At 49.2% G+C, this 115,343-nt stretch carries 108 protein-coding genes, 3 tRNA genes, 2 rRNA genes and 7 pseudogenes (2 of these 120 cut by a window edge); 75 read left to right on the top strand and 45 right to left on the bottom strand.

Translation table 11 applies throughout. The features are described from left to right. From LDB27_RS17480 to dkgB, 4 genes are all read left to right on the top strand, one after another. Positions 1-973, top strand: a 23S ribosomal RNA gene (locus LDB27_RS17480); it begins 1,933 nt to the left of the window's first position. 95 nt (positions 974-1,068) lie between these two features. Further along, positions 1,069-1,184, top strand: a 5S ribosomal RNA gene (gene rrf / locus LDB27_RS17475). A 191-nt stretch (positions 1,185-1,375) separates the two neighbouring features. Next, positions 1,376-1,452: transfer RNA gene (locus LDB27_RS17470), tRNA-Asp, on the top strand. 164 nt (positions 1,453-1,616) lie between these two features. Continuing rightward, complete coding sequence (gene dkgB, locus LDB27_RS17465) at positions 1,617-2,420, top strand: 2,5-didehydrogluconate reductase DkgB (RefSeq protein ID WP_225519881.1); 804 nt, start codon at positions 1,617-1,619, stop codon at positions 2,418-2,420. Positions 2,421-2,440: 20 nt separating this feature from the next. Here the strand turns inward: dkgB and yafC are convergent, their stop codons facing one another. Beyond that, a complete protein-coding gene (gene yafC / locus LDB27_RS17460) occupies positions 2,441-3,355 on the bottom strand; it encodes a DNA-binding transcriptional regulator YafC (RefSeq protein WP_000648540.1) in 915 nt (304 codons plus the stop codon). Between the two features lie 104 nt (positions 3,356-3,459). Here yafC and LDB27_RS17455 point away from each other — a divergent pair, with 104 nt between their 5' ends. The 3 genes from LDB27_RS17455 (at position 3,460) to LDB27_RS17445 (ending at position 6,415) form a co-directional block, all read left to right on the top strand. Then, positions 3,460-4,635: an MFS transporter gene (locus tag LDB27_RS17455; RefSeq protein ID WP_225519880.1), complete on the top strand. Its 1,176-nt coding sequence runs from the start codon at positions 3,460-3,462 to the stop codon at positions 4,633-4,635. Between the two features lie 131 nt (positions 4,636-4,766). After that, positions 4,767-5,567 carry an endonuclease/exonuclease/phosphatase family protein gene (locus LDB27_RS17450; RefSeq protein WP_001230970.1) on the top strand — a complete coding sequence of 267 codons (801 nt, stop codon included), beginning with the start codon at positions 4,767-4,769 and terminating at the stop codon, positions 5,565-5,567. A gap of 77 nt (positions 5,568-5,644) precedes the next feature. Then, positions 5,645-6,415 carry a class I SAM-dependent methyltransferase gene (locus tag LDB27_RS17445; RefSeq protein WP_000207240.1) on the top strand — a complete coding sequence of 257 codons (771 nt, stop codon included), beginning with the start codon at positions 5,645-5,647 and terminating at the stop codon, positions 6,413-6,415. Positions 6,416-6,470: 55 nt separating this feature from the next. Here the strand turns inward: LDB27_RS17445 and mltD are convergent, their stop codons facing one another. Both mltD and gloB read right to left on the bottom strand, forming a co-directional pair. Beyond that, complete coding sequence (mltD, locus tag LDB27_RS17440) at positions 6,471-7,838, bottom strand: murein transglycosylase D (RefSeq protein ID WP_000644706.1); 1,368 nt, start codon at positions 7,836-7,838, stop codon at positions 6,471-6,473. A 71-nt stretch (positions 7,839-7,909) separates the two neighbouring features. Then, positions 7,910-8,665 carry a hydroxyacylglutathione hydrolase gene (gene gloB, locus LDB27_RS17435; protein ID WP_225519879.1) on the bottom strand — a complete coding sequence of 252 codons (756 nt, stop codon included), beginning with the start codon at positions 8,663-8,665 and terminating at the stop codon, positions 7,910-7,912. Between the two features lie 34 nt (positions 8,666-8,699). On the opposite strand from gloB, the gene LDB27_RS17430 reads away from it, so the two are divergent. After that, entirely contained in the window at positions 8,700-9,422 is a 723-nt protein-coding gene (locus tag LDB27_RS17430; protein ID WP_000801238.1) for a class I SAM-dependent methyltransferase, read from the top strand. Here the strand turns inward: LDB27_RS17430 and rnhA are convergent. After that, on the bottom strand, positions 9,419-9,886 hold the full coding sequence (gene rnhA / locus LDB27_RS17425; protein WP_000917872.1) for a ribonuclease HI: 468 nt from the start codon (positions 9,884-9,886) through the stop codon (positions 9,419-9,421). The two genes, LDB27_RS17430 and rnhA, sit on opposite strands and share 4 nt — an antisense overlap. 63 nt (positions 9,887-9,949) lie before the next feature. Here rnhA and dnaQ point away from each other — a divergent pair, with 63 nt between their 5' ends. Together dnaQ and LDB27_RS17415 are read left to right on the top strand one after the other, a co-directional pair. Then, the gene (gene dnaQ / locus LDB27_RS17420; protein WP_001670675.1) at positions 9,950-10,681 is read left to right on the top strand and encodes a DNA polymerase III subunit epsilon; all 732 of its coding nucleotides are present in this window, start codon (positions 9,950-9,952) and stop codon (positions 10,679-10,681) included. 133 nt (positions 10,682-10,814) lie between these two features. After that, positions 10,815-10,891, top strand: a tRNA-Asp gene (locus LDB27_RS17415). A 139-nt stretch (positions 10,892-11,030) separates the two neighbouring features. On the opposite strand, the gene LDB27_RS17410 is transcribed toward LDB27_RS17415, so the two are convergent. The 22 genes from LDB27_RS17410 to LDB27_RS17305 all read right to left on the bottom strand — a co-directional run bounded on the left by LDB27_RS17410 (position 11,031) and on the right by LDB27_RS17305 (position 22,718). After that, the gene (locus LDB27_RS17410; protein ID WP_001289297.1) at positions 11,031-11,876 is read right to left on the bottom strand and encodes a DUF4942 domain-containing protein; all 846 of its coding nucleotides are present in this window, start codon (positions 11,874-11,876) and stop codon (positions 11,031-11,033) included. A gap of 77 nt (positions 11,877-11,953) precedes the next feature. Continuing rightward, positions 11,954-12,148: a DUF957 domain-containing protein gene (locus LDB27_RS17405; RefSeq protein WP_001537473.1), complete on the bottom strand. Its 195-nt coding sequence runs from the start codon at positions 12,146-12,148 to the stop codon at positions 11,954-11,956. A gap of 25 nt (positions 12,149-12,173) precedes the next feature. Next, entirely contained in the window at positions 12,174-12,665 is a 492-nt protein-coding gene (locus LDB27_RS17400) for a DUF5983 family protein (protein WP_000777708.1), read from the bottom strand. Beyond that, entirely contained in the window at positions 12,662-13,039 is a 378-nt protein-coding gene (locus LDB27_RS17395) for a TA system toxin CbtA family protein (protein ID WP_001166553.1), read from the bottom strand. The genes LDB27_RS17400 and LDB27_RS17395 overlap by 4 nt, the downstream gene beginning before the upstream one ends. A 58-nt stretch (positions 13,040-13,097) precedes the next feature. Then, positions 13,098-13,742 carry a hypothetical protein gene (locus LDB27_RS17390; RefSeq protein WP_000091992.1) on the bottom strand — a complete coding sequence of 215 codons (645 nt, stop codon included), beginning with the start codon at positions 13,740-13,742 and terminating at the stop codon, positions 13,098-13,100. Continuing rightward, a complete protein-coding gene (locus LDB27_RS17385; RefSeq protein WP_000169463.1) occupies positions 13,739-14,110 on the bottom strand; it encodes a type IV toxin-antitoxin system YeeU family antitoxin in 372 nt (123 codons plus the stop codon). The genes LDB27_RS17390 and LDB27_RS17385 overlap by 4 nt, the downstream gene beginning before the upstream one ends. Further along, positions 14,082-14,450, bottom strand: coding sequence for a type IV toxin-antitoxin system YeeU family antitoxin (locus tag LDB27_RS17380; protein WP_001282841.1), 369 nt, complete (start codon positions 14,448-14,450; stop codon positions 14,082-14,084). The genes LDB27_RS17385 and LDB27_RS17380 overlap by 29 nt, the downstream gene beginning before the upstream one ends. A gap of 17 nt (positions 14,451-14,467) precedes the next feature. Next, positions 14,468-14,689: a DUF987 family protein gene (locus LDB27_RS17375; RefSeq protein ID WP_000691989.1), complete on the bottom strand. Its 222-nt coding sequence runs from the start codon at positions 14,687-14,689 to the stop codon at positions 14,468-14,470. Continuing rightward, complete coding sequence (locus tag LDB27_RS17370) at positions 14,686-14,976, bottom strand: hypothetical protein (RefSeq protein ID WP_001243218.1); 291 nt, start codon at positions 14,974-14,976, stop codon at positions 14,686-14,688. The genes LDB27_RS17375 and LDB27_RS17370 overlap by 4 nt, the downstream gene beginning before the upstream one ends. A gap of 15 nt (positions 14,977-14,991) precedes the next feature. Further along, positions 14,992-15,471 carry a RadC family protein gene (gene radC / locus LDB27_RS17365; RefSeq protein WP_001249724.1) on the bottom strand — a complete coding sequence of 160 codons (480 nt, stop codon included), beginning with the start codon at positions 15,469-15,471 and terminating at the stop codon, positions 14,992-14,994. A gap of 10 nt (positions 15,472-15,481) precedes the next feature. Then, complete coding sequence (locus tag LDB27_RS17360) at positions 15,482-15,940, bottom strand: antirestriction protein (RefSeq protein ID WP_000205295.1); 459 nt, start codon at positions 15,938-15,940, stop codon at positions 15,482-15,484. Positions 15,941-16,021: 81 nt separating this feature from the next. Further along, the gene (locus tag LDB27_RS17355) at positions 16,022-16,405 is read right to left on the bottom strand and encodes a hypothetical protein (protein ID WP_000522006.1); all 384 of its coding nucleotides are present in this window, start codon (positions 16,403-16,405) and stop codon (positions 16,022-16,024) included. A gap of 150 nt (positions 16,406-16,555) precedes the next feature. Next, positions 16,556-16,810 (bottom strand): hypothetical protein, encoded by a 255-nt coding sequence (locus LDB27_RS17350; RefSeq protein WP_001575635.1) that lies wholly within the window; start codon positions 16,808-16,810, stop codon positions 16,556-16,558. Next, complete coding sequence (locus LDB27_RS17345; protein ID WP_001234415.1) at positions 16,810-17,628, bottom strand: DUF932 domain-containing protein; 819 nt, start codon at positions 17,626-17,628, stop codon at positions 16,810-16,812. The genes LDB27_RS17350 and LDB27_RS17345 overlap by 1 nt, the downstream gene beginning before the upstream one ends. 105 nt (positions 17,629-17,733) lie before the next feature. Then, positions 17,734-17,973, bottom strand: coding sequence for a DUF905 family protein (locus LDB27_RS17340; RefSeq protein ID WP_225519951.1), 240 nt, complete (start codon positions 17,971-17,973; stop codon positions 17,734-17,736). A 105-nt stretch (positions 17,974-18,078) separates the two neighbouring features. Beyond that, entirely contained in the window at positions 18,079-18,492 is a 414-nt protein-coding gene (locus LDB27_RS17335) for a hypothetical protein (protein WP_000789537.1), read from the bottom strand. Positions 18,493-18,765: 273 nt separating this feature from the next. After that, on the bottom strand, positions 18,766-19,305 hold the full coding sequence (locus LDB27_RS17330; RefSeq protein WP_001104017.1) for a DUF4339 domain-containing protein: 540 nt from the start codon (positions 19,303-19,305) through the stop codon (positions 18,766-18,768). 62 nt (positions 19,306-19,367) lie between these two features. Then, positions 19,368-19,820 (bottom strand): hypothetical protein, encoded by a 453-nt coding sequence (locus LDB27_RS17325; protein ID WP_000734135.1) that lies wholly within the window; start codon positions 19,818-19,820, stop codon positions 19,368-19,370. Beyond that, positions 19,817-20,269 (bottom strand): YfjS/YafY family lipoprotein, encoded by a 453-nt coding sequence (locus LDB27_RS17320; RefSeq protein ID WP_001020193.1) that lies wholly within the window; start codon positions 20,267-20,269, stop codon positions 19,817-19,819. Before LDB27_RS17320 ends, LDB27_RS17325 begins: the two co-directional genes overlap by 4 nt. 36 nt (positions 20,270-20,305) lie before the next feature. Continuing rightward, complete coding sequence (locus LDB27_RS17315; RefSeq protein WP_000765650.1) at positions 20,306-20,872, bottom strand: hypothetical protein; 567 nt, start codon at positions 20,870-20,872, stop codon at positions 20,306-20,308. After that, positions 20,869-21,582, bottom strand: coding sequence for a WYL domain-containing protein (locus LDB27_RS17310; RefSeq protein WP_000075762.1), 714 nt, complete (start codon positions 21,580-21,582; stop codon positions 20,869-20,871). The genes LDB27_RS17315 and LDB27_RS17310 overlap by 4 nt, the downstream gene beginning before the upstream one ends. A gap of 260 nt (positions 21,583-21,842) precedes the next feature. After that, positions 21,843-22,718, bottom strand: coding sequence for a GTPase family protein (locus LDB27_RS17305; protein ID WP_000165430.1), 876 nt, complete (start codon positions 22,716-22,718; stop codon positions 21,843-21,845). A 537-nt stretch (positions 22,719-23,255) separates the two neighbouring features. On the opposite strand from LDB27_RS17305, the gene LDB27_RS17300 reads away from it, so the two are divergent. The 5 genes from LDB27_RS17300 (at position 23,256) to LDB27_RS17280 (ending at position 30,261) form a co-directional block, all read left to right on the top strand. Next, positions 23,256-23,492: a hypothetical protein gene (locus LDB27_RS17300; RefSeq protein WP_225519878.1), complete on the top strand. Its 237-nt coding sequence runs from the start codon at positions 23,256-23,258 to the stop codon at positions 23,490-23,492. Between the two features lie 363 nt (positions 23,493-23,855). Beyond that, positions 23,856-24,551, top strand: coding sequence for a nuclease-related domain-containing protein (locus LDB27_RS17295; RefSeq protein WP_225519877.1), 696 nt, complete (start codon positions 23,856-23,858; stop codon positions 24,549-24,551). A gap of 57 nt (positions 24,552-24,608) precedes the next feature. Further along, complete coding sequence (locus tag LDB27_RS17290; protein WP_225519876.1) at positions 24,609-26,474, top strand: protein kinase domain-containing protein; 1,866 nt, start codon at positions 24,609-24,611, stop codon at positions 26,472-26,474. Positions 26,475-26,581: 107 nt separating this feature from the next. Further along, entirely contained in the window at positions 26,582-28,741 is a 2,160-nt protein-coding gene (locus LDB27_RS17285; protein ID WP_071530571.1) for a DEAD/DEAH box helicase, read from the top strand. Beyond that, on the top strand, positions 28,738-30,261 hold the full coding sequence (locus LDB27_RS17280) for a hypothetical protein (RefSeq protein ID WP_000631140.1): 1,524 nt from the start codon (positions 28,738-28,740) through the stop codon (positions 30,259-30,261). The genes LDB27_RS17285 and LDB27_RS17280 overlap by 4 nt, the downstream gene beginning before the upstream one ends. 317 nt (positions 30,262-30,578) lie before the next feature. Here LDB27_RS17280 and LDB27_RS17275 read toward each other — a convergent pair whose 3' ends face one another. Further along, positions 30,579-32,429 (bottom strand): hypothetical protein, encoded by a 1,851-nt coding sequence (locus tag LDB27_RS17275; RefSeq protein WP_000556730.1) that lies wholly within the window; start codon positions 32,427-32,429, stop codon positions 30,579-30,581. A gap of 103 nt (positions 32,430-32,532) precedes the next feature. Between LDB27_RS17275 and LDB27_RS17270 the strand changes: the two genes are divergently transcribed. The 3 genes and pseudogenes from LDB27_RS17270 to LDB27_RS17260 form a co-directional block, all read left to right on the top strand. Further along, positions 32,533-32,712, top strand: a complete 180-nt coding sequence (locus LDB27_RS17270; protein WP_071530570.1) for a helix-turn-helix transcriptional regulator — start codon at positions 32,533-32,535, stop codon at positions 32,710-32,712. Between the two features lie 69 nt (positions 32,713-32,781). After that, positions 32,782-34,308 (top strand): YfjI family protein, encoded by a 1,527-nt coding sequence (locus LDB27_RS17265; protein WP_000778661.1) that lies wholly within the window; start codon positions 32,782-32,784, stop codon positions 34,306-34,308. Positions 34,309-34,633: 325 nt separating this feature from the next. Next, a pseudogene (locus LDB27_RS17260) lies at positions 34,634-35,179 on the top strand (inovirus Gp2 family protein); the annotation flags it as partial. A gap of 35 nt (positions 35,180-35,214) precedes the next feature. Here the strand turns inward: LDB27_RS17260 and tagK are convergent. Further along, positions 35,215-35,978 (bottom strand): annotated as a pseudogene (tagK, locus tag LDB27_RS17255) (type VI secretion system-associated protein TagK). 367 nt (positions 35,979-36,345) lie between these two features. Here tagK and LDB27_RS17250 point away from each other — a divergent pair. The 10 genes and pseudogenes from LDB27_RS17250 to LDB27_RS17205 form a co-directional block, all read left to right on the top strand. Beyond that, positions 36,346-36,486 (top strand): annotated as a pseudogene (locus tag LDB27_RS17250) (Clp protease ClpB); the annotation flags it as partial. Further along, positions 36,485-36,769: pseudogene (locus LDB27_RS17245) on the top strand (integrase core domain-containing protein); the annotation flags it as partial. The pseudogenes LDB27_RS17250 and LDB27_RS17245, both read left to right, overlap by 2 nt. A gap of 763 nt (positions 36,770-37,532) precedes the next feature. Continuing rightward, a complete protein-coding gene (locus tag LDB27_RS17240) occupies positions 37,533-38,030 on the top strand; it encodes a pilus assembly protein (protein ID WP_225519875.1) in 498 nt (165 codons plus the stop codon). An 83-nt stretch (positions 38,031-38,113) separates the two neighbouring features. After that, positions 38,114-38,851, top strand: a complete 738-nt coding sequence (safB, locus tag LDB27_RS17235; protein WP_001537407.1) for a pili assembly chaperone SafB — start codon at positions 38,114-38,116, stop codon at positions 38,849-38,851. Between the two features lie 23 nt (positions 38,852-38,874). Next, complete coding sequence (locus tag LDB27_RS17230) at positions 38,875-41,385, top strand: fimbrial biogenesis outer membrane usher protein (RefSeq protein ID WP_000669614.1); 2,511 nt, start codon at positions 38,875-38,877, stop codon at positions 41,383-41,385. Positions 41,386-41,406: 21 nt separating this feature from the next. Continuing rightward, positions 41,407-41,877 (top strand): AfaD family invasin, encoded by a 471-nt coding sequence (afaD, locus tag LDB27_RS17225; RefSeq protein ID WP_000266934.1) that lies wholly within the window; start codon positions 41,407-41,409, stop codon positions 41,875-41,877. A gap of 407 nt (positions 41,878-42,284) precedes the next feature. Further along, the gene (locus LDB27_RS17220; protein ID WP_000119391.1) at positions 42,285-43,106 is read left to right on the top strand and encodes a polysaccharide deacetylase family protein; all 822 of its coding nucleotides are present in this window, start codon (positions 42,285-42,287) and stop codon (positions 43,104-43,106) included. A gap of 82 nt (positions 43,107-43,188) precedes the next feature. Beyond that, positions 43,189-43,426, top strand: a pseudogene (locus LDB27_RS17215) (PerC family transcriptional regulator); the annotation flags it as partial. 494 nt (positions 43,427-43,920) lie between these two features. Further along, entirely contained in the window at positions 43,921-44,868 is a 948-nt protein-coding gene (locus tag LDB27_RS17210) for a LysR family transcriptional regulator (protein ID WP_000970301.1), read from the top strand. Between the two features lie 119 nt (positions 44,869-44,987). After that, positions 44,988-45,203, top strand: coding sequence for a hypothetical protein (locus LDB27_RS17205; protein ID WP_001521596.1), 216 nt, complete (start codon positions 44,988-44,990; stop codon positions 45,201-45,203). Positions 45,204-45,206: 3 nt separating this feature from the next. Here LDB27_RS17205 and pagN read toward each other — a convergent pair whose 3' ends face one another. From pagN to fadE, 4 genes are all read right to left on the bottom strand, one after another. After that, a complete protein-coding gene (gene pagN / locus LDB27_RS17200; RefSeq protein WP_000787608.1) occupies positions 45,207-45,926 on the bottom strand; it encodes an adhesin/invasin protein PagN in 720 nt (239 codons plus the stop codon). 345 nt (positions 45,927-46,271) lie between these two features. Then, entirely contained in the window at positions 46,272-46,679 is a 408-nt protein-coding gene (locus LDB27_RS17195) for a Spy/CpxP family protein refolding chaperone (protein ID WP_000788200.1), read from the bottom strand. A gap of 309 nt (positions 46,680-46,988) precedes the next feature. Continuing rightward, positions 46,989-47,756: an amidohydrolase gene (locus LDB27_RS17190; RefSeq protein WP_000015789.1), complete on the bottom strand. Its 768-nt coding sequence runs from the start codon at positions 47,754-47,756 to the stop codon at positions 46,989-46,991. Between the two features lie 108 nt (positions 47,757-47,864). Next, a complete protein-coding gene (gene fadE / locus LDB27_RS17185; protein WP_000973041.1) occupies positions 47,865-50,309 on the bottom strand; it encodes an acyl-CoA dehydrogenase FadE in 2,445 nt (814 codons plus the stop codon). Between the two features lie 239 nt (positions 50,310-50,548). Between fadE and lpcA the strand changes: the two genes are divergently transcribed. Both lpcA and LDB27_RS17175 read left to right on the top strand, forming a co-directional pair. After that, positions 50,549-51,127, top strand: coding sequence for a D-sedoheptulose 7-phosphate isomerase (gene lpcA / locus LDB27_RS17180; RefSeq protein WP_000284051.1), 579 nt, complete (start codon positions 50,549-50,551; stop codon positions 51,125-51,127). Positions 51,128-51,339: 212 nt separating this feature from the next. Continuing rightward, positions 51,340-52,107, top strand: coding sequence for a class II glutamine amidotransferase (locus LDB27_RS17175; protein WP_000333387.1), 768 nt, complete (start codon positions 51,340-51,342; stop codon positions 52,105-52,107). On the opposite strand, the gene dpaA is transcribed toward LDB27_RS17175, so the two are convergent. Then, entirely contained in the window at positions 52,078-52,818 is a 741-nt protein-coding gene (gene dpaA, locus LDB27_RS17170; protein ID WP_001225658.1) for a peptidoglycan meso-diaminopimelic acid protein amidase, read from the bottom strand. The genes LDB27_RS17175 and dpaA overlap by 30 nt on opposite strands. Positions 52,819-53,067: 249 nt before the next feature. Between dpaA and dinB the strand changes: the two genes are divergently transcribed. From dinB to prfH, 3 genes are all read left to right on the top strand, one after another. Beyond that, positions 53,068-54,123 (top strand): DNA polymerase IV, encoded by a 1,056-nt coding sequence (dinB, locus tag LDB27_RS17165; protein ID WP_001226198.1) that lies wholly within the window; start codon positions 53,068-53,070, stop codon positions 54,121-54,123. Between the two features lie 218 nt (positions 54,124-54,341). Then, positions 54,342-55,481, top strand: a complete 1,140-nt coding sequence (locus LDB27_RS17160; protein WP_063916570.1) for an RNA ligase RtcB family protein — start codon at positions 54,342-54,344, stop codon at positions 55,479-55,481. Next, complete coding sequence (gene prfH / locus LDB27_RS17155; protein ID WP_000602086.1) at positions 55,478-56,092, top strand: peptide chain release factor H; 615 nt, start codon at positions 55,478-55,480, stop codon at positions 56,090-56,092. The genes LDB27_RS17160 and prfH overlap by 4 nt, the downstream gene beginning before the upstream one ends. A 154-nt stretch (positions 56,093-56,246) precedes the next feature. Here the strand turns inward: prfH and pepD are convergent, their stop codons facing one another. Beyond that, positions 56,247-57,704 (bottom strand): cytosol nonspecific dipeptidase, encoded by a 1,458-nt coding sequence (gene pepD, locus LDB27_RS17150; protein ID WP_001292977.1) that lies wholly within the window; start codon positions 57,702-57,704, stop codon positions 56,247-56,249. A gap of 248 nt (positions 57,705-57,952) precedes the next feature. On the opposite strand from pepD, the gene gpt reads away from it, so the two are divergent. The 3 genes from gpt to crl all read left to right on the top strand — a co-directional run bounded on the left by gpt (position 57,953) and on the right by crl (position 60,203). Next, on the top strand, positions 57,953-58,411 hold the full coding sequence (gene gpt, locus LDB27_RS17145; RefSeq protein ID WP_001292018.1) for a xanthine phosphoribosyltransferase: 459 nt from the start codon (positions 57,953-57,955) through the stop codon (positions 58,409-58,411). Positions 58,412-58,499: 88 nt separating this feature from the next. After that, positions 58,500-59,744, top strand: coding sequence for an esterase FrsA (gene frsA / locus LDB27_RS17140; protein ID WP_000189588.1), 1,245 nt, complete (start codon positions 58,500-58,502; stop codon positions 59,742-59,744). Between the two features lie 57 nt (positions 59,745-59,801). Next, positions 59,802-60,203 (top strand): sigma factor-binding protein Crl, encoded by a 402-nt coding sequence (gene crl / locus LDB27_RS17135; protein ID WP_000174693.1) that lies wholly within the window; start codon positions 59,802-59,804, stop codon positions 60,201-60,203. A gap of 50 nt (positions 60,204-60,253) precedes the next feature. Here crl and phoE read toward each other — a convergent pair whose 3' ends face one another. Next, positions 60,254-61,306 carry a phosphoporin PhoE gene (gene phoE / locus LDB27_RS17130; protein ID WP_001043672.1) on the bottom strand — a complete coding sequence of 351 codons (1,053 nt, stop codon included), beginning with the start codon at positions 61,304-61,306 and terminating at the stop codon, positions 60,254-60,256. Positions 61,307-61,588: 282 nt separating this feature from the next. Here phoE and proB point away from each other — a divergent pair, with 282 nt between their 5' ends. The 15 genes from proB to LDB27_RS17055 all read left to right on the top strand — a co-directional run bounded on the left by proB (position 61,589) and on the right by LDB27_RS17055 (position 75,801). After that, positions 61,589-62,692, top strand: a complete 1,104-nt coding sequence (gene proB, locus LDB27_RS17125) for a glutamate 5-kinase (RefSeq protein ID WP_001285275.1) — start codon at positions 61,589-61,591, stop codon at positions 62,690-62,692. 11 nt (positions 62,693-62,703) lie between these two features. Continuing rightward, on the top strand, positions 62,704-63,954 hold the full coding sequence (gene proA, locus LDB27_RS17120) for a glutamate-5-semialdehyde dehydrogenase (protein WP_000893225.1): 1,251 nt from the start codon (positions 62,704-62,706) through the stop codon (positions 63,952-63,954). 115 nt (positions 63,955-64,069) lie between these two features. After that, positions 64,070-64,145, top strand: a tRNA-Thr gene (locus LDB27_RS17115). A gap of 164 nt (positions 64,146-64,309) precedes the next feature. After that, the gene (locus LDB27_RS17110; protein WP_057517204.1) at positions 64,310-65,488 is read left to right on the top strand and encodes a tyrosine-type recombinase/integrase; all 1,179 of its coding nucleotides are present in this window, start codon (positions 64,310-64,312) and stop codon (positions 65,486-65,488) included. Then, positions 65,488-66,306 carry a hypothetical protein gene (locus tag LDB27_RS17105; RefSeq protein ID WP_057517205.1) on the top strand — a complete coding sequence of 273 codons (819 nt, stop codon included), beginning with the start codon at positions 65,488-65,490 and terminating at the stop codon, positions 66,304-66,306. Before LDB27_RS17110 ends, LDB27_RS17105 begins: the two co-directional genes overlap by 1 nt. A gap of 110 nt (positions 66,307-66,416) precedes the next feature. Continuing rightward, positions 66,417-66,617 carry a helix-turn-helix transcriptional regulator gene (locus LDB27_RS17100; RefSeq protein ID WP_071586818.1) on the top strand — a complete coding sequence of 67 codons (201 nt, stop codon included), beginning with the start codon at positions 66,417-66,419 and terminating at the stop codon, positions 66,615-66,617. A 24-nt stretch (positions 66,618-66,641) separates the two neighbouring features. Further along, entirely contained in the window at positions 66,642-67,514 is an 873-nt protein-coding gene (locus LDB27_RS17095) for a hypothetical protein (RefSeq protein ID WP_057517206.1), read from the top strand. Positions 67,515-67,534: 20 nt separating this feature from the next. Next, the gene (locus LDB27_RS17090; RefSeq protein ID WP_057517207.1) at positions 67,535-68,539 is read left to right on the top strand and encodes a P2 family phage major capsid protein; all 1,005 of its coding nucleotides are present in this window, start codon (positions 67,535-67,537) and stop codon (positions 68,537-68,539) included. Positions 68,540-68,626: 87 nt separating this feature from the next. Further along, positions 68,627-69,199, top strand: coding sequence for a host cell division inhibitor Icd-like protein (locus LDB27_RS17085; protein WP_077945228.1), 573 nt, complete (start codon positions 68,627-68,629; stop codon positions 69,197-69,199). Further along, a complete protein-coding gene (locus LDB27_RS17080; RefSeq protein WP_003838756.1) occupies positions 69,196-69,432 on the top strand; it encodes a hypothetical protein in 237 nt (78 codons plus the stop codon). The genes LDB27_RS17085 and LDB27_RS17080 overlap by 4 nt, the downstream gene beginning before the upstream one ends. Further along, entirely contained in the window at positions 69,425-69,835 is a 411-nt protein-coding gene (locus LDB27_RS17075) for a hypothetical protein (RefSeq protein ID WP_001063903.1), read from the top strand. Before LDB27_RS17080 ends, LDB27_RS17075 begins: the two co-directional genes overlap by 8 nt. Further along, positions 69,832-72,519: a DUF927 domain-containing protein gene (locus tag LDB27_RS17070; protein WP_057517208.1), complete on the top strand. Its 2,688-nt coding sequence runs from the start codon at positions 69,832-69,834 to the stop codon at positions 72,517-72,519. Before LDB27_RS17075 ends, LDB27_RS17070 begins: the two co-directional genes overlap by 4 nt. A gap of 282 nt (positions 72,520-72,801) precedes the next feature. Next, entirely contained in the window at positions 72,802-73,074 is a 273-nt protein-coding gene (locus LDB27_RS17065; RefSeq protein ID WP_000783295.1) for an ogr/Delta-like zinc finger family protein, read from the top strand. A 522-nt stretch (positions 73,075-73,596) separates the two neighbouring features. After that, a complete protein-coding gene (locus LDB27_RS17060) occupies positions 73,597-75,060 on the top strand; it encodes a P-loop ATPase, Sll1717 family (protein WP_057517209.1) in 1,464 nt (487 codons plus the stop codon). Between the two features lie 342 nt (positions 75,061-75,402). Then, complete coding sequence (locus LDB27_RS17055) at positions 75,403-75,801, top strand: hypothetical protein (RefSeq protein WP_063916564.1); 399 nt, start codon at positions 75,403-75,405, stop codon at positions 75,799-75,801. Positions 75,802-75,847: 46 nt separating this feature from the next. Here LDB27_RS17055 and LDB27_RS17050 read toward each other — a convergent pair whose 3' ends face one another. From LDB27_RS17050 to LDB27_RS17030, 5 genes are all read right to left on the bottom strand, one after another. Continuing rightward, a complete protein-coding gene (locus LDB27_RS17050; RefSeq protein ID WP_063916563.1) occupies positions 75,848-76,606 on the bottom strand; it encodes a fimbrial assembly chaperone in 759 nt (252 codons plus the stop codon). Next, positions 76,572-77,897 carry a fimbrial usher protein StbD gene (gene stbD, locus LDB27_RS17045; RefSeq protein WP_063916562.1) on the bottom strand — a complete coding sequence of 442 codons (1,326 nt, stop codon included), beginning with the start codon at positions 77,895-77,897 and terminating at the stop codon, positions 76,572-76,574. The genes LDB27_RS17050 and stbD overlap by 35 nt, the downstream gene beginning before the upstream one ends. A gap of 4 nt (positions 77,898-77,901) precedes the next feature. Continuing rightward, the gene (locus LDB27_RS17040) at positions 77,902-80,463 is read right to left on the bottom strand and encodes a fimbrial outer membrane usher protein (protein WP_063916561.1); all 2,562 of its coding nucleotides are present in this window, start codon (positions 80,461-80,463) and stop codon (positions 77,902-77,904) included. Further along, positions 80,447-81,208: a fimbrial biogenesis chaperone StbB gene (gene stbB / locus LDB27_RS17035; RefSeq protein WP_225519874.1), complete on the bottom strand. Its 762-nt coding sequence runs from the start codon at positions 81,206-81,208 to the stop codon at positions 80,447-80,449. The genes LDB27_RS17040 and stbB overlap by 17 nt, the downstream gene beginning before the upstream one ends. 61 nt (positions 81,209-81,269) lie before the next feature. Then, positions 81,270-81,806 carry a fimbrial protein gene (locus LDB27_RS17030; protein ID WP_063916560.1) on the bottom strand — a complete coding sequence of 179 codons (537 nt, stop codon included), beginning with the start codon at positions 81,804-81,806 and terminating at the stop codon, positions 81,270-81,272. A 672-nt stretch (positions 81,807-82,478) separates the two neighbouring features. Here LDB27_RS17030 and LDB27_RS17025 point away from each other — a divergent pair. From LDB27_RS17025 to LDB27_RS16985, 9 genes and pseudogenes are all read left to right on the top strand, one after another. Next, positions 82,479-83,213 (top strand): winged helix-turn-helix domain-containing protein, encoded by a 735-nt coding sequence (locus tag LDB27_RS17025; RefSeq protein ID WP_063916578.1) that lies wholly within the window; start codon positions 82,479-82,481, stop codon positions 83,211-83,213. Next, positions 83,186-83,486, top strand: a pseudogene (locus LDB27_RS17020) (hypothetical protein). Before LDB27_RS17025 ends, LDB27_RS17020 begins: the two are co-directional and overlap by 28 nt. A 510-nt stretch (positions 83,487-83,996) precedes the next feature. Beyond that, entirely contained in the window at positions 83,997-85,571 is a 1,575-nt protein-coding gene (locus LDB27_RS17015; RefSeq protein ID WP_074177094.1) for an EAL domain-containing protein, read from the top strand. A 99-nt stretch (positions 85,572-85,670) separates the two neighbouring features. Then, positions 85,671-86,414, top strand: coding sequence for a transcriptional regulator (locus LDB27_RS17010; RefSeq protein WP_023233109.1), 744 nt, complete (start codon positions 85,671-85,673; stop codon positions 86,412-86,414). Continuing rightward, positions 86,387-86,875 carry a hypothetical protein gene (locus tag LDB27_RS17005; protein ID WP_000545418.1) on the top strand — a complete coding sequence of 163 codons (489 nt, stop codon included), beginning with the start codon at positions 86,387-86,389 and terminating at the stop codon, positions 86,873-86,875. The genes LDB27_RS17010 and LDB27_RS17005 overlap by 28 nt, the downstream gene beginning before the upstream one ends. A gap of 401 nt (positions 86,876-87,276) precedes the next feature. After that, a complete protein-coding gene (locus LDB27_RS17000; protein WP_000830237.1) occupies positions 87,277-87,801 on the top strand; it encodes an Ail/Lom family outer membrane beta-barrel protein in 525 nt (174 codons plus the stop codon). 143 nt (positions 87,802-87,944) lie between these two features. Then, a complete protein-coding gene (locus tag LDB27_RS16995; protein WP_000610824.1) occupies positions 87,945-88,586 on the top strand; it encodes a helix-turn-helix transcriptional regulator in 642 nt (213 codons plus the stop codon). 10 nt (positions 88,587-88,596) lie between these two features. Next, the gene (locus LDB27_RS16990) at positions 88,597-88,821 is read left to right on the top strand and encodes a membrane protein (RefSeq protein WP_000737124.1); all 225 of its coding nucleotides are present in this window, start codon (positions 88,597-88,599) and stop codon (positions 88,819-88,821) included. A gap of 57 nt (positions 88,822-88,878) precedes the next feature. Continuing rightward, the gene (locus LDB27_RS16985) at positions 88,879-89,238 is read left to right on the top strand and encodes a DUF4156 domain-containing protein (protein ID WP_000722978.1); all 360 of its coding nucleotides are present in this window, start codon (positions 88,879-88,881) and stop codon (positions 89,236-89,238) included. A gap of 67 nt (positions 89,239-89,305) precedes the next feature. On the opposite strand, the gene mdsC is transcribed toward LDB27_RS16985, so the two are convergent. Genes mdsC through mdsA form a run of 3 tightly spaced genes read right to left on the bottom strand, consistent with a single transcriptional unit; the run spans position 89,306 to position 95,170 of the window. Continuing rightward, positions 89,306-90,763, bottom strand: a complete 1,458-nt coding sequence (gene mdsC, locus LDB27_RS16980) for a multidrug efflux transporter outer membrane subunit MdsC (RefSeq protein ID WP_023233108.1) — start codon at positions 90,761-90,763, stop codon at positions 89,306-89,308. Between the two features lie 16 nt (positions 90,764-90,779). After that, the gene (gene mdsB / locus LDB27_RS16975; RefSeq protein ID WP_023225866.1) at positions 90,780-93,947 is read right to left on the bottom strand and encodes a multidrug efflux RND transporter permease subunit MdsB; all 3,168 of its coding nucleotides are present in this window, start codon (positions 93,945-93,947) and stop codon (positions 90,780-90,782) included. Then, positions 93,944-95,170 carry a multidrug efflux RND transporter periplasmic adaptor subunit MdsA gene (gene mdsA / locus LDB27_RS16970; RefSeq protein ID WP_023197128.1) on the bottom strand — a complete coding sequence of 409 codons (1,227 nt, stop codon included), beginning with the start codon at positions 95,168-95,170 and terminating at the stop codon, positions 93,944-93,946. Before mdsA ends, mdsB begins: the two co-directional genes overlap by 4 nt. A gap of 276 nt (positions 95,171-95,446) precedes the next feature. On the opposite strand from mdsA, the gene golT reads away from it, so the two are divergent. The 13 genes and pseudogenes from golT (at position 95,447) to foxA (ending at position 111,657) form a co-directional block, all read left to right on the top strand. Continuing rightward, complete coding sequence (gene golT, locus LDB27_RS16965) at positions 95,447-97,735, top strand: gold/copper-translocating P-type ATPase GolT (protein WP_031601940.1); 2,289 nt, start codon at positions 95,447-95,449, stop codon at positions 97,733-97,735. A gap of 11 nt (positions 97,736-97,746) precedes the next feature. Then, the gene (golS, locus tag LDB27_RS16960) at positions 97,747-98,211 is read left to right on the top strand and encodes an Au(I) sensor transcriptional regulator GolS (protein ID WP_079969854.1); all 465 of its coding nucleotides are present in this window, start codon (positions 97,747-97,749) and stop codon (positions 98,209-98,211) included. A gap of 77 nt (positions 98,212-98,288) precedes the next feature. After that, positions 98,289-98,483, top strand: a complete 195-nt coding sequence (gene golB / locus LDB27_RS16955) for a gold resistance metallochaperone GolB (RefSeq protein ID WP_001159470.1) — start codon at positions 98,289-98,291, stop codon at positions 98,481-98,483. Between the two features lie 291 nt (positions 98,484-98,774). Next, complete coding sequence (locus tag LDB27_RS16950) at positions 98,775-100,028, top strand: MFS transporter (RefSeq protein ID WP_000288502.1); 1,254 nt, start codon at positions 98,775-98,777, stop codon at positions 100,026-100,028. 188 nt (positions 100,029-100,216) lie between these two features. Then, positions 100,217-102,175, top strand: a complete 1,959-nt coding sequence (locus LDB27_RS16945; protein ID WP_000910364.1) for a site-specific DNA-methyltransferase — start codon at positions 100,217-100,219, stop codon at positions 102,173-102,175. Positions 102,176-102,184: 9 nt separating this feature from the next. Further along, positions 102,185-105,157: a type III restriction-modification system endonuclease gene (locus LDB27_RS16940; protein ID WP_225519950.1), complete on the top strand. Its 2,973-nt coding sequence runs from the start codon at positions 102,185-102,187 to the stop codon at positions 105,155-105,157. 276 nt (positions 105,158-105,433) lie between these two features. Further along, on the top strand, positions 105,434-105,535 hold the full coding sequence (gene ssaA, locus LDB27_RS16935; RefSeq protein WP_000934834.1) for a small effector SsaA: 102 nt from the start codon (positions 105,434-105,436) through the stop codon (positions 105,533-105,535). Between the two features lie 115 nt (positions 105,536-105,650). Then, positions 105,651-107,054 carry a cytochrome ubiquinol oxidase subunit I gene (locus LDB27_RS16930; protein ID WP_000393711.1) on the top strand — a complete coding sequence of 468 codons (1,404 nt, stop codon included), beginning with the start codon at positions 105,651-105,653 and terminating at the stop codon, positions 107,052-107,054. Then, positions 107,051-108,061: a cytochrome d ubiquinol oxidase subunit II gene (gene cydB / locus LDB27_RS16925; protein WP_000151047.1), complete on the top strand. Its 1,011-nt coding sequence runs from the start codon at positions 107,051-107,053 to the stop codon at positions 108,059-108,061. Before LDB27_RS16930 ends, cydB begins: the two co-directional genes overlap by 4 nt. Further along, positions 108,007-108,192 (top strand): DUF2474 domain-containing protein, encoded by a 186-nt coding sequence (locus LDB27_RS23970; protein ID WP_305954967.1) that lies wholly within the window; start codon positions 108,007-108,009, stop codon positions 108,190-108,192. Before cydB ends, LDB27_RS23970 begins: the two co-directional genes overlap by 55 nt. Beyond that, positions 108,111-108,303 (top strand): annotated as a pseudogene (locus tag LDB27_RS23855) (hypothetical protein). The gene LDB27_RS23970 and the pseudogene LDB27_RS23855 overlap by 82 nt, the downstream one beginning before the upstream one ends. Positions 108,304-108,398: 95 nt before the next feature. Next, positions 108,399-109,403 carry a ferrioxamine uptake transcriptional regulator FoxR gene (gene foxR, locus LDB27_RS16915; protein ID WP_023137189.1) on the top strand — a complete coding sequence of 335 codons (1,005 nt, stop codon included), beginning with the start codon at positions 108,399-108,401 and terminating at the stop codon, positions 109,401-109,403. A 145-nt stretch (positions 109,404-109,548) separates the two neighbouring features. Continuing rightward, entirely contained in the window at positions 109,549-111,657 is a 2,109-nt protein-coding gene (foxA, locus tag LDB27_RS16910; protein ID WP_225519873.1) for a ferrioxamine B receptor FoxA, read from the top strand. Between the two features lie 40 nt (positions 111,658-111,697). On the opposite strand, the gene LDB27_RS16905 is transcribed toward foxA, so the two are convergent. After that, complete coding sequence (locus tag LDB27_RS16905; RefSeq protein WP_000433131.1) at positions 111,698-112,330, bottom strand: LysE family transporter; 633 nt, start codon at positions 112,328-112,330, stop codon at positions 111,698-111,700. A gap of 231 nt (positions 112,331-112,561) precedes the next feature. Between LDB27_RS16905 and yahO the strand changes: the two genes are divergently transcribed. Then, entirely contained in the window at positions 112,562-112,837 is a 276-nt protein-coding gene (gene yahO / locus LDB27_RS16900; protein ID WP_000848026.1) for a DUF1471 family periplasmic protein YahO, read from the top strand. Positions 112,838-112,972: 135 nt separating this feature from the next. Here yahO and prpR read toward each other — a convergent pair whose 3' ends face one another. After that, the gene (prpR, locus tag LDB27_RS16895) at positions 112,973-114,598 is read right to left on the bottom strand and encodes a propionate catabolism operon regulatory protein PrpR (RefSeq protein WP_023233105.1); all 1,626 of its coding nucleotides are present in this window, start codon (positions 114,596-114,598) and stop codon (positions 112,973-112,975) included. Positions 114,599-114,863: 265 nt separating this feature from the next. Here prpR and prpB point away from each other — a divergent pair, with 265 nt between their 5' ends. Beyond that, positions 114,864-115,343: the 5' portion of a methylisocitrate lyase gene (prpB, locus tag LDB27_RS16890; protein ID WP_000052223.1), read on the top strand. The gene runs 408 nt beyond the window's last position; only the first 480 of its 888 coding nucleotides appear in the window; the start codon lies at positions 114,864-114,866; its stop codon lies beyond the right edge, outside the window.

The following is a 115,343-nucleotide window of genomic DNA, read 5'->3' as shown; positions in this document are numbered from 1 at the left end:
AGCGAAATTCCTTGTCGGGTAAGTTCCGACCTGCACGAATGGCGTAATGATGGCCAGGCTGTCTCCACCCGAGACTCAGTGAAATTGAACTCGCTGTGAAGATGCAGTGTACCCGCGGCAAGACGGAAAGACCCCGTGAACCTTTACTATAGCTTGACACTGAACATTGAGCCTTGATGTGTAGGATAGGTGGGAGGCTTTGAAGTGTGGACGCCAGTCTGCATGGAGCCGGCCTTGAAATACCACCCTTTAATGTTTGATGTTCTAACGTGGACCCGTGATCCGGGTTGCGGACAGTGTCTGGTGGGTAGTTTGACTGGGGCGGTCTCCTCCTAAAGAGTAACGGAGGAGCACGAAGGTTGGCTAATCCTGGTCGGACATCAGGAGGTTAGTGCAATGGCATAAGCCAGCTTGACTGCGAGCGTGACGGCGCGAGCAGGTGCGAAAGCAGGTCATAGTGATCCGGTGGTTCTGAATGGAAGGGCCATCGCTCAACGGATAAAAGGTACTCCGGGGATAACAGGCTGATACCGCCCAAGAGTTCATATCGACGGCGGTGTTTGGCACCTCGATGTCGGCTCATCACATCCTGGGGCTGAAGTAGGTCCCAAGGGTATGGCTGTTCGCCATTTAAAGTGGTACGCGAGCTGGGTTTAGAACGTCGTGAGACAGTTCGGTCCCTATCTGCCGTGGGCGCTGGAGAACTGAGGGGGGCTGCTCCTAGTACGAGAGGACCGGAGTGGACGCATCACTGGTGTTCGGGTTGTCATGCCAATGGCACTGCCCGGTAGCTAAATGCGGAAGAGATAAGTGCTGAAAGCATCTAAGCACGAAACTTGCCCCGAGATGAGTTCTCCCTGAGACTTTAGGTCTCCTGAAGGAACGTTGAAGACGACGACGTTGATAGGCCGGGTGTGTAAGCGCAGCGATGCGTTGAGCTAACCGGTACTAATGAACCGTGAGGCTTAACCTTACAACGCCGAAGATGTTTTGGCGGTTGAGAAGACAGATTTTCAGCACTGATTCAGATTACATCAGAACGTAAAAACGGTCTGATAACAGAATTTGCCTGGCGGCAGTAGCGCGGTGGTCCCACCTGACCCCATGCCGAACTCAGAAGTGAAACGCCGTAGCGCCGATGGTAGTGTGGGGTCTCCCCATGCGAGAGTAGGGAACTGCCAGGCATCAAATTAGAAGTATGGCATTAACTTTCGGGGCAGTTCACTACTCGACAGAGAGTAGGACAAAAGCGAAAGCTTTTGAACGTTGCGAAGCAACGGCCCGAAGGGTGAATCACGAAGTGATTCATAAACTGCCAGGCATCAAATTGCAGTAAACCGGGATGAAAATCCGGGTTGTGACAAAGAAATTCGGTGGAGCGGTAGTTCAGTTGGTTAGAATACCTGCCTGTCACGCAGGGGGTCGCGGGTTCGAGTCCCGTCCGTTCCGCCACTTATTAAGAGCCCTGAGCATTAGCTCAGGGCTTTTTCTTTTCCTGTCATTTAATTATTGCTCAATTCGCAAAAATCCTCTGCATTTCTCGCTCTTTTTCTGCAAAGCGCTGAAGGTCATAATTCCCTCAGTTAACGAACATAGTGATTAAAAAGAGGAATTCTATGACTATCCCTGCATTCGGTTTAGGTACTTTTCGCCTGAAAGACGACGTGGTTATCGCTTCTGTTAAAACGGCGCTTGAACTGGGCTACCGTGCTGTCGACACTGCGCAAATCTATGATAATGAAGCGGCTGTTGGACAGGCGATTGCTGAGAGCTGCGTACCGCGTAGCGAGCTGTACATCACCACCAAGATCTGGATTGAAAACCTTAGCAAAGACAAGCTAATCCCAAGCCTGAAAGAGAGCCTGAAAAAACTGCGTACCGATTATGTCGATCTGACGCTGATCCACTGGCCATCTCCGGGTGATGCCGTGTCTGTCGAAGAATTTATGCAGGCATTGCTTGAAGCTAAAAAACAAGGGCTGACTCGCGAAATTGGCATTTCAAACTTCACCATTCCGTTGATGGAAAAGGCTATTGCCGCGGTGGGCGCACACAATATCGCCACCAACCAGATTGAGCTATCTCCGTATCTGCAGAATCGTAAGGTGGTTGACTGGGCGAAAGCGCACGGTATCCATATCACCTCTTATATGACGCTGGCATACGGTAAAGCGCTGAAAGATGAAGTGATTGCACGCATTGCGGCTAAACATAATGCGACCCCGGCGCAGGTTATTCTGGCATGGGCAATGGGTGAAGGTTACTCGGTGATCCCTTCATCCACCAGGCGTGAAAACCTAGCAAGCAACCTGCTGGCACTGGACCTGCATCTGGATGTCGAAGATAAAAATGCGATCGCGGCACTGGACTGCAACGATCGTCTGGTTAGCCCGGAAGGACTGGCTCCTGCCTGGGATTAATTACCCGATCCTTTGTACCTTTACCCCTCTTTCACAGCTCCTGCGGGAGCTGTTCTTATATATTCGCTCAAAAAGTCGATAAATGCCCGAATACGTGTGCTGACGGCGCGATCGCTGTAGTAAACGGCGCTGAAAGGCATTTCTACCGGCAGACGTTTATCGGCCAGCAGTTCCACCAGTTCTCCCCGCGCGATCTCTTTATCAATCATATAATCTGAAAGACATGCAATGCCGTTACCGTTCAGGCAAAGTTGTTTTAACGTTTCCCCGCTGTTGGAAGAAATCCCACATTCGATCTCATGGAGCTGCCCATCGCTACAGGCTATTGGCCAGGTATTGAGCGAGATGGGTTCAGAGAACCCCAGGCACAGATGCCGTTTTAACTCTTCAACGCTCTCAGGCTTGCCAAAGCGGGCAATATAGTCAGGTGAAGCGATAATCTTGCGATAGCTGGTAAATAACGGGCGCGCGCGCAGACTTGAATCTGTCAACGTGCCTGCGCGTATCGCAACATCCACTTTTCGTTCAATAAGATTGATGAACGTTTCTGAGGAGACAAGAGACAACGTCATTTCCGGATACCGTTCACGAAAAGGTTTAATCAGCGGCATCAGGAAATGCAGCATTACCGGCGTTGCCGCATCGATACGCAGTAAGCCGCGCGGGGTATTACGCGACTCCATGATTTCCGTTTCTGCGGCGGCCATTTCTTGCAGTATCTGCTGCACGCGCCTGAAGTATCGCTCTCCTTCTTCAGTCAGGCTCAGCTGTCGGGTCGTACGATTAAGCAGACTGACGCCGAGCTTCATCTCCAGCTTTTTAACTGCCCGGCTGACAGCGGAATTGGCCTGTCCAAGCTGCTCTGCCGCCCGGCTGAAGCTGCCGCTTTCCACGACAGCGACAAAAATTGCGAGTTCTTCGGAGGTGGCTTTCATTTTTGCTCCTGAAGCAAAATTAAATTGATATTTTGGCTATTTTTGTCATTAAAACATCCAGGCATACTGCGTGTCATCTGATTACTGCTGTTATGGAGTTATTTATGCCTCTCGCTTTATTTGCACTGACAATAAGTGCCTTCGCTATCGGTACGACTGAGTTTGTGATTGTCGGCCTGGTGCCGACCATTGCTCAACAACTGGCTATCTCGTTACCTTCCGCCGGAATGCTGGTTTCAATCTATGCGCTGGGTGTGGCTATTGGCGCGCCGGTGCTAACCGCGCTGACCGGACGCCTGCCGCGTAAACAGTTACTGGTCGCGCTGATGGTCTTGTTTACGGCGGGGAATTTGCTGGCATGGCAGGCACCGGGCTATATGACATTAATCGTCGCCCGTCTGCTGACGGGCCTGGCGCACGGCGTGTTCTTCTCGATTGGATCTATCATCGCGACAAGTCTGGTGCCAAAAGAGAAAGCGGCTTCTGCGATCGCTATTATGTTTGGTGGTTTAACGGTAGCGCTGGTCACGGGCGTTCCGCTGGGCACATTTATCGGTCAGCATTTTGGCTGGCGTGAGACCTTCCTTGCGGTATCACTGTTAGGCGTGATTGCGCTGATGAGCAGTCAACTGCTGATCCCTGCCAATATTCCCGGTCGGGCGGCCGCCAGCATTCGTGACCAGGTGAAAGTACTGACTCATCCTCGTCTGTTGCTGATTTACGCCGTTACGGCGCTGGGCTACGGCGGGGTATTCACGGCATTCACCTTCCTGGCGCCAATGATGCAGGATCTGGCGGGATTCTCCCCGGCAGCGGTAAGCTGGATCTTACTGGGGTATGGCGTATCAGTGGCTATCGGCAATATCTGGGGCGGTAAACTGGCAGATAAGCATGGTGCCGTGCCGGCGTTGAAATTCATTTTCGCCGTGCTGTTTGTTCTGCTGATGGTCTTCCAGGTGACGGCCTCCACGCAGTATGCCGCGCTGGCTACCATTCTGGTGATGGGGGTCTTTGCCTTCGGTAACGTACCGGGGTTGCAGGTCTACGTGGTACAGAAAGCGGAACAATTCACGCCTAATGCAGTAGATGTGGCGTCAGGTCTGAACATTGCGGCGTTTAACATTGGTATTGCGCTGGGTTCCGTGATTGGCGGACAAACGGTGGCGCATTACGGTTTGGCGCAGACGCCGTGGATTGGCGCCCTCATTGTTCTGGTGGCTTTCCTGCTGGTGGGCGTCAGCGGACGTCTTGATAGACCTGTACGCATTGCTCTGGAGTAAATTATTGATGTAAGCGCCTACTTACAAAACAAACTGCAATTGTTCGTTGAAAGTGAGTGCTAAAATCCCTATAACAGAAGAACCAGTCCGGTTGAGGACTGGTTGACGTTACAGAGGTTTGAAAGTCAAAAGTGCGAAAAAACACCTATGCGATGCGCTATGTTGCCGGACAGCCCGCCGAGCGGATTTTGCCGCCAGGGTCGTTTGCGAGCATTGGCCAGGCATTGCCCGCCGGGGAACCGCTAAGCAGTGAAGAGCGGATCCGTATCCTCGTGTGGAATATATTCAAGCAGCAGCGAGCCGAATGGTTATCGGTGCTGAAGAACTACGGCAAAGATGCGCATCTGGTCCTGTTGCAGGAGGCACAGACGACGCCTGAACTGGTACAGTTTGCCACCGCTAACTATCTTGCCGCCGACCAGGTTCCCGCTTTTGTATTACCTCAGCATCCGTCTGGCGTCATGACGCTTTCTGCCGCCCATCCTGTTTACTGCTGCCCTTTACGGGAAAGAGAACCAATTTTACGTTTGGCGAAATCAGCCCTGGTGACGGTATATCCCTTGCCGGATACCCGTTTATTAATGGTAGTAAATGTTCATGCGGTAAATTTTAGTCTGGGCGTGGACGTATACAGTAAGCAGTTACTTCCGATCGGCGACCAGATTGCGCACCATAGCGGCCCTGTCATTATGGCGGGTGATTTTAATGCCTGGAGCCGCCCACGTATGAATGCGTTGTACCGCTTTGCACGTGAGATGTCGCTGCGCCAGGTGCGTTTCACTGACGATCAGCGCCGTCGTGCGTTTGGACGACCGCTGGATTTTGTTTTTTATCGTGGTTTAAACGTGAATGAAGCCTCCGTACTGGTGACGCGCGCTTCCGATCACAATCCGCTACTCGTTGAATTCAGTCCCGGCAAACCTGAGCAATAAAGGTGCGTCAGGTCTGCCGTGGGGCAGGCCTCTTCGGGTGCTGCCCTTTACTTTTCTCATAACAGAAGGGCACTACCATGACAACGCATTCCCACCATGACAATGTTGAAAAGCAGTTTGGTTCACAGGCGAACGCCTATTTACATAGCGCCGTTCACGCATCGGGTCGTGACTTAGCGCGGCTGGCGCAAAGGCTGTCTGATTTTTCCCACGCGAACGTACTGGATATGGGATGTGGAGCTGGACACGCGAGTTTTGTCGCTGCGCAACATGCCTACTCGGTCGTGGCATACGATTTATCCGCCAGCATGCTTGAGGTTGTCGCTGGAGCGGCGGAAGAAAGACATTTAAGTAATATTACTCTCCGGCAAGGCTATGCCGAAAAACTGCCCTTTGAAGATGCATCGTTTGAGGTGGTGATTAGCCGCTATTCCGCGCATCACTGGCACGACGTTGGTCAGGCATTGCGTGAGGTTTATCGTGTATTAAAACCCGGCGGCGTGCTGATTATCATGGATGTCATGTCGCCTGGACATCCTGTACGCGATATCTGGCTGCAAACGGTGGAGGCGTTACGCGACACGTCGCACGTCCGTAATTATTCCAGTGGTGAATGGCTGGCGATGGTCAATAATGCGATGCTGGTAACGAATACCGTGATAACCGATCGTTTATCGCTGGAGTTTCGCTCATGGGTAACGCGGATGCGTACGCCAGCGCCGTTGGTTGAGGCGATTCGATTATATCAGGCGAGTGCCCCGGTAGAGGTGAAGCGTTATTTTGAGTTGCAGGATGACGGTTCGTTTAGCAGCGATACTATCATGCTGGAAGCGCATAAAGCGGTATAGCAATTTAAAAGGCGCCGGGGGAAGCGGCGCCTTTTGGCTTTTTCGTCGGACAATATCAGGAGTCTGGCGTGCTATTGTCCTTCACAAACAACGTAAGCTGATCGCCCGGTTGTAGATTATCCGTATCATGGTTCCAGCGCATCACATCTTTGATATTCACCCCGTGACGTCTGGCGATACTGGAAAGCGAATCGCCTTTACGGACACGATAGGTAATGCTATCGCTATTGTTTGCCAGTCGTTGCGCGCTGCTGCCAGCGCCCACGGTCAGGCTTTGCCCGATTTTCAGGCGTGAACCACGCAGGTTGTTCCACTGCTGCAAGTCCTTCGTGCTTACGCCAAGCCGCGAAGCAATACCGGAAAGCGTATCGCCAGAGCGCACCTTATAGCTACGGCTATTCAACGGCGTATTGTCGGCGATCAGTTGGGACTGAACGGCGTCAATCTCACCGGAAGCCAGCGACTCACGCAACTGCTCGGCATGCTTTTTGGGCACCATAACATATTGCGGACCGCTTACGCCTAAGGTAGACCCTTTTACACCGGCATTAAACGTCTTCAGCTTGCTGATAGACATGCCCGCCATATCCGCAACCTGGGCCATTTCAACTGGACTGTTTAAACGAACTCGTGCCAGCGCTCGGCTTTCATCTGTTGTTGGCAGACGTACGCCGTAGCGTTTGCTGTTTTTGAGAATTTCACTCAATGCCAGCATCTTAGGTACGTAGAGTTTTGTTTCTCTGGGCAAAGAAAGCGACCAGAAATCCGTCGGTTTTCCACGCGCTTTGTTTGCTTTAATTGCCCGCATAACACGGCCTTCGCCGCTGTTATACGCTGCAACGGTTAACAGCCAGTCGCCGTCAAACATTTTGTTCAGACGCTGCATCATGTCTAACGCGGCGGTCGTAGAGGCTACAACATCGCGACGCGCGTCATAATTACGGGTCTGCTTTAAACCATAATTGCGCCCTGTGCTCGGTATGATCTGCCAGATGCCTGCGGCATTGGCGCCAGACGTTGCGTGAGGATCAAAAGCGCTCTCCACTATGGGTAGTAGTACCAGCTCCATAGGCATGTTACGTTTCTTAACCTGCCCCGCTATCCAGTACATATACGGCTCTGCCCGTAAAGTTACATCGTGGAGATAGCTCTTATTGCGTAAATACTTCTGTTTCTGTTCGCGAATCCGGCTGTTTTCCGGAATTCCCATCTTTAGCTCGTCGCCAATGAAAGCCCACAAGTCCTGATCTGGCGCGATAGACGTTCCGTCGTCCATCCATCGTGCCTGACTCGTAAACTTTCCTGCTTCCCCTTGACCAGCTGCAGAAAGGCTCTGTGCGTGCTGTTGGACGTTGCCAGTGTTCTGAGACGTCTGGCACCCCACAAGCAGGACAGAGGCGAGTAATATCGCTTTTGCCTTCATGTGTGTGTCAATAGTTGCTTAAAAGACGACCGATCATAACGGCGAAGTTAGCGAATGACAAGTAAGAATTATCAGAACGTGTCTTTCTTTGACCTTAACCATGCAAAACGCGCTTCTGGTTGTTGCAATATTGTTTCTTTGTTTATTTCGTTAATTAAATCAATATCTTCAGTTCTTAAAAAAAGATTAATCTTACGTTCATTTTTAAGAATAACGGGTAATGTCATTTGTTTTTTTACACGTAACTCTTTAACTTTACGATAATATTCATTTATGAACGAATCGTGCGGAAGTATGCTCAATGCGAACTTAATGTTAGCTAAAGTGTATTCGTGAGCGCAGCAAATGAGCGTGTCGTCAGGCAGAGAATTAATTTTCATAAGTGACTGATACATCTGTGATGGCGTGCCTTCAAACAGTCGACCACAGCCGCCAGAAAACAGCGTGTCGCCGCAGAATAAGTAAGGGTGGCTAAAGTAACAGACGTGTCCTAACGTGTGACCCGGCGTGGCAAAAAGAGTAAATTTCTCGCCTAAAACGCGAATAGTATCGCCATCGCCAACAAGATGGGTTGCTCCCTTGTCTTGCGTTTCCGCCGGTCCATAAACCGTCATTTGCGGGAAGTGTTGCAACAGCTCTTTGATTCCGCCAACATGGTCGTGATGGTGATGCGTCAGAAAAATCGCCTCCGGCATCCACTTATGTTCAGCAATGGCCTTTAAGACGGGTGCCGCTTCGCCGGGATCAACAATCACACAGCGGCCTTCATCATTGGTCAGCACCCAGATGTAATTGTCCTGAAACGCGGGAATACTGTTAAGATTCATATATTACCTCTCAAATAATTAGCGGAAGGTTGCGATGAAACCGGCAAGGCTCTCTCAAACTGTCGTTGCGCCCGGATGTTGGGGTGAGTTGCCCTGGGGCAATTACTACCGTGAGGCGCTGGAACAGCAGCTAAATCCGTGGTTTGCAAAAATGTATGGTTTCCATTTGCTTAAAATCGGTAATTTAAGCGCAGAAATCAATTCCGAAGCGTGCGCGGTCTCCCATCAGGTGAATGTTTCGTCGCAGGGGTCGCCGATGCAGGTTCTGGCCGATCCGCTACACCTTCCTTTTGCAGATAAATCCGTCGATGTTTGTCTGCTGGCGCATACTTTGCCGTGGTGTACCGACCCGCACCGTTTATTGCGGGAAGCCGACCGCGTATTGATTGATGACGGTTGGCTGGTCATCAGTGGATTTAACCCGCTGAGTTTGATGGGGTTACGTAAACTGGTACCCGTTTTACGTAAAACACCGCCCTATAATAGTCGGATGTTTACCCTTATGCGGCAACTGGACTGGCTGTCTTTACTCAATTTTGAAGTGCTACATTATAGCCGTTTTCATGTCTTACCCTGGAAAAAGCAGGGGGGGCGGCTTTTAAATACGCATATCCCGGCGCTGGGCTGTTTACAGCTTATTGTGGCCCGTAAGCGGACCATCCCGCTTACGCTTAATCCGCTGCGACATAATAAAAGTAAAACCCCTATCCGCCAGACCGTTGGCGCCACCCGGCAATATCGCAAACCGGATGGCTAAGCCTCCGCCTGGTAGCCACTATCTTCCTGCGTGGGGTTCATTGCCGCGGCGCGCGCCAGTTCATCACAACGCTCGTTTTCGGGATGGCCTGCATGGCCTTTGACCCATACCCATTTGATCTGATGCTGACCTAACGCAGCATCGAGACGTTTCCAGAGATCGACATTTTTTACGGGTTTCTTTTCCGCAGTTTTCCAGCCGCGTTTCTTCCAGTTATGAATCCATTGGGTAATTCCTTGCCGCACATATTGGCTGTCGGTGCTCAATGTCACTTCGCAATGTTCTTTTAACGCTTCAAGCGCGACGATCGCCGCCATCAGTTCCATACGGTTATTGGTGGTCAGCGTGTAACCTTCACTAAACGTTTTTTCATGACCACGATAGCGTAAGATAGCGCCATAACCACCAGGCCCTGGATTCCCCAGGCAAGAGCCATCGGTGAAAATTTCTACCTGTTTAAGCATCTCTGGTAGACTTCCTGTAATTGAAATCGATAACAAAACGCAAGTCTGACATAAATGACCGATATGAGCACTGCAATTACACGACAGATTGTCCTCGATACCGAAACCACCGGTATGAACCAGATAGGCGCGCACTATGAAGGTCACAAGATTATTGAGATCGGTGCGGTTGAGGTGATAAACCGTCGTCTGACCGGCAACAATTTTCATGTTTACCTGAAGCCCGATCGCCTTGTCGATCCAGAGGCTTTTGGCGTACACGGTATTGCCGATGAGTTTCTGCTGGATAAGCCGGTTTTTGCTGATGTGGTCGATGAGTTTCTTGATTATATCCGCGGCGCGGAGCTGGTCATCCATAACGCATCGTTCGATATCGGCTTTATGGATTATGAGTTTGGTCTGCTTAAACGCGATATTCCTAAAACCAATACTTTCTGCAAAGTTACCGACAGCCTGGCGTTGGCGCGGAAAATGTTCCCCGGCAAGCGTAACAGCCTTGATGCACTGTGTTCGCGTTATGAGATAGATAATAGCAAACGTACTTTGCACGGCGCATTGCTCGATGCCCAGATCCTTGCTGAAGTGTATCTGGCGATGACGGGCGGACAAACGTCCATGACGTTTGCGATGGAAGGAGAGACGCAACGGCAGCAAGGTGAAGCGACCATTCAGCGAATCGTTCGCCAGGCCAGCCGGTTACGGGTCGTTTTTGCCTCTGAGGAAGAGCTGGCTGCGCATGAATCGCGGCTTGATCTGGTGCAGAAAAAGGGCGGAAGTTGCCTTTGGCGGGCGTAATTTATTCCTTTTTAGGCTATAAAAATCATCCTTCGGGCGATTTTTGCAGCAACTGATTCAAAAGGTGAGAAAAAGCGTTGACGGGCGACACCGCAAACCGTAATATTCGCCTCGTTCCCAGCGGGAACATCACGGAGCGGTAGTTCAGTTGGTTAGAATACCTGCCTGTCACGCAGGGGGTCGCGGGTTCGAGTCCCGTCCGTTCCGCCACTATTCGAGGCCATGCTATTGATTAGCATGGCCTTTTTCTTTTCCTGTTTTTTCTGGTGTGCCATTCAGTATGCCATCAGCGTCCGGCTTGCATCGGTGTAAATCAGCCTGTACCGGACATCAGCGTGTCGATTGAGCCTCATCCTGCCGCCACTCTCCCCGGGTAGTGTCTGGCGATGATGTCGTTCAGTTTATCCACCAGTTCCGGTCGTTTGAAAGTAATATGGGCAGTTCCCTTCTGAAAATATTTGATTTTAAACATCTCGTCCTCGTAACTGTTACTCCCTCTGTTATCGTGAATGTGATCGCCTAGGCGTCGGGTCACATCAGCACGGTTATCAGGAGCGGGTTTCCCATCCAGCAGCATAAGCATACGTTCCAGGTCAGCGAGCCGATCACGCTGCCAGCCCCAGTTCAGTCCAAATCCCCATCTGTCGCATTTTACCAGACCGTTCACGATAATTTTTTTCCCGAATTTACACGGCGAATTTGACTTAAAATCCCAGCTAAGGCTTTTGAACACATTAATCACACCGCGTTCAAACACCTCGTCTTTGCTCTGGTGCAGTTGCTCAAAGGTACTGAGTATATTCGCTTCACTGATGGCTGGAATATCATCACCTTCAAGGTTTCTGTACCACTGGTCACGGGCCTGAGCGTCCATCAGACTCAGCATTCCGGACTTCTTCATCAGGTCCCGCCATATGCTGCGATCGAGATTACGGGTAATAGCTTTCATTGCCGCTTCTGGTTTCTCCATCAGCCAGCAGCCGCAGCGAAAATCCTGCTTCATGCCCCAGTCCAGGGCGGCTTTACCGCCGATGCTTCTGGTCAGCGCCGATATTTCTGCAATCCGCTCAGTCACGGTTCTGATCTGTTCAAGTGCAGCGTTGCGTCCGGTGACGATACGTTCAATGCTGGTGGAGCAAATCATATCGGTATGGTCAGTTAAGACTTCGGGGTCGGCATTAGTGTGTTCTGACATTATTTTCTTTCCTTTATATAAGCACAAAACGCCGGTCTGTGAGGACCGGCGCTTATGCGAGTGTCAGTAAGGTGGTGTTACTGCGGAGAAAGTAAAAGCCGGAGGTAGTGTATCATCCGGACCTCGTTCAGGGCCTGTTCAACAGAGGGCAGGAGTGCTGCTGAACCGGTGAGAGTATCGTCGTTATCGAAGATGATCTCTGTACCACAGTCGATATTGTCCTGCAGCCAGCAGATCAGGATCTGCAGCCCTTCTTCAGTGGTTAATGGCATGTGTTTACCTCAGTGGGGAAGTGGGTTACCAGTCGAAGGTGGCAAAGCCTGGCAGGAGTTCGCCGAAAGCATCCAGGTGGAGAATACCAGCGGCGTAACGGCGTATCAGCGTCACCACTAACCGTCGACAGGCTTTCGACAGCCCCAGCCGTTTAAGCCGCAGAACCGGAAATGACCATGCCTCCAGGTGGAGTAAGTAGCCGGAGCCGGTATACAAAATCCACTCCGACTCGCCAAAGTCTTCATACTGGTGTGAAAGGGTAAACAGCAGAGCATTGTCTTTCTCCGTGATATGTGCGGTGCTGCACTGAATGCCGTTAACGCGGGCGACGGGCGGAAGCGGATCTTCAACAATCAGCTTTCCGGGCTCGTCAGCAACGCGAAGTGAATATCCGTTATCACAGACCACATCGATCAGGCTGGCGAGTTCAATACCGTCGATATCCACGACGATCCGGCCCCCATTAAGGGCCCGGACGTTGATTGTATCGGCTTCCACGGTCATGGACAGCTTCATCGTGCCACCCCGCTGTATCTGCCGGTGGTGATGTCGGTAACGGCCCGGTAGCCACGACGTTTCATCAGGCCACAGGCTTTTCTGGCGCGGAGAATATCGATACGGGTAATGAACGGAGACTGCACTGCAATACTGAATCCCGGGCGGTCGGTCCGGACCAGGTCATATTTTTCAACAATACCGTTCAGCGCATCGCACAGGGAGATGCCGGCGTTGATATGCTGCTCAATGACGCCGTCGTTAGCAAACGGGGTGTCGTTCAGCATCAGACCGTAGTGTTGTTGCAGCAGATGCGACAGCAGGGTCTGCCAGATGCCGACAGGCGTGGGGTGTGACGAAGTCGCCCCGGGCGGGAGTGAGGGTAAAATCTGCATAATGTGTTCTCTGTTGGTGGAAGGTAAGAAATGAACCGGAAGGGAGTGACGAAAAAGTTTAACCGAAGCGCTGGCCGGTTTCGGTGAAGGTGTAACCGCCGGCGATAAGCGCCTCATCCACGGCCTCCGGTGAGGTCAGCCAGTCGTATTGCGTTTCAAGTTGCTGATATAACCAGCGGGCCAGATCGCGTAACGCGTCACCCAGGACACCGTCTGCGTCATCGGTGGCTTCCTGACCGGTGGGGGAGTCCCGCTCAACAGTAATGTGCATACTGTATTCATGGTAATAGCGCCCCTGATGCTGAATATCAGCCTGAAGCTGCCAGAGGTTACGCTGCTGGATTGCCTGCAGCTCATCAGCAATACGGTGAAGCGCTTCGTCCTGAGGCGCATGCTTTCTGATGTGTTGTGCGGCACCGGGCTGATAGTGGTACAGCCCCTCAAAGCAGGCTCCGTCCCCCTGACAGCAGAAACCGGAAAACCAGATACAGGCTTTTTCGTAGGATCTGCCGCCGGTGGTGGTGAAGATACGTGTTTTGAGTCTCACGCCCAGGATGTTGCAAATCAGGGTGAAATCCTCATAAACAGCGTCGTACCACTCATACTCCAGCCCCCCTTCGCAGTACCAGGCGCGGGCCTTCTTGCGGGCTGACTCTGAGAGTTCATCAGACAGATACACCGTGGTGGAAATGACCCGGCTCATCGTGCCATACCTCCGGTTTCAGGCGGTTCTCCGGGGTAAATGGCGAGATAAATGTAGCCGCACGACCCGAGTGAGTCGGCCTCGCATACCAGTCCCTTTGCGTACAGGGTGACGCAGTGCTGATGGCGGGGATTAAGCTCACCGGAAAGTAACATCAGCTCCAGTTGTTTCAGTAGTACCGGAAAGGCCTGGTCCAGGTGACGTAAATCCGCGTCGCTGAACTGTCCGGTAATGCCGGCGCGGTCAGCCAGGTAATGCAGGCGGTTGCCCTCCTGAACCAGCCGTGCGCCAAAACATGGTGACACATTGCGGCGGAGTCCCCACCAGGGAGACGTGAGGTCATGTACGGTGGTTGTGGTCTTCGTCATTTAAGGGTTCCTCTGACAAGGGGGATTCATCAGATTTCGGGTAAATCATCAGGCTGACAGCGCCCTGTGGACCGGGTTCTGATTCACAGGTCAGCCCGTTGTGGTGAAAGACATGCGGCGTCTGTGCCTCCGGTGAGCCGGGGGACGCCATCGTGACCATCTGCTGTAATATCAGCGGGAAGGCCTGCTCCAGCCAGCGGGCCTCCTCCTCCGTGAATGCCGCCCTGATATCGTCCCTGCTGGTCTGTAAACGGAACAGACAGCCGTCCTGCAGCAGACGGCCCCGGATGCAGGGGACTGAATGATTATCCGGTTGTTTGCGGTCGGGGTTATCTGACATCGGTTTTCCTCCGTGGGTTAATTCAGGGTGACGCACATCAGGCGGGTGTACGGGCCGTGGCGGTCCCGGCGTCGTTCAGCGTACACGGCCAGTACGCCACTGATATCCTGTACGTCCCGGTCGTACCAGTGACAGACGCTGCCGGACCACGGATATTTCCCGGTACAGAAGCGAAACAGACGGGACTGCGGGTGCCGGCGGTATATCGCCATTGCCCGGCGTTTGCTGATAATTTTCATACGGCAGTCCCGCCTGAGCTGGTGTTTTTCAGCAGGGCATCAACAATATCATTCCAGCACCACTCCTCATCCTCCGGGACAGGTAGCGTTATCTGTCTGAACGGTATCTTCAGGAGCCCGGCGAGGCGTGCTGCAATATCCGTGAGAGGTTTGTCGCCCTGCGCGATATCAGCACACTCCAGGAAGAGACCGTGTACATAAACCGCTTCATCCCCGTTCTCCAGACGAAGAACGGTCACGCCACTGAAAATATCAGCGGGTATAACCTGCGTTTCATCGTTTCTCATGGTGTCATTACCTTTTTAAAGCCAGCCGCGTTCAGCGAACGAGACAATCTCCATGCCGCCAACCACCAGGTGATCCAGCAGACGGATATCCACCAGGTCCAGGGCCTGTCTGAGCCGCTCTGTTATCTGACGGTCCGCCAGGCTGGGATCGGCAAGCCCCGACGGATGACAATGCGCCACAATGACAGCGGCGGCGTTATGTTTCAGACCGGATTTCACCACTTCGCGGGGATGGACCTGAGTATGGTTGATAGTGCCGCTGAAGAGCGTTTCGTGAGCAATAAGGCGATGCTGGTTATCGAGGAAGAGCGCAACAAATTCTTCCCGCTCTGGCGCGGAGAGTTGCAGGCGTAGCCAGTCCCGGACAGCATGGCTGGAGGTAAATGCCGCCCCGGGTTCGCGTAACTGGCTCTCCAGCAGGGTTAAGGCTTCCCGGATGATTTGTTGTGCGGATGCCGGTAATGTGGCGGCAAACAGCGGTAACTGTTGTCTCATGTCGGTATCCTCAGTCGGTGATATGCATGATGGCGCTGCATTCAGGATGGTTAAGGGTATAATCCCGCAGGTGGAGGTAATGCGCGGTCATCAGGTCGCTGCCGGTACGGCAGGCATGGTGGCTGTACTCCAGCAGGCAGGCGGTGATCCCGACCGCCTCAGGGCTCATGTCCGCGCTGTTGCCGTTCATGGCGTTGAACAGTGACCAGGTGTCGTCCCCGTCATCCGCCTCCGGGGCCATAAATGCGCCACCGTTGCTCAGCGTGTAAAACTGCCAGATACCGCCGCTGTAGTCCGCGCACAGGCGGTCCGTCCAGGCGAAGATACGGGGCTCCAGTAATATCCACTGCGGAACGCCCCGGAAGTGGCGGGGCCAGAAGTCAGGGCGGTCCTCATCCGGTACGGGCGTGGCGGTGATGAGGGTTTCATCAGGCGCAGGGATAAGTTCAGGGTTAATTGCTGTGGTCATTATGGTTTCCTTAACAGACTGAAATATAACCGGTTCGGGGATATCCGGAACCGGCTGAACTGAAGGGGATCTACGGGGACGTCACCACCAGGCGTGGAAACACAGGCGGTGGGTGTTGAAATCAAACGACGCCAGCTGTTGCTGTACAAACTGTTTCAGGTTTTCCACGTCAGACCAGTAACTGTCGTCGTACTCCTGCGAGCCGAAGAAGAACCCTTCGGTGGTCGGGAACAGGTCGTGGCAGTTTTCCGGCGTGAGGCGGTCAAGAGTGGCCCGGAGTTTTTCCAGGTCCTGGCGGGTCAGGGGGACATCAGTACAGTTCTCCACCTCCCCGGCGTTGGCATCAATCCAGTTGAGCAGAGCGTTGAACTTGCGGTAATACCCGACGGCCTCGTCCTGCTCCCGGCGGGTGGTGTCTGCCGTGGTTTCGGCCGGACGTTTAATGAAATATAAATCGAGTCCCATGGGGAACCTCCTGATTACGCTGAGATAAATGAAAAGGCCATGCACGGGAAGAGCATGGCCCGGGGTGTCTGTCGGTGAATAAGCGGAGTGGGGTGACTTTCGGATGTTGTTACTGGCAATATCGGGGGGCAGGAGAACAAGCTTTTCGTCTTATTTGCCGGGGTGAGTATTCTGGTTCAGGTGGAATGCCGGGCAGGACTGTGCATAGCCGTCAGCGCCAGACCGTGCGGGCCAGGTACCATCAGTAATGAACAGCCGACACAGGCTGAGCTCACCGGGCCGGTAACAGAGGTGAGAACACCAGGCACAGAGGTCGTCGTCGGATATGGAACGGCAGCCTGGCTGGTTCGCCAGGGATACCGGATATATTCTGGCCTGACGGGCATCAGCAGGAACATGGCGCATCAACTCAGCGCCTGCTGCATCTGTTCCGCCATCACCCACAGGGCACGGTTTAGCCTGATGTCCCCGTCAATGCCGTTAACGGCTCGGGTATGGCTGCGTTTGCCCTTCGCAGTACGTCCCGGAAGCCCGCCTTTCAGCAGGTTCTCCTGGATACGCTGGTACGTTGTCCACAGGTCATCACTGCGGTCTTCATAACGTCGGGGTGTCAGTATCTGCGTTGCCGTCACCGGCTGATGTTCTTCACCAAAACGGTACGTCAGGGCAGCATTCGCCAGTGCATGCTGTGCCAGTGGCGGTAATAAAAGTGACTGCATGGCGTCGCGCTTCTCTTCCATCCGGTCAAAGACGCTGAGTACGTCGTAGGCTCCCTCAATGACCTTGTTAACGACATCGCCCCGGTGCGGAACTCTGATTTCGCCAAAGGACTGCCCGCAGACGAGCGAATTCGTGCATACGCTGCGGAAAATTCCCGGCAATAACTGAAAACTGGACTCACCACTGTGCGAATTCAGGATGATGATTTCCGGCACCTGCTGACCGTGTATCTGACCGGTGCGACGCAGGCGGAGCATGTGCTTCGTATATTCCCGACGAGCAGGGTCACGAACCCGTGACTGACAAGCGAAGAACGGCTGGAACCCTTCCCGTTGAAGGTTTTCCAGGATGGTGATGGTCGGTATGCAGGTGTAGCGTTCACTGCGGGACGCATGTTTGTCCTCACCAAAAACGCTGGGGACCACCTGTATTAATTCTTCACGGGTTAAGGGACGGTCGCGGCGTATCTGGTTAATCCGTCCAAAGCGGCTGGCTAAGCGCATTGTTAATTTCCTTCGTGGGTTGATTTAACTGCATAAACAAAAAGCCATGCTCCTGTGGGAACATGGCCTGTTGGCGTGGTTGCTGGTGGGGTGAGCAGCGGTGAGTCAGTGTCGGGGTATTCCGTGGCTGAGCAGATAGCGGTTCAGCCAGTACCAGGCACGGGCTTCAAAATTCCATGCCCACCGGAGCAACTGATTATAACTGTCGCGTATGACCAGCCGGAAATGTGTGCCCTGGTCATCTTCAATAAACACATTGCGGTAAGCTGTTGTGACGGCAATCGCCTGCGTGCGTGAGAAAGGGCCTTCGCCTTCAGGCAATAAAAGTGATGTACAGTCTGGCATATCTGTTACTTTATAGTAAAAAGCGCCTGTCATCATGGCAGGCGCTGTATTAATTACTAATATTAATAAATTAATAACACACAGATCAGGCGCATGATTTATTCCTTAGATTTTAATTTGGTCAAGTCCGACAACTTCGTGAATTGTGTTGTCGTAAAGTTTAACGCCCAGTTTACCGTTTTTCAGCGTAACGAAACTGGCTTTGATATCGCCTTCACAACTTTGATTGTCGTTGTATTTGATGGTCTGAGCTTTGCCGGTGTAAAAGTTAATCACGCCGTAGAAACCATCCCAACACGCCGTACCGCCCATAGCGTGTACCAGACCGTATTGCATGTCTTTGGATGTACCCAGGTATTTACATCTTCCATCAGTGGTATCGGTCCCCTGACACCAGAACTCCGTACCGTCAGTGACGTCAGTAAGGTTGTGCGGTAAAGGTACAGCCGTGTTTGCAGATACATTACCGGTAAAGAAACTGATAACTGCAACCATTAAAATGGTGATAATATTTTTCATGATAAATACTCCAGTGTTTCTGATGTTAAATAAAAATATAAGCCCCCTGTTTCCGCAACACTTATAACTCCCCCCGAGAGGCCGAAATTAAAGTCCGGCCTGTTTATTAAACACATGCCCGAAGTATGCACTTCAACGGGGGAATATTTTATATTGTGACTTTGACTGTCCTCTGAATCAAATAAGACACAGCTGCTCCAAGGCGATTTACATCATTTACTTGTTAATTACACTAATGACCTGATTATTTAGTAAACTCTGTGATAAAGAATATCAGGCAGTTAATAACACCAGTATTAACATAACCAACCAGACCCAGAAATAAGCCGGTTTCTGACCGAGGGCTTTAGCCCTGCGCCACAGATAAAACGGAACCAGCCAGGCCAGCCAGCCAAAGGCAGCGGTATCAACGCCGGATTTACGGAGCCGTCGTTCATCCAGATACCCCAGCGCAATATTCAGTATCAGTGTGATAAACCAGTATTGCCCCTCCGTCACGGCGGCATACGCCTCTTCAAATTCCATTCCGCTCAGCCCGGCCGTCCACATCTCCAGGGCATACCCAATCAGGGGCGCAAAGGCCAGCGTCCAGACCACGCCTCCGGGGATACGATTGCCGGGCAGCGCGGGGGGAACCGCACATTGTTTCAGGACATCTGCCAGCGGCGTGGCTGACAGCGGCTGCCATTCCGTCATGCCCTGTTGCCATACCAGCGTTGAGGCATTCAGCTCCCCGCGCTGAATACGTTCGGTTATGTCGGCTTCGGTCACATTGTCGTGACGCACGCCATTTTTCTCATAATGCCAGTTCATTCTTTTCCTTTATTTTTAATGTGTTAAATGAATATGGGAGGCTTCTCCCTGAGGCAGGGAGTTCACTCTTCAATGTATTCGAAAGAACCGACTGGCTTGCCGTTGTAGTACATCACGACGTCGGCCAGTGATTTCCTGTTCTGTGGTTTGACAAAACCTGCACTGAATGCCTTGCTGCAGTACTGCTCCAGGGACATTTTCGCCGTCGGAATCAACTCCATGGCGTCACCATTAGAACGGTCAACCACACCCCAGATACCGTTGGGGCATTTCCAGTCGGTGGGGACCATTCTGACAATGGCAACGCGCCCGTTTTCCGATTGCGAAACCACTTCACACATCTTTCTCTCCAGTTTGTACTGGTTACACCAGAAGGGTTTGTTATGCTGCATATCGCGGGTGTAGGCCGGAATGCCGCCTTTGATGGCACCCTGAAAACCGCCATCAGCATGGGCCGGTGTCAGCAAATACAGACTCAGGACTGCAGCAGAGATAACACCTTTCAGCTTCTTCATGGATGGTTCTCCTGGTTATCCGGCAGATAGAGTTTCCCCATTTCCTTGCCATCGTGCGAATACACCACCGATTTTTCACCCATATAGCTGTCAGTCTCGATCCGGAAGCTCAGAGTAATATTGCCCGCGAGACACAGGGCGGCTATCAGCGGCTGCACCGTTTTCTGCTGCATATCAGCAATGTAGTAATAATTACCGGACTCACAGCCTTCCGGCGACTGGCGGGTTTTCATTACCGTGTATAGCGGTGTGCCGAAGGCATCCTTTTTTACCCATTCCTGCACGACATCGGATTTGTGAGACACCACGTCGCTGAACGGCGGCGGAGTCAGGTCCTTAAACCGGGCAATCGCCTTCACGCCAGCATCTTCCTTGCTGTCGCAGCCGGATGCCAGCAGAGTGCCGATAACCACCAGAAAGGTCGTCAGACGCGTATTGAATATATTCATGGTAAAACTCCCTGTTATGGTTGTTTTTCAGCGGGTTCAGCAGTTGCCTGTACGACGACATAATTCTGCCAGGCTCTGCTGCGCCACCCATTGCTGCAGTTTCCTGTCGGCTTCAGAGCTTCTGGCCGCCAGGGCCGCCTGTTGTTTTTTGTTGACGCAATTTTCCGGGAAGGCGGCCAGCACCTGATTGCTGTGAGGTTCTTCGGCCAGCTCCAGTTGATATTGCGTATCGATAATGGTGAAATAACAGCCTTTCCCCTGGTCTTCGCCCTGGTACACCGAAGTCAGGTCAGAGGTGTAGCCGCTGGCCGGTTTCAGATTTAGCCTGCGTACCGTGTGCGTTTTCTTGTCGGCAAGGTAATAGGCACCGCCGCCACGAATACGCAGCAGAAACTGTTTCGTCCAGGGATAATTGCCTATTACATCAGCCTGATAAAGGGCGTTATGCAGTGTGTTGTTATCCGTACCGTCGGCCGATTTCCAGCCGTCGGCCTGCATGTACTGCCAGGACCTGACGGAGCCCATGATGTCATCTGCGAGGACCGGAGGCACAGAGGTAATGCAGAGGCTGGCGGCCAGCGCCGCCGTGGTGAATAATTTCATACCTGTTCCTTATGGGTAAGTTGCCCGTAACTGTCGTCAGCGAGCAGTGAATGTAAAATATGAAAATGAGGTAACGCCTGTAAAAAGTCCGGGCGGGACAGAATGCGGGTGAAATGTCCGTCTGGTGTGAAGGTTTCCGGGTGAAACGTCACGGAGTGAACGGTGTGCAGCGCAAAAACGGTTATCCGGCCGAGATGTTCTCCCGCCAGAAACCACTCACCGGTGCTGAAAATCAGCCGATATGGGGCAAGGCTGTCACAACGACTCCCGTCAGTAAGCAGGGTTACCTTCTGGTGTTCTGATACCGCCCTGACCAGTCGTGTGAAGATGCCCGGTCGGGAAAGTGGTATGGTTGCCCCCTGATGCCAGATAAGGCATGGCGAGGAATCCTGGCTACTCAGCAACGAACTGACCAGATGGTGGTCCATATCAGGAAACAATGTGCCAGTGCCTGACTGACGGGCGAACTGCATTGCTGCCTCCTCCCGAATCTCCTGACGGCCCCCGGTCAGCAGACGGCAGCAGCCATCCTGATACTCGATGTCGAGGTAAATCAGACGCTCGCGGAAATCACGATGCAGGGTGCGAACCGACACGCCAAACTCAGCGGCCAGTTTGCGCATATTCAGCGTTTCACCCGCGAGCAGACGGCTGATAATCAGCGATAGCCGGACAGACAATCGGTCATAACGACGCTCAGCCTGAGACATGCATTATCTCCGTGTTTAATAACTGGTTAATTAAGATGGTATTACTGTAAAGGATGGGACTGACGGGTTGTGTCCGTCATACGTAGCGAAACGCCTGGTGCAAGAAGACTGTGTGGATGCAACGTCGGCAGTGGTGACGCGCTTACGACTGGTGGTATCTTTTGCTGGTCAGGACAGGTTATGTCTGCCTGGAAATAATCATCTACCAGGCGGTGAATAAACAGAGTCATTCACTACAGTCCTGATGACCTTTTACTCATTCAGAAGAAAATCCAGTCCCAGACCGCGCGGGCCACGGACACCACCGCATCACGCACGGTACGTATCACAGTCTTCAGCGGCGCAGGCAGAAACGACGATGATTCTGCCGTATCGAACACCCGCCCCACGGCCTCACCGAAGCTATCACGGGCCTGTGACCTGACCGGCCCGGTGCAGAGCCTCCCGTGCAGTTGTGTCGCCACCGGGCTGGTGGCATGGTCCGGCAGACAGCGCATCATGGTTGCCACCATCGCTTCCACGCCCCAACCGGTCAACGCTGACACCATGCAGACCGGATGACGGGGAGTGAATATCGTGGTAATGGCGGCCTGTTTCGCCTTCAGGTTAGTCTGCTGCTGTGGCGAGGGGGTACTGGTGCGGATATCCCATTCGTGGCAGGGTTCGATTTTGTCAGCCTGGTTCAGCACAAACAGCACCTGCTGCTGGTAAGGTTGCATCACCCCATGCCAGAACTGCTCGTCTACTGACAGCGCCCGGTCGTCGGCTTTAATGACCCACAGCACCAGGTCCAGCTCCGGCAGCATACGCCGGTACAGGGCACGGTATTCCTGGTCCCGCAGCCCGTTTTCTCCCACACCCGGTAAATCAACAATCATCAGACTGTGACGACCGCTGCGCAACCGGAAGCGCAGCACGTCACGGGTACAGGCGTTCACATCACTGATGGGGGAGACCTCACCCCGGAAGAGTTCATTACAGAGCGAAGACTTACCCGCACCGCTCTTGCCCATGATGCCAATCACCGGCTCGTAGTGGGTGAGGTTCTGAATACGTTCAAGAATAAGCTGACGAAGCGTATCGGGAAGCGCCGACAGCGGTTGTTCCAGGGCCTGAAGGCCGTGAGGTTTAGTCATACAGGGTTCTCAGCGTGAAAAAATAAAAATCCCCGCACTCCGGTTAAAGAGGCGGGGGATTCACTTTGATGATATCTATCTGAAATTATTTGGGATTGTCTGATGATACTGATCGAGGGAATCGAGCTGCAAACATGCTGGTAATAACCTGTACTTTCCTGTTTTAGGATCGCTGAAGTCGTTGATTAGTGTTAATATTACCGCCAATTTTTCAGCGTTCTGATTCCGACAAAAAAATCAATACATTGAGCTCGCCTCAGAGAAAAACGTTCAGAACCTGCAATGCTCAGAATTGATAAGGAATAAGGAATATATGTCCAGGCTGACTGATTTAATAGCTAAAGCAAAGGCCAAAGACCCGCAACTAGGCGCTGATCTTGATCGAGAAATCAAGATCCTGTCGTCACGTCTTCCCTTTGTCGTAATCCACAGTACACAGGGCAGTCGTCACTGGGAATCGCTTATGTTGAAGCTGAACAGTACAAGATTGTTCGTCCCGATTTCCTGTTCTTTGCCGAACAGGATGGCAAAATAGTTGTGGACCTGGTAGATCCACATGGCCTACATCTGGCTGATGCTTTGTCCAAACTGAAAGAACTTGCTCTATATGCCGAACATCATTCTGATGCTTACAGGCGAATCGAATCTGTCGCCGAAGTAAAGGGTAAATTACGAGTGTTAGATTTGAAACGGCAGGATGTGCAGGATGCTGTTGCTACCGCTGAAAATGCAGAAACGTTATTTAGTAGCGGACTTGCTGATGACTACCGGTAATCTATAGAAAATTGCGTAACGAAACTGTGCATTTCAGTAATTGGTTGATGCAATACAAATATGGCCTTCTCAGTGAGAAGGCCATTGCCGACTTACAGATCATGTGCACAGTTTGATAAATCAAACAATGGCAAGGAATATGTTTATAACTATTAACATTTTTAAAATCAATACGTTACATGTCATCATGTTGTGTGGTGAAAAATTCATCAATAATTGAATGCGGTATGTAGTACTGCTCCTGTTGAGTTAGTTCTGCATTTTGTCCTTGATTTCACGAGTTATCTGTCATTTTTTGTTTGCGTTTCCGTTAAGAGTCTTGCAAATCGTTAACATGACGGAACTCCTGATGAAAATATAAAAATGAAGATTGATATTCTAAGTAGTGACGGTATCCATGCCTCAGAAAAGGAAGCAATTAAGAGGATGGTAGAAGTTTTCAATGCATCTAGTTTTAGCCAAAAATGGCATGGCTATGCTGGTTTCATGATGATGGATACAACTTATAGAGATCGAGAGATTGATTTAGTTCTTCTGACGCATGATAGACTCCTAATCGTGGAGCTTAAAAAGTGGCGCGGAAAAATTGAACCAATGCATGATCATTGGTTACGTGATGGTGATGACATGGGACGTTCACCAGTTAAAGTCCTTGCCGATAAGTGGAAAATTTTATCATCAAAGATTAAAACTCGTCTAAGTGCGCCAGCAACAGAAGTATACATTGATTACAGAGTTGTCATGTGTGGGAGTGCTGACTTTTCTGAAATTCCAGAAGATGAAAAATCATTTGTATGTACACTTGAACAGTTTTTAAAAATTGCCAAATCTGGGGGGTACCAAGGCGAATTTGGTCCACAAAAAGCGCGTAAGCCTTGTGAATATTTGCAGGTGTTCACACCATTTTTTAGAGGTAAGGATTTCAAGCCTTCAAGTTTTTCATTCAATAATTTCCAAATTGTTGGAGAAGCAACTTTTCCTCATCCTGATGGATTGTACAAAGAATACAAATCTGTCAAAAAAGATGACCAACGACATGAAGCATTATTAAGGCGATAGGATTTCTCAGCATTATCTGGCATAGCCGATACTATTGATGAACGAGCCCGTATAGCATTGCGAGAGCATAAAGTTCTAGGTTTCATTCATGAGCAAAATGAACAACTTGATAGCGTAGTTTTGCAACCTCTATCGCATCCAACTCGAGATGATATAGATGCTGACTTCTGTGAACTATATAGACTACCGTCGAGACAATTAAGACTTAATGAATTCATTCAACGTTTTGGTGAAGATCTAGAGTTCTGTGAAAGGGTTAACTTTGTAAAGGTACTTTTATCCCACGCAGCCGATTTACATGACTTGGGCGTTGCTCATCGGGATATTAGCGATCATACTATTTGGTTAGAACGGCCATCTAAAATATCTATATCAGGTTTCCTGACCGCATATTTTCCTGAATTAGGAACAGTTGGTTCTCTTCGTGATCAGCTTCGTGCAAGCAAAACTATTTTACCTGAGGATTCCGAAATTGGACAAGGTGAAGCGAGCGATCCATTCCGTAGAGATGTTTATTTATTGGCTGTAGTTATACATCATATTTTATTTTTACAAGCCCCCAAGCAAGAAGACTCTTTATTTGTTTGGAATAGTCCAACTGATTTTGAAGTTGATCCACAACTTAGCACTTGGTTTGAAACTGCTTTGGATTTAATTCCCGCAGGTCGATTTTCAGATGCGCGAACGATGCTTAATTCGTTTAATACCTTATCTTTAGGATATCCGGAAAAAACAGGTATTGACTTACGTAGATTCGAGCCTTATCGAAGTGAGTTGATTCCAATGGTTATTTATCCTATTGAGGAAAATATAAAGCAGGGCATAAGTCATTTATATAAATCGACTTTTTCTGGTGAGAGTGTTTCGGTTAAAGTATGGTATGGGCGGAAACCAGATATAAAGCGACCGGAAGAGGCTTTACAACTTCAGAATTTTCTCGATAAAGCTCGCCTAATAAAATCCCAGCCCTGTTCTTCTCTTGCTGAAGTTATTGATTTTGGTGTTTCAGATGCAGGAACCTATTTAGTCCAAAAATGGTTGAATGGGGAATTCCTAAATGACGCTGTCAAATCATGTCATGTTGGTCGTGAATTGATATTACTATGCAAAAAAATAGTTAGGGCAGTCTTACATTTACATGCTATGCAATTACAACATGGGGATCTGCACCCTAACAATATTCTAATAGAAGTGGGAAATGTTCGCTTCATTGATGCACTTGATATACCTTGTTCAGGTGAGAATATAATATTCACTCCTGCATATGTACCTACAGATTACGAATCTTTGCCTATGGAGGAACGTGATTGCTACGCTGTGGCCAAAGTGTGTAATGAGATTTTAGAACACGACGTTAACTGGGAAGGGATTGATCCATCAGCTTTACTTAATGAGATCAGAAGTTGTATGGGGCGGGATTTTAAAATTTATTCTCTTGACCGAATAAATGATGAAATAGAGATGTTAATCAACCCTCCACAAATAAATGAGGGAGTGAGGTTGTCAGTATTAATGAGGCAACTGACCTCCAGCCAGAAATTAATAAATGACAATGGTGTATACCATATCAGTATTAGTGAAGAACGAGTCCGTTCGCCAAAGCAGCAGCCTCATATTATCGTAGCTTTTGCCGGAGTACGTAAACAGTTACAAATCTATCTTAAAGCGACCCAATTAGATTTTGCATTTTTACGAACTAAAGATATAGCCCATAGCTTATTTGTACGAATGGCATCACAAGCCATTACACAACTCGAAGCTAATATACTATTCGAACCCTCATCCGCGGATGACCCTAGCAAGTTATTAGAACATGTAAAAAAATACCTGAGGTTATCTCTGCAATATCGAGAATTCAGAATAGAATTCTCGGTGGCGATTTTTCTTCTGATGAGGAAGAAATTGAGAACTCAGAAACTTTAACTGTTTCTCAAACAAGACCACATACAGCATCACTTTGGCGTGCAATTTTAGATGCAGAAGAAGATTCCTTACCTGAAATTGAAATCACCTCATCAGTTGTCAGGGATATGGATAAGCGTCATGAGAAATTGCGAATACCTTACAGAAAAGAGGGAGAGTCTTTAGACTATGAATCAGATGCAAAAGTTGAGGCATTACAAGAAATAAACGGTGAACTGATTCGTGTAGGGAATGTTGATATAAGAGAGACTACCCAATCTACTCTCGTACTTGAAAATCCAAAGATTCGCATTCAGACTAATATTGGCGACACTTTGAAATTACGAAGTCAACAAGATCTATCATCTTTTATTCGTAGGCGTCATGCAGTTACACGTATTTTAAATGCTGAATCGGCTATCCCCTCATTAATCAACTACTTTGAACCATTAACTTGCCCTCATCCACAATATCTACAACCAGAGCCAAATGATTCTGATCTTGATGCTTATAATCGATATGATAAAGATGGAGAGCTATCTTTTTCACTCAATCGACAGCAACGAGATGCCTTTTCTAAACTTTGGTCATACGGCCCATTGAGTCTTTTGCAAGGCCCTCCAGGCACTGGTAAAACTTCATTCATTGCTTCATTTATCCATTATGCTCTCTCACAAGGAGCCCAAAGTATACTTCTTGCAAGCCAGTCACATGAAGCAGTTAATAATGCTGCAGAAAAAGTAATTGAACTTTGTCAGCACAGCAATCTGCCCCTAGATGTTGTTAGGTTCGGTGCAGAAGGAATGGTCTCAGAAAAACTTCATCCATATCATTCATCTTCCATTTTGCAAAATTATCGAGACTTATTCCGCTCAGAAATGCGAGTTAGAATTTCAGCAATGAACCGAAATTTAGGTCTCCCTAACAAATTTGTAGAAAGATGGTTCGATATTGAATATCAACTTAAGCGTTTGAATCGTGAAATAGAAAGATTAACCACAAAACTAAATAAAAATGAAATATCAGAAGCTAATAATAATCCTCTGATAGCTCGAATAAATCAGCGACTTGAACGATTTAAAAAAATTGCATCTGAAAAGTTTGGTTATGCGGGGGAGGGAACTCCAGAGGAAGTGATTAATCAATTAAGCCGTGAGACAATGAATCAGTTTGGTGTAACTTCTTTAGATGCAGTGTCTAGACTGGAGCAAGTAATTGCAATGTCTCAAGAGTGGGTAGATCGCTTAGGCACTCTGAGAGGTAACTTTGAAGAATTTCTTGCGAAGACCCGATCACTTGTATGTGGGACTTGTGTGGGTCTAGGACGCTCACAATTTGGTGTAGCAAAAAATCGCTATGATTGGGTGATAGTCGACGAAGCTGCTCGTGCGACACCTGGCGAATTGGCTATAGCAATTCAGTCGGGTCGCAGGGTGTTACTGGTCGGCGATCATCGTCAATTGCCACCTTTGTATCCTGAACCAGTGGTGCGAAAAATATCGATAGAACTAAATTACTCTGATCGCGCGGTACTAACACGTAGTGATTTTGAACGTGCTTTCGAATCAGATTATGGTAAACAAGTCGGAGCAACATTACGTACTCAATATAGAATGGCCCCACCAATAGGTGAAATGGTTTCAGCTTGTTTTTATCCCAAACCGTTAGAACCTGGACGTGGAAATCCAGAACCTTGGTTTAATCAATTACCTAAAAGATTAAGTTCTATTATTACTTGGGTTGATACTTCCGATGCTGGGGGAGAATCTTATGAAAGAGCAAAACATCCTGGATTTGACAATCCTTATGAAGCTAGAGAAATTATTGATACGCTGCGTTCAATATGTATAGCAGAATCATTCATCAAATATTTAATTGATGAAACTTCAGATGAGGAAAAACCAATTGGTGTAATTTGCATGTATGCAAATCAAGAACGCCTATTGCAACGTTTACTTAGCGAACAAGATTGGGCTACTGGTTATAGACATCTTATTAAAATTGATACAGTTGATAGTTATCAAGGTAAGGAAAATCGGATCATTATCGTTGCAACGACGCGCAATAATAATCAGTGTATTCAAGGGTTCCTTAGCAGCTCGGAGCGAATAAATGTGGCGATTTCGCGTGCAATGGATAGATTAGTAATCATTGGGGCTGCTCGTATGTGGCGTGAGAGGCATCAAACTTCAGCGTTAGGCCGTGTATTAAACCACATTGAAACACATCGTGATGGGAATAACTTCAATTTGGTTCAGGCATTAGCCATTGAGGAGGGACAGAAATGATTACATTGGAAGAAAAAAAACTAAGAGAAATATTAGCTGTTGATGAAATTACTTTTGCAATTCCTGCACAAAGTTTCGCTATCGAATGCTCAATAAGTGCTGAGGAGGCATTGCCCGTTGTTACTGAGTTCGCGCTTCGCATCGCTTATGTTTGTGGTACATTGAGTCCTGTACAAATTCAGGATTTTTTTGGATTCACAAAAAAAGAAACTGATGCAATAATTCAGACATTACTTAACGAACGCCTCATTAAATGGAATGAAGATGAGCTGTTAGAGCTAACTTCTTATGCATTAACTCGTTTTCAAGATAGCTCAGATCATCTACCTCGGTTCTTTAAAATCCAAGAATGGAGTTCTGAAGTTATTTTTGATCTAATAAGTTTTAGTCCAGCAGGACGCCCCAACAGATTGAAACGTGTAAATTCATTAGTGGAGTTAGCAGCACGAAATATTGAGAGGCAATCTAAAACAATTCAATATGCAGAGCAAGCCTTTCAAGAGCACTTTCATAGTATTTGTAAGAAGAATAAAGCAGAGATCTATAAGATTAGTGCGGTAGATGCTGGCGAGCATTTTAGCATTCCACTGCCGTGTATGTTTTATCTGGATTTGGATGGCCAAGTTAATATTCGACGTGATATAGATAATGAAGCTTTTAATAATAGACTTGAAATATCAGAGGCTATTACTGATGCACTTTCAAAACAAGAACGTCCGCAAAACAATAGTTTTATGGATTTTATTCATTATTTTGATTATTCGTTATTTGAACGTTATGTTTCGAATGATGCTTTTGATTTGCGTCGATATGTTCAAGATGTTCATTTAACACGTATTGTTTGTTATGATAATAGACGTGTCACCCCATTACTTGGAGCATTTTATCTACAACATAACGCCGATTTAATTATCACTAGGCTTGGAGATGAGATACTAAAACAGGAGGAAATGTTAGTTAATAAGGAGGTTAGTTTAAAATCTGGTGAGGATGGTGAAAAAATAGATACCCTCCCTGTTTCAGAAAAAACTATCGTTCAAAGCGGGTTGTGGCTTGCCCCCCAACTATCCCTTTGGGCTAGAACTCGCGGGGCAAGAGAGTTTGTTCAGAAGATTGACCGTCTGTTGGATTCTAGGAATAAAAAAAAGAGCAATCCTGTTGGTACTTATGTAATGATCTCTGGTCGGAATAATGCAGCTAAAGATCGTGCATTTAAATATAGAGATCAGTTTCAATATTTATTTAATCTAGATATATGTCTTATGGATGGGAAATTAGAGTTGTTACTTATACCTGGTTTAATTGTATGTGTTCTTTTTCATTTCCATTTGGAACATCAGCCGGTTAGCATCCCAATAGGGTTTATCTCGTCTGAGGTGGAACATTTGAAAATAGCAAGTTCATTGATATCTGAATCAACGAGATCAAAACAAATATTTTCATCTATGTATGATAGTGAAAACGTTCCTGTTGCCTATCAAGGATTACAAAATTTGCTTGACATAATATCTACGGAATAACTGTATTATTGGGTTAGCAATTATTTGGATTCATATTAGTTATATTTGGTTCTTATTAGAGATTGATGTCTGAGTTTACAGGGCCTATTCTTAATGGATAAGCCCTTTTTAATAAAAAGACATACATCCAGGCCAAGTATCGTCTCTGCTAGACGTTACCTATTACCAGTTAGTGCGATTATTGAGCACCTCGATCACCCATAAGCCTTGATTCACCTGCTTTTTCTGATCAGTAAAATGTTACTTTCAATGTAAGCCCCCGGCTACAGTGGCTACACGTAGCCACTGTAGCCGGGGGGATATGTAAAAATATGCAATTATTTTCCACCCCCCTGTGTTTTCCCAGTCTGTATTTTTCTTTCTTCCTCCAGAATCGTCAGGGCTCCATATATCAAATCCCACAATTTTTTATCAACTGAAAGAATCATATTCCTTATTTCCTCCCCAGGGCAGCGAAGATATTTTATCAGACTCTCGATGTCCCGTACGCACGCCAAAAGAGGACAGTTAACCAGTATGCCTATAAGGCTATCATTCAGTTCACCTCGGGTCAGAATTTTATTATTTTTCAGGATGCAGGATAAATCTTGACTGGAAGTAATTTTTTCAGAAAAGATAATGTTGAGTATCTTACCTAGGATAGTGTCAACTTTATCCAGAAGCCCGTAAACAGACTCAGGATAAATGCCTTCCAGCTCAAGGTCATTCCAGTCACTTATTCTCCTGACCATGTTATTATACATCCTTACCGAACGGATGATGGTCAGATTGTTGGCATCTGATAAAATGGATTCAGAAAGGAGAGTACTTTTTATAACAGAGTCGTCACTGTGGGTTTCTGTATAAGTCTGACTGACGGGGATATAGTCAGTGTAAATCCCCTGATTTTCCAGGATGGATGTTACAGATAATGAGAAAACACCATTTTTAACGTTTTTCCTCTCAAATTTTATACGTAATGCAATATGGATAACTAAAAAAGCGGATGCCAGATATCCTGCAGGTAAATCGTCCAGAGAAATAGTTTTGACTTTCTCAAATGCTTCCTCTGTTTCGCCTTTACTGATTAAATCTATAACCTTCCAGAGTTCAATATACGGTTGAATAAACTGTTTATGGGGTTCTTTTTTTAATTTTACAGCGATGTCAGTTAACTGTGCTTCGGAGATAATGGTTTTATCATTGAAGTTGAAAATGATGTTTTTTAATGCGCTGATACTCTGTAAACATTCCTCGTTTATATTCAGGGAGAACGGTTTTATTACTCTCTCATGATAATAATCCGCAATTGAGTTAATCATGGTATCATGATGGATAAAATCATGGGGTTCTGGCTCATACAGTAGTCTGCATAACATTGCTGATATATTCCCGGGTTTTATTCCATTGTCTACATAGTTTCTGTAGTACCGTGATATGATGTTAATGACAGGGAGTTTTCGTTCGACATTAAGGAGTACGGTCAGGGAGTAATGGGCTTTTTTTATATTATCAAGACTGACTCTGACGCTGTTAAGCGTATCATCGTCAACAATACCAGAATACGCCTTAATGCAGTCTATAATTGATGCTTCCAGCGTGCTTTTTTTCTGTGTATTACCTGGGCGGATATTTTCAATTACTTTGAAAAGAGGCGCCAGGTTTTCTGAATCTGTATGAGAGAACTTTTGTTTTCTTGCTAAACTTTTCAGATACTTCTGGACAGCAGATAAACCCCCTTTCTTTTTATCCTGCCAGCATGGGCAATAATCTTTCAGCAAGAACTGGTGTATATGGTGATAAAAACAGTTTTTGTTTTCGTCTTTGTACGTTTTATATATGTCAAGTGCGATTAATCTGGGGATTATATGCAGAGCATATCGCTTTTTTATTTGTTCCCGGCTCAGTTCAGTAAAGACGGGGCGAGCCATCAGGGCATTATAAAGTTGCTCGTATTTGTAAAAAATCTCCCTTCGTTGAGTTGTGCTGAACACCTGTTCTGCATCAAGAACCCCGATGATTTCATCATAGTGTTTCTGTTCCTGATGTCTTTCATCCTCACGATTACCGAAAAAGCGCTGATGGCTGGAAAAGGTCGCAGCCCCCCGTATAGCAGCCCGCCTGTTCCCTTTACTGAATAAGCCAAAAGACCGATAAACATCGTACATCAGACTGGCAAAAGTGTGCATTGTCACTCCCTGCGGTTGGTTTTGTTTTTTTTACGGGGACAGTATTTCAGCTCCTGTGGAAAATTGCGACCACAGCCAGAGACATCCAACAGGAGAATCGAAAATGTCATCTGTTTACACCAGACAATCAGAGCCACAACAGCGCATTCTGCGCATGAGAGAACTGACGAAGATAGTCGGTCTGTCCCGGTCAACTATCTATGAAAAGCTAAATCCCGAATCCAGGTATTACGACGAAACGTTTCCAAAAACCGTGAGACTTGGTGCTGCTTCCGTTGGATGACGTTCCACTTCCGTTGATGAGTGGATCGCCTCCAGAAGCGTTTAATTTTTTCTCAAAAGAGACTATGCAATGAAGCTTACCCATAAAAAAACTCAAAATCATCATGTTAATCTGAACACCAGAGCAATTTTGACGTTTTTTCAACAAATCATATCTTTCATATATGGCAAAACCAGCGCGGCGGTTGAGCTTATCTTTGCAACCCTCCAGGGGAGCATGGCTCTGGCCTGCCAGGATATGTATGATGTTGAAATTGAAGATGATATTATCGTTCCTGTATCGCATTTTCACATAATACTGGCAAGGTCCGGAAGCAAAAAAACGACAGTATACAGGCTCATTATGGCGCAAATTCATCAGACTGAACGTGAGCTGGCAGAGGTGTTTTCAGTCAGACTGAAGGAGTATGAACGGCAACACGTGCTATGGGATGAAGAATGTAAGAGCCTTAAGAAATCGTTTCAGAAAGCTGTACGCCAGAAAGAGGGAGTGGAGACAGCCAGAAATGAACTGGATGAATGTCTCAGAAATGAACCGGTTAAGCCTGTAAGGGTGCATCTGACGGTAACGGATCCCACGCCGGAAGCCCTTCTGAAAGAGCTGGGGCAATACTCCAGTCTGGGTATCACCTCTGACGAGGGAAGTGCTCTGTATGAAAGCATCATGCGCCGTAAGATCGCAATTCATAATACGCTATGGTGTGGTGATGATTATCGGATCAGTCGTGCGTCAACGGGTATCACAGATATTAAAGATCCCCGGCTTGGTATGCTGTTGATGACACAGCCGGAGCCACATGACTGCACACTGAAATCACTGGGTAACGCAATACGAGCTACGGGAATTTATGCGCGTACGTTAACCATGGATCTTACGTTACTCACCAGACAGATTGATATTGATGAGCTGGTTTCTGGCGATGAGTCCGATCTGGAAAAGTTTTATGCCATTCAGAAAAAACATTTACTTGCCGGGATTGAACGCAGAAAAAAAAATCAACCCCGAATCTGTATGACTTTTGCTCCTGACGCAAAGAAGCGGTTGCGTTATGTTGGCAGGGACGTAAAGCGTCTGATGCAGCAGGGGGGAAAGCTGTACCATTATAACGACTGGGCTGCGCGGTACTGCGAACATACCGCTAGGAGTGCTGCTGTGATGCAGTTGTTTATCACCCCTGACTCAACCGTTATTACGCTGGAAACACTGGAAGCTGCGTTGTTAATATCGGAATGGCACCTTAATCATTTTATTGTAAAAATGGATGTGGTCAGGGGACCTTCCCATTCTGAAAGAGTACTCAGTTGGCTTGAAAACCATCTTGTTAAAAATGGGTCTTATGATTTTTTAAGGCGTGAAATGATGCAAGAGATACATCGTTCACTCAGAAAAAAAGCTGATCTTGAGCCTGTTCTGGAACAGCTTGCTGAGGAGGGTAAAATCCAGTTGTGGGAGGACGAAAGTGGGACGCATTACATCAAATACCTGGCTTCCGAAATGGCACCTTCAGAACTGGATACAGAACACAAGGCTTTGAAAGGTATACCAGAATATCATGGGGGAGGTAGTGCTATCAGTAGCGTCCCGCTGAAAGGATAACTTCAGAGTGATTTTCATTCAATATCAGATGGTTATATTCCACGCATTCCCTGGCGTGTAGCGGGTTTCGCTGTTGTGAGTGGAATTATTATCCGTATTGATTAGTCGGTATATGTACTATATTTATCGTGGGTAGGTACTATATTTATCGTGGGTAGGTACTCTTACACTAATACGATAAGTATCGGTATGTATGCGCTAACGTAATAATAAAATCTGTATGTCTGCAGAGGTAACACATTCCTGCAGGGGAACCTGTATGCCTAATTGCATGGGTAGCTGCTTGCTACCCATTATCTAATGAATTTCGATAAAAGAGATTATTATGAAGTCACCTTATGATTTAGCTGAGAGAGAGTTTAAATTTCTGCTGCAGGAAGCTGAAGATAAATATGATTCGAGAATATCACGCCATATGCTTCGTCGATCGCTTGCTGTAATATCTAATTATCTGGAAAACTATAACCGGATATTCGCTCTGCGCGCTGACCTGAGGTTTGCTCAGTCCCATGTGCCAGGAGAGCCGGACTTGCCGATATGCTTTCAGAAGGATGATGAGAAAGCCATTACTCGGGCTATGGAATCCCTTAAAAGCTAGTTAAGGGAAGAACACAAGCGTTCTGGCAGACCTGGTGAGCCTGTGCCACTCGGCTATATCTGGGCCAGGGAACGGGTTACCAGGGAACATCCTCACTACCATCTGGTTCTGCTGTTTGACAGAGAGGCCTATGCCTATCTGGGAGATTATACAAAGCCTGACGCTGATAATATGGGGACCCGGATACAGAAAGCCTGGTGCAGCGCCATTGGTCTTGATTATCCTGAATATGCTTATCTCCCGCATTTTCCGAAGAATCACAGCGCGTGGTTCACTCGGGATGATGCGTTAACGTTAAGTGCTGATTATTATGACTTTCTGCTACGGGTATCGGGCATTGATTCCATCGCCAGCCAGTGCATTTCACCTTCACCGGTCGTGTCCAGCGTATCCAGAATGGCATCAATACCGGGCGCGCCTGCCACCATATCCTGTAACGTGTCGGTGTCGCCCTTTTTATCGTATAACGACGTCAAATCCTGGGTGACAGCGTCTTCATTTCGGGGAAACGGTTTAGCACGGAGGGGCTTTTCCTGCCCGGAGGGCCGCAATGCCTGCTGATATTCCTGGTAAAGCTGGTGTAGCGTGCTATCCGCTTCATGGCCAGTGTAAGAGGATGCGGTTTCCCGGACGGGAATAATATCGAACGGGTTCTGCGGATTGAGCTGTTGTTGTTTAAACCAGTCCAGATCCAGGTACTCAGCAACAGATTCAGATGACTGAACCAACTGAGGAAACGAAACATCGGGACGGGACTCATCATTGGTGCGGGCAAGGCACCAGGATGACAGACCCCATTCAATCGTATCTCCATCATTCAGCCGCATACGGTGATGAGGTTCCATCACCTGCTCATTGACGGCACAACACAGTTCATCAGAGTGATTAACAATCCACCACGCCTCTTCGTGGCGAACAAGACTGAGCGCGATATCGTCTTTCCCATGTTGCTCAAAAAGCGGAATGTAGGGGGGGCGGCAGTAAATACGATGTATGTCCCTGCGGGATACTGTGCGTTATCCGTTATACCCTGCGACTGTATTTTCCGTAATTCCCACATGTCTTGTTTCATTATGTCCCTTAAATGTATTTATTTTTCTGGAGGAAACGTTTAGGGAGTTTTAATTCATAAATAATTTTAACTAAATTCATAGGGAGTCATTATTGATGACACCCTTTTTATTATTTTCGTCGTGAATGCATTGTTGTATGCATAGATGTCTTTTTTGAAATATTATTTCTTTTAATTCTTCAATTGCGATTTTTATCTTGCTGTTCATTGATTATTTAATATTAACGGCTTGGTTGCTAATTAGTCCCTGATCTGTATCATTGTTTTGTTTCGATATTTTTTCGAGGCTATCAATAAAGAATTGTTTATATATTTATGTGCATTGATGCATTATTTTTATGAATTTTTATGTCACAAGGCATAACACATGGAAACTCCTGTTTCACGCAGTGCGTTGTATGGAAAACTGGCCGGCCCACTATTCCGGTCGCTGGAATCGGCAACGGCATTTTGCAAACTACGCTCTAATCCCTGGGTTGAGCTGACTCACTGGCTGCACCAGTTATCCGGCCATGCTGCGTATGGATAAGGGACCGGAATTTATCTCGCTGGCACTGGCTGAATGGGCAAAGAAACATGTAGTAAAGCTGGCGTTTATCCAGCCGGGTAAGCCGAAGAAAAACGTTTTCATCACGCGCTTTAACCGGACATACCGTACAGAAATACTCAATTCTTATCTGTTCAGAACGCTGAATGAGGTGCGGGAAATTGCGGATAAAGGGTTATCAGAATATAACTGCGAACGTCCATATGAATCGCGGAACAATATGATACCGAAGGAATACCACTAACAACATTATCTGGCCGGAATCTTAAAAATGCATGGAACTAAAACGGGTCTATTTACAGGGGCACCTGCGATGAATTTCGCTGTACTGAAAAGCGATACCGGATGAGAGCTGCTTCAAATTAATGTGCCATGTTCACGGGGAGGTGGTGCGACGTTTGCATAATCCAGCAAGAACTGAAAGGAAGGGGAGAGCTTTTTCATGCCTGTATAATCAGTCTGACCTGTGTCAGTCAGCTCTTAGTGTTGAGACTCTCGTTGGAGCGTTATAATTGCTTTTCCGTTTCGGAAAACAAGATTTTCCATTAAAGATCTTCCCTGCGAGGAAAAGTTAACTAATAATCTTACCGTCGAGTTAGGAGATGTATGTTTAAATATAAACAATGTTGCAACGATGCCTGATAATTATCCTCTCTTCGAAGATAAGTTTCCCACACCCAGTGTGGTGGGTGTCATTGTAATGTTATCACTTGAATGTAAATGGAAGGTATAATTGCTTTTTGACTAGTATTCTATTCCACCCTGACAACACGATGTTAACATCAACACTGTTTATATTGGCAATAACGCAATTTTTTTCAGATTAAGAGGTGCTCTGATATATAGATTTTTATGACATTACTTATTTGAATTGGTAACAAATACCAATAAGCACAAGCTGTTATTACCAGCCACGGATTTTTCCATACGGTAAGATTTGGTATGGTGTTATGTGTTCTGGATGTGCTGGATTATTTTAATTTGGTTAAAAAAAGGTGGTTATTCAAATGAAAAGCATAAAAAAATTGATTATCGCAAGTGCGTTGAGCATGATGGCTGCTAGTTGTTATGCTGGCTCATTTTTGCCGAACACAATGCAAGAGAAATCAGTGGATATTAACTTTGCCGCTCCCGAACATTTAACCGTATCGTTGGATCAAGTGCCGGGTTTAATTGCTGGGGATGAGCCTACAGGTACGGCTATTGCGAAGCTTACAGTTGATTCTACTTCTGTTAAAGAATTCGGGGCCAGGGGGGCTTCTGGCGTGATGATGGACAATGCTGGCATTGTATGGAGAATAACTGGTAAAAATAGTGGCAACTCACTCACTGTGGGCTTATCACCTAAGGATGTGATCAAGAGTCAGGGCAGGCAAACGTGGAATGGGAGAGAGTGGATCACCTTTGATACCAATGTCCCACTTTATATTACTACGGTGGGGGAGCAGAATATCTCACCTGATACGTACCCACTGACTTTAGATGTAGTGGGATATCAGGCGTAATAGTAAACAACTATTAGTGTATTGCGCCTTGTTTAAGGCGTAATACACATCAAATTTTTCGTTTTTCTTTTACAATTTTTGATATGAAAACAATTAATTTTGTTTTAATGGCGGTAGCTTTGTTCGCCTCTAATTCTATGGTTTCAGTATATGCCGCCAGGCAGCAATTAAATTCAGCCACTAAATCATTCAGCGTGAAGCTGGGAGCTACACGGGTGATTTATCACGCTGGTACACCCGGCGCGACGCTCTCGGTGAGCAACCCGCAGGATTACCCTATTTTGGTTCAGTCTTCAGTCAAAGCAGAAGACAAAAATTCGCCAGCCCCCTTTATGGTGATGCCGCCTCTATTTCGTTTAGAAGCGAACCAGCAGAGTCAACTGCGTATTATCCGTACTGGTGGTGACATGCCAACGGATCGTGAAACTTTACAGTGGGTCTGTATAAAGGCGGTACCACCCGAAAATGAACCGTCGGATACACAGGCTAAGGGCGCGACCCTTGACCTCAATTTGTCCATCAGCACCTGTGACAAGCTGATTTTCCGCCCGGATGCCGTGAAGGGGACGCCGGAAGATGTTGCAGGAAATTTAAGATGGGTGGAGACGGGCAACAAACTTAAGGTAGAGAACCCCACCCCGTTTTACATGAATTTAGCCTCTGTCACAGTAGGGGGAAAGCCCATTACAGGGCTTGAGTATATCCCCCCCTTTGCTGACAAAACACTAAATATGCCAGGTGGCACTCGTGGTGATGTCGAGTGGAAAATTATTACAGACTTAGGTGGTGAAAGTCATCCGTTCCACTACGTTTTTAAATAAGTTCAAGGAATTAGCGGCAGAAAATGAAGTTCAAACAACCTGCCTTGCTACTGTTCATCGCGGGAGTGGTTCATTGCGCAAATGCGCACGCTTACACATTCGATGCATCAATGTTGGGCGATGCAGCGAAAGGGGTTGATATGTCGCTCTTTAACCAGGGGGTACAACAGCCAGGGACTTATCGCGTGGACGTGATGGTGAATGGTAAACGTGTCGACACCCGTGATGTGGTGTTCAAATTGGAAAAGGATGGGCAAGGAACGCCTTTTCTGGCTCCTTGTTTGACGGTCAGTCAGCTTTCACGCTACGGCGTAAAAACGGAAGATTACCCTCAGTTGTGGAAAGCAGCAAAGACCCCAGATGAGTGTGCGGATCTGAGCGCCATTCCACAGGCTAAAGCGGTACTGGATATTAATAATCAGCAACTGCAACTGAGTATTCCTCAGGTGGCGTTGCGTACGAAATTTAAGGGGATCGCTCCTGAAGATCTCTGGGATGATGGTATTCCGGCGTTTCTGATGAACTACAGTGCGAGGACAACGCAGACGGATTACAAAATGGATATGGAGAGGCGTGACAACTCTTCCTGGGTACAACTGCAACCGGGAATCAATATAGGTGCGTGGCGTGTCCGCAATGCGACCAGCTGGCAGCGGAGTGGTCAACAGTCGGGGAAGTGGCAGGCAGCATATACCTATGCTGAGCGTGGACTGTACTCACTAAAAAGTCGTCTGACTCTGGGGCAAAAGACTTCGCAGGGGGAGATATTTGATAGTGTGCCATTTACCGGTGTGATGTTGGCATCGGATGACAACATGGTGCCCTACAGTGAGCGGCAGTTTGCTCCGGTAGTGCGTGGGATTGCCCGCACGCAGGCTCGGGTGGAGGTCAAACAGAATGGTTACACCATTTACAACACCACCGTGGCGCCCGGACCGTTTGCACTGCGGGATCTGTCGGTAACAGACAGTAGTGGTGATCTGCATGTCACCGTGTGGGAGGCCGATGGCAGTACACAAATGTTTGTGGTGCCGTATCAGACCCCGGCGATAGCACTGCACCAGGGATATTTGAAGTACAGCCTGTTGGCGGGCCGATACCGATCGTCAGACTCTGCAACGGATAAGGCGCAGATCGCGCAGGCTACGTTGATGTATGGTCTGCCGTGGAATCTCACTGCATACGGCGGTATACAGAGTGCAACGCACTATCAAGCTGCATTGCTTGGTTTGGGGGGATCTCTCGGGCGGTGGGGGAGTTTATCTGTCGATGGAAGCGACACACACAGTCAGCGTCAGGGGGAGGCGGTACAGCAAGGAGCCTCCTGGCGACTGCGTTACAGCAACCAGCTGACTGCGACGGGGACAAATTTTTTTCTGACGAGATGGCAGTATGCCTCGCAGGGCTATAACACCCTATCCGATGTGCTCGACAGTTATCGACATAATGGCAACCGTCTATGGTCGTGGCGGGAAAATTTGCAGCCGAGCTCGCGTACTACCCTGATGTTGAGTCAGTCATGGGGGAGGCATTTGGGCAATCTGAGTTTAACCGGTTCCCGTACCGACTGGCGTAATCGCCCCGGTCATGATGACAGCTACGGACTGAGTTGGGGAACCTCTATCGGAGGGGGCTCGCTGTCATTGAACTGGAATCAAAACAGGACGCTGTGGCGCAATGGCGCGCACCGTAAAGAGAACATAACCAGCCTGTGGTTCAGTATGCCATTAAGCCGCTGGACGGGGAATAATGTAAGTGCTAGTTGGCAGATGACTTCACCATCACACGGTGGTCAGACGCAACAAGTGGGGGTCAACGGAGAGGCATTCAGTCAGCAACTGGATTGGGAGGTGCGTCAGAGTTACCGTGCCGATGCCCCGCCAGGTGGTGGTAATAACAGCGCATTGCACTTGGCATGGAATGGGGCTTACGGCCTGTTAGGTGGTGACTATAGCTACAGCCGGGCGATGCGCCAGATGGGAGTCAATATCGCGGGAGGTATAGTTATCCACCATCATGGTGTGACGCTGGGGCAACCTTTGCAAGGCTCAGTGGCGCTGGTTGAAGCGCCAGGGGCCTCGGGGGTGCCAGTTGGCGGCTGGCCTGGCGTTAAGACGGATTTTCGTGGCGACACCACAGTGGGCAACCTGAACGTCTATCAGGAGAATACAGTCAGCCTCGATCCGTCGCGACTACCGGATGACGCAGAGGTCACACAAACCGATGTGCGCGTGGTGCCAACCGAAGGGGCGGTGGTGGAAGCGAAGTTTCACACTCACATCGGGGCCAGGGCACTGATGACGCTGAAACGGGAAGATGGTAGCGCCATTCCTTTCGGGGCGCAGGTTACAGTCAATGGGCAGGATGGCAGTGCTGCTCTGGTGGATACTGATAGCCAGGTTTATCTCACTGGTTTGGCGGATAAGGGCGAACTGACGGTGAAATGGGGAGCACAGCAATGTCGGGTTAACTACCAGCTACCTGCCCACAAGGGAATCGCGGGCTTGTATCAAATGAGCGGTCTCTGCAGATAGCCGATTCTGAAGGAGAGAATAATGTGGATGAAAATACAGCGAGTGAAAACGGTTATCTATAGCGTAAGCTTACTGGTCGCTGCCAGTAGCTTGATGCCGATAGCGAACGCCGCAGAAAAACTTCAGACAACGCTACGTGTAGGGACTTACTTTCGGGCTGGGCACGTGCCAGATGGGATGGTGCTTGCGCAAGGCTGGGTGACTTATCACGGCAGTCACAGCGGGTTTCGGGTATGGAGCGATGAGCAAAAGGCGGGTAACACGCCTGCCGTATTGCTGCTGAGCGGGCAACAGGATCCTCGCCATCACATTCAGGTTCGCCTGGAGGGTGAGGGGTGGCAACCAGATACAGTGAATGGTCGTGGCGCCATTTTAAGAACCGCTGCAGATAACGCCAGTTTCAGTGTGGTCGTTGATGGTAATCAGGAAGTGCCTGCGGACACCTGGACGCTGGATTTTAAGGCCTGTGCATTGGCGCAGGAGAATACGTAGACATCTGTTCCACTCATACTTCCTGTATCAGTGAATAAGGCGAATACTGTATATCAGGCTCGAGGATGTATTGAAAATTTACTCAAGGTAAATATGGTTAGCAATCTTCATTGCAGAAAAATCAATTGCTGATTCATTTTAAAATCTGAAATTCATCTTTTTTTGTAGGGAGAGGAATATTATGTTTCGTAAAATAATTTAACGGACACTGATGCCTTTATTATTTTCTGTTTTGTGGATTTGTTTGATTCACTCTTTTGTGAGCGGGGCTTTATAAGCCCCTGGTATAAGGTTTGTTTATCTGTCAGGTATTCATATGTGATATTTAAGATTTTATGTTTAGGGGGCTTTTTCTTGTCCCCTCAGGCGTAAAAATAATTTATTTTTTACATAAAGGAATAAAGCATATGTCTTATGCACGACATTTACCGGTATTAATGTATCACCATGTCAGTGATAAACCCGGACAGATAACCTTATCTCCCCGTACGTTCCGGGCGCAGATGAAATGGCTGGCTGAATCTGGCTGGAAGACCGTTACCGCTGCAGAGGTGGAAGCTTTTTATCATGGTGCAAGATTGCCTCGTAAAAGCGTCATGCTGACCTTTGATGGCGGCTGGCTGGATAACTGGTTGCAGGTTTTTCCGGTGCTGCAGGAGTTTAATCTGCATGCGCATCTCTTTCTTGTGACCAGTTTGATCAGTGACGGACCGGTCCGTATTCCTGCAGGCGAACCGGTGTACTCTCATGATGAGTGTCAGATGCTGGTTAAACAAGGCCGGGCTGATGAGGTCATGCTGCGCTGGTCAGAGGTCCGGGAGATGCACCTCAGTGGCCTTGTTGAGTTTCACTCGCACACGCACACCCACCGACGCTGGGACCAGAAACCTGTGTCCCGTAATCCGTCGGATTTGCTTCGTGTCGATATTCTTCTTAGTCGTAAGCGGATGAGGGAGATGCTGGGTTACTGCAGTCAGCATCTGTGCTGGCCTGAGGGCTGGTATTGTTCTGACTATATTCATGTGGCTGAAGAGCTGGGGTTCACATACCTGTATACCACAGAAAGGCGTATGAACAATCCAGTCATCGGTTCACAGCGTATTGGTCGTATTAACACAAAGGAGCGAAAGAATGTGGGCTGGCTGAAACGTCGTCTGTTTTATCACACCACGCCCGGATTTTCTTCGCTGCTGGCCCGGCATAAGGGGGCACGTCGGATAGCTGACTGAGCCGGAGACCAGGATGAAAGTGCTGCATACCGAATCCTCCCCCATCATCGGCGGGCAGGGGTTGTAGGCTATATCCCAAATGATGGTGCTGATTTTGAGCAGAAATAAGATAACACCGGAGGCCGTGATAGACCCGGTTGCGCAGAATCTGGAGGCAGCAGGTCACTGGCGCAGGGCTTCTACCCGCTGGCTTTTGGTCATGGGAGATTTTGAATGTACAGAGGCCCAGCGGGAGTGGTTGTTGTTGCGCCGGAATTATTGCCTTGCGCAGATATCTTCCCCTGGCGCCAGTAAAGCTGGATATCAGCGACGTGACGAAATGAGAGGAGCCTGCACATAGGTTTATGTTTTGAGTAAGCGTCTTATTTAAACCGTCTGTTCTGTTTCCTCCGCTTTCACAAATAATGTCGAGCCGGGTGGGGGACTCAAGTAAGAATAATCTGGCGATGTTTTGCTTGTTTCCACGGGATAATTTGTTAGGTGAACGATACAATTAATGCGCTCCAGACTGCGTCACAGAAAAGGAGAATGCCTTTGCAGAACGGGCGCATGACAATGAACCACTTTATTATTGGTATCTGGTTCGGCGACAACCTTGACGATCACGTCTGAGATAGGGTATTTACACTGAGTGGTAAACAGGTTCAATTAGTAACCGGAGATGGATGCAAAATCATGATCGATTCAGATGCTATTTTGCAGCCAATAGATTTTTTATTAAGATGATATCAAGGACATTGAGGCACACAATGACGTATCAGTAAGTCGTTGATAGCTCATTTGATATAAGAATTTCTTTTATCAACGGAAGATAATGATGGAACTGATCAATAATCGTGGTATGCGAGACTGGATGATATTTATTAAAGTGGCGGAAGTAGGGAATCTTTCCCGGGCTGCACGGGAATTAGATATTAGCATTTCTGCTGTCAGTAAATCGCTTAGCCGCCTTGAGAATTCTATTGAGGTTACTTTACTTCGGCGCGATTCACATCACTTAGAACTGACTGGAGCTGGTCAGACAGCCTATGCAAGCATGAAAAGGATAACATCTTCCTTTCAGTCCTTGCTGGATGAATTGCGAAATCCGGATAAAATTATCAGAGGGAGTATAAAATTTTCGGCTCCGGCTATTGTCTGTGAGTTTCTTGCCAATAAGTGGATATGGGAATTTACAGCTAGCTATCCGGATACAAAAATCTACCTGGATTCACGAGAGCGTAGCGATTTTTTTAGTAAATCCCTGGAGTTTGATGAGCTGGTTTTTAAAAGTGGCATAATCGAAAGTGAGGATCTCGTGTATCGAAAGATAAGCCCTTTAAAGTTGGTTCTTTGTGCGAGTCCGAAATATATCAGAAAATATGGCAGGATCTCACATCCTGGCGATTTGGAAAATCACATTATTATGGGTCTTCACAACCATGGTCTTTCCGGACCTCTTACTCTTTTCCGTCAAGATGAATCATACACTATTAGTGGCGCTGTTAATGTTCATTTATCTTCCAATAATCTTTTGAGTGTTCTTAATTTGGTTTTAGAAGGAAAGGGTATCAACCTCATGACTCCGGCCTGGCTTGCCACCAAATACTTAAAAAATAATGAACTTGAAATTATACTTCCTGAATGGAGGGTTCCAGATCTCCCCATTTATCTTGTATGGCGTCATCGTCAGTATTATTCTCCTTTATTTCAACGCTTTCTGTCTTTTATTGAAGATAAATGGAATAATCGCCCACAAATTGATTTTCTGAATGATGATTAACCCGTTTGGAATGGTTTTGACACGTTCCTGACTTAAACCCACATGATGATGACTGAATTGAGGCATCGAGATATGCGACTGGTCAGCCAGTCGTCTTTTGACGATGCCCAATACAAAACATGATGCCGACTGACGGAAATGATAATACCCGGAAACAGGACGGGACTGTTTTTGGGCAGCCGGAAGTTAAGCCCATACCAGAAACGTTGCAGTGTACTGAAAAATGGCGCCAGGTTGCACCTGTTCAACGATTTTCTGAAGGCGCAGGAGTATTCATTACTGATATCCTCCATTGCGCCTTCGGGAACCCACAGGACCAGCTATTTTACCGATAGTGTTTAAAAGGCGTAAGTAATGCCGAGCATGAAGTCATTGGAGGCAGCCTTTGTGTCTGCATCATAAGCGGTATGTTCATCACCAGCATAGTGATTTTTTGAAATGCTTACTTTGCCAGCATTAATGTATTTATAACTGGCGTCAATCATAATATTATCTGTTACAGCATATTTTGCACCGATACCTGCGCCCCAGGCAAAGTTATTTTTTGAAGCAGACAGAGTTTCATTAATACCAAAACCAACAGGAATGGTGTTATTACTTAGCTTCACATGAGCGAGGCCAACGCCTACGCTGATATAGGGAGTAAATGCCGTACTATTGTGAAAATCATAATAGCCATTAACCATGTAAGTGGTCATTCGGACCTGATTTTTTACATTTATGTGTACTGGATCACCAAATGCAATAATATCCTGCCCGCCTTTAGCATCCGTCTCACCTCTGAAAGTGGTATCCAGTTCTAAACGTACTGGAAGCTGGAATGGATCATAAAAGTTATAACCGATAGCAACCCCGCCGCCAAAAACGCCTTTGGTACGGTCAGGTAACGTTGCATGACCATTGACTATCTCATCCTGGCTGAAGGTTGAGTTGATTCCATAGACATTGACTACGGATGTCCCCGCTTTCCCGGTGATATAGATCCCTTCTTTTGCTGATGCAGTAGCGGACCAGGCTACCACAAGGGGAATGATGCAGACTGCGAAAAAGTTTTTCATTTCAGAACCTGCCTTAATATTGGGCTAAAAGACAAGTTTCACGGTATAGGGTGTGATATAACGATTACATAAACGAAGCCCAAAAAACGGTCTATTGTAACGCTGGGTTTTCTGTAAGCGGGTAAAAAATGAGATGAAGATTTTAAATAACAATACGATAATCGTCGGTATGGAAATCCATCTCCTCGCCAAATTGCCCAACGTATGCCAGCCCCACGTACGGTTTCACTTCTACGTTATGTAACGGGTAGTGTGAGATAGAGCGATGTTGTAAGAAAAAGATGAAGATGAATTTGTACCTGTCCTGGATAAAGCCCGTTATCCAGAAATAACGGGCAAAAATATTTACTCAAGTGCCTGGGCGAGATCTTGTTGTACCTGTTGACGCTGTTCTGGTGTTAAGACTTTGCTTAAATCAAAATAATATTTAACCCGATAATAGCGAGCCTGTTGTTCTATGTTACTGAAGGCTGCAAGCTGCTGTTTTACGGCGGCGTCATCCCATTTACCGGATTTAATCACCTCTATCAGCGCACCGTCTTTAATTCCCTTCATAGAAATCTGACTGACGTCGGTTTCCAGTTGTTGGTGAAGTTTTTTGATCCGGGTAATCTGATCGTTTGTCAGCTTCAGATGCTGGACAATAGGATCCTGGGCGGGCAGGGGAGGATTGGGGACAGCGGTGGCGAAAGCGCCAAAAGAAACGCCCGCCAGAGTCGCTGCCAGTAAAGTTGTGCGTACAAAGTTTTTCATGAAGATATCCTGATAAGGGAGTGATTAACCGTTTTTATTACCCACGAATGGCGAGCAATTATCTTAGAGCCTATCCCATTAGGCGTTATTGGCGCAGCCAGTTTGGACACGGACAGCGCGCAAAAACCGGAGCGTACACGTAGTACGTGAGGATTTTGAGCACTGCCTAGGTCCAAAATGGCAAGTAAAATAGCCCTAATGGGATAGGCTCTTAGTCAGAATACGTTGCCTGCCACATTACGCCACGCGAATTTGTTTTACGGAGAGTTACGGAGTGAAACAATCCCGCCGCGGTGAGCGGCAGGTTGCTTACAAGGTGAATGGATCGGCATCGCGCCAGGCTGGAAATTTTTCGCGATAGTCCTGCAAGGCGACGAGAGAAAGATCGGCATCAATACGTGTCGCTTGGTGTGGTTCGGCGGTGGCGATAATATCACCCTGGGGATTAATGATCCGGCTATCGCCGCGATAATGTAACCCATTGCCATCGGTGCCAACCCGGTTGCAGCCTGCGACATAAGCCTGATTTTCAATAGCGCGCGCTGTCAGTAATGTTTGCCAGTGTAGCGAGCGCGGCGCAGGCCAGTTCGCTACATACAGCGCCAGATCGTAATCATTGCGGTTGCGCGACCATATCGGAAAGCGCAGATCGTAACAGATCAGCGGCAGGATGCGCCAACCGCGCCACTGCACGATGATGCGTTTATCGCCTGCGGCATAATGTTGATGTTCATCCGCCATACGAAACAGATGGCGCTTATCATAGAGATGAACCTTGCCTTCCGGTTCAACCAGTAAGAAGCGATTTACGGCGCCGCGCTCAGTTTGTAGCGCCGCGCTGCCGGCAATCAGAGCGTCAGTTTGTCGGGCTTTGGCCTGCATCCACGTAATCACGCTATCTTGCGAAAGTGAGTTATTAGCGGCCTCCATCGCAAAGCCGGTGGTAAACATTTCAGGCAGAACAATCACATCCCGGCCAGATACGAGCTCTAGCTGTCTGTCAAAATGACGCAGGTTTGCCGGGCCGTCCATCCAGACTAAAGGTTGTTGCAACAGAGTAATTTTCAAACCAGACACGATCGGAGCTCCTCATTGAACAGCGTCTTTACACTGTAGCATGAGCAATAATAAAAAAGCGGCAAGAAAAAGCCCCGCGAAAGCGGGGCAGGAAAGAGGCGAGACTGATTATGCGGCTTCGACTTTACGCACTTTCTCCGGCAGCTTTACCGGTTTGGTCGCCAGCGCTTCAGGTTCAAAATCATCAACGTTGATACTGCGCAGGCGGCTCTCTTCCGCTTTCGCCAGGATGGCGGCTTCATCTTTATCTATAAGCCCTTTCGCCAGCGCATTGCGCGCCAGTTCATCCAGACGAGTAAACGGCAGATTTTTACCCAGTTCTTTGCAGATGCGCTGGTGGATAGGGTCGGCAGCGATGACATCACGCAGCGCTTCTTCCAGTAAACCGACCGGATTATGTTCGGCGGGCGTCAGATACTGACCGCGCCCAATGCGTGAACGTGTGGCGTTCGGCACCTGCAGGATCTTCGCCACGGCGTGATCCAGCTTATCAGACGGCGCCAGATAATGACGGCCAGTCGGGAAGATCATCGCGGTGAGCAATCCGGCCACGACGCGGTTCGGGAAGTTCTGCAGCAGATCGTCCATCGCTTGTTCAGCACGATACAGCGCATCCTGTACGCCCCAGTGCACCAGCGGCAGGTCGGCTTCGTGGCGACCTTCGTCGTCGTAACGCTTCAGTACGGCTGAGGCCAGATAAAGCTGACTCAACACATCGCCCAGACGCGCGGAGATACGCTCGCGGCGTTTCAGGCTGCCGCCCAGTACCGCCATTGACACGTCAGACAGCAGCGCCAGATTTGCGCTCAGTCGGTTCAGATGCTGGTAATAACGCTTCGTGGCGTCGCCGGTTGGCGTATGGCTCGTTAATCCGCGGGTCAGGCCAAGCCAGAAACTGCGAACGGTATTGCTGCCGACATGGCCAATATGTTTAAACAACAGCTTATCAAAGGCATTGACATCATTATTCTGCGCTGCGGCCATCTCTTCCAGTACATAAGGATGGCAGCGAATGGCGCCCTGACCAAAGATCATCATGCTACGGGTCAGGATATTCGCGCCTTCCACGGTAATCGCGATAGGCGCGCCCTGGTAAGCACGCGCCAGGAAGTTGCTCTCGCCCAGCATAATGCCTTTACCCCCTGTGATATCCATCGCGTCGATAATTGACTGCTGGCCGCGGTGGGTGCAGTGGTACTTCACGATAGCCGACAGTACCGCCGGTTTTTCGCCCAGCATAATGCCGTAGGTGATTAACGATGCGGCGGCATCCATCACATAAGCGTTACCTGCAATACGCGCCAGCGGTTCTTCAATACCTTCCATCTTGCCGATAGAAATTTTGAACTGACGACGAATGTGAGCATAGGCGCCGGTTGCCAGCGCGACGGATTTCACCCCGCCAGTGGAGTTGGACGGCAGGGTAATACCGCGTCCTACCGACAAACACTCCACCAGCATACGCCAGCCCTGTCCGGCCATTTTGGGGCCGCCGATAATATAATCAATAGGCACGAAAATATCGTTACCGCGGGTTGGACCATTCTGGAACGGAACGTTAAGCGGGAAGTGGCGACGACCAATTTCCACACCCGGCGTTGAGGTGGGGATCAGGGCGCAGGTAATACCCAGCTCTTCTTCTCCGCCTAACAATCTATCCGGATCGGAAAGCTTAAACGCCAGGCCCAACACGGTAGCTATCGGCGCCAGCGTAATGTAACGCTTGTTCCAGGTCAGGCGCATACCCAGCACCTGCTGGCCCTGCCATTCGCCCATGCAAACCACGCCGGTATCCGGAATGGCGCCTGCATCAGAACCTGCTTCCGGGCTGGTCAGCGCAAAGCAGGGGATCTCCTGGCCGCGCGCCAGTCGCGGCAGATAGTGATTCTTCTGCTCTTCCGTACCATAGTGCTGCAATAACTCGCCAGGGCCGAGTGAGTTTGGAACGCCGACGGTGATAGCCAGAATCCCGGAGACGCCGGACAGTTTTTGCAGTACACGGGACTGCGCATAAGCGGAGAACTCCAGCCCGCCGTACTCTTTTTTAATGATCATCGCAAAAAAACGATGCTCTTTCAGATAAGCCCACAGTTCCGGCGGCAGATCCGCCAGTTCATGGGTAATCTGGAAATCGTTCGCCATCCGGCACGCTTCTTCTACCGGGCCGTCGAGAAACGCTTGCTCTTCGGCAGTGAGTTGCGGTTGCGGATAGTTGTGCAGTTTTTTCCAGTCAGGCTTGCCCTGGAACAGATCGCCTTCCCACCAGGTTGTACCGGCATCAATCGCTTCTTTCTCAGTGCGCGACATCGGCGGCATGACCTTACGGAAGCCGCGGAACACCGGTGCGGAAATCATTGATTTTCGCATCGGTGTGAGGTTAAACGGCACGAGGATAATGGCCAGAGGAACCAACAGCCAGATGGACCACAGGCCAGCGACGCCAAGTGCGGCGGTCCAGGCGAGCAGAATCAGGCTGCTGAGAAATAAACTCACGCGGTGATAGAACAATGCGCCGAGCAGAACAACCGTAGCGATAATACTCAAAATCATCATAACGAAAAGCTCCCTTGCTTGTAGGAGGTCTGACCACTTGTGATGATTAGGTTGTAGTGGATGTAAAATCTTTTAGCAATGTGTTTACAAAATAATTACAACAAAGCTCACATTGTTGCCGTTTTTGGGGGCACGAAAAATCAAAAGCGTGAGGCGTTAATTCGGCTTATGCTTCTCGCCTGTACTGCTATCCGGTACACTGCATACTGTCATTTACATTCATGCTGAAGGATATCCTCATGTACCAGGATCTTATTCGTAACGAACTGAACGAAGCGGCGGAAACGCTGGCTAATTTTTTAAAAGATGACGCCAATATTCACGCCATTCAGCGCGCGGCGGTCCTGTTGGCTGACAGTTTTAAAGCGGGTGGTAAGGTACTTTCCTGCGGTAACGGCGGCTCCCATTGCGATGCGATGCACTTTGCTGAAGAGCTGACAGGTCGTTATCGTGAAAATCGTCCGGGCTACCCGGCAATTGCGATTTCTGATGTTAGCCATATATCCTGCGTCAGTAATGATTTTGGCTATGACTATATTTTCTCTCGTTACGTTGAAGCGGTAGGGCGCGAAGGCGATGTCCTGTTAGGGATCTCGACGTCGGGTAACTCTGGTAACGTGATTAAAGCGATTGCCGCGGCCCGTGAAAAAGGCATGAAAGTGATTACGTTGACCGGCAAAGACGGAGGCAAAATGGCGGGAACGGCGGATATTGAAATTCGCGTACCGCACTTCGGTTATGCCGATCGTATTCAGGAAATTCATATCAAAGTGATTCATATCCTGATTCAGTTGATCGAAAAAGAGATGGTTAAATAACTATACCCGTCATACTTCAAGCTGCAGGTGCGTTGGTTGCGCTCAGAAACCCCAGTCACATAGTTATCTATGTTCCTGGGGATTTCCTCCCTTACCGCCTTCCTGCAACTCGAATTATTTAGGGTATAGCATATTGTTTTCTTTGATATTTTTAGTTTTGATTGGCTGTAAAAATTACGCCTTCCCGCTTAAGGCGTTTGTGGAGGTGATGTATGTGCGAACTGCTTGGGATGAGCGCCAATGTGCCGACGGATATCTGCTTTAGCTTCACCGGACTGGTGCAGCGTGGCGGCGGAACCGGGCCGCATAAAGACGGCTGGGGAATTACCTTTTACGAAGGAAAGGGCTGTCGCACGTTTAAAGATCCGCAACCGAGCTACCATTCGCCGATTGCGAAGCTGGTACAGAATTACCCGATCAAGTCCTGCTCGGTTATCGCCCATATCCGTCAGGCTAATCGCGGTGAAGTGGCGCTGGAAAATACGCACCCTTTTACCCGGGAATTATGGGGACGCAACTGGACTTATGCTCATAACGGTCAGCTCAACGGTTATAAGTCGCTGGAAACCGGTAATTTTCGTCCGGTGGGGGAAACCGACAGCGAAAAAGCGTTTTGCTGGCTATTGCATAAATTAACGCAGCGTTATCCCCGCACGCCGGGCAACATGACAGCGGTATTTAAATATATTGCGACACTGGCGACGGTATTACGTGAAAAAGGCGTTTTTAACATGCTGCTGTCAGATGGGCGATATGTGATGGCGTTTTGCTCAACCCATTTGCACTGGATCACTCGCCGGGCGCCGTTTGGCGTAGCCACGCTGGTGGATCAGGATATGGAAATTGATTTCAGTTCACAGACCACGCCAAATGACGTGGTTACCGTGATTGCTACCCAGCCGCTAACGGGGAATGAAACCTGGCAAAAGATTATGCCAGGCGAATGGGCGTTATTTTGCCTCGGAGAGCGTATAATTTGAGGCCAGCTGTGGCTGAACGACTTCGTGACTCAACGGTTTGCTCACGACGTAACGTCCATCAACGATAGAAACAGTTGGCGGCTTATGCGTCTGTTCAAAATAATCGTAGCCGGGTTTTAGCTGCGCCCAGAAATCTTTGTAATAAGAATATTTATGACGCTGCATATTGGCGTCGGTCATCCGGAACGGATAAATACTCACCTGCACGCTCGGCTGACCAAAGACCAGCGCGGCGGTGACAAACTGGAAAATCTCATCAATGCCGCTGTCGGTCATGGCATAGCAGCCGACGGAAACACAGGCGCCGTGAATCATCAGATACTTACCATCATAGCCATGCGCGCGATCGTAGGCATTGGGAAAACCAATGTTGATGGCCTTATAAAAACGGCTGTCTGGCTTGAGTTGATTACGCTGAACGCTGTAAAACCCTTCCGGACTTTTAAAATCGCCCTGACGGCGTTTCGGGCCTAACCCGCCGGAATAGTTGCAAATTTTGTAGCTATCAAGCAACTGGTATTGCTCACCCATTTTGACGTAGAGATCAAGAGTGCGCTCTTCTTTAAAAATCTGAATATAGACCGGTGAGCCCATTAACTGCTGCTTATACTCTTTACTGACCGGCGTGACGGGGCTGCTGCTGCTCAGCAAACCGGCAAATGAGACGCACGGCATCAGAAGCATCGCAAGAAAAAATGCGATTTTACGCATACTGCTTGTTCCTTGATAAAACGGTTACACACGCCAGAACGGCAAAAGAGTCCCCAAATCGGAGTAATCTGGATTTGGAGCGCTCACATTAGCACCACGGCAGTTTTTCGCAAGTCCCCGTGTGTACGTTTACAATTTTCCCGCCGCTTTCGTCGTCATACCTTCGAATATGTCGCATTTTTAACGCGAATGTCTCTTTGCGCGCAATAAAACATACTGTACACTTAAACAGTATTGTGGGGGCGAGCGATGCGCAAAATCATACATGTTGATATGGACTGTTTTTTTGCCGCGGTAGAGATGCGTGATAATCCGGCGTTACGCGATATTCCCATTGCCATTGGCGGGAGTCGTGAGCGAAGAGGCGTTATCAGTACCGCCAACTATCCTGCGCGCCAGTTTGGCGTACGCAGCGCGATGCCGACCGCCATGGCGCTAAAGCTGTGCCCCCATCTCACCCTATTGCCTGGCCGCTTTGACGCCTATAAAGAGGCTTCGCGGCATGTACGTGACATCTTTTCCCGCTACACTTCACTGATTGAACCGCTCTCGCTGGATGAAGCCTGGCTGGATGTGACTGACAGCCCGCACTGTTATGGATCGGCAACTCTGATCGCCAGGGAGATTCGTCAGACTATTTTCAATGAACTGCAACTCACCGCCTCCGCCGGCGTTGCGCCAGTGAAATTTCTGGCGAAGATCGCCTCCGATCTCAATAAACCGAACGGACAATATGTTATTACGCCAGCCGATGTACCCGACTTTCTTAAAACGTTGCCGTTAGCCAAAATTCCAGGCGTGGGGAAAGTTTCCGCCGCCAAACTGGAAAATATGGGGTTAAGAACCTGCGGGGATATTCAACAGTGCGATCTGGCGATGCTTCTCAAACGCTTTGGTAAATTTGGCCGGGTATTATGGGAGCGTAGTCAGGGTATTGACGAGCGTGATGTTAACAGCGAAAGGCTGCGTAAATCGGTAGGTGTTGAGCGTACTCTGGCGGAGGATATTCATGAATGGTCGGACTGCGAGGCCATTATTGAACATTTATATCCGGAACTGGAGCGTCGTCTGGCTATAGTAAAGCCCGATTTACTGATTGCCCGACAGGGCGTTAAATTAAAATTTAATGATTTTCAGCAAACCACTCAGGAACATGTCTGGCCGCAATTAAATAAAGAAGACTTAATTACCACCGCCCGTAAAACCTGGGACGAGCGTCGCGGCGAGCGCGGCGTACGGCTGGTGGGGCTACACGTAACGCTGCTCGACCCTCAACTGGAACGACAGTTGGTGTTAGGGTTATAAGTCAGGCCATTAATATTTTATCACTATTACGATTGCGCCATCTAAATTTCAGTATTACTATACCCGCGTTTTCTCATTCTCAATAACTGCAAAGGAGGTTCATCATGACACTTTATTCTCTGAACGCACTTTGCAGACCTTTCCAGGATTAATTTTCTTTTATTGCCCTGGATTAGTCTGCCATTTCCTGATTTTTTAATTCATATATGGAATGGTATATGGGCAATTATATTCGTCCTTTATCAGATGTGGTATTTTCTATCGCATCGGATAACCTGTGGATCGAAGATTCCGCGATCCAACAATTATATACGACGGCTAAGTTAGCCGGTATGAAACGCGTTATCGGGATGCCAGATCTGCATCCGGGGCGCGGCTATCCTATTGGCGCAGCCTTTTTCTCGCGTGGACGCTTTTATCCGGCGCTGGTCGGCAACGATATCGGCTGCGGCATGGCGTTATGGCAAACGGATATTTTAGGGCGTAAATATAACGCCGATAAACTGGAGAAGCGGCTGGCGTCGCTGCCTGACGTGGCGGACGCGCAGTGGCTGGAGGAGAATGTCCCCGCCGCAATGCAGCATCATTCGTGGCGCTCTGCGCTGGGTTCCATTGGCGGCGGCAATCATTTTGCCGAGCTGCAGCAGGTCGATCGCATCGTCGATGCTGATTCGTTCGCTTTGTCGGGGTTGCAAAAAGCGCAGTTATTACTGCTGGTACACAGTGGTTCACGCGGTCTGGGGCAAGCTATCCTGCGTCGTCATGTGGAGGCGTTTTCGCATAACGGTTTGCCGGAAGATAGCGACGATGCGCGCCACTACCTTGCAGAACATGACGATGCGCTGGCATTTGCCCGCAGTAATCGCGCGCTGATTGCCCGCCGGATACTGCAACAGCTCAGGGCTGAGGGCGAACCGCGGCTGGATGTGGCGCATAACTTCGTTGAACCCTGTACTGTCGCGGGTAAGGCGGGGTGGCTGCACCGTAAAGGCGCTACGCCAGATGGGCAGGGACTGGTGATTATCCCCGGCTCGCGCGGCGATTATAGCTGGCTGGTGAAACCCGTCGTCAGCGAGGAGAGCCTCTTCTCCCTGGCGCACGGTGCGGGGCGCAAATGGATGCGTACCGAGTGTAAAGACCGGTTATCGGCAAAATTTACCCCGCGACAGCTCTGCCGTACCGGGATGGGTAGCCGGGTGATTTGCCGCGATCGCCAGCTCATTTATGAAGAAGCGCCGCAGGCGTATAAATCCATCGATAGCGTTGTGGATTGTCTGGCAGACGCCGGACTGATTACGCCGGTTGCCTGCCTGCGTCCGGTGCTGACGCTGAAAACCTCAGGGGAGAAAAGCGCATGATCCTACTGCAACTTTCTTCCGCACAGGGACCGGACGAGTGTTGTCTGGCGGTAAAAAAAGCGCTGGACTGTCTGACGAAAGAAGCCGCCAGAGAAAAGGTATCGTTGACGCGACTTGAAACGGAGCCGGGACGATTACCAGACACGCTGCGTTCCGCGCTGGTCTCGCTGGACGGCGAAAAAGCTATGGCTTTCAGTGAACGTTGGTGCGGCACGTTACTGTGGATTTGTACCAGCCCGTATCGCCCGCACCATGGGCGAAAAAACTGGTACGTCGGCATTGGGCGCTTTTCCGCCGACGAACACATACAGTCTGATGAGATTCGTTTCGAGACTCTGCGCTCTTCCGGCCCGGGTGGGCAGCACGTTAATAAAACCGACTCGGCAGTGCGGGCCACGCACCTGGCGAGCGGGATTAGCGTGAAGGTTCAGTCGGAGCGCAGTCAACATGCGAATAAGCGTCTGGCCCGGCTGCTGATTGCCTGGCGGCTGGAACAGCAACGGCAAAATGAGTGTGCGGCGTTGAAGTCTGAAAGGCGTCTGTTCCATCATCAGATTGAGCGCGGCAATCCGCTGCGGATATTTAAAGGAATGGCGTTTACGCCACAATAATTCGGTGCTACCAGCGCTGTTATAGGGCTGTCTGGCTATTCGCGTGTAGCCGCAGCGCTATTCAGCGCATCCAGGAGAGCTTATCTGGCAATGGATACCCGATATTCCATATTGATAGCCCGTCCAGAAATGGGACGGGCATTTTAGCGCTTTCTTACTTCGCAGGAATCGCTTTCAGCAATTCGGTCAGCAGAGTCCAGTAGTGGCCGACGCTTTCGATATGTACCTGCTCATCCGGAGAGTGAGGTCCGGTAATGGTAGGCCCAATAGAAACCATGTCCATATCCGGATAGGGTTTCTTAAACAGACCGCATTCCAGGCCGGCGTGGATAATCTGGATGTTCGGTGTCTTGTTGAACAGACGCTGATAGGTTTCCCGCACCAGGTGCATGACCGGCGAGTTCGCATCGGGCTGCCAGCCAGGATAGCTGCCTTTTGCTTCGGTTTTCGCGCCAGCCAGCTTGCCCAGCGAATCCAGCATACTCACCACATAATCTTTACCGCTGTCGATAAGAGAGCGAATCAGGCAGTGAATTTCGACATTCGCATCAGACATTGTGACCACGCCAACGTTCAGCGATGTTTCCACTACGCCTTTCGCCACGTCTGAATTGCGGATCACGCCGTTCGGCGTTGCGTTCAGCAGGCGCACAAAGGTATCGCGTGACGGCGCGGTCAATGCGGCTTTATCACTGGCAACCTCATTGAGTTGCAGCGTCAGGTTTTTCTCTTTTTCCGCCAGTTCGTTTTTCAGAATATCCTGGTAAGCGTTCACTAATGTTTTCAGAGCGCCTACGTTGTCTGCGGCAACGGCGAGGGTAGCGAACGCTTCGCGCGGAATCGCGTTACGCAGCGTGCCGCCGTTGAAATCGATCAGACGCAGATCCAGTTCTTCTGCGTGCCCGGCCAGAAAACGCGCCAGCAATTTGTTGGCATTGCCAAGACCGAGGTGAATTTCACCACCGGAGTGGCCGCCTTTCAGGCCTTTCAGGGTTAGCTTAAAGCACGCAAATCCTGCGGGTACAGCTTCACGGGTCAACGGCAGATTAGAGGTAAAATCAATACCGCCTGCGCAGCCCATATAGATCTCACCTTCTTCTTCAGAGTCGGTGTTGATCAGGATGTCGGCCTGCAACCAGCCGGACTGGAGGCCGAACGCGCCATCCATGCCCGCTTCTTCGGTCATGGTCAGCAGCACTTCCAGCGGGCCATGGACGACATTATCATCAGCCAGTACCGCTAACGCAGAAGCCATTCCAATACCATTGTCGGCGCCGAGCGTAGTACCGCGCGCTTTAACCCATTCGCCATCAATATAAGGCTGGATAGGATCTGTAGTGAAGTCGTGAACGGTGTCGCTATTTTTTTGCGGCACCATATCCAGATGCGCCTGTAAAACGACCGGCTTGCGATTTTCCATACCTGCAGTGGCGGGCTTACGGATCAGAATATTACCGACCTGGTCGCGATCCACGTAAAGGCCTTTCTCTTTGGCCCAACTCACAATATGTTCCGCGAGTTGCTCTTCGTGATAGGACGGGTGAGGAATAGAACAGATTTTGGCAAAAATATCCCACAAAGGTTGTGGTGATAACTGAGACAGTTCAGACACGATAAGTCTCCTTGGCGGTGGTCTGAAAAACGTTCTTACAGGCCACAGGGTTAGCGGAATTGATAACTCTTACGAGATGCGACTGAGAATACCACTTTCTCCGCCTGCGGGTAGTATAAAGCATACAAAAAGAGGCGTGGATTCCGCTAAACACTGGTTTTTAGCGCGTCAGGTCTCTATAATCTCGCGCAACTATTTCCCCCTCGAACACTTTTTAAGCCGTAGATAAACAGGCTGGGACACTTCACATGAGCGAAAAATACGTCGTCACCTGGGACATGTTGCAGATTCACGCACGCAAACTGGCGAGCCGCCTCATGCCTTCAGAACAATGGAAAGGCATTATTGCCGTAAGTCGTGGCGGCCTTGTACCGGGCGCACTACTGGCGCGTGAATTGGGCATTCGTCATGTCGATACCGTATGCATCTCCAGCTACGATCACGATAACCAGCGCGAACTGAAAGTGCTGAAACGTGCAGAAGGCGACGGCGAAGGCTTTATCGTCATCGACGATCTGGTCGATACCGGCGGCACCGCCGTCGCGATTCGTGAAATGTACCCTAAAGCGCATTTCGTCACGATTTTCGCTAAACCGGCGGGCCGTCCGCTGGTTGATGATTATGTTATTGATATTCCTCAGAACACCTGGATTGAACAGCCCTGGGATATGGGTGTGGTATTTGTACCGCCGATTTCAGGTCGTTAATCAGCAGCTTTTCAGAGCGCCCGGCAATGCCGGGCGCTGTTTTATTGGTTACAATAAGCCTCTATGAGTATCCAAGGAGGCTGCACGAATGACACAGGCTAACCTCAGCGAAACCCTGTTCAAACCCCGCTTTAAACATACTGAAACGTCTACCCTTGTCCGTCGGTTCAATCGTGGGTCGCAGCCGCCCATGCAATCCGCGCTGGACGGTAAGAATGTCCCGCACTGGTATCGCATGATAAACCGCCTGATGTGGATTTGGCGCGGCGTTGATCCACGAGAAATCCTTGATGTGCAGGCGCGCATTGTGATGAGCGACGCAGAGCGAACGGATGATGATTTATACGATACGGTCATCGGTTACCGCGGCGGCAACTGGATTTATGAGTGGGCAAAGCAGGCGATGGACTGGCAGCAGAAAGCCTGTCAGGAACAGGACGCCATGCGCAGCGGACGCTACTGGCTTCATGCCTCAACGCTCTATAACATTGCCGCCTACCCGCATTTGAAGGGCGATGAGCTGGCGGAGCAGGCGCAGGCGCTGGCGAATCGCGCCTATGAAGAGGCCGCGCAGCGGTTGCCAGGCTCGTTACGTGAAATGGAATTTGCCGTTCCTGGCGGTTCGCCTGTCACCGCGTTTTTACATATGCCGAAAGGGGATGGCCCGTTTCCGACGGTGCTCATGTGCGGCGGCCTGGACGCCATGCAAACCGACTATTACACCCTGTATGAACGCTATTTCGCGCCGCGCGGTATCGCGATGTTAACGCTTGATATGCCTTCGGTTGGATTTTCATCAAAGTGGAAATTAACCCAGGATTCCAGCTTGCTCCACCAGCATGTGTTAAAAGCGCTTCCTAATGTCCCCTGGGTGGATCATACCCGTGTTGCGGCGTTTGGTTTCCGTTTTGGCGCCAACGTTGCGGTGCGTCTGGCCTATCTGGAAGCGCCGCGTTTGAAAGCGGTGGCTTGCCTGGGGCCGGTGGTCCATGCGCTACTTAGCGATCCGCAACGACAGAGCACGGTGCCGGAGATGTATCTGGATGTGCTGGCCAGCCGTCTGGGTATGCATGATGCTTCGGATGAGGCGCTGCGTGTGGAGCTCAATCGCTATTCGTTGAAAGTACAGGGGCTACTGGGCAGACGTTGTCCTACGCCAATGCTTTCCGGCTTCTGGAAAAACGATCCTTTCAGCCCGGAAGAAGAGTCTCGCTTAATTACAACATCATCTTCAGACGGTAAGCTGATAGAGATCCCTTTTAACCCGGTGTACCGCAATTTTGACCGCGCGCTGCAAGAAATTACCGACTGGATTAATCATAGATTGTGTTAATAGATTGATAAATTCTATTGATTTGGTAAAACAGTTGCTTCATTAAAGGAGATCGCAATGACGTTACCGAGTGGACACCCGAAAAGTAGATTGATCAAGAAATTTACCGCGCTTGGCCCCTATATCCGGGAAGGGCAGTGCGAAGACAATCGTTTTTTTTTCGATTGCCTGGCAGTTTGCGTCAACGTGAAGCCCGCGCCAGAGAAGCGTGAATTTTGGGGCTGGTGGATGGAGCTGGAAGCACAAGAGAAACGCTTCACTTATCGTTATCAGTTTGGTTTGTTTGATAAAGAGGGCAACTGGACCGCAGTGCCGATTAACGAAACCGAAGTGGTGGAGCGACTGGAATACACGCTACGCGAGTTTCATGAAAAGCTACGCGACCTGCTGATTTCTATGGAGCTGGCGCTGGAGCCGTCTGACGATTTCAACGACGAGCCGGTAAAACTGTCGGCATAACCCTGCTGTCATGCCTGATGGCGCAGCGCCATCAGGCACAATGCGACTTATCAGAACTGGTAGGTCAACCCTATTGCCACAATATCATCGTCATTAATGCCTAACGTGTTATCGCTATCAAGCTGATTGATTTTGTAATCTACAAACGCGGACATATTTTTGTTGAAGTAATAGGTTGCGCCAACGTCAATGTAATTCACCAAATCCTCACTGCCGACGCCCTCAATATCTTTGCCTTTTGACAGCACATAGCCTAATGACGGACGCAGACCAAAATCAAACTGATACTGGATAACCGCTTCGAAGTTTTGGGTTTTATTGGCAAATCCGCCGGAAACTGGCGTCATGTTGCGGGTTTCTGAATAGAAGGTCGCAATATAAATATCATTCGCGTCATATTTTACACCCGTAGCCCAGGCTTCGGCTTTATCGCCCGTACCGCGGCGCTGCAGATTTTGCTCCCTGGTGCGATCGGAGAGAGTATAAGCGCCGCTGACGGCAAAATCGCTGCCGCCGAAATCATAGCTCACGGATGTGCCGAAGCCGTCGCCGTTTTGCTTTTTCACATCGCGATTTTCGTTTTTCCCCTGATACTGTAAGGTAAGATCCAGTCCATCAACGATGCCGAAGAAATCGGTATTGCGGTAAGTCGCCAGCCCGCTGGCGCGTTTAGTCATAAAATTATCGGTCTGGGCGGAAGAGTCGCCGCCGAATTCGGGAAACATATCCGTCCAGGCCTCAACATCGTACAGCGCGCCCAGGTTACGTCCATAGTCAAAAGAACCGATATCTTTTAATTTCAGGCCAGCAAAGGCCAGGCGGGTTTTTTGCTGGGACGAATCACTTTCGGCTTTATTACCGGCAAACTCAGCTTCCCAGCGCCCGTAGCCGGTCAATTGATCGTTAATTTGCGTTTCGCCTTTAAAACCAAAACGAACGTAGCTTTGATCGCCATCTTTGCTGTCATAATCGCTCATATAGTGCATGGCTTTAACTTTTCCATACACATCAAGCTTATTACCGTTTTTATTGTAAACCTCGGCGGCGTGAACAGATGCTGATGCGATGATACTCACCACTATTGCCAGAGTGCTCTTATTCATTTCCATTCCTGTTTTAATTACGCGCTATGATTTGTCGGGAAACCCGGTAAAAAACAGGAAGGTTTTTAACGTTCGGTAATGAAAGATTTATGACAAAGTGAGAATTTTTTTAAAAAAATATGTTTAATTGTTGCGGTAATAAAATGGTCAAATTCCGCCGCTACGCTTGCTGATCCTGCGCAACAAAATTTCACGCTACGCGTACAGGTTGTTGGCAACCGGAGCCAGTCCTGCTAAAACGTTCATTTGGTCTTTATTTCTTATTTTGAACGGCAGAGAATCATGAGTGACAGCCAGACGCTGGTCGTAAAACTCGGCACCAGCGTGCTAACAGGCGGATCGCGCCGCCTGAACCGTGCCCATATCGTAGAACTTGTCCGCCAGTGCGCGCAGCTACACGCCGCGGGACATCGTATTGTTATTGTTACCTCTGGCGCGATTGCCGCCGGACGTGAACATCTCGGCTACCCGGAACTGCCGGCAACAATTGCCTCTAAACAGCTTCTGGCGGCGGTAGGGCAAAGCCGTCTGATTCAACTGTGGGAGCAGTTGTTTTCAATTTACGGTATCCATATCGGGCAGATGCTGTTGACGCGTGCGGATATGGAAGACAGAGAGCGCTTTCTGAACGCCCGCGATACGCTGCGTGCATTACTGGATAACCATATTGTGCCGGTTATCAATGAAAATGATGCCGTTGCGACAGCGGAAATTAAAGTGGGCGATAACGATAACCTCTCCGCGCTGGCGGCGATCCTGGCAGGCGCGGATAAACTGCTGCTGCTGACCGATCAGCAAGGATTATTTACCGCCGATCCGCGTAGCAATCCGCAGGCGGAGCTTATCAAAGATGTGTATGGCGTTGACGATGCGCTGCGCTCTATCGCGGGAGACAGCGTTTCCGGGCTGGGAACCGGTGGTATGAGCACTAAGCTTCAGGCGGCAGACGTGGCCTGTCGCGCGGGTATTGATACGATTATTGCCTCAGGCAGTAAACCGGGCGTTATCGGCGATGTGATGGAGGGGATTTCCGTCGGCACCCGTTTTCATGCGCAAGCCTCGCCGCTGGAGAACCGAAAACGTTGGATCTTCGGCGCGCCGCCGGCAGGCGAAATTACGGTTGATGAAGGCGCGACCGCGGCAATGCTGGAACGTGGCAGTTCACTTCTGCCAAAAGGCATCAAAAGCGTGACGGGCAATTTCTCGCGGGGGGAGGTCATCAGAATTTGTAACCTGCAAGGGCGTGATATTGCTCATGGCGTCAGCCGTTATAACAGTGATGCTCTGCGGCGGATAGCCGGTCACCACTCTCAACAAATCGATGCGATTCTGGGCTATGAATATGGCCCGGTCGCTGTTCATCGTGATGACATGATTACTCGATAAGGAACAGGCATATGCTGGAACAAATGGGCATTGCTGCTAAAGCGGCGTCGTATAAGCTGGCGCTGCTCTCCAGCGGCGAAAAAAATCGCGTGCTGGAAAAAATAGCCGATGAACTGGAAGCGCAAATGGAAAGTATCCTCAGCGCGAACGTACAAGATGTTGAGCAGGCGCGGGCCAACGGCCTGAGCGAAGCGATGCTGGACCGCCTGGCGCTGACCCCTGCGCGTCTGAAAGCGATTGCTGACGATGTGCGCCAGGTCTGTAATCTCGCCGACCCGGTCGGGCAGGTGATCGACGGCGGTCTGCTGGACAGCGGGCTACGTCTGGAGCGCCGCCGCGTGCCGTTGGGCGTGGTTGGCGTTATCTATGAGGCGCGTCCGAACGTTACCGTTGATGTGGCTTCTTTGTGTCTGAAAACCGGTAATGCGGTGATTCTACGCGGTGGGAAGGAGACGCATCGCACGAATGCCGCAACCGTTCGTGTCATTCAGAAGGCGCTGAAAGCTTGCGGTTTACCGGAGGCGGCGGTTCAGGCGATTGATAATCCGGACCGTTCGCTGGTCAATGAAATGCTGCGTATGGATAAGTACATCGATATGCTGATCCCGCGCGGCGGCGCAGGCTTGCATAAACTGTGTCGCGAGCAATCCACCATTCCGGTGATTACCGGCGGGATTGGCGTGTGCCATATTTTTGTTGATAGCAGCGCAGACATCGCCCCGGCTCTGAAGATTATTGTCAACGCCAAAACCCAGCGCCCGAGCACCTGTAACACGGTGGAAACCTTGCTGGTGCATCAGGACATCGCAGAACGCTTTTTGCCTGCGCTGAGCAAGCAGATGGCGGAGAGCGGCGTGACGTTGCATGGGGATGAAACCGTCATGCAGGTACTGCATGGCCCTGCCAAACTGGTGCCGCTGAAACCGGAAGAGCTGGATAACGAGTTTCTGTCTCTGGATCTGAACGTTGTGGTGGTCGAAAATATGGATGGCGCTATCGCCCACATTCGCGAACATGGCACTCAGCACTCCGATGCGATTTTGACGTGTGATATGCATAATGCTGCGCGTTTCGTGAACGAAGTGGATTCCGCTGCGGTTTATGTCAACGCCTCTACCCGTTTTACCGACGGCGGGCAGTTTGGGCTTGGCGCAGAAGTGGCGGTCAGCACGCAGAAATTACATGCCCGCGGTCCGATGGGGCTTGAAGCGCTTACCACCTATAAGTGGATAGGCTTTGGCGATGGTACGATTCGTGCGTAATTAATGACGAGCGGTGCAAAAATAGCCGGTTGAGTAGCAAGGCTATTGACGCACCGCCCGGTTAGTTTTAACCTTCTACCCCGTGATTCACCCGCGTGAACACACCCTTCTCAGGGCCGATATAGCTCAGTTGGTAGAGCAGCGCATTCGTAATGCGAAGGTCGTAGGTTCGACTCCTATTATCGGCACCATCCCTTAGTATTTCCAAGTCATCTCAAATCAACAAAACCCTTTAAAAACATAGATATTACGCGATTTTTCGTCATTTGACGTCAACCCCTATCTCTTGAAATCAACATACAATTGGGGGCACAATCGGGGGTATGTTCTGTTCGGTCTAGGAAATGTGCCCCCAATGATGCTGAATGCCCGCAAGGTTGAAGCCGCTAAAGGAAAAGAGAAGAGCTATAAGCTATCTGATGGAGGTGGCCTGTACCTTCAGGTTGAACCTAATGGCTCGCGTTACTGGCGTATGAAGTACCGTTTTGCTGGTAAAGAGAAGCGCTTGTCCTTTGGTGTCTATCCAACAGTCACCCTCGCAGATGCCAGACAAAAACGCGAAGACGCAAAGAAACTACTCGCAGCAGGTGAAGATCCTGGCGAAGTGAAAAAAGCAAAGAAGCATGCTTTAAACGCAGCGATCGAGACACTTAACCCATTCAGAGAAGTGGCGTTAGAGTGGCACAAAATGAAATCTCCCAAATGGTCTGAGGGCTATGCTTCAGACATCATTGAGGCGTTTGAGAAAGACGTTTTCCCGCATATTGGACACAGACCTATAGCCGATATTCAGCCCCTAGAACTACTTGAAGTACTGAGGTTGATAGAAGCACGAGGCGCTATGGAGAAAGCGAAGAAAGTCCGTCAGCGATGCGGTGAAGTTTTCCGCTATGCCATCGTAACGGGTAGAGCAATCTACAATCCTGCACCGGATCTTGCCAGTGCGATGCAAGGACATGAAGCAGTCCACTATCCATTCCTCAAAGCCAACGAGCTGCCGGAGTTCTTTACTGCCCTTAACGCTTATCCAGGAAGCCCAATTGTATTGCTGGGGGCACATTTACTTATCCTGACGGGTCTAAGAACAGGAGAACTAAGAGCAGGAGAGTGGCGTGAGGTGGATTTTGATAATGCGGTGTGGGAGATTCCCAAAGAACGTATGAAAATGCGACGTGCTCATGTTGTGCCGCTTTCAAATCAAGCATTAGCCCATCTTGAAGCCTTAAAAGAACTGACTGGAAACTATCCTTTGATGTTTCCTGGGCGTAACGATCCAAGTAAGTGCATGAGTGAAGCCAGTATTAATCAGGTCTTTAAGCGTATTGGATATGCTGGGCGGGTTACTGGCCATGGCTTCAGACACACAATGAGCACTATTTTGCATGAAAAAGGCTTCAATAGTGCATGGATTGAAACCCAGCTTGCGCACTTGGATAAGAACGCAATTCGCGGGATTTATAATCATGCTCAGTATCTTGAAGGGAGAAGAGGAATGATGCAGTGGTACGCAGATTTTTTAGAAGGGGTTAGTTAATGACTAACTTCAAATACTTGGATTATTGTCGAATTGAACGGGCAGCTAAAATAATTGGTTGTGAAGTAGACGATCTAGTGCATTTGGGAGCAAATAATAAGATTCAGTTGAGTTTAATGTTAGATATGGCTTATTCTCATTTTTATAGTGATATGGAAGTGGGTTATTTAAATAGTAATTATAATAACCTTCCTGTTTATAATAATGAGTTTAAAAAAGTAACAGAACACTCACATATTTATAATGAGTTATTGAGTGGTGAGTCTATGTTTCTCTATGATAATGAATATCACTATAGTGTAGCTTATGGAAGTGCATCAGGATTATGGGATATACCATCTGATGATTTGAAAAAAATAGAACTGCATGGTTTTTTTGATAAAGGTGTTATTCTTACCCCATCTGGAGAATCAAGGTTTAATGGTTTTTTGGGCTGTTTATTGCCTGATAGTAATGGTGTGAGAATTAAAACTAATGATTTGTGGATTACAAATAACTACATTGAAAATGTTTTACAGAACAAATTTGAATGTTCTGATGTTCAAAAACGCAATGAGACTAATGGTTTAAAATCAATAAAAATATCGAAGGTCGTCTCTGAGCGTCATGCAAGGAAGAGAGAAACAGTACTCATAGCTGCTATTTATTGTAAAGAAAAATACCCAAACGAGTGTTCGCGTTCAATTCGCGCGTGGGCTAGTTGCATTGAACAACATGCCACAGACATTTTATACAAAAACGGAGATGCTCCGTTATCATTAGATAGAATTGAGCGCATCTTAGGTAAAGCAATCGTTGGGAAAATGATCGCAAACTAGAATCTATTCGACGTTGAGTAGGAAAAATTTTTTCTACTCAACATTAAAACCCCATTTTGTATGTTTAGATTATCTCCATTGACAAGCCTTGATGAACATATGGAGAAAAGATGACTAATCAAGCCGAACGTCCTTCATACGATAAATTAATTGATATGAAGTTCATCACTTCCGATTGTTTATTTACCGACAAGTGGATCTATAAACTAATTTCTCTAGGACGGTTCCCTAAGCCAATTAAATTAGGGCGTATGTCTCGTTGGCGTGCTGGCGATTATTATGCATGGCGAGATAGTCACACATCTAACTAAATACTTTTTTTAATGAGGACTAATATGACTTCCATTATATCTGTGGGGGAGAGTAAACCATTTTATCCTTCTCTGAAAAGCGAAAGTGTCACATTATTAGATAGTTATAAGGTTAACATCTTCAAAGATGCATATGGTGATTCCGCATGTATCATAAGAATTATAGAAATTTTTATGTTAAATAAACTGCGCCATAAGGGGGAGAAACTACGCTCTTTAACTGGGCTGACAATTCCTGATACAGAGGCTGTAGCAGACGAAATCAATCTTTTAATGAGTCGATTTGAGAAAATGTGCCATTGTGAGGAAGAAGAACTATCTTTCAGACAGCGCGAAGTTTCTGCGGCCGAATATTCTTTGAAAAACGCAGGGGGTAATGTCAATTCCAGAACAATTGCTGAAGTAAAAAATAATAACACTCTTAAAGTAGAACGTACTGCCTGTGAACAACGTTATCGTTCTGCGATTTTGCGGCAGAAAGAACAGCAAACACGAGTGGGTATCTTCAGAGGATTTGGGGGAATGTTAGTTGATGAAGCTGAATATATAGGTAAGGATATCAATAGAAGATTACTGAACTCATTTACCAAACCGCTTTCATCGCCAACAGAATTTATTGATGTTATTTATGATGCGGTCTTAATTCGTGATATTCGTTTTATCATCGATGCCCTATTCTCCCTAGAGAGTGCAGTTAGTCATATCATTGAGTGTTGTACTATTCCTACAGATCGGTACGTATTGGAAAGAGGAGGGCTTAACAGAGCACTGGCTTACAGAGAATATTATCGTGCCGAAAATTCCATATTACGTACTGTGATAAGCGATCATGAGTATGCTGAACATGCTGTGAGATTTAATCAAATTACTGACTATAAAAACAAACTCTTTTCTTAAAAATTAAAAGGTGAAAAACTATGTATGCCTTTAAAACTGAAAGGCCGGACGCAGCACGTCGTTATCATAATAAATTCGTTACTGGCACTAACTATCAGGAGGAATCAAACAGACGCTTTGCATTAAGCGAACCCACTGAAAATATACTGCGTACCTCAATTCTGGAATCCGGGTGGCTTATTAAAAATATCACGCTACGTGATGTTAACGCCGTGTCAGGTAATGCCGTCAATATTGGTGCCAGTGAACTGCATACCGGACGTGTGGATGGTGGCCGTTTCCACAAAAAAATGGCAGTCAATGGTACGGAGTTCTTTCTGACAGAGACGGATACCTGCGCCCGGATCAGCTATTCCGATATGTCTCATATTTACCATACCGGCGTGCCGGATGAGTTTGAGAAAACGGTTGAGAGCTTTTTTGCCCAGGCATATGCGCTGGATATGCTGCGGATCGGTTTCAATGGTGTGTCGATTGCAAATACTACAAACCCGGAAATCAATAAAAAAGGAGAGGATGTCAATATTGGCTGGCATGCACTGGCGAAAGCCTATGGGAACGGGAAGCAAATCATCTCTGAGCCTGTCACTTTGGGAGAGTCTGGCACCTGGAAAAATATTGATGCGCTGGCCAACCATCTGATTACAGAGCTTATTGCTGAGCAGTTTCGTGAAGATCTCCGTCTGGTTGTACTGGTTGGGGCAGAGCTGGCAGCACATCAACGCCTGAAGTTATTTAATGCCGCAGACCGCCCGGCTGATGTGAATGCTGCACAGATGGCTACAAGTTCTGTTGCTGGCCGCTTTGCGTTTATTCCCCCGTTTATGCCGGGTAAGCGTCTGGCAGTAACAACGCTGGATAATCTGCATATTTACACTCAGGCGATAACACGCTGGTTTCGTGCTGAGTTTGATGATGAAAGCAGCGAATACGTGCATTCCTACCTGCGCAATGAAGGCTATGCACTCGGTGAACCTGAACTGTACGCGGCTGTCGATGAGAGCGCCCTGACGTTTGCGGATTGACTTAGCGACAGAAAGACCCGCTCAGAGGCGGGTCTCGTTTATAGCATCAGGAAAAATGAAGAACTATTTTTAAGCAGAGGCTTAAGCATGCCAGCGTTAATTAATCCAGGCAATCATCAGTTTTCGGTTATAAATTTCTTGCCTCACCAGGAATGCGCGGGATATAGTTTAAAGGTTGCCGCAAAATCGGCAGCCGGGCGTGGAAACCCGAGTAATCTAACGGCGACACCAGACGCGCCATGCGTCTTTTTTTGTGTCTTTGCCTTTGTGCACCTGTTACCTGTACAGCGGTTTCTTTACTGTTGTAGCTATCGTGTAATGGTGGCTCAGGCGGGGCTGACCTCGGTCAGGCCGGTATCCGTTAGAGCCGGTATTTCCACCCCCGTCTGGGCTACCACCCATGAGCGTGGAAACTCCGGTGGTAGCGTTACCCGCTATCTAACGGAGGTTGCTATTATGGCTACAGTCCCTGCTTTATCTCACCCTGAATTTACCTTTGTCTTTCTGGCTGTCCGCCGTACAGACCGTGATGCCCGTCCACGTCCTGTGCGTGTAATCGCAGACTGTGAACATGCTGCACGCCTTAAACTTGCCACTGAATTTATCCTGAGCTTTGTTGCCCGTATCCCTGTGAAAAACGCCGGGGAGGTGGTTGCATGAAATCCATGAATTTTAAGCAAGGCTGCATATTGAGCGAACTGGGTGAGAGTCGTCTGTTACGGGCGGCACTGGCCAGTGAGTTTCTTGCAGAGGTCCTGTCCGTTCCCACAGTGAATGGAGCGAGAACGGTTTCAGCGGAAGGCGCTGCGGCTTTAGTGGCATGTATTGCCGAACAACTGGATGGCGTTGTTAAGGAAACCAGCACAATTAAGGGAGTGATGCGCGATGAATAATAATCAAAATTTAAAGGCGCATGCTTTACGAACAGCGGTCTTACGGTACTACATTGCTGATGCATTCATTTCCTTAATGGAGCGTGTTCATAATGAACCTGTTTATATTGAAGATGGCGAACGAATAGAACTCACCCACGAAAAAGTGGTGAGCAATATTATTTACCATATTGAAATGCCGTGGGTGAATGAGTTTGGGGCTGATGCTGGTTGCATACTGGCCGCAGAGAAACTGGAAAAAATGCTTAAACCAGGCTTTATGTCAGAAAATATTCGCCTGTCAGTTTTTGGTGTCACAGAGATGCGTGAGGTTTACCGGGATATTATTTTCGGTGCACCTGATGGCGAACTACCCGAAGGTTTTGAATTTGTGAAGCCGGAAGGTCAGGAGGTGCTGCTGTGAAAACACAGTCTGTATCCACGATTTCCGGGGCTGCGATTGGGCGCTGGCCTTATATCCTGTCAGCATTAGGTATCAAAGTACCGTCCGCAGGACATCATGGGGCTTGCCCTGCCTGTGGTGGCAAAGATCGCTTTCGACTGGACGATAAAGCGGGGCGTGGGACGTGGTTTTGTAATCAGTGCGGTCATGGCGATGGTCTTGATCTGGTTCGTCTGGTGACAGGAAGAAAGATAAAAGAAGCCGCCGGGATGGTATCTGAGGCGCTTGCATTACCAGAAATACAGGAGAAGCCCGTTTTGCCCGCCAGGAAAAAGGCCGCAGGAAAAGAAGCGGGTGCGGAGCGATATACCAGACTCAGACAGCAGTCCTGCAATGGTGAGCCGGTCTATCTGACAAACAAGGGCTTACACGGGTATTCACTTCCCTTGCTGTCACAGCCTTTGAATCTGGCCGGAATAACATTTTCCTCCGGTTCATTACTGCTGCCGTTGACGGATATCTCCGGGAATATTACCGGTGGTCAGCTTATCAATCCTGACGGGGATAAAAGTCTGCTGCCAGGTAGCCAGCTGTCTGGCGCATTCATTGCCCTGACCGATATACCCGCTGAAACACCTGAACAGGTGATTATCACTGAGGGTTTTGCCACGGCGCTTACCGTCAGTCTGCTGACTGAAGGATGGATCGTGGCAGCTGTCGCTGCCACTAATTTACTGAAGGTGACGGAGCAGATCCGAAAACGCTGGCCGGAAACCCGGATCATTCTGGCCGGAGATAATGATCTGGCTGACGGGAAAGAAAACACCGGGCGTATTCAGGCAGAGAAAGCCGCCAAAGCGGTGGATGGCTGGGTAACGCTCCCTCCGGTACGCCATAAGGCTGACTGGGATGATTATCGGCAGGAAGTGGGGAAAGAACGGGCGAGAGATGCCTTTCGGGAAGAAATGACGCTGCATGGTAAAGGGCAGACCCGTTTACCAGAAGGGTTCCGGCTGACAAAAGAATATTTGTGGTACGACAAGCTGGTTAATAAGTCTGATGGCGATACGGAGATACGTAATATCAAAATTTGCAGTCCGCTGCGGGTGACGGCAATCACCAGTGATGCTGATGGGAGTAATTACGGGCGTTTGCTGGAATGGGAAGATACCAACGGAAACAGCCGTAAATGGGCAATGCCGATGGAGATGCTGGGTGGCAGCGGGGAAGAGCTGCGCCGCGTTCTGCTGGTTAACGGACTTTCGTACATCAACATTAACGGCATGGCCAGAGCATTCCTGATGGAATATATCTCGCTGTGTAAACCGGACAGAAAAGTAACCTGTGTGAATAAAACGGGCTGGCACGGCGGGGTTTACGTTCTCCAGGATGAAGTGATAGGGCGCGAAGCCCAGTCAGTCATCTTACAAACATCGAGTGTGCAGGGGCGTGATTTTCGTGTCAGCGGCACATCAGAGGACTGGCGCGAAAATATAGGCCGTTACTGCATAAAGAATGCCCGTCTTGCCTTTGCGGTGAGTCTGGCATTTGCTGCCCCCCTTTTGAAACTGGTTGGTATCGGCGGTGGAGGTTATCACCTCAAAGGGGAATCAACAGACGGTAAAACCACGACGATGAAAGTGGCTGCATCAGTATGTGGTGGAACAGATTTCTGGCATACGTGGCGGGCGACGGGGAATGCTTTAGAAGGAACGGCGAGCCGCCGCAATGATGCCACGCTGATGCTGGATGAAATCCGGGAGGTTGACGGCAGGGAGGCGGGGAATATCGCTTATATGCTGGCTAACGGGCAGGGCAAAGCCAGAGCCAGAACAGATGGTTCGGTAAGGGAAACCAACCGCTGGAATCTGTTGTTTCTGTCCACCGGGGAACTGTCACTGGTGGAACATGCGGCAAGCGCCGGGGAACGTACGTATGCCGGGGTTGAGGTCAGAATGATCCAGATCCCAAGCGATTCGGGCAAGTATGGCGTGTTTGAAGAACTTCATGGCTTCAGTAGCGGGAAAACCCTGGCTGAGCATCTTGAGCAGCACGTAGCGCATTATCATGGTGCACCATTCCGCGACTGGCTGCATTGCCTGACCGCTGATCTGCCGGAACTGACCAGCCAGGCGAAAGCCTTATTGAAAGAGTACACCCGAAGGCTGACGCCGGAAAATGCCGGGAATCAGGTTGGCCGGGCTGTTACCCGTTTTGCTCTGGTTGCTATGGCCGGGGAGCTGGCCACAAAAGCGGGCATCACAGGATGGCCGGAGGGAGAGGCCTTTCGTGCCGCTCAACGTTGTCTGGCTGCATGGATGGCTGACCGGGGCCATACAGCTAATCAGGAAGATAAAGCGGCACTTGAACAGGTACGGGACTTCATGACGCGTAATCAGTTCAGTCGGTTTGCTGACTGGAATGACGACAGGAACCGGCCTGTTTCAATGATGGGATTCAGAAAAGTCGATAAAGGAGATAACGTGACGGAGCCGGTTGTTACGTTCTACGTTCTCCCGTCAGGCTGGAAGGAGATCTGTAAGGGATTTGACTCGCGTAAGGTGGCCAGGTTGTGTGTGGACGCGGGCTGGCTGAAACCCGGTGAAGATGGCCGGACGCAAAACAGCATTCGCCTGCCAGAAATAGGGCTTAAACGTGTGTACCAGTTCAATACACAGGTACTGGGAAGCGCCGAACCTGAGTAATTATCGCGTGAGTCTTATTTTTATGAGGTAACACTGGTAACAGAGGTAACACCCGTTACTGATGCGGTTCTTCAGTGTTACCAGTCAAAAATACTGACTGGTAACACTGGTAACAAAAAATGGTGTGTTACCACACGTTACCTCTTGATTATGCTAACTGGTAACAGATTAAATCCTTTTAAATCAATAGCGTTACACGTGTTACCAGTGTTACACGTTCAGAACAAGAGGTAGGGATCCAAATCCCTTCTTCTGGCGGGCAACAGTATAGGGCACAGAACGATGAAGATGATGAGAATGTACTGCCCCACATGTCAGGCAGTAGCGCGGATAGGTAAAACAAACAGGAAACACCCACAACTGTACGATGTGTACTGCTATTGCTCTAATGTGGAGTGCGGTCACTCGTTTGTGATGAATGTTGCTTTCTCCCATTCCGTTAGTCCAAGCGCGCTGAACGGGCAGGGAAGGGTTAAAGAGCTAATTGATGCAATTCCACCCGAGGAACGGGAAAAGGCTTTAAAGTTGCTGCTGGCTGCGCAAAAGAATGGGTAAAGTATGCGTCGGGAATGGCCGATCCGTTCCCGGAACCTGAACACAGGATTTCAGTTAATTAGGATATAAAGTTATTATTTTTCATATGGTTATATTTTTCGCGTTTTACGAGCCTTCATAAAATCACACACCTAAAATAAATTATCCATTTAATATCATACAGTTGCGTATTCAGGCCATAGATACTACGGACAGTAAAACTGAAAAAAGCTGAATTTCTTTTCATTCTTTTCAGTTCCGGTCTCGCAGAGTATCCCCAGAACGGGCGCGGGCTGGCAATATCGTTTGTAAAAAATCACAACTGAAAAATTTTAGTGATATGAAAACCGCAGGCGGGTGCGGTGTAGTGCGATTTTGGTCTGTTCGGTAGTAGGTTTTTCCTCTCATTATGAAGTAACAATTGATGTATTAAGAAAGCTCTTTTACAATTAAATTGTCGTTATATTCTGAAGTGCAGTATTGATTATGCAAGTAAATTAATATAATTTATAGGAAAATTGTTAGTAACCAAAGGGTATGAAAATGGATCTTGATAATATCAGTTTTGGTGATAGAGTGGCTGAGAATGAATCAGATAAACTATCAAATTATTTTATAAGTACTCAACAATGGCATTCCCTCTATAGCGGAAAATCGGATGTTATTTTTGGGGCTAAAGGTTCTGGTAAAAGTGCCCTCTACACTCTTCTTTTAAAAAGAAATAAAGAATTTTTCGATAAGAATACAATTTTAGTTTCTGTAGAAAGACCTACAGGAAAAACGGTATTTTCCGATATTAATGATGAGCCACCTACTGCTGAAAATGAGTTTGTTACGTTGTGGAAAGTTTATTTTATTCAGCTGATCATCAATTGGTTAATCGAAAATGGGCGATGCCATGGCATCGCCAGAGAAATTGCTGATAAACTAGTTACTGCGGGTCTCATAGAAGAAAAAAACACATTAAGACGTCTTGTTAATATGGCCAAATCTTTTGCCAAAAAATTAACGGATGTACAGTCGCTTGAGGGCGGGGCAACTTTAGAAGGTGGAGTGGCTGGAAAAATAACGTTTCGTACTCCCGACGGCCAAATGAAAAAGGACGGCTATTCTTCATTGGATGAGTTATTAGAACAATTAAATGATTTTCTTACCGAAGAAAAATTAACTTTCTGGTTATTATGCGACAGGCTGGATGTGGCTTTTGACCAAAGTATAAATTTAGAAAAAAATGCATTAAGAGCTTTATTCAAAGTTTATCGTGATCTTGAAGAGTTTGATTGTATCTTTCTTAAAATTTTTTTAAGGGATGATATTTGGAAGCGAATCACTGATGATGGATTCCGTGAAGCCAGCCATATAACAAGGACTAATACTATAGAGTGGTCATCAAAAAATTTGATGAACCTAATTGTAATGCGAGCACTTGAAAATAAAGAGCTTATTGAAGCATTGGGTGTGGATGCTAATGAAATAAAGTCGGATCACCAAAAGCAAATTGATTTTTATTATACACTCTTCCCAAAACAGGTTGATGTGGGAGAAAGACAATCGGATACGTTTGATTGGGTATTAAGTCGCGTTCGAGATGGGCTAGGTAAAGTCGCGCCAAGGGAATTGATACATTTTTATAATGAGATGTTATTGCAAGAGCAAAGAGAGAAAGATATTAGCAATAACAAAGTTGAGCCACCAAACATTGTTAGTAGAGCTGCTATAAAAAACTCCACGCTCGAAGTTTCAAAGGTAAGACTAGAACAAACTATTTTTGCAGAGTATCCTGATCTTAAAGACAGTATCTTATTGTTAGAAAATCAAAAAGCAGAGCATAGTATATCTTCAATTTCTGCAGTTTGGCAAAAAAACGAGCAGGAAACGATTGAAATTGCCACAAAGCTTTCTGAAATTGGTTTTTTTGACCTGCGTTCCTTTAAAAATGACTCTTTACTTAAGATCCCATTCATTTACAGGCCTTATCTAAAAATAGTACAGGGAAAAGCATTTTAGATTATGCCAAGTGCCCCCTTGCTAAAGGGGGTATAAATGGGGGCATAATGAAAATTTATTTTGTTAATTTTATTAAATTACAACAAGTTACTTGTCTGTCTTGTTCCTATTATCGCACCATTTCAATCAAGTAGTTACAACCTTTTCTGTCATAACAATCTTCTCATTTTCTTTCTCGCATACTTGCTGAGCATGGTATAAATGTCTATGAGGACGTCAGCTCGGAAAGCATTCGTTCTGCATGGTATGCCTTTCGCTATTCTCAGGGGCGTGAAATGAAAGGGGTAGTTAACAGAAGAACAAGTGAAATGAAAGTTTTCTTTGACGGAGTCTATATAAAATATGCAATTGATAATAATTCTCCTTCTCGCGCTATTCCCGTTATGTTCATCTGTCAGCAATCATTATGCCCTTGTTTTTGAAAATAACACGATACTGCTTGTTTTAAATCTTAAATGTTCTCCCTGTGATTTAAACTGCGCAAATATTCAATACCAGCTTTTCAATAAAGAGACGAGGTCTGTTATTTCAGGGGCTGCTAAGCCTGTGACAACGGGCATCGAAAATAATTTTCGCGGTTATATGATGCGTAATAATAATACGTTCTACACATTAATTGAGTCAGATAATGAAAACGTATGGGATATGTCTGTTGAGGAGAAGGGTACTCAACAGAACAAAGATGCCGTGCAAAAAGTAAAATATCAGCTTAATGCTATTTTTGACAATGGTACATGCTGAGTCTGGCTTGTCTCAGGGATACGACCGTATCCCTGAATATTTCCCATCAAAACTCAGGAATAAAATCACTCTTATTAATATATTTTTCCAGTATGGCGGTATATTGTCGCCAGTTCCCGGAGTCATTGATTACTGCATAATTTATCGATGCTCCCGGCGTTGGCGAGCGTGTTAGCAGCACATCAAGTGCTGTTTTCGGCGCAACCATGATATCGCCGATACTTTTCTTGTCATCCATCGTTAGCGTTAAACTCATATACCACGAGGTGGGGTTAACTATCCGTATAGTATTTTCTTTAGCAATAAAGCGTAATTTTTTCTCCTCCGCTTCCGTTGGCGCTTTTAATCCGGTCGGGCGAATTAAAATTTTTAGCCGCAAACGAAGCGGTAATACCAGTTTTCGCGGGTTGTTTTTAATGCCCGGGGTGACTGGCGGTATCTGATAAATGTTTAGCCAGAAGAGACTCTCCCGGTCCGTTGCAAGCTGCTGGCGGGAACTCAGGAGCAGGCGAAGCGTTCTCAGTTCTCCTGGCTGCATTTTAAATACCGGCGGCAGCGCCACCAGCGGCGTTTTGCTATTATCCGGAGAGGCGTCAATGTTTCCGGCGTCGGTCCATACCTGTAACAGCATCGGCGTTGTATTATCGTTGGATAATGTCAACGATTGAGCGATATCATCTGAAGCAAAAATAATTCGGGTTCTGTCAATATTAACGGCGGCTTGTGCTTGACCATTCCATCCCGTCAACCAGAGTAGCGTTAATATGACTTTACTGAAAACTAACCACTGCCTGTAATTGCGCATTCACGCTTCCTGCCGTTACTGTTTGTCCGCCGATCGCCTCAAGCGAGGCAGTAAAATCACCGCTGTAGGTTTCTACTGAACCGGATGATACCCGTGTGGTTAAATCTTTATAGCCATACCAGCCTCGGGCGTTGCCAGTGCCTGTCTTGATCCGATCGGGTAACAGGTTAATTGGCGTACCGGCATCGTTATAGATGCGGATACCCACTCCGGAAGCTACGCCAGGTTCGCCATAATGGGTGTCCAGTAGCCACGACAGACCACCTGCGGATGTGGTTAGTCCCAGGCGACGCGCCGCCGCTACGGCGGTTGGTTGATTAACGACAAACCCCATTGCGACATTGGCGGCACGGGTGGTCTGGAGGGCACTGGACACGGCGCCGGCCTCACATTCCAGGCTGACGTGGAAAGGTGCCTGGCTACTGCCCCCGGCGGTTAATACGCCGACGGCGACAGGGGGAATTTTCACGATCGCAGGATAATCTGTGATTTTACATAACGCGCCGCGAACATACGTGACGTTATTATAGGTACTCCATGCCCCGGGCCACTCCCAAGGCCAGCCATAATAACTGTTGGCATGATCTAGTTCCGCTTTGATCTGCTCAGTAAACAAGCCTGGGCCTTTAAACGCGATATAACCCCGAGGCTGCGTCCAGGTATCTCGGTTCATTGGATTCTGGTAGACAAAATATTTTCTTGAGTCAATTTTAAACATCTCATATAACACGTTGCTAAACGCGCTGGCAGGAATATAAATATATTTGTCATCCTGAAACCAACTGTCTGCGGTAAGTTGGCGTTCTTTCCAGAAGCGGCTGTAATATTCGCCGGTACTGAGGTTTGTCATACGGACAGCAACATTACGCTCCACATCATAATAGGCGCCTTCCACTTCGGAAGTGGAAAATGCTCCCGCAAAAGCGCTATCGCCATTTGTCGAATACATCTCATAGAGCTTCCCGGCATCGGCGGAATCGCAGCGGTAAAGTACCTGTTTACTGGAATAGGGCGTTCTGGTGGCGGCTGTCAGGAAGTTACCGATCCCACTGGCCAATAGTGTGCCGGAGGGTTGAAATTTTTCACTATTACTGATGCTAATCACCGTTGGTAAACCGATATTACCGGTATTCGTGTCAGTTGCGCCGAGCCAGTTTTGCGCCGTGTAGCCAGCTTTTATCGCCGCGTCAGAGAGCGCGCTCTTATCGATGACTTTTATACATGACGACCATGTTCCGGCGCTAACGAACAGGCTGGTGATAAACAACAGCGTTCGGAAACTAAAAAGCATTGTGCTATTCCTTCTCGCAGATTTTGTTCAGATAGAGAAACGGTTCTTTTGTGTGAAGATCGAGTTGGTAGGCAACCCGGCAACGTTGATTTTCCCCTTTTCCCCAGCGTACCAGCAGAGAACCCGACGGATGGGCGATACGGGCATAAATCTGTCCACTCTGGCCGACCATTCCGATGTTTGTGCCTTCACCGTTGAAAACATCAGCGCCCATTGGCGGTATGCCGCCATCCGGCATTTTCACGGAGATCAGCACCGCTTTGCCGCTGATAGTGGCAAAATTGACACGCGCGATGGCGCCGGCATAGGGCACAACCTGCTGACTTCCTCCCGTCAGTTCGGCATCGCTGCGCATCTTCCGGGTATCGAGCGTAACGTTATTGACGCGGTAAGGAGATAACGAAGGCAGAATGGCGTAACCAAAGCGATCAACCACAGCGCCCTTGCCATTCTGTACGATCGCGCCCTGTGCGCCATCGGCATGGATGAGCGCAAAGGTATCGCTGGTGTAGGGGCCAGCCGTCAGACCGCCAGGGTGGAGTACCAGGGTGCCGGATACGCCCAGCCCTTCCTGACGATAGTTATCACCCTGGTCATAGTTGGCGCGAAGTGCGCCAAACCGGGTGTTCTGTTGTAGATTACCGCCAAACGTCGTTGGCGCGCTGCTATCGCTATTGTTATTGCGATAACGCTCGTAGCCGCCATAAACCGACCATGACAGGTCGCTGTTTTCACCGCTACTGCCCGTCATTGATACGGTTGAGGAACGGCTTTGACTGGACTGGTTATAATTCATGGCGACAGAGGTTCTGTTTTCGCCCCAATCCAGCGGTATAGAGACATTAAACGACATTGTTGTTTCGGTATATTTTTGTCGGCTACTCACATCCAGTGGTTCGTTGACGCCGTGATAAAAGCGATCGTAATCCCAGGTGGTGCGCTGTCGTGCGATATTCACCCCGTAGCTTATATTCCGCCACTGGTTGCTATACCCCATTTGTAGCTGTGTTATACGCGATTGGTTATTGTAGTAGTCTGCGGTGCTGGCGCTGAGGTTAAGCGAGCCCAGCCGTCCTAACGGCTGGCTTACCGTCGCGGACAGGCGATTGCGTTGATGCAGCGTGTCGGAGTAGTAATCAATCCCCGTTTTCGCTTCCCGGCGTACGCCGAGCACGTCCTGAAGATCGCGAAAGCCGTTGGTTGAATAACGATAAGCCGCCAGTACCAGGTTAGTGCCGGTAGTAAACGTTTTGCTGTAACTGAGTTCCGCGCGCCAGCCTTGTTGGCGATCATTATGCTCTGCGCGCGCATTCGACCAGGTGGCGTTGAGGCCGAACGCGCCCATACCCGTGGCCCAGACGCCGCCCGCCAGCCATGCCTGGTAACGCTGCGCAATTCGTGAACCGAGGTTGAGGGTAATGGTGTTATTAACGCCGTGCTGGAACGTTCCCTCAAAGAAACGATTTTCAATATCGTAGTACTGACGGACCCTGCCGAAGGCCAGCGAATAGTGCCAGTTACCGGGACGTACCGAATCCGGCACGGAAGAATAAGGCACGGTGAAACGTGAGGTTTTACCGCTGGCCTCGATAACCTCTACCTCCAGATCGCCTTGATAACGGGTGTTGTACAGATCGTCAATATAAAATGGGCCCGGCGGAACGTTGGTTTCATAAATCACTTTCCCCAGTTGTTTTACTACCACGTGCGCGCTACTGGCCGCTACGCCCCGAACTTCCGGCGCATAACCGCGTTTGCCCTGCGGGCGCATCCGCTCGTCGGTGACTAGTTTAGCTCCGTTAAAAGACAGACTGCCGAATAAGCTGGAGTCCGTATAGCTATCGCCCAGCGACAGAATACTGTTAATAGACGCGACAGGTCTTTGCACCCAGGTTCGAACGCTATTATAGCGCCAGGCGCTTCCGCTCTGGTTGCTATTGGCATAGCGCAGATTACTTTGATGACGGACCTGCCAAAGTCCGAGGTTAACGCCCATGTTTAAACCGCTCCATAAGTATTGGTAGCGATAATGGCTGTCGGTATTTTCGGTGTGGGTCCAGTTTGTGTTATGGCGTAAAAACAGCGCCAGCGCGCCGCTATCCCACTCTGAAGGGGAGATATAACCGCGCGGTTTGTGCGTAAGTTCGGTCATTGGAATCGTCAGCAACAGGCGAAGCGTGGCGCTATCAAATTGCCAGCCGGCATGAGGTACCCACTCCCTGAGCGGGCGACACTCGGTCGTAGCGTCGGTCGCGGGGAGTGATTTTATCTGTGCTGCTTTCATCACCGATAAGGGCAGGCAGGGTTCAGTCTGTTGACCCTCTTTTACAGCATTAAATCGAATATTAGTGCTCGAGGTTACCAGCGCGCCATTAACGTAAACGTCGGCAAGATAGTCTCCGGAAGGCGTTTGCTGTTCATTAAACCGGGCAATATTTTGTCCGTAAGTGGCTCCCTGAAGTAGCGCGGGATCAAAATAATACTCTTCACCCTGCGCGGAGCCTGAGCAAACTATGGCGATCAATAGCGCAAGGCTTTTGCGGTTCAAATTAATGGTGGGGGACATCGTAGCTCTCGCTTATCCTTGCGCCCAGGTCGTTAACCAAAGTAACGGTGACTGTACCGGAGAAGGATTTGAGTGACCGTTTGCCCGGCAGCCACCAAGTTTGACTGGAGAAAGGGGCAATCATGTCAGCATCCAGGTTATACGAAGCGCCGTTCACTTTTACATTCAGGTTACTTAAAGAGGCAAACCAGGGCTGCGGATTAACAATAACAATACCGTTTTTTCCGGAACCCTTATTTACCGTTTTAATCTGTAGTTTTTTCGCCAGACTATCAGGTTTACCTAGCCCGTCAGGACGATAGAAAAGTTTTATTCTTGAGCGCAGCATCACCAACATTTTATTTTGCCCGCTGTCGCTGCCAATATTCGTTGGTGGTACCTGTAATACGTTAAACCAGAATACTGACTCACGATCCTGCGGCAATTTTTTCGTGTTGTTATAAATTACGCGTACAACCTGGCCTGCTTTGGGTTGAATACGAAATACCGGCGGCGTGGCAATGAACGGCATCGCGCTGCTATTTTCCGGGCTGGTATTCATATCGCCATCGTCAAACCAGGTTTGTACGATATAAGGTATTGCGTCATTATTTTTTAACTGCACATCTACGGAGGAGGCTGTTGATGGGTAAATTATTCGGCTACCCAAAATAGTAACGCTCGCCCACGATGCTGTGGCGGGTAGGGCCAGGAATAGAAAAACTATTAAGTAATATAATGCGGAATGTCGGGTATCCATTTTCATCTCAACAACTCCCTGGCGATTGAAAATGGTCTGGCGTTTCAACGCCAGACCGTAGCGACGATTATTTATACGAAACGGCGTATTGTAGGGTGGCAGCGACTGTCCCAGCCTCTGCTTTCCCGGTAGAGTAATACCGCGCGGTATAAGTCGCGCTCGCTTCAGAAGCATTTGGTTCCAGCTGTAGGTCGCCGTCGCCAGTAAAGCCGCCGGTCAGATTGATTGGCTCCCCTGAGGTGTCGAGTAATTGGACTTCAACATTTTTCGCGCTGCCAGTATTACCCAGGTTACCGTTACTGGTGACCTGATTACCGACAAAGACGGTGGAAATTTTTGTTGTTTTGTCCTGAGAGCCGGTACACCCGGACAGCCCAATATCAAACGTTATTGGCCCCGCGGTTTTCCCTTGTTCTGATAAATCTTTAGTACTTACTGTTGGTAATAACACGACGGGTTTAGCCTGATTACCATTAATCACGACAGAGCACGTTTCATCAGAGACTTCCCCTTGAAAGGTGATGGTGTTATCAGAAACAGCCATCGCGCTGCTGGAGACAAGAAGTGAGCTTGTGATCATTGCTAAATACATTTTCATAGACATATGATAATGTTCCTGTATTAATCTTTACTTTTTCAGGCCGAGTGCAATTCGCCCGAATGTTTCGTGCTTATGGAGGAGTGGTAAAAATAACGATCATTAACTCTATTTTTGGATGTGAGCTATACCCTCCTGACTATTGATAATGCGATATAAAACAAACAGACTTATTTCTCTTATCATGAAATAGAGCGATAAGCGCTTTCGTGCATACATCTCATTGGTACAACTGATAGTGTTATCATTTGATTGAGTGTAATCCGATAACAATTCTCTCCGCGTCTGAATAGATAGACTATGTTGCAATACAAACCTGCACATTTTTGCTATGTAAATCCGTATCAGTTAAACCTCCCGATGGATAATACGATGGTGAGATTAAGGTAAATTTTCTGAAATGTGCTTCTGAAACAGTATAGTTAGTCTTACTTTTTTCTTACTTTTTCTTACTTTTGGCCTTTCAGAAGTTTCCTGAGTTTGCGTTAAGGTAAAGAAAAGTGTTCAGATTTACCTATAACTGTTTGATTTGTAATGTGCGGGTAATACTTGTGTCAATTATTGTTTACTATAAGTGAGACTTATAAGTTAAACTCAGGTTAAGTAGGGGGCTGAATTCTTTTTTGAGCATGATAATATGTCGTCTGAATGATGGATGCAGTTACCTTTAGGATTGTCATGAATGAAAGCATATTTTTACTTGATAAGCGTGTTGTATTTGATAGTACGAAGATGACCTTATCGCATGGTAATGAGATAATCAGAATATCAGAAGCTGAGACCCATCTGCTTCTTGCTTTTTGGCATGGTCTTTACAAAAAAGAAGATATTATTCATTTTGTTTGGGAAAATCGTGGAGGCTGCGTCTCAGAATCAAGTTACTATAAACTCATTAATCAAATGAGAAATGATTTTAGTAGCATCGGTCTACAGTCATCTGATATCGTAACTCGCCCTCGGGTGGGGGTGTCGCTGTCTGTTGCCATTGAACCTATAAAAAAAATCACCTCCCTAAAGGTGAGTGATGAAAACGTTAAAGGCACCCTGACTCGGGAGAACATATTTTACAAAATTAAACGTCACAGCGTATTTGTGGTATTAACAGGAGCCATTCTTTTGGCATTGCTCTATGGTGTATTTACTATATATAAAGCGCCTGTTCGTAACAGCCCTGATAGTTGTTTTACATATCTTGGCGAATATAATGATTATGCAATCTACAAAACAAAAGAGGATAAGGTCACATTAAGTGAAGTAGTTTTTGCTTTTAACTCTCTAAAAATTAAAATTTACCGGCAAAATGGACGCCATCTTTATTATATCAGGGAGCCTAATATGAATATTTTTCTGCAATGCTTAAATCCTGTTGAAATGGCGGTGCCAAAATGTATTACAGTAAAAGAACGTTACTGATTATATTTGTAATATTTATCGCCATTGCCGCAATCGGATCGATAATAGCGCTTGAGTGGGTAAATCGTGACTCTTATAGAACCAATAATCTTATATGCACGACAAAATCAGAAGCGTATATTGAACCACGAAAATTGTACATGGATGGTGGACTTGTGCTGGATCTTAAATCCGGCAGGATTACCCTACACTACGATGTTACTACCGATACGAAAGAGAAACGGCTTTTTTTTCGTGATATCTGCATCAGCAAACTGCGCAGAACGGGTATGAAAACATTTACTTTTAAAGTCAATTCAGTTAAGACTTTTGAGTCTGATACTGCTGGCGATTTGTTTTCCTGGTTGAGACTGTTACAGCCTGGTACGATTAATGAGTTAAAGATGGTCAAAATTGGGAAAAATACCTACATGTTTTCGCTTAATCGACATTTGTATAATGTGTGTACCACCAGTAGTAACGTTGAGTTGTAGCCAATAACCCCTGTATTGATGGGAATTCGTTCCGTGATTTATGCCTCATCAGGCAGCGAACCTGGCATCAGACTAACATATTGAATGCGTCTGTATTTTAGATATCTGCTATCGCTTATTTTAACGATAGTATCCTGCACCTGTTGGGTATTGATATTTTCTTGTCTATTTTCGGCACAGGGAGTGCCATCTTGCTATCATTAAGAACGTATAACCTATCTCTCAATATTGCTTTTCTATATTAATGTTACTTTAGTTATCCTATAAAAGCGTACAGTGGCAAAAGGAAGGCCGGTAAGAGGGCAATGATTTGAAAGTAAGAAAGTTATTTCTGATGTTGTTTATTGCCGTTCCACTGATCGTAATGATATTGGTGGGGTTACTCGCGGGTATATTCCAGCTAAAACGAGATATCGCCGTCAGCGCCAATACGCTGCTGCGGTTTAGCGCGGATATATCTGCCGCCTCCTGGCAAGTCGCCGGAAAAGCCGCCAGACTGGCTGAGAGTTCCTGTACTGACTCGCTGAAAGAACTGTCCAGAACGCGGGCCTTCACTCCTTATGTCCGTGACATTGGGTTTCTGGAAAATGGTGATATCACTTGCTCCTTTGTCACAGGAACCGAACGCTATCATTTTTCCCGGCTGGCAGAGCTTTCTTTACCTGCTTCTTATCCGGAACGGTGGTTGCGATCTATCGGTAGTATGGCCGAAGGACCCAATCGCCTTGTTGTGGTTTATGTGAAAAAAGTAGCAGCGAATAAAGCGGCTTTCGTCATTGTGGATTCGCAGTATGTCCAGGAGCTCATGGAGATATTGGCTGCAGAGAGAGCATCAGCCTTTAGCCTGACATTCGGCGCAGGGGAGGCGATTACAAGCGCTGCGACGTTGCGCGGTAAGGCGTTTTTAACGCAGCGGTTCACCTCAACCGATCACACTATCCAGCTGATGGTACGAACCCCTTTCTCAACGTTATCGGCATACTGGTTACAAAACCTTTTTATTTTTGTTCCGCTGTCATTGTGTCTTTCTGTAGGGATGATGTTGTTCTACAGGCGCTGGTATTTAAAACGTTTATCTCTGGCCCGGGAGATTGCCAGGGGAATAACGCACAATGAGTTTACGGTACATTATCAACCTGTTTTTAATGTTAAACACGGTAGTTGCGGTGGCGTGGAGGCGCTAATGCGCTGGCCGCAACCGGATGGCCGTTTTATAACCCCGGATATTTTTATTACCGCCGCAGAAAATGAAGGCATGATTATTCCACTCTCTCGTCATCTCTTCGAACTGATTGCTCATGACGTGATAAACTGGACTGTACCGGATGATTTCTATATCAGCGTAAATATATCGCCTGCGCATCTTATGGATGACGGTTTTATACAAGATATAGAGGCGCTCAGGACTCGTTTGGGAACGATAACGCTTATGTTGGAGCTCACCGAGCGTAGCCTGATTGTAGAACCTTCACAGGTCGCAGAAAAACTTTCAACGCTCCGTGAAAAAGGCGTGTTAATAGCGATTGATGATTTTGGGACCGGCTATTGCTCACTCTCCTATCTCCAGCAATTACCTGTAGACTCTCTTAAAATAGACAGAACGTTTATCGATACCATTGATACCAGCAGCGATGATGTTCCTGTCCTGGATACTATCATTACGCTGAGTCAGCGACTGGGGCTTAATGTGGTTGCCGAAGGGGTCAGTACCCAGCACCAATTGCGTTACATCTTAAGCCACGGGGTAGGATTCGTTCAGGGATTTCTTTATGCCAGGCCGATGGGGGCTAATGACTTTATGAGCTGGCTTGGCAAGTCGGCCCAGAGGCAAAATGGTTTACTCAAGGGGGAAAACGGATCCGCGAGCGGCCTGGTGGCTGAATAATACAGGAGCTCGCTACGGAAAAAAATTCAATAGCGCGATATATCCTGGTAATATGTTTATGCCGTGAAGAAACGTGATAGCACTGGGGCGGATATTTTTATGAGTCAGAACAATTATCTGATTGACAAAAGAGTTATTCTTGATTGTGAACGAATGACGCTTTCCTGCGCCGGAGAGTCGATAACGATATCTGAATCGGAACGCAGTTTGCTTATCGCTTTTCATGAAGGCCTTTTTAAAAAAGATGATTTAATTAACTATGTCTGGGGGCGCAAAGGTGTCGTGGTCTCTGATGCCAGTTATTACAAACTGATTAACCAGCTACGAGGATCATTTGATAAAATTGGTCTTAAGGGGGCGTCTGTTGTGACTCGTCCCCGCGTGGGTGTTTTACTCTCAGTTTCCATTGAACCGTTGAGTGATGAGGCGCAAAATACGCCGTTGCCTGCTGTTGCTGAAACAGAATTATCGACGGTTGAAGTGCGGCGCGATGACACTATTATTACCCCAATACCGGGCGCTGTGAATAAAAAAGATTGGCTCTACTTTTGCCTGGCCGCGCTTCTGATGTTTTTTATGATGTATAAAGTTAAGGGTGAAAATATTGATTACTTTACCCTCCAGGGTTCGTATGATGGATACACTTTTTATAGTGTCGGGCATGATAAAACCCATCTGACGGATATCGTTGAAGCGTACTCCGAGATGAGTAATGAAATACATAAACAAAACGGAAAAATCATTTATTACATTCGCGTTCCTAATACAAATATTTTTGTCCAGTGTCTTAACCAACTTGATATAGCGGAGCCGAAATGCATTTCCATAAAAGAACGTTATTAAGCGTGGCGACGCTTGGTATGTTGGCTGTTTCAGTCGTACTGATGGTAGTTTGGGTACGAAACAGTAACCATAGTTCTATTAATACTAATGAATTTTTATGTACGACAAGAACGGTAACGACGATACAGCCTAAAGATATCCATGCCGATGGCAGTCTTGTTCTTGATTTTAAGATGAAGAGAATTACGCTTCAATATGAAATAAAAACAAAAGATAACGGTGTAAAAATATTATACCGGGACGTGTATATGAAAAATTTACATCGAACAGCGCCTGGTGTTTATACGTTCGAAGTATCCCAGGTAAAAGTCTTTGCCACGGACACGGCTGGCGATCTGTTATCACATTTACGGGTTTTGCATCCGGAAGCGGCTAATGAGATTCGAATATCTAAAGTGGGTGAGAAAACCTTTTTCTATTCTCTTAATCGGCAGCTTTATAACGTTTGTACCGCGCAGTAGATCTGAATGTTGTCTGAATGCGTCAGAATACGAGTTGCGAAATTGCCCTCCGCAAGGGTAAAGGTTAACTTGAATGTTAATTAAAATGTATATAAAACAGTTATTTATTAATTTTTGACTCTTCAGGGAGGTGACTGATACTCGCTGATAACCTCTCGCAGCCCGCCTGACGGATGAGATGCCAGGATCGGGTCTGAAGCAACTATGAATCCGCCATTAATAAAAAAGTAAGAACTCTGTAAGACTGATTTCATATCCATTATCGAATATATCAGGTTATATTACCTCCGCAGTTGGCATGACTGGTAATAAGCGCATTAGGTGCTCTTAATCTAAATGCTATTTGTGTGCCATAAGTTCCGGTACCGCCTTAATTATATATCAAAAATGGAGTGGTTTTAATGAAAAGACGGTCTTCGTTCCTTGTTTTTTTAGGTTTATTATTAGCGTCACCTTTAGCTTTGGCTAACGATCAGCACACCGTATCGTTTGGTTATGCACAAACTCATCTCAGTTCATTGAAAAATAGCGATAGCAAAGATCTGCGAGGCTTTAATTTTAAATATCGTTACGAGTTCAATGAGACCTGGGGGATGTTAGGCTCATTCACCGCGACGCGCAATGAAATGGAGAACTACACCTGGAAAGAGGGGAAGTTGCATAAAAATGGTTCCGATTCTGTGGACTATGGTTCTTTGATGTTTGGACCAACATATCGTTTTAATGACTATGTGAGCCTGTACGGCAATGCGGGTATAGCGACGATGAAATTTAATAAACACTCAAAAGAAGACTCCTTTGCCTACGGCGCTGGCGTAATATTTAATCCAGTTAAGAGTATATCTATCGATGCATCATGGGAAGCCAGTCGTTTCTTCGCTGTGGATACCAATACATTTGGTGTCAGCGTAGGTTATCGCTTCTGATATTAAAAGTATAAGCGTTACGTTTATGGCAAGGAATTAAAAATAATATGGCGCTGCTACAGAATAGGGATGGTTATTATCGCTCAGGTAATCTTAAGAGGAAGATAAAACACTCACCGTAGCGTTATTCTATTGATGAAATTATGATAAATTCACTATCGGAACAACTTCCGTTAAAAACGATAGGTATAGTTTTAACGGATGATTATTATACTTATTTAGGCATCGCTTCACTCTTTGAGGATGGGAAGTGCTTTATGTTCCCACTCAATGGAGAATATAATTCGTGTCAGATATCAGCTAGCGAAGATATCATAATTATTATTGATGGACGAGTTTTGATTCAGGGGGTCTGGAAAGGTTTTAAGGCGCTCATGCAGCATTATCCACATGCTCGTCGGATCTGGCTCACGCGCAGAGATATTGGAAAACTTTATCCACATGGCTGCGATAGAGATCCTGATATCGATCCCGATTTGGCAAAGCCTGTTTTTATTGAACATTTCATTAAATACGCTTGTGCAAACGATGTAGCGGTCGGTGAACTTGCGCCGTTGACAAAAAAGGAGGAGGAGTTGTTATGGCACTTTTTATATAAAAAGTCGATGAGTCAGATCGCCAGTAGCTATGGCATGAGTCGTAAGACTTTGTACATTCATAGATTGCGTATCTGTCGTAAATATGGCTTCAAACGCTTTTTCCATTTGCTATTTATTTACCAAAGAAGTCGCCATATCTTCGCATCTAAAATTTGCCGTGTAGACAAAAACGCCGATCAGGCTTGAAGCAAACAAGATGAAAAAGTTAACGATGAGAGAGTGTGAAAGCATCAATCCTACTTTGCTGCTTGCCATTAAGATACTTATCTCGGCGCTTGACGAAAAAACAAAAATAAGGCTCAGAGAGCATATTGAAAAAACTGAACAAGAAATAGCCTCAAGCATACATGATAGCATCATGACAGAGACTTTTCTTCAGCAAATGAAAGACATTCGTTACATCTTAAATATAGTTCCTTGACGGCGTTCAGAAGCAAGAACGCGTTATTATTTAATGATTAATAGACCAGGTATTAGTATGAAAAAGATCTTAGTATGTTTCGTCGGCTTGGCTTTAACCGCATGTAGTGCTAATTCGTTGAATTATGGCGCTGAACAGGTACGGGTGATGACCAGCGAGCCAGGTAAGGAATGCAGCTACTTAGGAGATATCACGGGCAGCCAGGGGAATTTCTTTACCGGTGGCTGGACTTCCAACAGTAACCTGGAAACGGGTGCCCGTAACGATCTGAAAAACAAAGCTTATAAAATGGGCGGTAATACGGTAGTCCTGTTAACCCAGCGTGCAGGCCAGACAGGAAGTTCATGGCACGGTTCGGGCTCAAGCAAACAAACGAATGTCACGTTAAGCGGGAACGTTTATCGTTGCCCTCGTTAACCTTATTTTGCAGGCAATATATGCCTGTTTAGCGCGCGCGCCGCACTGGCGACGCGCGCTATTTGGGCTAACCTTGCTTTTTCTCGCTGTATTCCCGCCAACCGCCGCCTAATGCTTTATACAGATTAATGATATTCAGCTGTTGCATGAGACGTGTGCGTACCAGGCGCTGTTGCGCGCCATAAAGCATACGATGGGTATCAAGCAGCGTAAGGTAGTCATCGATGCCTTCCTGAAAACGGAGTCCGGCCAGCTCATAGGCGATTTGACTGGCTTCAACCGCGCGTTGTTCTGATTGCACCTGGTCATTCAGCGTACGCTGTCCCGCCAGACCATCCGCCACGTCGCGAAAGGCTTGCTGAATAACGTTTTCATACCTGGCGATTTCAATCTGTTTTTGGACATGCGCCCTGTCCAGGTCAGCGCGTAATGCGCCGCCGTGAAAGAGAGGCAAGGTGATTTGCGGTAGAAAACGCCAGCTTCCCGATCCCGGTTCAAAGAGCCCGCTAAGAGACGCGCTGGCCGTTCCCGCCGTGCCTGTCAGGCTGATTGTCGGGAAGAAGGCGGCGCGCGCTGCGCCTATTCGGGCGTTTGCGCCGCGCAGCCTGTACTCGGCGGCGCGAATATCCGGGCGGCGTACCAGCAGATCTGACGGTAATCCGCCTGGCAGAGTGGTCGGGATCGCGCCTTCCGTAAGCGTGACCGCCTCGTTTAGTCGACGCGACAGTTCAGGCGTGAGCGGCTGGCCCAACAGCAATTCCAGCGCGTTACGATCCCGCGCCAACTGTCGCGTATACGCCGCGCGATTGATTTCGGCAGAACGCAGCGCGATCTCCGCCATACGCAGATCGAGCTGTGTGGCGTTGCCTGTCCGGGCAAGCTGGGTTGTCAATGTGTATGAACTTTTTTGCGCGGCCAGCGTATCTTCGGTTAAGCGCAGCAGCTCCCGGTCAGCCCGTAGCGTCAGCCAGGCGCTGGCGACTTCGGAAACCAGGCTCATTCGCGCCGCAATGTACGTCTCATCAAGCGCCATATAGGCGGCTAATGCCTGGTCGCTAAGGCTTCGCACTCGCCCCCAGAGATCCAGTTCCCAGGCCGTCGTCGCCCCAGCCATCTCGTAGCGTCGGTTAATCTCAGGCTCGTCCGTGACGCTGAGATCGGCGGGAGTGCGACCGGCGTCCATGGCGGTGGCGATGCCGAGCGTCGGCAGCATCTCCGCGCGCTGAATGCGGTATAACGCCCGGGCGGCTTCAACATTGAGACCTGCCTTGCGTAAATCCCGATTATTGCGTAACGCGATCGCGATCAGTTCCTGTAGAAGCGGATCGTGGAAGAAATCACGCCAGCCAATGCCAGCGGCATCCGGCGCGCCAGAAACGGTTGACGTTGCGTAGGGATAGACCATCGCAGTCGGCGATGCGGGGCGTTCGTGCTTCGGCGCCATCGTACAGCCAGCAAGCGTGGTGACGAAAGCAAGCGTCGCCAGCGTGGCGGTCTGCCGATAGCCTGTAAAAGTGATCTTCATTATGCCATTCCCATCATTATGCTTGCTGATCATGCGAATCAACGCGGTTCTCACGCTTTAATGCCATCCTGCGAACCACCACGTAAAATACAGGCGTCAATAACAGGCCGAAGAGCGTGACGCCCAACATTCCGGCAAACACGGCGATGCCCATCGCATGTCGCATTTCCGCGCCGGCACCCGTCGCGAGTACCAGCGGTACTACGCCTGCGATAAAGGCGAATGAGGTCATCAGGATAGGACGTAGACGCAGGCGTGACGCTTCCAGCACGGCGGTCAGCGGGTCTGCGCCGTCGTGTTCTTTGGCGCGGGCAAACTCGACAATCAAAATGGCGTTCTTGGCCGCCAGGCCGACCAGCACCACGAAACCAATCTGCGTAAAGATATTGTTATCTCCGCCAGATACCCACACGCCGACAATGGCTGAGAGTAATGACATAGGCGCAATAAGCAGGACGGCGAAGGGCAGCGACCAACTGTTATACTGCGCCGCCAGGATCAGGAAGGCCAACAGCACCGCCAGCGCAAAGATAGCAAGCGCGGAGTTGCCGGCCTGTTTTTCCTGATAAACCAGATCGGTCCATTCGAAGACCATCCCTTCCGGCAACGTTTCACGCACGATCTTTTCAATCGCGTCCGTCGCCTGTCCGGAGGAGAAGCCCGGAGCCGGTCCACCACTAATATCTACCGAGGGGAAGCCGTTGTAATGGATGATTCTGTCCGGCCCTGACTGGCGCATAATCGTGACGAAAGCGCTAAGCGGGATCATCTCGCCCTTCGCATTGCGGACTTTAAGCAGGCCGATATCCTCTTGCTGCATACGGAATGGCGCATCGGCCTGCGCCATCACCCGCCAGGTGCGGCCAAATCGGTTGAAATCGTTGACGTAAAGCGAGCCGAGGTTAATTTGCAACGTTTCAAAGATGTCGGTGAGCGATACCCCCATTGATTTCGCCTTTACCCGGTCGATATCCACCTGTAATTGCGGGGCGTTCGTCTGGAAACTGGCCAGCATATTGGCCAGTTCGGGCGTCTGCATCGCCTTAGACATAATCTCGCTTTGCACCTTTGTCATCGCTTCAAATCCCAGTTCCGCACGATCTTCAATCTGCAATTTAAAGCCGCCCGTCGCGCCAAGCCCTGGAACCGGCGGCGGCGGGAAGATGCCAATAAATCCGTCGGGAATGTGGCTAAATTTGTGCATTAGCTTTCCGGCGATAGCGTTAGCGGAAAGTGAAGGATCTTCACGCTCGTCAAAGGGTTTCAGCATGGCGAACATCAGCGCCGAATTTGGCACATTTACCGGGCCGTTAACCGACAGGCCGGGGAAGACGACGACGCTTTCGACGCCGGGTTCCGCCAGCGCGATAGCGGACATCTGTTTTACGACCGCCTCTGTGCGATCCAACGATGCGCCGCTTGGGAGCTGGGCGATGCCGACGAGATAGTATTTATCCTGCGCAGGCACAAACCCGTTCGGCACCTGATGGAAGCCAAGCCAGGTCAGCCCCACAAAGCCAGCATAGAGCACCATCACAATGACGCTGCCGCGCACGGCCCGACGGACGGCGCTAACATAGCGGTTCGACGCGCTGTCGAAGAAACGGTTAAAGCGATGGAAAAAACTGCCAGTGACCGTGCCCATCAACCGCGTTAGCCAGTCAGCCTTCGCAGTATCGTGGTGCGGTCTTAGCAAAATGGCAGCCAGCGCAGGGGAGAGCGTCAGCGAGTTAATGGCCGAAAGGATGGTCGAAATAGCGATGGTCAACGCGAACTGACGATAAAACTCACCCTGCAGGCCCGCCAGGAATGCGGAAGGGATAAAGACCGCCGTTAGCACCGAGGTAATAGAAAGAATGGGACCAGTGACTTCATCCATCGCCTTCTTTGCCGCCTCTCCGGGACTTTTGCCCTGCGAGATATGCCGTTCCACGTTTTCGACCACAACGATGGCGTCATCGACAACGATACCTATCGACAGGACCAAACCAAACAGCGAAAGCGTATTTAGCGAAAAACCAAACAGGTGCATCAAGGCAAAGGTGCCGACCAGCGAAACGGGAACCGCCACCAGAGGAATAATGGACGCCCGCCAGGTTTGCAGGAACAGCACCACGACAAGGACGACCAGCACGAGGGCTTCCAGCAACGTAATCGCCACCGATTGTAGCGATGCGCGCACGAAGACCGTAGGATCATAGGCAATCCGGTATTCGATATCCTGCGGGAAGTTTTGCTGCAACTCATCCATTTTGCCGCGAATCGCGTTAGAAACGTCAATCGCATTAGCGCCCGGACTTTGAATAATCTGTAACGCTGGCGCCGCTTCGCCATTCAGTAAACTGCGCAGCGTATAGGCATCTGCGCCCAGCGTGACGCGGGCGACATCACGCAGACGCGTCACCTCGCCGTCAGCGCCGATTTTTACCACAATCTCGCCGAACTGTTCTTCGCTGGTCAGGCGGCCCAGCGTGTTCACCGTCATCTGAAAAGCGGCGGAGGCCTCCGGCTGTTGCCCGACGGAACCGGCGGCGACCTGTACGTTTTGTTCCCGCAACGCCGTAACGATATCACTGGCGGTAAGACCGCGGTTGGCGATTTTCGCCGGGTCCAGCCAGATGCGCATGGCGTACTCGCCCGCGCCCCAGACGAGAACATCGCCGACGCCGGGTAAACGGGCCAGTTCGTCGCGAACCTGCCGGATGGCAAAGTTAGACAGGTAAAGCGAGTCATAGCGTTTTTGCGGCGAGACAAGATGGACCACCATCAACATATCGGGGGACGTTTTCTCCGTTACAACGCCAATTCGCTGGACTTCTTCGGGCAGGCGAGGCAGCGCGCGGGATACCCGGTTTTGCACCTGAATTTGCGCCATATCAGGATCGGTTCCCTGTTCGAAGGCGATAGAGATAACCATGCGACCATCAATGGCCATCTGGGTATTCATATACAACATGCCGTCAACGCCGTTGATCACCTGTTCCAGCGGCGCGGCTACCGTATCGGCAATCACTTGCGGGTTAGCGCCGGGGTAGCTGGCGCTAACCTGTACCGTGGGCGGCGTAACGGCCGGATATTCACTCAGCGGCAGTTTTAAAAAGGCGATAGCGCCAGCCAGCAGCATTAACAGCGACAGGACGATGGCGAAGATGGGGCGTGCGATGAAAAAGTGGGTAAATTTCATTGGCGCACCGCCTTCGGCGCACTGTCGCCGTCCGCTTTAGTCAATGTCGCGGTCTGTTTATCGGGCATATTCTGCCGCATCGGCACCAGACGCGGCGCAACGGTCATGCCAGGACGCACCAGCCCCTTGAGGATGATTTTTTCTCCCGGCTGTACTCCCTGTGTAACGACGCGGAGTCCATCGACCATTTGTCCCAACTCAACCGGACGATACTCCACCTGATTCTCCTTGCCGACGATCAGCACATAGTTTTTGCCCTGATCGGCGCTCACCGCCAGATCGTCAATCAGCACGGTTTCCCGCGGCTCGCCGATGGGCAAACTGATTCGGGCAAACAGGCCGGGAGAAAGCATTCCGTCGGGGTCAGGAATCACGGCGCGCGCCCGGATAGTGCCGGTGCTGCGGTTCATCTGATTGCCCATAAAGTCGAGTACGCCCTGATAAGGCAGCCCGTTATCGGTGGTTAACCCCATGTTGACTACCGGTGGATTTTTGTCGGAGCGGGTATGCCGTAACGCCTTCAGCCAGGTGGCTTCGTCAATATCGAAATACACATACATGGGATTGTGAGACACGATAGTCGTCAGAAGCGTGGCGTTACCCGCTACGCCGCCGCTGACCAGATTGCCCCGGGTCACCAGTATGCGGTCAACGCGTCCGGCAATGGGCGCGGTAATACGGGTCCAGGAGAGTTCAAGGCGCGCTGCGGCGACGGCGGCTTTGGCCGATTGCATCTGCGCCTGTCGCGCATTACGCGTGGCGGTGACATCGTCAGCGTTTTTACGTGATACGGCGCCGCTGGCGACCAGTCGTTGAATGCGATCGAAATCCGCCTGCGCCTGGCGGGCCAGTACTTCAGCCTGACGTAATTGCGCGACGGCGGTGTCGAGGGCGACCTCGAACGGGCGCGGATCGATCTGGAACAGCAGTTGTCCGCGGCTTACCAGACGTCCTTCCGGAACGCTGACGGCGTCAAGGGTTCCTCCCACGCGCGAACGCAGCTCCACGGTCTCCGGCGCGGCCAGAAAACCGGTGAATTCCGCCGTAGGCGCGAGTGTGCGGCTAAGGGCTTTAGCAACCGGTACCGACGGTGGAGGCGGCGCGCTGGCCGGGGGGCCGACGGCGTTGCCTTTATCCCATAGTGCTTCGCCGGCCATGTAAATCACGCCCCCGATGGCGGCGATGACGCCGGCTATCAACATAATTTTGAATGTTCTACGCATGTCGTTTCCCTCTTTACCGCAGCGTGTCGGCCATTCCGCAACGCTGCCGCAGAATTTTTGACAAAGGCTAGGCGTTACAACGAAGGAAAGGTCAAGCGTTCCTGACGGGTTTTTTCGGGGCGTGGGTCGGCATCGTGGCGTAAATGTCTCGCATCATCCTCTTTTATGAGCCATCTCACATTCTCGCCGAACCGTGCAGCCTGAATACGCTTGACCTTCCCACAATGGCAAGCTTTAGGCTTTCTGATACCGAATAGTCAGGATGGGGAAGTCGTCATGAGTCAGTCAGAAAATCGTCACGACACGATAAGCTTACTTATTGAAGGTATGACCTGCGCGTCGTGTGTCGCTCGCGTTGAAAAAGGTATTAAGGCTGTGCCTGGCGTAACGGACGCTACGGTGAATCTGGCGACGGAGCGCGCCACCGTCCGCGGGACGGCGTCGGCGGAGGCGGTGATCGCGGCGATTGAAAAAACGGGGTATGAGGCGCGACCGGTAGAGACGGCGGGGCAGGGCGAAGACGACTCTGAAGAGAAAAAAGAGGCCGAGCGCGTCAGGCTGAAGCGCGATCTGATTCTCGCCAGCGTGCTGGCGCTCCCCGTTTTTGTGCTTGAAATGGGTTCGCACCTTATTCCTGGTATGCACGAGTGGGTGATAAAAACGATTGGCCTGCAACAAAGCTGGTACTGGCAATTTGCACTGACCCTGTTGGTGCTGACGATCCCCGGTCGCCGTTTTTACCTTAAAGGGTTCCCGGCGCTGGCGCGTCTGGCGCCGGACATGAACTCGCTGGTCGCCGTGGGAACCGCAGCGGCATTCGGCTACTCGCTGGTGGCGACCTTTACGCCCGACCTGTTGCCTGAAGGGACGGTAAACGTCTATTACGAGGCCGCCGCAGTGATTGTCGCGCTTATTCTGCTGGGGCGCTTTCTGGAGGCAAGGGCGAAGGGGCGGACTTCCGAAGCGATTAAACGTCTGGTGGGGCTACAGGCGCGGGTCGCGCATGTGTTACGCGAGGGCCGCATCGTGGATATCCCTGTCGACGAAGTTGTGCTGGGCGACTGTGTGGAGGTTCGGCCAGGCGAGCGGATACCGGTTGACGGCGAAGTGACCGAAGGCCGCAGCTTCGTTGACGAGTCGATGATTACCGGCGAACCGATACCGGTAGAGAAATCCGCAGGAAGCGCGGTGGTGGGTGGTACCGTAAACCAAAAAGGCGCGCTCACGCTGCGGGCGACCGCCGTCGGCGGACAGACCATGCTGGCGCAAATCATTCGTCTGGTGGAACAGGCGCAGGGTTCAAAACTGCCGATTCAGGCCGTCGTGGATAAAGTGACGCTGTGGTTTGTCCCAATGGTAATGCTTATTGCTGCGCTGACCTTTGTGGTATGGCTGGCGTTTGGGCCGTCGCCAGCGCTGACTTTCGCTCTGATCAATGGCGTTGCGGTTCTGATTATCGCCTGTCCTTGCGCGATGGGCCTGGCGACGCCGACCTCCATTATGGTGGGAACCGGTCGTGGGGCTGAAATGGGCGTGCTGTTCCGTAAGGGGGAGGCGTTACAGCTACTCAAAGACGCTAAGGTGGTGGCCGTAGACAAAACCGGGACGCTTACCGAAGGCCGCCCGGTACTGACCGATCTCGACGTGGCCAGCGGCTTTGAACGCCGTGAGGTGCTGGCGAAAGTCGCGGCGGTAGAATCGCGTTCAGAGCATCCGATTGCCCGTGCGATTGTCGTGTCGGCAGAAGAGGAAGGGATCGCGCTACCAGGCATGAGCGGCTTCGAATCGGTGACCGGGATGGGCGTATACGCTACCGTTGCCGGTACGCGTGTTGACGTGGGGGCCGATCGCTATATGCGCGAAATTGGCGTGGATATTAGCGGCTTCGCCACCACCGCCGAACGGTTAGGGCAGGAAGGGAAATCGCCGCTCTATGCGGCTATTGACGGTCAACTGGCGGCGATTATCGCCGTGGCCGATCCGATCAAACCCAGTACGCCCGCCGCGATTAACGCTTTACATCAACTCGGGATTAAGGTCGCCATGATCACTGGCGATAATGCCCGCACGGCACAGGCTATCGCCAGACAGTTAGGAATTGATGACGTGGTCGCCGAGGTATTGCCGGAAGGGAAAGTCGAGGCGATACGGCGCCTGAAAGCGGCGTATGGGCAGGTGGCGTTTGTCGGCGATGGCATCAACGATGCGCCAGCGCTGGCGGAGTCCGACGTGGGGCTGGCGATTGGCACCGGCACCGATGTGGCGGTGGAATCCGCCGACGTCGTACTAATGTCCGGTAACCTGCAAGGCGTGCCGAATGCTATCGCGCTGTCTAAAGCGACCATCCGCAATATCCACCAGAATCTGTTCTGGGCCTTTGCTTACAATACGGCGCTGATTCCTGTCGCGGCAGGCGCGCTATTTCCGGTCTGGGGCATATTATTGTCCCCGGTATTCGCCGCAGGGGCGATGGCGATGTCGAGCGTGTTCGTGCTGGGCAACGCTTTGCGGCTGCGCCGTTTCCGGGCGCCGATGGCAACCCCATCCGACACATCCACGACCTGAGGAGGAGCGTCATGAACATCGGTAAAGCAGCTAAAGCATCGAAAGTTTCGGCCAAAATGATTCGCTACTATGAACAGATTGGTCTGATTCCCGCGGCAAGTCGGACGGATTCCGGCTATCGGGCCTATACCCAGGCTGATGTTAATCAATTGCATTTTATACGCCGCGCGCGCGACCTCGGTTTTTCAGTTGCTGAAATCAGCGACTTACTGAATCTTTGGAATAACCAGTCGCGGCAAAGCGCTGACGTCAAACGCCTGGCGCAGACGCACATTGATGAACTGGACAGACGTATCCAGAACATGCAGCACATGGCGCAAACCCTCAAAGCGCTGATTCACTGCTGCGCCGGCGACGCGCTGCCAGATTGCCCCATTCTGCATACGCTTGGACAACCTGACGATAGCGAGCCGGAGGCGCGTACCGGAGCGGTATTGTGCCGTCCTCGTCGCCACGGACTGGCAAAGCGTCTGTAAGTCCTGAGATTACGCTTGACCTTCCAACACTGGCAAGGCCCAGACTGGCAACAGTTCCCACACAAAAGGAGTTCACTATGCAGTTCCATATTGATGACATGACCTGCGGCGGCTGCGCCAGTACGGTAAAAAAGACGATTCTGACTCTTGATGCTAATGCGACGGTGAGAACCGACCCGGCGACGCGTCTGGTTGACGTTGAAACGTCGCTATCCGCGGAGCAGATTGCCGCCGCCCTGCAAAAGGCCGGTTTCCCGCCGCGCGAGAGGTAATCGTCAATGGCGATCGGTCTGGCGACAGGCCGGTCGCGATACGCTAGCCACGCTTCGCTTTCCTTTGCATGAGATAATCCCCATAAAAAGTGTGACAAATCATGTGCCAGTAAGCTTTGTTAATAATATGTAATGATTTGTCTATTTTTGCTAACATTTTACCTGCTATATACAAAAAGATAACAAATAAGTAGCGCAACGCTACCTTGTTACGTCGCTTTGACGACGGGAGCGCTCCAGCGTTTCGCCGCTTCAAAGCTTGATGTTATTTTTTGATGCAGGACACTACCTATGTACACCCCCCTGAACTGGACGACGACACAACGACATGTGGCGTTTGCCAGCTTTACCAGTTGGATGCTGGATGCGTTTGATTTCTTTATCCTTGTCTTTGTACTTAGCGATCTCGCCGAATGGTTTCACGCTTCCGTATCGGACGTTTCCATTGCGATTATGCTGACCCTGGCGGTACGTCCCATTGGCGCGCTGCTATTTGGTCGAATGGCGGAAAAGTACGGACGTCGACCGATACTGATGCTCAATATTCTGTTCTTCACGGTGTTTGAACTGCTTTCCGCCTGGTCGCCCACCTTCATGGCATTTCTGATTTTTCGGGTCATGTACGGCGTGGCGATGGGCGGGATATGGGGCGTCGCGTCATCACTGGCGATGGAAACCATTCCCGATCGTTCGCGTGGCCTGATGTCGGGCATTTTTCAGGCGGGCTATCCCTGCGGCTATCTGTTCGCCTCGGTTATTTTTGGCCTCTTCTACAGTATGGTAGGCTGGCGCGGCATGTTCCTGATTGGCGCCCTGCCTGTTGTCTTGCTGCCTTATATCTGGTTTAAAGTGCCGGAATCCCCCGTCTGGCTGGCGGCCAGAGCGCGTAAAGAGAATACCGCGCTGCTTCCTGTTCTGCGCAAACAGTGGAAGTTGTGTCTGTATCTGGTGCTGGTCATGGCGTTCTTTAACTTTTTCAGTCACGGCACGCAGGATCTCTATCCTACCTTCCTGAAGATGCAGCATGGTTTTGATCCGCATCTGATCAGTATCATTGCGATTTTTTATAACATTGCCGCCATGCTCGGCGGTATTTTCTACGGTACGCTATCGGAACGTATTGGGCGTAAAAAAGCGATCATGATCGCCGCCTTTCTTGCGCTTCCGGTACTCCCGCTATGGGCATTTTCCAGCGGATCATTCACGATTGGCCTGGGCGCGTTCCTGATGCAGTTTATGGTGCAGGGCGCCTGGGGTGTCGTGCCGACCTGGCTGAACGAGCTGGTTCCGGCGAATGCGCGCGCTGTACTGCCAGGGTTTGTTTACCAACTCGGTAATTTACTGGCGTCGGTTAATGCGACGTTACAGGCCCGCATCGCGGAAACGCATGGTGGCAATTACGGGTTGGCAATGGCGATCGTGGCTGGCGCGGTGGCTATTTTAATCTGTGTATTTGTGGCATTTGGTCGCGAGACCCGGGGAGTCGTCATCTCCGGTACAGATAGCGACGCCCTCCCGGAGTCGGCCATCGGTCATCGCACGTAAACACTACGCTCCTGGCGCATACTGTCGCCGGGAGCGCTCCTTCCTCCTGTGGTTTTTACGCCCTTTCAACGAACAACAAAGGTTAATGATGGCATCTGCCTTTCGTGACCATTACAATCATCGCTTACTTTTTTCTTTATAAGAAATTGATTGTTGGACCTTAAAATTGTCAACGGAGCGAAGATATCATGTTGAAAGATAACCAAAAACACAACGAGTCTGTTGCCCCGAATAGCGCCTTTCTGTCTGAGTTACAACGTGCATTACCGGAATTTTTTACCGCCGATCGCTATAACGAGCAGGGCGAACTGATCGCGAAAGGCGGATTTGATCTCGCCAAATTTGAGCGCGCGTTGAAAGCGCGTAATATTGATGAGCTGACTAGCGGTTATCAGATTGATTTTATTGGCAAAGATTACGCAAAAAAACAGGCGGGTGAAAAATCCGTTACCGTTATCGTTCCTGACGTGGAACACAATACTCTGGCAGAAAATAAAAACAGCCATAATCTTTTTCTGACCGGAGATAATCTGGATGTGTTACGCCATCTGCAAAATAATTACGCCGATACCGTCGATATGATCTATATCGATCCCCCTTATAACACCGGGTCGGACGGGTTTGTCTATCCCGATCATTTTGAATATAGCGATCGGGCGTTGCAGGATATGTTTGGTCTTAATGATACTGAACTGGCACGTTTAAAATCCATTCAGGGTAAATCGACGCACTCCGCGTGGTTATCTTTCATGTATCCGCGTCTTTTCCTGGCCAGGAAGCTCCTGAAAGATACCGGATTTATTTTTATCTCTATCGACGATAATGAGTACGCCAATCTTAAATTAATGATGGATGAGATTTTTGGCGAAGGCGGATTTGTCACCAATGTGATGTGGAAGCGCAAAAAAGAGATTTCTAACGACTCTGATAACGTTTCCATCCAGGGGGAATACATTCTTGTTTACGCCAAAACCGGTCAGGGCGCTTTACGTTTAGAACCGCTTTCTAAAGAGTATATTCAGAAATCCTATAAAGAACCGACCGAACAGTTTCCAGAAGGGAAATGGCGCCCGGTGCCGTTAACGGTGTCAAAAGGGCTGAGCGGCGGCGGCTATACCTATAAAATTACCACGCCGAACGGTACGGTACACGAAAGACTATGGGCTTATCCTGAAGCCAGTTACCAAAAACTGGTGGCCGATAATCTGGTCTATTTTGGCAAAGATAACGGCGGTATTCCCCAGCGAGTCATGTACGCGCATCACAGTAAAGGGCAGCCAACGACCAATTACTGGGATAACGTCGCGTCGAATAAAGAGGGGAAAAAGGAGATTCTGGATCTCTTCGGCGACAACGTTTTTGATACGCCGAAACCGACCGCATTATTGAAGAAAATCATCAAGCTCGCTATCGATAAAGACGGCGTCGTTCTGGACTTTTTTGCCGGTTCCGGCACTACGGCCCATGCGGTAATGGCGCTGAATGAAGAAGATGGGGGGCAGCGCACGTTTATTCTGTGTACTATCGATCAGGCATTAAGCAATAACACTATCGCGAAAAAAGCAGGTTATAACACTATTGATGAAATCAGCCGTGAGCGAATTACACGCGTTGCGGCGAAGATCCGCGCCAACAATCCCACGACCAATAGCGATCTCGGTTTTAAACATTATCGTTTTGCCACTCCGACACAGCAGACGCTGGACGATCTGGATAGCTTCGATATTGCTACCGGCCATTTTATCAATACCAGCGGTCAACTGGCCGCTTTCACCGAGTCAGGATTTACCGACATGATCAATCCTTTTTCCGCCAGAGGATTGGGCGTGCCGGGCGGCGCAAGCGGCGAAGAGACCTTATTAACGACATGGCTGGTCGCCGATGGTTATAAAATGGATATTGACGTACAGACCATTGATTTTTCCGGCTATTGCGCCAGGTATGTTGATAATACGCGCCTGTATCTGATTGATGAACGATGGGGAACCGAGCAGACCCGCGATCTTCTCAACCACATTGGTACGCACCAGCTTCCGGTTCAGACCATTGTCATTTACGGCTACTCTTTCGACCTTGAATCCATTCGTGAACTGGAAATCGGCTTAAAACAGCTTGATCAAAAAGTGAACCTGGTGAAGCGTTATTAAGAGGGGATGATGATGAATATTTTACTGGAAGAACTTCCCCATCAGGAACAGGCGTTAGCGGCGATTCTGGCGAGTTTCACCGGTATCGATCACGCGCAGGCCGATCATAATCACTATGCTAATCCGCTGATTAAGGAACGTTACGACGATAAGGCCAATATTGACGTTAAAATGGAGACCGGGACGGGCAAAACCTATGTCTATACCCGGTTGATGTATGAACTGCATCAGAACTACGGCCTCTTCAAATTTGTGCTGGTGGTGCCGACGCCAGCCATTAAAGAAGGCGCGCGGAACTTTATCATCAGCGATTACGCCAGACAGCATTTTTCACAGTTCTACGAAAATACGCGGATGGAACTTTGCACCATTAACGCCGGTGATTTTAAAGTAAAGTCGGGGCGTAAAAATTTTCCGGCCCAGCTATTAAGTTTTACCGATGCCAGCCGTCGTGATAGCCATACGATTCAGGTTTTGCTGATCAATGCGCAAATGCTCAATTCCGCCAGTATGACGCGAGACGATTACGATCAAACGCTCCTGGGTGGGCTGACGTCGCCTGTTAAAGGGCTGCAAATGACGCGACCGGTGGTCATTATTGATGAACCGCATCGTTTTGCGCGAGATAACAAATTTTATCGAGCGATTCAGGCTATTCAGCCGCAAATGATCGTCCGCTTTGGCGCTACCTTCCCGGATATTGTCGAAGGTAAGGGTAAAAATAAATGTGTACGTAAAGATTACTATCGCCGGCAACCGCAGTTTGATCTCAACGCGGTGGACAGTTTTAACGATGGTTTGGTGAAAGGTATTGATATTTATTACCCGAATCTCCCCGAAGAACAGGCCAACAATCGTTATATCGTTGACAGCGTCACGGCAAAGAAATTAATCCTCCGACGGGGGAGCAAAATTGCCGAGGTTGGCGTGGGCGAAAATCTCGCCGATGTCGATGCAGGATTTGAGGGCAGTATTGAATATGCCGGCAGTAAAATGTTGTCGAACGATCTGGAGCTGGAGGCAGGGATGGCGCTGGTGCCAGGAACCTTTGGCGCAAGCTACCAGGAACTGATTATTCAGGACGCCATTGATAAGCATTTTGACACCGAGCAGGCAAATTTCTTACGCAGCAATGAGCCAGAAAATAATGCCCCGCGTATTAAGACCTTAAGCCTTTTCTTTATTGACAGTATTAAAAGCTATCGTGATGACGAAGGCTGGTTGAAACTGAAGTTTGAGTGTTTACTGAAAAAGAAACTGACGCAACTGATTGACGATTATCAGCGCAAGACCCTGCCGCGAGAAGTGGAGTATCTGTCGTTTCTGCAGGCCACGCTCGCCAGCCTGCACTCGGATAACCAAAACGTCCACGCTGGTTACTTTGGCGAAGACCGGGGAAGCGGCGATGAGGCGATCCAGGCTGAAGTAGATGATATTCTGAAAAATAAAGAGAAGTTGCTCAGTTTTTCAGACCATCACGGCAACTGGGAAACGCGCCGCTTTCTGTTTTCAAAATGGACGCTTCGCGAAGGCTGGGATAACCCGAATGTTTTTGTCATTGCTAAATTACGTTCTTCCGGTAGCGAGTCGAGCAAAATTCAGGAAGTGGGGCGCGGTCTGCGGCTACCGGTAGATGAAAACGGCCATCGCGTTCATCAGGAAGAGTGGCCGTCCCGGCTGTCGTTTCTGATTGGCTATGATGAAAAAACGTTTGCCAGTATGCTGGTTGATGAGATTAATCGCGACAGCAAAGTTCAGCTTAATGAGCAGAAACTGGATGAGGCGATGATCACACTCATCGTCACCGAGCGGCAAAAAGTCGATCCTGCGTTTACGGAGCTTCGTTTGCTGGAAGATCTGGATGATAAAAAACTGATCAACCGGAGTAATGAGTTTAAACCCAGCGTCACGCTTAACGGGGAAACCAAAAGTGGTTTTGCGTGGCTACTGGAGTTCTACCCTGAGCTGACGCAGGCTCGGGTGCGAGCGGATCGCATTCGTGACAATAAGCCCGCCTCCCGGCTGCGAGTCAGGTTACGCAAAGAGAATTGGGAACAACTTAGCAGTATCTGGGAGCAGTTTTCCCGCCGTTATATGCTGCAATTCGAGCGTAGCGGCGCTTCTCTGGAACAGATTGCCGCCGAGGTGCTGCGCGATCCGGCGCTGTATATACGCCAGAAGCCAAGCCAGGTGCAACAACGGCTGGTATCGAATGAAGATAATGGCCGTTTTGAAGTGGCGCAGCGGGAAGGCGAATTAGCCGCCAGCGAATTTATGGCGGGCATGAAATATGGCCATTTTCTTAAGCAACTGGCGTTACGCACCAGTCTGCCGGTTAACGTCCTGCACCCGGTGTTAATGGCGATGCTGCGTGATGTTTTGCACGGAGATTCACGTTATTTAAGCGAGATCTCGTTGGACAATATGACCCGCGCATTACAGGCGCGGATTAATGCGCATTTTGCGCAGCGCCACGATTATCTGCCTCTCGATTTTCAGGCTTCAACGTCGGTATTTGATTCCACGGCACGGCAGTTCAGAGAGGAGATTAGCGCTGAAATTGTGGGGAAAAATGTGGATGAGAATGCGATAGACGATCCCCGTTCTCTCTATCAAATACCGCCGTTGCGTTATGACAGCGTCGATCCAGAATTGCCGCTATTAAAATACGATTATCCGCAACAGGTTTCTGTGTTTGGCAAATTGCCTAAGCGGGCCATTCAGATCCCCAAATATACGGGGGGCTCTACTACGCCGGATTTTGTGTACCGTATTGAGCGTCAGGACGCCGACAGTGTTTATTTACTGGTTGAAACTAAAGCAGAAAATATGCGCGTAGGCGATCAGGTTATTCTTGATGCGCAACGTAAATTCTTCTATATGCTGCGTCGGCAAAATATCAATGTCGAGTTTGCGGAAGCGACCAGCGCGCCGGCGGTATTTTCTACGATCAATGGCTTGATTGAGGGGAAGGTAAACTAACGGGTTTGAATGGACCTTAACGGTTATCTTTTTGATAGACCATATAAAATGGCCGCCGCGCAGCGAGCGTTGCGGTCATTCTCCCTGTGCTGATCCCCCGTCCCGTAAACCGCGTTGACTTGAAGGTTATCGTTTTACGTCTATTCTTAACTTTCAGCTAAGCGTATTTTGCTGAAATTGCAAATAGTCTTGAGGACTCTGTTTTTTTGTTTTGCCGTTATTTTTATAACGGCCAGGTAGATATTGCCAATTGAATGTAACTAAGGGAGACATGTTATGCTAAATAGATACTACCGTTTCGCAGTCGAAAAAGACGACCCCTCCGAAGCGCCAGAGTCGGGCGATAAGCCTGACAGCCAGCCGCAAAAAAAATCGTAATTTATCTGGATATTCCCCGACGTTTTTACGTTTGGGGAAATAACCGTTTCGTTTCAACCTGGTTGCGAACAGTGAATATTTTACACGAAGTGACTATATATAAACGGGAGGGAATATGGAGTTTGATGCATTCTTTTTAGCGAGACTCCAGTTTGCCTTTACCGTCTCTTTTCATATTATTTTCCCCGCGATTACGATTGGCTTAGCCAGTTACCTGGTGGTACTGGAAGGTCTATGGCTAAAAACGCGTAATCCTGTCTGGCGCTCGCTCTATCAGTTCTGGCTCAAAATTTTTGCCGTCAACTTCGGGATGGGCGTGGTCTCCGGTCTGGTCATGGCTTACCAGTTCGGAACGAACTGGAGCGGTTTCTCCCAGTTCGCCGGCAGTATCACCGGGCCTTTATTAACCTATGAAGTGCTCACCGCATTCTTCCTGGAAGCGGGATTCTTAGGCGTGATGCTTTTTGGCTGGAACAAAGTCGGGCCGGGCCTGCATTTCTTGTCTACCTGTATGGTGGCGTTGGGCACGTTAATGTCGACGTTCTGGATTCTGGCGTCTAACAGTTGGATGCATACCCCGCAGGGATTTGAAATTCACAACGGTCAGGTGGTCCCGGTGGACTGGTTCGCGGTGATTTTCAACCCGTCGTTCCCGTATCGCCTGTTGCATATGTCCGTTGCGGCGTTTTTAAGTAGCGCGATGTTTGTCGGCGCGTCCGCTGCCTGGCATTTACTGAAAGGTAACGATACGCCGGCTATCCGCCGTATGTTCTCGATGGCGTTATGGATGGCGGTCGTGGTGGCGCCCGTTCAGGCATTGATTGGCGATATGCATGGCCTTAATACTCTGAAGCATCAGCCGGTCAAAATTGCCGCGATTGAGGGGCACTGGGAAAATACGCCCGGCGAGCCAACGCCGCTTACGCTGGTAGGCTGGCCGGATATGGAGGCGGAACGGACCCGCTATGCGCTTGAGATCCCGGCGTTGGGCAGTCTGATCCTGACGCATAGCCTGGACAAACAGGTGCCTGCGCTAAAAGATTATCCCAAAGAGGATCGCCCCAACTCTACCGTGGTGTTCTGGTCTTTCCGTCTGATGGTGGGCATGGGCGTACTGATGATCTTCCTGGGGCTGGCCAGCCTGTGGCTACGCTACCGACGCCGACTGTATCATTCGCGGCCCTTTATGCACTTTGCGCTGTGGATGGGGCCGTCCGGGCTTATCGCCATCCTTGCCGGATGGGTGACGACTGAAGTAGGACGTCAGCCGTGGGTGGTCTATGGCCTGCTGCGAACGCGTGATGCGGTTTCCGCGCACAGCACCTTGCAGATGAGCATCAGTTTGCTGGCCTTCTTTGTGGTCTATTCTCTGGTCTTTGGGGTTGGCTATATTTATATGATTCGCCTTATCCAGAAAGGGCCGCAGCCGGCGGAGACACCGACCGCTGAAACCGATGGCAGACCCGCGCGTCCTATCTCTGCCGTGGGAGAATCGCTTGAGCAGGAGAAACGCGAATGACCATCGATCTTCCGGTTATCTGGTTTGCTATTATCGTGTTCGCCACGCTGATGTATATCGTGATGGATGGTTTCGATCTGGGCGTCGGTATCCTGTTTCCGTTTATTCGTGATAAACACGATCGCGATGTTATGGTGAACTCAGTCGCGCCGGTATGGGACGGGAACGAAACCTGGCTGGTGCTGGGCGGGGCCGGGCTTTTTGGCGCGTTCCCGTTGGCTTATGCCGTCATCACCGACGCGCTGACTATCCCGCTGGTGGTTATGCTGCTTGGTCTTATCTTTCGCGGCGTCGCGTTTGAATTCCGTTTTAAAGCCACCGAGTCGCATCGCGCTTTCTGGGATAAATCCTTTATCGTCGGGTCAATCCTGGCGACCTTTGCCCAGGGGGTTGTGGTGGGGGCGGTGGTGAGCGGTTTTCAGGTGGAAGGGCGAACCTTTAGCGGTTCGCAGCTTGACTGGCTGACGCCGTTTAATCTGTTCTGCGGTGTCGGTCTGGTTGTCACCTACGCGCTGCTGGGCGCTACCTGGCTGATTATGAAAAGCGAAGATCCGCTGCATAGCCGGATGTGCGCGCTGTCGCGCCCGTTGTTGATCGTCTTGTTGCTGGTGATGGGAGGCGTCAGCGTGTGGACGCCGCTCACCCACGACGACATCGCCGAGCGCTGGTTCACGCTGCCCAATTTATACTACTTCCTGCCGGTGCCTGTGCTGGTGTTGGCTTTTAGCGTCTGGCTATGGCGCAGCGTGAAAAAACCAGAATCCCATGCGCGTCCATTTATTCTCACGCTAGGGCTGATTTTTCTGGGGTTCAGCGGGTTAGGCATCAGTATTTGGCCGAATATTATTCCACCGGATATTTCGCTGTATGCCGCCGCCGCGCCGCCGCAAAGTCAAAGCTTTATGCTGGTTGGGGCGCTGATAATCATCCCGATTATTCTGGCTTATACCTTCTGGAGCTACTACGTCTTCCGTGGAAAAGTGCGACATGGAGAGGGATATCACTGATGGTTAAAGTGAAAAAATGGTCGCGGCGAGTCGTATGGATGGTCGCGATATGGTGCGCCAGCGTGCTTCTGCTGGCGGGCGTCGGAATGTTGTTCAGACTGCTCATGACCTCCGCAGGATTTCGCTCCTGACTGATACCCCCCGGACGCGCTTTCGTCTCTGGCGAAAGCGCGTTTTTATCGACAGATCGGCGTTTATCGATCACCTTTGCTCGCCTTATCTCTCCCCTCAATAGCGGTTGATAATTATTCTCATCTTTATTGTCGTTCCCGGGCCGCAGTGATATGGTTACACAGTGGCTAACGCTCTGGTATAACGCAGATAAACGGTATTGATAATGTCTCCGATCTCCTGTCACTCTTCCGCCGCCCCGGCGATGAAAAAGATCTTTTCCGTCAGCGACTTCATCGCGTTTGGCGAGCGTTATGGCATTGATTACCGCTTCCCTGCGTTACCGCAGTATACGCAGAGTAGTCCCGTACTTCATGGCGATATCGAAGAGATAGCGCTTCCCGGCGGGATTTGCATTACACGCTCGGATGTTCACGTGTTACAACCTTATGAAACCACCTCTCGCCATAGCAGTCCGCTGTATATGCTGGTGGTGCTGGAAGGTAACGTTGCGCTGGCTGTCAATGAGCAGACCTTTTTGTTGAGCGCGGGGATGGCGTTTTGCTCGCAACTGAGTGAGCAGCAGACGATACGCGCCCATCACGGCGCAGACAGTAAATTGCGCACCCTGTCGCTGGGAATGTACCCGGACGGCGGATGGCGGGAGCGTTTGCCTGTCTCGCTGGCAGACGAGTGGGAAAATAGCGCGGCCTCGGCGAGGGTCTGGCAGGTGCCGGAGTTTCTGCTTTCAGGGCTACGCTATGCGCAGCAGCCCGGACCTCATACGGCGTCACGCCAGTTAATGCTGGAAGGCATCATGCTGCAATTGCTGGGCTATGCGCTAAATCTATGTCAGCCCGCGAAGCAAAAACGCGGGCTTCCCGTCACCGGTGAATATCAGCGGCTGGAGCTCATTCGGCGTTTACTGGAGCAGACGCCGGAAAAAGCCTACACGCTGAACGAACTGGCGCGTCGGGCGGCAATGAGTCCAAGTAGTCTGCGGTGCAAGTTTCGCCATGCCTATGGGTGTACCGTGTTTGATTATCTGCGCGATTGCCGCCTGGCGCGCGCGCGTCGTTATCTGATGGAGGGATACAGCGTGCAGCAGGCCGCCTGGATGTCAGGCTATCAACATGCCACAAACTTTGCGACGGCATTTCGTCGGCGTTATGGCTGCTCGCCCGGCGAGCTGCGTGACGCGTCTCTGACGGCGTCACGACACTGTGCGTAACGCGCTCCGCCAGAGCGGTAATATCCGCCGCTAACCCGGTTTTCTGCCGCTTTGGGTGATTTTTTATCATTGCGCATAGGCAATCTGGCGTTACGCATAGTGGTCCGTCATCTCTAAAAGGTAATAATTCTTATTTACAATAAAGATGCCTTTGGAGATGTTCATGTTTGCGACAACGCGTATGGCGCTATTGATAGGCGGAGCTATCGGCGGCGCGACTTTTCCTCTTTTTGCCCAGGAAACCACAAAAAATGATACCGTCATTGTCACCTCGCCCGTTCAGAGTGGCGCGACCAAGCTGGCGACGCCAGATATTGAAACGCCGCAGTCGGTATCCATTATTACCCGCCAGCAGTTTGAAGAGCAGGGCGCAACCAGCGTGCGTCAGGCGGTCAGCTACACCCCAGGCGTATACAGTAATCAGATAGGCGCCTCTAACCGCTTTGATTACATCGTATTGCGTGGTTTTTCGGACGGTAGTCTGGATAACGTCTATCTCGACGGGTTAAAAATGATGGGCGACACCAATTCACACAGTTCGTTGGTGGTTGACCCCTGGTTTCTGGAAGATATTGAGGTGGTACGCGGCCCGGCGTCCGTTCTGTATGGACGTTCATCGCCAGGCGGCATTGTCGCGCTGACGTCGCGAAAACCGGCGTTTGATGCCGGGGGAGAGGTGAAGCTGTTTGCCGGCAATCACAACCAGCGCGGGGCGGCTTTTGATGTGACCGGCCCACTGGATGACAATGAACGTGTGGCGGCGCGTCTTAGCGGCATGACACGTTACGCCGATTCGCAGTTTACCCCCTTGAAAGAGGAACGCTATGCGCTGATGCCGAGCCTGACCTGGCGAATTACCGATCGGACGCGTCTTGATCTTATGGCCTATCTGCACCGTGATCCGGAAGGCGGTAGCCACTCCGGACTGCCTTATCAAGGCACGGTTGTACCTTATAACGGCGGAAAAATTTCTAACACTTTCTTTGAAGGTGAAGATGACTACGACAAATACGATCGCCGTGAAAATATGGTGGGTTATAACATTGAGCATCTGTTCGATAACGGCTGGTCGGTACGGCAAAAATTGCGCTATTTGCATACCAAAGTGACGTTGAATCAGGTCTATGCCGCAGGTTGGTTGAATGAAACGGCGCTGAATCGCGGCTATTCCGGCTCCGGGGAGAAAATGTCGGCTATCGCGCTGGATAATCAGCTCGACGGCAGTGTGGATACCGGGGCGATTAATCATCGTCTGCTGGTGGGGATCGATTATCAGGATCGCAGTAATCATACTACTGGCTATTATGGCGCGTTTCCGCCGATTGACGCTTTCAACCCTGTTTATGGCGCTCAGCCGGATTACATTACGTTGTATAGCCGTGAAAAACATAAGCTGCGGCAGACCGGATACTATTTACAGGATCAGATGTCATGGGATCGCTGGCGCTTTACGTTGGGCGGTCGTTACGATCGGGTCAGCGTGTCTAACATCGACAAACTTCATGATTCACGCAGCGATCTCGATAAAAACAACGTCAGCACCCGTGCCGCGTTGCTTTATCTGTTCGACAATGGCGTCGCCCCCTATCTCAGTTATTCTACCGCGTTTACGCCAACCAGCTTCGCCGACGAAAACGGCAATGTGCTGGAACCGATGAAAGGCAAGCAGTGGGAGGCGGGGGTAAAATACGAACCGCTGGGGGGGAACAGCCAGTTTAGCGCCGCCGTGTATCGTATTAACCAGACCAATATCGCGACCAAAGTAGAACCTACCGATCCGTACCGCTCGATTGGTGAAATTGAGTCTAAAGGGGTTGAACTGGAGGCCATTAGCCATTTGTCGGATAGCGTCCGTTTGCAGGCGGCATATACCTATACTGATATCCGTTATAAGAAAAGTAGCCCGCAAGAGCAGGGTAAGCGCGCGGTTTATGCTCCACGGAACCAGGCCAGCGCCTGGCTAAGTTACGATGTGAAAAGCGGTCTGTTAGAGGGGCTGACTTTGGGCTCCGGCATTCGGTACGTCAACGGCGTGACCAGCGATCGCCTGAATACCCACACCTTGCCGTCCTATACACTGGTCGATATGGTGGTAGGGTATGATTTATCCAGCATTGGGTTAAATGGCTTGAGCGCCCAGCTCAACGTAAATAACCTGACGGACAAACGCTATGTCGCTGCCTGTAATTCGCTCTCTTATTGTTATTTTGGTGCCGAGCGTAGCATTGTAGGCAGCGTTTCATGGGCGTTTTGATAACGCTTATCGTCCGGTAGCAAAGGCTACCGGGCAAACATTAGCGGTGCGTCACGCCTTCATAGAGAAGTCTGAGCGCAAACATCCCGATAATGGCGCCGATAACACGGCTGGCAATGCGCTGTATTCGCCCATAAGCGCGGCGGACTGCGGGGAGCGAAAAGGCTTGGCTGAGAAAAATACGCCAGATAACGGATGACAGCACAATTCCGGCCCAGGCCATTAACCTTGCCCATGTGGGCGTTTCTGCGCTAAGTGTTACGGAAAAAATACTGATAAAAAACAGTACGGTTTGCGGATTGGATAAATCGGTCATTAATCCCCGGCGAAAGAAAATTGTCCACGGGGCGGCAATCGGCGTCTGGAGCGTGCTCATTTGCGGCGTCGCCTGGTGGCGAATACTGTTCCAGGCGAACCATAATAAATAGGCGCCGCCGACAATTTTGATAAGAGAAAATACCGCTTCGCATTGCGTAATGAGCGTCGCCAGACCGAAAAGCCCCAGCCCGGAATAAAAGGCGTCTCCCGTGGCGACGCCCAGGCCGGTGATGACTCCCGCCCGGCGTCCTGATGCGAGGCTGGTTTGCACCACCACAAACAGATTCGCGCCGGGATTAAAAAAGGTTAACACAAACAGACTGACGGTAAGCACAACGGCATGAAACGGCTCCATAGGCAACTCTTCCCATAGCCTCAAGAAATAACGTTCATCTTATTAATAGTCAAACCAGATGATTGCGAGTGAGATCACAAAGCAGGGGCGTTTTAATCCGCGTTGTTACGCCGACAGAGCGGGGGCTGACTGGATTTTTCCAGCAATCTACACTACTTATTTAATCAGTCCGAACGGCCTTTTTGTTCTGATAAAGCGATGATGGCGTAATAATAAAACGAGGGTTTTGCTATGAAAACTGGCTACAAGGTTATGCTTGGCGCATTAGCGTTTGTCGTGACAAACGTTTATGCCGCAGAAATCATGAAAAAAACGGACTTTGATAAAGTCGCCTCCGAATACACGAAAATTGGCACGATTTCCACCACCGGGGAAATGTCGCCGCTGGATGCCAGAGAAGATTTAATCAAAAAGGCGGATGAAAAAGGGGCGGATGTGGTGGTGCTGACGTCCGGGCAGACAGAAAATAAAATTCATGGTACGGCTGATATTTATAAAAAGAAATAAAAGCGTTGCATCATAAAAATACCCGCCTGGGTTTCCGGCGGGTATTTTTATTCCTGGCAACCGGCATCCGTTTTGCCGGATGACGGCCTGCAGTAAACGTAGCGCCATCAGGCATTCAGGACGCAGTCATTTGTCTTAATTACCCGACTGGTCTTTGGCACCTGCTTTTAAACGACGCCACAGAGTGGTGCGGCTAATCCCCAGATAACGCGCCGCCGCGGTCTTATCGCCCTTAAAGCGCGCCAGTACATCCTGTAACGCGTGCGCATCCACGGTTGAAGGCGTCAGCTCTGCTGTGTTCACCATAAGCTCAGGTAATAACTGCCGCATAAATTGCCTGTCCAGCGTTGGCGCGGGATCGACGCTTAAAAAAAGCGCCAGGCGCTCCATCATATTACGCAGTTCGCGAATATTACCGGGCCAGCGCCAGGCCAGCAAAAGTGGCTGACACTGTATCAATCCATGACGTATCGATTCGGTAAACGGAATTTCCATCGCCGCCAGCGACTGTTTTAAAAAGCTTTCCGCCAGCGGCAAAATATCAGCCTGCCGCTCGCGCAAAGGAGGAAGCGTCAGACGCAGAATACTCAGGCGGTAAAAGAGATCGGGGCGAAAACGTCCTTGCATTATCTCCCGATCCAGATCGCAATGCGTGGCGCTGATCACCCGGACATCCACCGGGATCGGCTGGTGTCCGCCGACGCGAGTGACGGCTTTCTCCTCCAGTACGCGCAAGAGTCGGGTTTGTAACGGCAAGGGCATTTCGCCGATTTCATCCAGAAACAGCGTGCCGCCGTGTGCGATTTCAAACAGCCCCGCCCGGCCTCCTCGTCGTGAACCGGTAAACGCGCCCTCTTCATAACCAAACAGTTCCGCTTCCAGCAACGACTCGGTAATCGCGCCGCAATTGACGGCGACAAAGGGAGGGGATGGCTTATTCTGACGGTGAGGCTGGCGGTGAAAAAACGTCTGGTGAATCGCCTGCGCCGCCAGCTCTTTTCCGGTCCCTGTTTCCCCCTGAATCAGCACTGCCGCACGGGAGCGGGCATAGAGTGTAATCGTCTGGCGGAGCTGCTCCATTTGCGGCGACTGGCCGCGTATATCGCCCAGTTCATACCGGGTTTGTAATCCCTTGCCGGATGGGTAATCCACGCGCTGTCGCCGTGTCAGACGGGTCATATCCAGCGCATCATGGAAAGCCTGACGAACGGTCGCCGCGGAATAAATAAAGATGGCGGTCATTCCCGCTTCTTCCGCCAGATCGGTAATTAATCCCGCGCCGACGACAGCCTCAATACCGTTGGCCTTAAGTTCGTTAATTTGCCCGCGCGCGTCCTCTTCGGTGACATAGCTTCGCTGTTCAAGACGGAGGTGAAACGTTTTCTGAAAGGCAAGTAAAGCCGGAATGGTCTCCTGATAGGTTACGATACCGATAGACGAGGTGAGCTTTCCCGCTTTCGCCAGTGCCTGTAATACATCGAATCCGCTGGGCTTGATGAGGATCACCGGTATTGACAGGCGACTTTTTAAATAGGCTCCATTCGAACCCGCCGCGATAATCGCGTCGCAGCGCTCGGTCGCCAGTTTTTTGCGAATGTAGGTCACCGCCTTTTCAAAGCCGAGTTGAATAGGCGTGATGGTCGCCAGATGATCGAATTCCAGGCTGATATCCCGAAACAGTTCGAACAGACGCGTTACGGAGACCGTCCAGATCACCGGTTTATCGCTATTATCGCGCGGAGCGCTGTGGGCAGTCGTCATCGCAGTAAGTTCATCTTTAAGGGGCGATTTTTTGTTTTAAACGTGTTTCATAAATGTTGCAATGAAACAGGGCGATTCGTTTCATGAAACGTTAGCTGACACGTTTTTCTTTTACCTTAATCGCGCTTATTCATAACAGAAATGACTGTAATCACCTGTTTTTAAATCTCATTGTATTTAATTTTCTCGCTGCCTCTTTGCCTGGCATAGCCTTTGCTTTGGTGAATACATCTTGAGTAACAATTTACTAACATGAGGACGAGATATGTCTTTACATTCGCCGGGGCAGGCATTTCGCGCCGCGCTCGCTAAAGAGAATCCATTACAAATTGTCGGCGCGATCAATGCTAACCATGCTCTGTTGGCCCAACGGGCCGGGTATCAGGCTATCTATCTTTCTGGCGGCGGCGTAGCGGCAGGCTCGCTTGGACTGCCGGATCTGGGGATTTCTACGCTGGATGATGTGTTAACCGATATCCGGCGCATCACGGATGTTTGCCCGCTGCCGCTGTTGGTGGATGCGGATATTGGCTTTGGCTCCTCCGCCTTTAATGTCGCGCGGACGGTAAAGTCCATAGCCAAAGCGGGCGCCGCCGCGCTGCATATTGAAGACCAGGTTGGCGCTAAGCGCTGTGGACACCGTCCAAACAAAGCGATCGTCTCGAAAGAGGAGATGGTAGACAGAATTCGGGCGGCAGTGGATGCGCGCACCGATCCGAACTTTGTGATCATGGCGCGTACCGAT

Origin of the sequence: Salmonella sp. JXY0409-18 (assembly GCF_020268625.1) — a bacterium.
In the GTDB taxonomy this organism is placed as follows: Bacteria; Pseudomonadota; Gammaproteobacteria; order Enterobacterales; family Enterobacteriaceae; genus Salmonella; species Salmonella enterica.
Note: the sequence above shows the minus strand (reverse complement) of the source record. Positions and strands in the feature narration are given on the sequence as shown.

What these genes read in the sequence shown, in the direction of transcription:
- dkgB (WP_225519881.1), top strand. Translation starts at nt 1,617, where the DNA reads ATGACTATCCCTGCATTCGGTTTAGGTACTTTTCGCCTGAAAGACGAC.
- yafC (WP_000648540.1), bottom strand. Translation starts at nt 3,355, where the DNA reads ATGAAAGCCACCTCCGAAGAACTCGCAATTTTTGTCGCTGTCGTGGAA.
- LDB27_RS17455 (WP_225519880.1), top strand. Translation starts at nt 3,460, where the DNA reads ATGCCTCTCGCTTTATTTGCACTGACAATAAGTGCCTTCGCTATCGGT.
- LDB27_RS17445 (WP_000207240.1), top strand. Translation starts at nt 5,645, where the DNA reads ATGACAACGCATTCCCACCATGACAATGTTGAAAAGCAGTTTGGTTCA.
- mltD (WP_000644706.1), bottom strand. Translation starts at nt 7,838, where the DNA reads ATGAAGGCAAAAGCGATATTACTCGCCTCTGTCCTGCTTGTGGGGTGC.
- gloB (WP_225519879.1), bottom strand. Translation starts at nt 8,665, where the DNA reads ATGAATCTTAACAGTATTCCCGCGTTTCAGGACAATTACATCTGGGTG.
- LDB27_RS17430 (WP_000801238.1), top strand. Translation starts at nt 8,700, where the DNA reads ATGAAACCGGCAAGGCTCTCTCAAACTGTCGTTGCGCCCGGATGTTGG.
- rnhA (WP_000917872.1), bottom strand. Translation starts at nt 9,886, where the DNA reads ATGCTTAAACAGGTAGAAATTTTCACCGATGGCTCTTGCCTGGGGAAT.
- dnaQ (WP_001670675.1), top strand. Translation starts at nt 9,950, where the DNA reads ATGAGCACTGCAATTACACGACAGATTGTCCTCGATACCGAAACCACC.
- LDB27_RS17410 (WP_001289297.1), bottom strand. Translation starts at nt 11,876, where the DNA reads ATGTCAGAACACACTAATGCCGACCCCGAAGTCTTAACTGACCATACC.
- LDB27_RS17405 (WP_001537473.1), bottom strand. Translation starts at nt 12,148, where the DNA reads ATGCCATTAACCACTGAAGAAGGGCTGCAGATCCTGATCTGCTGGCTG.
- LDB27_RS17400 (WP_000777708.1), bottom strand. Translation starts at nt 12,665, where the DNA reads ATGAAGCTGTCCATGACCGTGGAAGCCGATACAATCAACGTCCGGGCC.
- LDB27_RS17395 (WP_001166553.1), bottom strand. Translation starts at nt 13,039, where the DNA reads ATGCAGATTTTACCCTCACTCCCGCCCGGGGCGACTTCGTCACACCCC.
- LDB27_RS17390 (WP_000091992.1), bottom strand. Translation starts at nt 13,742, where the DNA reads ATGAGCCGGGTCATTTCCACCACGGTGTATCTGTCTGATGAACTCTCA.
- LDB27_RS17385 (WP_000169463.1), bottom strand. Translation starts at nt 14,110, where the DNA reads ATGACGAAGACCACAACCACCGTACATGACCTCACGTCTCCCTGGTGG.
- LDB27_RS17380 (WP_001282841.1), bottom strand. Translation starts at nt 14,450, where the DNA reads ATGTCAGATAACCCCGACCGCAAACAACCGGATAATCATTCAGTCCCC.
- LDB27_RS17375 (WP_000691989.1), bottom strand. Translation starts at nt 14,689, where the DNA reads ATGAAAATTATCAGCAAACGCCGGGCAATGGCGATATACCGCCGGCAC.
- LDB27_RS17370 (WP_001243218.1), bottom strand. Translation starts at nt 14,976, where the DNA reads ATGAGAAACGATGAAACGCAGGTTATACCCGCTGATATTTTCAGTGGC.
- radC (WP_001249724.1), bottom strand. Translation starts at nt 15,471, where the DNA reads ATGAGACAACAGTTACCGCTGTTTGCCGCCACATTACCGGCATCCGCA.
- LDB27_RS17360 (WP_000205295.1), bottom strand. Translation starts at nt 15,940, where the DNA reads ATGACCACAGCAATTAACCCTGAACTTATCCCTGCGCCTGATGAAACC.
- LDB27_RS17355 (WP_000522006.1), bottom strand. Translation starts at nt 16,405, where the DNA reads ATGGGACTCGATTTATATTTCATTAAACGTCCGGCCGAAACCACGGCA.
- LDB27_RS17350 (WP_001575635.1), bottom strand. Translation starts at nt 16,810, where the DNA reads ATGCGCCATGTTCCTGCTGATGCCCGTCAGGCCAGAATATATCCGGTA.
- LDB27_RS17345 (WP_001234415.1), bottom strand. Translation starts at nt 17,628, where the DNA reads ATGCGCTTAGCCAGCCGCTTTGGACGGATTAACCAGATACGCCGCGAC.
- LDB27_RS17340 (WP_225519951.1), bottom strand. Translation starts at nt 17,973, where the DNA reads ATGCCAGACTGTACATCACTTTTATTGCCTGAAGGCGAAGGCCCTTTC.
- LDB27_RS17335 (WP_000789537.1), bottom strand. Translation starts at nt 18,492, where the DNA reads ATGAAAAATATTATCACCATTTTAATGGTTGCAGTTATCAGTTTCTTT.
- LDB27_RS17330 (WP_001104017.1), bottom strand. Translation starts at nt 19,305, where the DNA reads ATGAACTGGCATTATGAGAAAAATGGCGTGCGTCACGACAATGTGACC.
- LDB27_RS17325 (WP_000734135.1), bottom strand. Translation starts at nt 19,820, where the DNA reads ATGAAGAAGCTGAAAGGTGTTATCTCTGCTGCAGTCCTGAGTCTGTAT.
- LDB27_RS17320 (WP_001020193.1), bottom strand. Translation starts at nt 20,269, where the DNA reads ATGAATATATTCAATACGCGTCTGACGACCTTTCTGGTGGTTATCGGC.
- LDB27_RS17315 (WP_000765650.1), bottom strand. Translation starts at nt 20,872, where the DNA reads ATGAAATTATTCACCACGGCGGCGCTGGCCGCCAGCCTCTGCATTACC.
- LDB27_RS17310 (WP_000075762.1), bottom strand. Translation starts at nt 21,582, where the DNA reads ATGTCTCAGGCTGAGCGTCGTTATGACCGATTGTCTGTCCGGCTATCG.
- LDB27_RS17305 (WP_000165430.1), bottom strand. Translation starts at nt 22,718, where the DNA reads ATGACTAAACCTCACGGCCTTCAGGCCCTGGAACAACCGCTGTCGGCG.
- LDB27_RS17295 (WP_225519877.1), top strand. Translation starts at nt 23,856, where the DNA reads ATGAAGATTGATATTCTAAGTAGTGACGGTATCCATGCCTCAGAAAAG.
- LDB27_RS17285 (WP_071530571.1), top strand. Translation starts at nt 26,582, where the DNA reads ATGGATAAGCGTCATGAGAAATTGCGAATACCTTACAGAAAAGAGGGA.
- LDB27_RS17280 (WP_000631140.1), top strand. Translation starts at nt 28,738, where the DNA reads ATGATTACATTGGAAGAAAAAAAACTAAGAGAAATATTAGCTGTTGAT.
- LDB27_RS17275 (WP_000556730.1), bottom strand. Translation starts at nt 32,429, where the DNA reads ATGCACACTTTTGCCAGTCTGATGTACGATGTTTATCGGTCTTTTGGC.
- LDB27_RS17270 (WP_071530570.1), top strand. Translation starts at nt 32,533, where the DNA reads ATGTCATCTGTTTACACCAGACAATCAGAGCCACAACAGCGCATTCTG.
- LDB27_RS17265 (WP_000778661.1), top strand. Translation starts at nt 32,782, where the DNA reads ATGAAGCTTACCCATAAAAAAACTCAAAATCATCATGTTAATCTGAAC.
- LDB27_RS17240 (WP_225519875.1), top strand. Translation starts at nt 37,533, where the DNA reads ATGAAAAGCATAAAAAAATTGATTATCGCAAGTGCGTTGAGCATGATG.
- safB (WP_001537407.1), top strand. Translation starts at nt 38,114, where the DNA reads ATGAAAACAATTAATTTTGTTTTAATGGCGGTAGCTTTGTTCGCCTCT.
- LDB27_RS17230 (WP_000669614.1), top strand. Translation starts at nt 38,875, where the DNA reads ATGAAGTTCAAACAACCTGCCTTGCTACTGTTCATCGCGGGAGTGGTT.
- afaD (WP_000266934.1), top strand. Translation starts at nt 41,407, where the DNA reads ATGTGGATGAAAATACAGCGAGTGAAAACGGTTATCTATAGCGTAAGC.
- LDB27_RS17220 (WP_000119391.1), top strand. Translation starts at nt 42,285, where the DNA reads ATGTCTTATGCACGACATTTACCGGTATTAATGTATCACCATGTCAGT.
- LDB27_RS17210 (WP_000970301.1), top strand. Translation starts at nt 43,921, where the DNA reads ATGATGGAACTGATCAATAATCGTGGTATGCGAGACTGGATGATATTT.
- LDB27_RS17205 (WP_001521596.1), top strand. Translation starts at nt 44,988, where the DNA reads ATGATGCCGACTGACGGAAATGATAATACCCGGAAACAGGACGGGACT.
- pagN (WP_000787608.1), bottom strand. Translation starts at nt 45,926, where the DNA reads ATGAAAAACTTTTTCGCAGTCTGCATCATTCCCCTTGTGGTAGCCTGG.
- LDB27_RS17195 (WP_000788200.1), bottom strand. Translation starts at nt 46,679, where the DNA reads ATGAAAAACTTTGTACGCACAACTTTACTGGCAGCGACTCTGGCGGGC.
- fadE (WP_000973041.1), bottom strand. Translation starts at nt 50,309, where the DNA reads ATGATGATTTTGAGTATTATCGCTACGGTTGTTCTGCTCGGCGCATTG.
- lpcA (WP_000284051.1), top strand. Translation starts at nt 50,549, where the DNA reads ATGTACCAGGATCTTATTCGTAACGAACTGAACGAAGCGGCGGAAACG.
- LDB27_RS17175 (WP_000333387.1), top strand. Translation starts at nt 51,340, where the DNA reads ATGTGCGAACTGCTTGGGATGAGCGCCAATGTGCCGACGGATATCTGC.
- dpaA (WP_001225658.1), bottom strand. Translation starts at nt 52,818, where the DNA reads ATGCGTAAAATCGCATTTTTTCTTGCGATGCTTCTGATGCCGTGCGTC.
- dinB (WP_001226198.1), top strand. Translation starts at nt 53,068, where the DNA reads ATGCGCAAAATCATACATGTTGATATGGACTGTTTTTTTGCCGCGGTA.
- LDB27_RS17160 (WP_063916570.1), top strand. Translation starts at nt 54,342, where the DNA reads ATGGGCAATTATATTCGTCCTTTATCAGATGTGGTATTTTCTATCGCA.
- prfH (WP_000602086.1), top strand. Translation starts at nt 55,478, where the DNA reads ATGATCCTACTGCAACTTTCTTCCGCACAGGGACCGGACGAGTGTTGT.
- gpt (WP_001292018.1), top strand. Translation starts at nt 57,953, where the DNA reads ATGAGCGAAAAATACGTCGTCACCTGGGACATGTTGCAGATTCACGCA.
- frsA (WP_000189588.1), top strand. Translation starts at nt 58,500, where the DNA reads ATGACACAGGCTAACCTCAGCGAAACCCTGTTCAAACCCCGCTTTAAA.
- crl (WP_000174693.1), top strand. Translation starts at nt 59,802, where the DNA reads ATGACGTTACCGAGTGGACACCCGAAAAGTAGATTGATCAAGAAATTT.
- phoE (WP_001043672.1), bottom strand. Translation starts at nt 61,306, where the DNA reads ATGAATAAGAGCACTCTGGCAATAGTGGTGAGTATCATCGCATCAGCA.
- proB (WP_001285275.1), top strand. Translation starts at nt 61,589, where the DNA reads ATGAGTGACAGCCAGACGCTGGTCGTAAAACTCGGCACCAGCGTGCTA.
- proA (WP_000893225.1), top strand. Translation starts at nt 62,704, where the DNA reads ATGCTGGAACAAATGGGCATTGCTGCTAAAGCGGCGTCGTATAAGCTG.
- LDB27_RS17110 (WP_057517204.1), top strand. Translation starts at nt 64,310, where the DNA reads ATGATGCTGAATGCCCGCAAGGTTGAAGCCGCTAAAGGAAAAGAGAAG.
- LDB27_RS17105 (WP_057517205.1), top strand. Translation starts at nt 65,488, where the DNA reads ATGACTAACTTCAAATACTTGGATTATTGTCGAATTGAACGGGCAGCT.
- LDB27_RS17100 (WP_071586818.1), top strand. Translation starts at nt 66,417, where the DNA reads ATGACTAATCAAGCCGAACGTCCTTCATACGATAAATTAATTGATATG.
- LDB27_RS17095 (WP_057517206.1), top strand. Translation starts at nt 66,642, where the DNA reads ATGACTTCCATTATATCTGTGGGGGAGAGTAAACCATTTTATCCTTCT.
- LDB27_RS17090 (WP_057517207.1), top strand. Translation starts at nt 67,535, where the DNA reads ATGTATGCCTTTAAAACTGAAAGGCCGGACGCAGCACGTCGTTATCAT.
- LDB27_RS17085 (WP_077945228.1), top strand. Translation starts at nt 68,627, where the DNA reads ATGCCAGCGTTAATTAATCCAGGCAATCATCAGTTTTCGGTTATAAAT.
- LDB27_RS17080 (WP_003838756.1), top strand. Translation starts at nt 69,196, where the DNA reads ATGAAATCCATGAATTTTAAGCAAGGCTGCATATTGAGCGAACTGGGT.
- LDB27_RS17075 (WP_001063903.1), top strand. Translation starts at nt 69,425, where the DNA reads ATGAATAATAATCAAAATTTAAAGGCGCATGCTTTACGAACAGCGGTC.
- LDB27_RS17065 (WP_000783295.1), top strand. Translation starts at nt 72,802, where the DNA reads ATGAAGATGATGAGAATGTACTGCCCCACATGTCAGGCAGTAGCGCGG.
- LDB27_RS17060 (WP_057517209.1), top strand. Translation starts at nt 73,597, where the DNA reads ATGGATCTTGATAATATCAGTTTTGGTGATAGAGTGGCTGAGAATGAA.
- LDB27_RS17055 (WP_063916564.1), top strand. Translation starts at nt 75,403, where the DNA reads ATGCAATTGATAATAATTCTCCTTCTCGCGCTATTCCCGTTATGTTCA.
- LDB27_RS17050 (WP_063916563.1), bottom strand. Translation starts at nt 76,606, where the DNA reads ATGCGCAATTACAGGCAGTGGTTAGTTTTCAGTAAAGTCATATTAACG.
- stbD (WP_063916562.1), bottom strand. Translation starts at nt 77,897, where the DNA reads ATGCTTTTTAGTTTCCGAACGCTGTTGTTTATCACCAGCCTGTTCGTT.
- LDB27_RS17040 (WP_063916561.1), bottom strand. Translation starts at nt 80,463, where the DNA reads ATGTCCCCCACCATTAATTTGAACCGCAAAAGCCTTGCGCTATTGATC.
- stbB (WP_225519874.1), bottom strand. Translation starts at nt 81,208, where the DNA reads ATGAAAATGGATACCCGACATTCCGCATTATATTACTTAATAGTTTTT.
- LDB27_RS17030 (WP_063916560.1), bottom strand. Translation starts at nt 81,806, where the DNA reads ATGTCTATGAAAATGTATTTAGCAATGATCACAAGCTCACTTCTTGTC.
- LDB27_RS17025 (WP_063916578.1), top strand. Translation starts at nt 82,479, where the DNA reads ATGAATGAAAGCATATTTTTACTTGATAAGCGTGTTGTATTTGATAGT.
- LDB27_RS17010 (WP_023233109.1), top strand. Translation starts at nt 85,671, where the DNA reads ATGAGTCAGAACAATTATCTGATTGACAAAAGAGTTATTCTTGATTGT.
- LDB27_RS17005 (WP_000545418.1), top strand. Translation starts at nt 86,387, where the DNA reads ATGCATTTCCATAAAAGAACGTTATTAAGCGTGGCGACGCTTGGTATG.
- LDB27_RS17000 (WP_000830237.1), top strand. Translation starts at nt 87,277, where the DNA reads ATGAAAAGACGGTCTTCGTTCCTTGTTTTTTTAGGTTTATTATTAGCG.
- LDB27_RS16995 (WP_000610824.1), top strand. Translation starts at nt 87,945, where the DNA reads ATGATAAATTCACTATCGGAACAACTTCCGTTAAAAACGATAGGTATA.
- LDB27_RS16990 (WP_000737124.1), top strand. Translation starts at nt 88,597, where the DNA reads ATGAAAAAGTTAACGATGAGAGAGTGTGAAAGCATCAATCCTACTTTG.
- LDB27_RS16985 (WP_000722978.1), top strand. Translation starts at nt 88,879, where the DNA reads ATGAAAAAGATCTTAGTATGTTTCGTCGGCTTGGCTTTAACCGCATGT.
- mdsC (WP_023233108.1), bottom strand. Translation starts at nt 90,763, where the DNA reads ATGAAGATCACTTTTACAGGCTATCGGCAGACCGCCACGCTGGCGACG.
- mdsB (WP_023225866.1), bottom strand. Translation starts at nt 93,947, where the DNA reads ATGAAATTTACCCACTTTTTCATCGCACGCCCCATCTTCGCCATCGTC.
- mdsA (WP_023197128.1), bottom strand. Translation starts at nt 95,170, where the DNA reads ATGCGTAGAACATTCAAAATTATGTTGATAGCCGGCGTCATCGCCGCC.
- golT (WP_031601940.1), top strand. Translation starts at nt 95,447, where the DNA reads ATGAGTCAGTCAGAAAATCGTCACGACACGATAAGCTTACTTATTGAA.
- golS (WP_079969854.1), top strand. Translation starts at nt 97,747, where the DNA reads ATGAACATCGGTAAAGCAGCTAAAGCATCGAAAGTTTCGGCCAAAATG.
- golB (WP_001159470.1), top strand. Translation starts at nt 98,289, where the DNA reads ATGCAGTTCCATATTGATGACATGACCTGCGGCGGCTGCGCCAGTACG.
- LDB27_RS16950 (WP_000288502.1), top strand. Translation starts at nt 98,775, where the DNA reads ATGTACACCCCCCTGAACTGGACGACGACACAACGACATGTGGCGTTT.
- LDB27_RS16945 (WP_000910364.1), top strand. Translation starts at nt 100,217, where the DNA reads ATGTTGAAAGATAACCAAAAACACAACGAGTCTGTTGCCCCGAATAGC.
- LDB27_RS16940 (WP_225519950.1), top strand. Translation starts at nt 102,185, where the DNA reads ATGATGAATATTTTACTGGAAGAACTTCCCCATCAGGAACAGGCGTTA.
- ssaA (WP_000934834.1), top strand. Translation starts at nt 105,434, where the DNA reads ATGCTAAATAGATACTACCGTTTCGCAGTCGAAAAAGACGACCCCTCC.
- LDB27_RS16930 (WP_000393711.1), top strand. Translation starts at nt 105,651, where the DNA reads ATGGAGTTTGATGCATTCTTTTTAGCGAGACTCCAGTTTGCCTTTACC.
- cydB (WP_000151047.1), top strand. Translation starts at nt 107,051, where the DNA reads ATGACCATCGATCTTCCGGTTATCTGGTTTGCTATTATCGTGTTCGCC.
- foxR (WP_023137189.1), top strand. Translation starts at nt 108,399, where the DNA reads ATGTCTCCGATCTCCTGTCACTCTTCCGCCGCCCCGGCGATGAAAAAG.
- foxA (WP_225519873.1), top strand. Translation starts at nt 109,549, where the DNA reads ATGCCTTTGGAGATGTTCATGTTTGCGACAACGCGTATGGCGCTATTG.
- LDB27_RS16905 (WP_000433131.1), bottom strand. Translation starts at nt 112,330, where the DNA reads ATGGAGCCGTTTCATGCCGTTGTGCTTACCGTCAGTCTGTTTGTGTTA.
- yahO (WP_000848026.1), top strand. Translation starts at nt 112,562, where the DNA reads ATGAAAACTGGCTACAAGGTTATGCTTGGCGCATTAGCGTTTGTCGTG.
- prpR (WP_023233105.1), bottom strand. Translation starts at nt 114,598, where the DNA reads ATGACGACTGCCCACAGCGCTCCGCGCGATAATAGCGATAAACCGGTG.